This is a genomic window from Streptomyces sp. NPDC015127, assembly GCF_043080095.1.
Classification (GTDB): domain Bacteria; phylum Actinomycetota; class Actinomycetes; order Streptomycetales; family Streptomycetaceae; genus Streptomyces.
Genome location: NZ_JBIBVE010000004.1, coordinates 288,358 through 398,107 on the forward strand (window position 1 = coordinate 288,358; position 109,750 = coordinate 398,107).

General features: G+C 71.3%; 114 protein-coding genes, 5 tRNA genes, 1 pseudogene and 1 riboswitch (1 of these 121 cut by a window edge). Of the genes and pseudogenes, 60 read left to right on the forward strand and 60 right to left on the reverse strand.

The window, feature by feature from the left end; genetic code table 11:
• Window positions 1–1,799, forward strand: the 3' portion of a protein-coding gene (gene glmS, locus ACF08N_RS10125; RefSeq protein WP_392324132.1) for a glutamine--fructose-6-phosphate transaminase (isomerizing). It extends 19 nt beyond the left edge of the window; only the last 1,799 of its 1,818 coding nucleotides appear in the window; its start codon lies beyond the left edge, outside the window; it ends in the stop codon at window positions 1,797–1,799.
• 141 nt (window positions 1,800–1,940) lie between these two features.
• On the opposite strand, the gene ACF08N_RS10130 is transcribed toward glmS, so the two are convergent.
• Window positions 1,941–2,513 carry a GPR1/FUN34/YaaH family transporter gene (locus ACF08N_RS10130; protein ID WP_392324133.1) on the reverse strand — a complete coding sequence of 191 codons (573 nt, stop codon included), beginning with the start codon at window positions 2,511–2,513 and terminating at the stop codon, window positions 1,941–1,943.
• Between the two features lie 203 nt (window positions 2,514–2,716).
• Window positions 2,717–3,238 (reverse strand): universal stress protein, encoded by a 522-nt coding sequence (locus ACF08N_RS10135; protein WP_392324134.1) that lies wholly within the window; start codon window positions 3,236–3,238, stop codon window positions 2,717–2,719.
• Between the two features lie 351 nt (window positions 3,239–3,589).
• Here ACF08N_RS10135 and ACF08N_RS10140 point away from each other — a divergent pair, with 351 nt between their 5' ends.
• The 4 genes from ACF08N_RS10140 to ACF08N_RS10155 all read left to right on the forward strand — a co-directional run bounded on the left by ACF08N_RS10140 (window position 3,590) and on the right by ACF08N_RS10155 (window position 6,534).
• Entirely contained in the window at window positions 3,590–4,042 is a 453-nt protein-coding gene (locus tag ACF08N_RS10140; protein WP_392324135.1) for a hypothetical protein, read from the forward strand.
• Between the two features lie 387 nt (window positions 4,043–4,429).
• Complete coding sequence (locus ACF08N_RS10145; RefSeq protein ID WP_392324136.1) at window positions 4,430–5,635, forward strand: helix-turn-helix domain-containing protein; 1,206 nt, start codon at window positions 4,430–4,432, stop codon at window positions 5,633–5,635.
• A 105-nt stretch (window positions 5,636–5,740) separates the two neighbouring features.
• Entirely contained in the window at window positions 5,741–6,361 is a 621-nt protein-coding gene (orn, locus tag ACF08N_RS10150) for an oligoribonuclease (RefSeq protein WP_392324137.1), read from the forward strand.
• Window positions 6,362–6,461: 100 nt separating this feature from the next.
• Window positions 6,462–6,534 (forward strand) — tRNA-His (locus ACF08N_RS10155).
• 82 nt (window positions 6,535–6,616) lie between these two features.
• On the opposite strand, the gene ACF08N_RS10160 is transcribed toward ACF08N_RS10155, so the two are convergent.
• The 4 genes from ACF08N_RS10160 to ACF08N_RS10175 all read right to left on the reverse strand — a co-directional run bounded on the left by ACF08N_RS10160 (window position 6,617) and on the right by ACF08N_RS10175 (window position 10,680).
• Window positions 6,617–6,826 (reverse strand): hypothetical protein, encoded by a 210-nt coding sequence (locus ACF08N_RS10160; RefSeq protein WP_392324138.1) that lies wholly within the window; start codon window positions 6,824–6,826, stop codon window positions 6,617–6,619.
• Window positions 6,827–6,963: 137 nt separating this feature from the next.
• Window positions 6,964–8,415 carry a cellulose binding domain-containing protein gene (locus tag ACF08N_RS10165; protein WP_392324139.1) on the reverse strand — a complete coding sequence of 484 codons (1,452 nt, stop codon included), beginning with the start codon at window positions 8,413–8,415 and terminating at the stop codon, window positions 6,964–6,966.
• 157 nt (window positions 8,416–8,572) lie between these two features.
• Window positions 8,573–9,967 carry a sensor histidine kinase gene (locus tag ACF08N_RS10170; RefSeq protein ID WP_392324140.1) on the reverse strand — a complete coding sequence of 465 codons (1,395 nt, stop codon included), beginning with the start codon at window positions 9,965–9,967 and terminating at the stop codon, window positions 8,573–8,575.
• Entirely contained in the window at window positions 9,964–10,680 is a 717-nt protein-coding gene (locus ACF08N_RS10175) for a response regulator transcription factor (RefSeq protein ID WP_392324141.1), read from the reverse strand. The genes ACF08N_RS10170 and ACF08N_RS10175 overlap by 4 nt, the downstream gene beginning before the upstream one ends.
• 76 nt (window positions 10,681–10,756) lie before the next feature.
• Here ACF08N_RS10175 and ACF08N_RS10180 point away from each other — a divergent pair, with 76 nt between their 5' ends.
• Complete coding sequence (locus ACF08N_RS10180; RefSeq protein ID WP_392324142.1) at window positions 10,757–11,275, forward strand: hypothetical protein; 519 nt, start codon at window positions 10,757–10,759, stop codon at window positions 11,273–11,275.
• A gap of 105 nt (window positions 11,276–11,380) precedes the next feature.
• Here the strand turns inward: ACF08N_RS10180 and ACF08N_RS10185 are convergent, their stop codons facing one another.
• Both ACF08N_RS10185 and ACF08N_RS10190 read right to left on the reverse strand, forming a co-directional pair.
• Window positions 11,381–12,244, reverse strand: coding sequence for a spermidine synthase (locus tag ACF08N_RS10185; protein ID WP_392324143.1), 864 nt, complete (start codon window positions 12,242–12,244; stop codon window positions 11,381–11,383).
• Window positions 12,245–12,966: 722 nt separating this feature from the next.
• Complete coding sequence (locus ACF08N_RS10190; protein ID WP_392324328.1) at window positions 12,967–13,377, reverse strand: hypothetical protein; 411 nt, start codon at window positions 13,375–13,377, stop codon at window positions 12,967–12,969.
• A 246-nt stretch (window positions 13,378–13,623) separates the two neighbouring features.
• On the opposite strand from ACF08N_RS10190, the gene ACF08N_RS10195 reads away from it, so the two are divergent.
• On the forward strand, window positions 13,624–15,045 hold the full coding sequence (locus ACF08N_RS10195) for a tetratricopeptide repeat protein (RefSeq protein ID WP_392324144.1): 1,422 nt from the start codon (window positions 13,624–13,626) through the stop codon (window positions 15,043–15,045).
• A gap of 58 nt (window positions 15,046–15,103) precedes the next feature.
• On the opposite strand, the gene ACF08N_RS10200 is transcribed toward ACF08N_RS10195, so the two are convergent.
• A complete protein-coding gene (locus ACF08N_RS10200; protein WP_392324145.1) occupies window positions 15,104–15,700 on the reverse strand; it encodes a histidine phosphatase family protein in 597 nt (198 codons plus the stop codon).
• 135 nt (window positions 15,701–15,835) lie between these two features.
• On the opposite strand from ACF08N_RS10200, the gene ACF08N_RS10205 reads away from it, so the two are divergent.
• The 7 genes from ACF08N_RS10205 (at window position 15,836) to ACF08N_RS10235 (ending at window position 22,561) form a co-directional block, all read left to right on the forward strand.
• Complete coding sequence (locus ACF08N_RS10205; RefSeq protein WP_392324146.1) at window positions 15,836–16,714, forward strand: phosphatase PAP2 family protein; 879 nt, start codon at window positions 15,836–15,838, stop codon at window positions 16,712–16,714.
• Window positions 16,644–17,819 carry a hypothetical protein gene (locus ACF08N_RS10210; protein WP_392324147.1) on the forward strand — a complete coding sequence of 392 codons (1,176 nt, stop codon included), beginning with the start codon at window positions 16,644–16,646 and terminating at the stop codon, window positions 17,817–17,819. The genes ACF08N_RS10205 and ACF08N_RS10210 overlap by 71 nt, the downstream gene beginning before the upstream one ends.
• A complete protein-coding gene (locus tag ACF08N_RS10215; protein WP_392324148.1) occupies window positions 17,810–19,399 on the forward strand; it encodes a hypothetical protein in 1,590 nt (529 codons plus the stop codon). Before ACF08N_RS10210 ends, ACF08N_RS10215 begins: the two co-directional genes overlap by 10 nt.
• A complete protein-coding gene (locus ACF08N_RS10220) occupies window positions 19,396–20,766 on the forward strand; it encodes an AAA family ATPase (protein WP_392324149.1) in 1,371 nt (456 codons plus the stop codon). The genes ACF08N_RS10215 and ACF08N_RS10220 overlap by 4 nt, the downstream gene beginning before the upstream one ends.
• A gap of 73 nt (window positions 20,767–20,839) precedes the next feature.
• Window positions 20,840–21,178: a hypothetical protein gene (locus ACF08N_RS10225; protein ID WP_392324150.1), complete on the forward strand. Its 339-nt coding sequence runs from the start codon at window positions 20,840–20,842 to the stop codon at window positions 21,176–21,178.
• A gap of 674 nt (window positions 21,179–21,852) precedes the next feature.
• On the forward strand, window positions 21,853–22,497 hold the full coding sequence (locus ACF08N_RS10230; RefSeq protein WP_392324151.1) for a bifunctional DNA primase/polymerase: 645 nt from the start codon (window positions 21,853–21,855) through the stop codon (window positions 22,495–22,497).
• A tRNA-Lys gene (locus tag ACF08N_RS10235) sits at window positions 22,488–22,561 on the forward strand. The genes ACF08N_RS10230 and ACF08N_RS10235 overlap by 10 nt, the downstream gene beginning before the upstream one ends.
• A gap of 60 nt (window positions 22,562–22,621) precedes the next feature.
• Here the strand turns inward: ACF08N_RS10235 and ACF08N_RS10240 are convergent.
• Window positions 22,622–23,881: a M6 family metalloprotease domain-containing protein gene (locus ACF08N_RS10240; protein WP_392324152.1), complete on the reverse strand. Its 1,260-nt coding sequence runs from the start codon at window positions 23,879–23,881 to the stop codon at window positions 22,622–22,624.
• A gap of 428 nt (window positions 23,882–24,309) precedes the next feature.
• Here ACF08N_RS10240 and ACF08N_RS10245 point away from each other — a divergent pair, with 428 nt between their 5' ends.
• Window positions 24,310–26,139, forward strand: coding sequence for a putative bifunctional diguanylate cyclase/phosphodiesterase (locus tag ACF08N_RS10245; RefSeq protein ID WP_392324153.1), 1,830 nt, complete (start codon window positions 24,310–24,312; stop codon window positions 26,137–26,139).
• An 83-nt stretch (window positions 26,140–26,222) separates the two neighbouring features.
• Here the strand turns inward: ACF08N_RS10245 and ACF08N_RS10250 are convergent, their stop codons facing one another.
• The 4 genes from ACF08N_RS10250 to ACF08N_RS10265 form a co-directional block, all read right to left on the reverse strand.
• Window positions 26,223–27,911 (reverse strand): glycosyl hydrolase family 18 protein, encoded by a 1,689-nt coding sequence (locus tag ACF08N_RS10250; RefSeq protein WP_392324154.1) that lies wholly within the window; start codon window positions 27,909–27,911, stop codon window positions 26,223–26,225.
• Window positions 27,912–28,135: 224 nt separating this feature from the next.
• Window positions 28,136–29,224 carry an LLM class flavin-dependent oxidoreductase gene (locus tag ACF08N_RS10255; protein WP_392324155.1) on the reverse strand — a complete coding sequence of 363 codons (1,089 nt, stop codon included), beginning with the start codon at window positions 29,222–29,224 and terminating at the stop codon, window positions 28,136–28,138.
• 100 nt (window positions 29,225–29,324) lie between these two features.
• On the reverse strand, window positions 29,325–30,044 hold the full coding sequence (locus tag ACF08N_RS10260; protein ID WP_392324156.1) for a decarboxylase: 720 nt from the start codon (window positions 30,042–30,044) through the stop codon (window positions 29,325–29,327).
• Window positions 30,041–30,820, reverse strand: coding sequence for a decarboxylase (locus ACF08N_RS10265; RefSeq protein WP_392324157.1), 780 nt, complete (start codon window positions 30,818–30,820; stop codon window positions 30,041–30,043). Before ACF08N_RS10265 ends, ACF08N_RS10260 begins: the two co-directional genes overlap by 4 nt.
• A 98-nt stretch (window positions 30,821–30,918) precedes the next feature.
• Between ACF08N_RS10265 and ACF08N_RS10270 the strand changes: the two genes are divergently transcribed.
• Window positions 30,919–31,881, forward strand: a complete 963-nt coding sequence (locus ACF08N_RS10270; protein ID WP_392324158.1) for a D-2-hydroxyacid dehydrogenase — start codon at window positions 30,919–30,921, stop codon at window positions 31,879–31,881.
• The gene (locus ACF08N_RS10275; RefSeq protein ID WP_392324159.1) at window positions 31,862–33,268 is read left to right on the forward strand and encodes an amidase; all 1,407 of its coding nucleotides are present in this window, start codon (window positions 31,862–31,864) and stop codon (window positions 33,266–33,268) included. Before ACF08N_RS10270 ends, ACF08N_RS10275 begins: the two co-directional genes overlap by 20 nt.
• Window positions 33,269–33,302: 34 nt before the next feature.
• On the opposite strand, the gene ACF08N_RS10280 is transcribed toward ACF08N_RS10275, so the two are convergent.
• Entirely contained in the window at window positions 33,303–33,791 is a 489-nt protein-coding gene (locus ACF08N_RS10280) for a DUF3830 family protein (RefSeq protein WP_392324160.1), read from the reverse strand.
• Between the two features lie 69 nt (window positions 33,792–33,860).
• Here ACF08N_RS10280 and ehuB point away from each other — a divergent pair, with 69 nt between their 5' ends.
• From ehuB to ACF08N_RS10310, 6 genes are all read left to right on the forward strand, one after another.
• Window positions 33,861–34,718, forward strand: a complete 858-nt coding sequence (gene ehuB / locus ACF08N_RS10285) for an ectoine/hydroxyectoine ABC transporter substrate-binding protein EhuB (protein ID WP_392324161.1) — start codon at window positions 33,861–33,863, stop codon at window positions 34,716–34,718.
• A complete protein-coding gene (ehuC, locus tag ACF08N_RS10290; RefSeq protein ID WP_392324162.1) occupies window positions 34,715–35,458 on the forward strand; it encodes an ectoine/hydroxyectoine ABC transporter permease subunit EhuC in 744 nt (247 codons plus the stop codon). Before ehuB ends, ehuC begins: the two co-directional genes overlap by 4 nt.
• On the forward strand, window positions 35,455–36,105 hold the full coding sequence (gene ehuD / locus ACF08N_RS10295) for an ectoine/hydroxyectoine ABC transporter permease subunit EhuD (RefSeq protein ID WP_392324163.1): 651 nt from the start codon (window positions 35,455–35,457) through the stop codon (window positions 36,103–36,105). Before ehuC ends, ehuD begins: the two co-directional genes overlap by 4 nt.
• Window positions 36,095–36,859, forward strand: a complete 765-nt coding sequence (ehuA, locus tag ACF08N_RS10300) for an ectoine/hydroxyectoine ABC transporter ATP-binding protein EhuA (RefSeq protein WP_392324164.1) — start codon at window positions 36,095–36,097, stop codon at window positions 36,857–36,859. Before ehuD ends, ehuA begins: the two co-directional genes overlap by 11 nt.
• Window positions 36,860–37,026: 167 nt before the next feature.
• Complete coding sequence (locus ACF08N_RS10305; RefSeq protein ID WP_392324165.1) at window positions 37,027–37,785, forward strand: IclR family transcriptional regulator; 759 nt, start codon at window positions 37,027–37,029, stop codon at window positions 37,783–37,785.
• A gap of 93 nt (window positions 37,786–37,878) precedes the next feature.
• Window positions 37,879–37,952 (forward strand) — tRNA-Lys (locus tag ACF08N_RS10310).
• Between the two features lie 47 nt (window positions 37,953–37,999).
• Here ACF08N_RS10310 and ACF08N_RS10315 read toward each other — a convergent pair.
• From ACF08N_RS10315 to ACF08N_RS10335, 5 genes are all read right to left on the reverse strand, one after another.
• A complete protein-coding gene (locus ACF08N_RS10315; protein WP_392324166.1) occupies window positions 38,000–38,482 on the reverse strand; it encodes a phospholipase in 483 nt (160 codons plus the stop codon).
• A 215-nt stretch (window positions 38,483–38,697) separates the two neighbouring features.
• On the reverse strand, window positions 38,698–39,216 hold the full coding sequence (locus ACF08N_RS10320) for a LuxR C-terminal-related transcriptional regulator (protein ID WP_392324167.1): 519 nt from the start codon (window positions 39,214–39,216) through the stop codon (window positions 38,698–38,700).
• A gap of 99 nt (window positions 39,217–39,315) precedes the next feature.
• Window positions 39,316–39,903 (reverse strand): lytic polysaccharide monooxygenase, encoded by a 588-nt coding sequence (locus ACF08N_RS10325; RefSeq protein ID WP_392324168.1) that lies wholly within the window; start codon window positions 39,901–39,903, stop codon window positions 39,316–39,318.
• A 129-nt stretch (window positions 39,904–40,032) separates the two neighbouring features.
• On the reverse strand, window positions 40,033–41,208 hold the full coding sequence (locus ACF08N_RS10330) for an SPFH domain-containing protein (RefSeq protein WP_392324169.1): 1,176 nt from the start codon (window positions 41,206–41,208) through the stop codon (window positions 40,033–40,035).
• A gap of 86 nt (window positions 41,209–41,294) precedes the next feature.
• The gene (locus tag ACF08N_RS10335; protein WP_392324170.1) at window positions 41,295–42,575 is read right to left on the reverse strand and encodes a peptidoglycan-binding protein; all 1,281 of its coding nucleotides are present in this window, start codon (window positions 42,573–42,575) and stop codon (window positions 41,295–41,297) included.
• A gap of 204 nt (window positions 42,576–42,779) precedes the next feature.
• On the opposite strand from ACF08N_RS10335, the gene ACF08N_RS10340 reads away from it, so the two are divergent.
• The 3 genes from ACF08N_RS10340 to ACF08N_RS10350 all read left to right on the forward strand — a co-directional run bounded on the left by ACF08N_RS10340 (window position 42,780) and on the right by ACF08N_RS10350 (window position 46,607).
• Window positions 42,780–42,853: transfer RNA gene (locus tag ACF08N_RS10340), tRNA-Lys, on the forward strand.
• Window positions 42,854–43,152: 299 nt separating this feature from the next.
• Window positions 43,153–46,041, forward strand: a complete 2,889-nt coding sequence (locus ACF08N_RS10345) for a DNRLRE domain-containing protein (RefSeq protein ID WP_392324171.1) — start codon at window positions 43,153–43,155, stop codon at window positions 46,039–46,041.
• A 20-nt stretch (window positions 46,042–46,061) separates the two neighbouring features.
• A complete protein-coding gene (locus ACF08N_RS10350) occupies window positions 46,062–46,607 on the forward strand; it encodes a hypothetical protein (protein WP_392324172.1) in 546 nt (181 codons plus the stop codon).
• Between the two features lie 73 nt (window positions 46,608–46,680).
• Here ACF08N_RS10350 and ACF08N_RS10355 read toward each other — a convergent pair whose 3' ends face one another.
• The 13 genes from ACF08N_RS10355 to ACF08N_RS10415 all read right to left on the reverse strand — a co-directional run bounded on the left by ACF08N_RS10355 (window position 46,681) and on the right by ACF08N_RS10415 (window position 59,846).
• Window positions 46,681–47,364, reverse strand: a complete 684-nt coding sequence (locus ACF08N_RS10355) for a class F sortase (protein WP_392324173.1) — start codon at window positions 47,362–47,364, stop codon at window positions 46,681–46,683.
• A gap of 1 nt (window position 47,365) precedes the next feature.
• The gene (locus tag ACF08N_RS10360) at window positions 47,366–47,944 is read right to left on the reverse strand and encodes a hypothetical protein (protein ID WP_392324174.1); all 579 of its coding nucleotides are present in this window, start codon (window positions 47,942–47,944) and stop codon (window positions 47,366–47,368) included.
• Window positions 47,945–48,297: 353 nt separating this feature from the next.
• Complete coding sequence (locus ACF08N_RS10365; RefSeq protein WP_392324175.1) at window positions 48,298–49,077, reverse strand: HAD-IIA family hydrolase; 780 nt, start codon at window positions 49,075–49,077, stop codon at window positions 48,298–48,300.
• Window positions 49,078–49,152: 75 nt separating this feature from the next.
• Window positions 49,153–50,706, reverse strand: coding sequence for an alkaline phosphatase family protein (locus ACF08N_RS10370; protein WP_392324176.1), 1,554 nt, complete (start codon window positions 50,704–50,706; stop codon window positions 49,153–49,155).
• A 151-nt stretch (window positions 50,707–50,857) separates the two neighbouring features.
• Window positions 50,858–51,916: a 2-aminoethylphosphonate ABC transporter substrate-binding protein gene (locus ACF08N_RS10375; RefSeq protein ID WP_392324177.1), complete on the reverse strand. Its 1,059-nt coding sequence runs from the start codon at window positions 51,914–51,916 to the stop codon at window positions 50,858–50,860.
• Between the two features lie 15 nt (window positions 51,917–51,931).
• The gene (locus ACF08N_RS10380; protein WP_392324178.1) at window positions 51,932–52,729 is read right to left on the reverse strand and encodes an ABC transporter permease; all 798 of its coding nucleotides are present in this window, start codon (window positions 52,727–52,729) and stop codon (window positions 51,932–51,934) included.
• Window positions 52,716–53,519 carry a 2-aminoethylphosphonate ABC transporter permease subunit gene (locus tag ACF08N_RS10385; RefSeq protein WP_392324329.1) on the reverse strand — a complete coding sequence of 268 codons (804 nt, stop codon included), beginning with the start codon at window positions 53,517–53,519 and terminating at the stop codon, window positions 52,716–52,718. The genes ACF08N_RS10380 and ACF08N_RS10385 overlap by 14 nt, the downstream gene beginning before the upstream one ends.
• 286 nt (window positions 53,520–53,805) lie before the next feature.
• The gene (locus tag ACF08N_RS10390; RefSeq protein ID WP_392324179.1) at window positions 53,806–54,864 is read right to left on the reverse strand and encodes an ABC transporter ATP-binding protein; all 1,059 of its coding nucleotides are present in this window, start codon (window positions 54,862–54,864) and stop codon (window positions 53,806–53,808) included.
• Window positions 54,865–54,869: 5 nt separating this feature from the next.
• Window positions 54,870–55,556 carry a phosphonatase-like hydrolase gene (locus ACF08N_RS10395; protein WP_392324180.1) on the reverse strand — a complete coding sequence of 229 codons (687 nt, stop codon included), beginning with the start codon at window positions 55,554–55,556 and terminating at the stop codon, window positions 54,870–54,872.
• Between the two features lie 5 nt (window positions 55,557–55,561).
• Window positions 55,562–56,674 (reverse strand): TIGR03364 family FAD-dependent oxidoreductase, encoded by a 1,113-nt coding sequence (locus tag ACF08N_RS10400; RefSeq protein WP_392324181.1) that lies wholly within the window; start codon window positions 56,672–56,674, stop codon window positions 55,562–55,564.
• A 135-nt stretch (window positions 56,675–56,809) separates the two neighbouring features.
• Window positions 56,810–57,583 carry a GntR family transcriptional regulator gene (locus tag ACF08N_RS10405; protein WP_392324182.1) on the reverse strand — a complete coding sequence of 258 codons (774 nt, stop codon included), beginning with the start codon at window positions 57,581–57,583 and terminating at the stop codon, window positions 56,810–56,812.
• Window positions 57,584–57,613: 30 nt separating this feature from the next.
• Entirely contained in the window at window positions 57,614–58,411 is a 798-nt protein-coding gene (locus ACF08N_RS10410) for a hypothetical protein (protein ID WP_392324183.1), read from the reverse strand.
• A gap of 142 nt (window positions 58,412–58,553) precedes the next feature.
• Entirely contained in the window at window positions 58,554–59,846 is a 1,293-nt protein-coding gene (locus tag ACF08N_RS10415) for an ROK family protein (protein WP_392324184.1), read from the reverse strand.
• Window positions 59,847–59,922: 76 nt separating this feature from the next.
• Between ACF08N_RS10415 and ACF08N_RS10420 the strand changes: the two genes are divergently transcribed.
• Both ACF08N_RS10420 and ACF08N_RS10425 read left to right on the forward strand, forming a co-directional pair.
• Complete coding sequence (locus ACF08N_RS10420) at window positions 59,923–61,011, forward strand: Gfo/Idh/MocA family oxidoreductase (RefSeq protein WP_392324185.1); 1,089 nt, start codon at window positions 59,923–59,925, stop codon at window positions 61,009–61,011.
• On the forward strand, window positions 61,008–61,520 hold the full coding sequence (locus ACF08N_RS10425; RefSeq protein ID WP_392324186.1) for a heme-degrading domain-containing protein: 513 nt from the start codon (window positions 61,008–61,010) through the stop codon (window positions 61,518–61,520). The genes ACF08N_RS10420 and ACF08N_RS10425 overlap by 4 nt, the downstream gene beginning before the upstream one ends.
• A 36-nt stretch (window positions 61,521–61,556) precedes the next feature.
• Here the strand turns inward: ACF08N_RS10425 and ACF08N_RS10430 are convergent, their stop codons facing one another.
• The 3 genes from ACF08N_RS10430 to ACF08N_RS10440 form a co-directional block, all read right to left on the reverse strand.
• Window positions 61,557–62,417, reverse strand: a complete 861-nt coding sequence (locus ACF08N_RS10430) for a fumarylacetoacetate hydrolase family protein (protein WP_392324187.1) — start codon at window positions 62,415–62,417, stop codon at window positions 61,557–61,559.
• 134 nt (window positions 62,418–62,551) lie between these two features.
• Entirely contained in the window at window positions 62,552–63,286 is a 735-nt protein-coding gene (locus ACF08N_RS10435) for a YidC/Oxa1 family membrane protein insertase (protein ID WP_392324188.1), read from the reverse strand.
• 97 nt (window positions 63,287–63,383) lie between these two features.
• Window positions 63,384–63,713 (reverse strand): DUF6412 domain-containing protein, encoded by a 330-nt coding sequence (locus ACF08N_RS10440; RefSeq protein WP_392324189.1) that lies wholly within the window; start codon window positions 63,711–63,713, stop codon window positions 63,384–63,386.
• Window positions 63,714–63,972: 259 nt separating this feature from the next.
• Here ACF08N_RS10440 and ACF08N_RS10445 point away from each other — a divergent pair, with 259 nt between their 5' ends.
• Entirely contained in the window at window positions 63,973–65,061 is a 1,089-nt protein-coding gene (locus tag ACF08N_RS10445; RefSeq protein WP_392324190.1) for a sugar ABC transporter substrate-binding protein, read from the forward strand.
• A 36-nt stretch (window positions 65,062–65,097) separates the two neighbouring features.
• Here ACF08N_RS10445 and ACF08N_RS10450 read toward each other — a convergent pair whose 3' ends face one another.
• On the reverse strand, window positions 65,098–65,841 hold the full coding sequence (locus ACF08N_RS10450; RefSeq protein WP_392324191.1) for a class E sortase: 744 nt from the start codon (window positions 65,839–65,841) through the stop codon (window positions 65,098–65,100).
• Window positions 65,842–65,952: 111 nt separating this feature from the next.
• Between ACF08N_RS10450 and ACF08N_RS10455 the strand changes: the two genes are divergently transcribed.
• The 4 genes from ACF08N_RS10455 (at window position 65,953) to ACF08N_RS10470 (ending at window position 72,070) form a co-directional block, all read left to right on the forward strand.
• A complete protein-coding gene (locus ACF08N_RS10455) occupies window positions 65,953–66,957 on the forward strand; it encodes an SEC-C metal-binding domain-containing protein (RefSeq protein ID WP_392324192.1) in 1,005 nt (334 codons plus the stop codon).
• 71 nt (window positions 66,958–67,028) lie between these two features.
• Complete coding sequence (locus ACF08N_RS10460) at window positions 67,029–70,169, forward strand: DUF3427 domain-containing protein (RefSeq protein WP_392324193.1); 3,141 nt, start codon at window positions 67,029–67,031, stop codon at window positions 70,167–70,169.
• A 62-nt stretch (window positions 70,170–70,231) separates the two neighbouring features.
• Window positions 70,232–71,440, forward strand: coding sequence for a DUF262 domain-containing protein (locus ACF08N_RS10465; protein ID WP_392324194.1), 1,209 nt, complete (start codon window positions 70,232–70,234; stop codon window positions 71,438–71,440).
• A gap of 12 nt (window positions 71,441–71,452) precedes the next feature.
• Entirely contained in the window at window positions 71,453–72,070 is a 618-nt protein-coding gene (locus ACF08N_RS10470) for a HEPN domain-containing protein (protein WP_392324195.1), read from the forward strand.
• Between the two features lie 61 nt (window positions 72,071–72,131).
• Here the strand turns inward: ACF08N_RS10470 and ACF08N_RS10475 are convergent, their stop codons facing one another.
• Window positions 72,132–72,776, reverse strand: coding sequence for an ATP-binding protein (locus ACF08N_RS10475; RefSeq protein WP_392324196.1), 645 nt, complete (start codon window positions 72,774–72,776; stop codon window positions 72,132–72,134).
• 154 nt (window positions 72,777–72,930) lie between these two features.
• Between ACF08N_RS10475 and ACF08N_RS10480 the strand changes: the two genes are divergently transcribed.
• The 10 genes from ACF08N_RS10480 to ACF08N_RS10525 all read left to right on the forward strand — a co-directional run bounded on the left by ACF08N_RS10480 (window position 72,931) and on the right by ACF08N_RS10525 (window position 78,137).
• The gene (locus ACF08N_RS10480) at window positions 72,931–73,779 is read left to right on the forward strand and encodes a helix-turn-helix domain-containing protein (RefSeq protein ID WP_392324197.1); all 849 of its coding nucleotides are present in this window, start codon (window positions 72,931–72,933) and stop codon (window positions 73,777–73,779) included.
• A complete protein-coding gene (locus ACF08N_RS10485) occupies window positions 73,776–73,982 on the forward strand; it encodes a DUF397 domain-containing protein (protein WP_392324198.1) in 207 nt (68 codons plus the stop codon). The genes ACF08N_RS10480 and ACF08N_RS10485 overlap by 4 nt, the downstream gene beginning before the upstream one ends.
• A 98-nt stretch (window positions 73,983–74,080) precedes the next feature.
• Window positions 74,081–74,821: a DUF6879 family protein gene (locus tag ACF08N_RS10490; RefSeq protein ID WP_392324199.1), complete on the forward strand. Its 741-nt coding sequence runs from the start codon at window positions 74,081–74,083 to the stop codon at window positions 74,819–74,821.
• Window positions 74,822–74,965: 144 nt separating this feature from the next.
• Window positions 74,966–75,169, forward strand: a complete 204-nt coding sequence (locus tag ACF08N_RS10495; RefSeq protein WP_392324330.1) for a hypothetical protein — start codon at window positions 74,966–74,968, stop codon at window positions 75,167–75,169.
• A 1-nt stretch (window position 75,170) separates the two neighbouring features.
• Window positions 75,171–75,707 carry a DUF6879 family protein gene (locus ACF08N_RS10500; protein WP_392324200.1) on the forward strand — a complete coding sequence of 179 codons (537 nt, stop codon included), beginning with the start codon at window positions 75,171–75,173 and terminating at the stop codon, window positions 75,705–75,707.
• A complete protein-coding gene (locus ACF08N_RS10505; RefSeq protein ID WP_392324201.1) occupies window positions 75,704–76,549 on the forward strand; it encodes a helix-turn-helix domain-containing protein in 846 nt (281 codons plus the stop codon). Before ACF08N_RS10500 ends, ACF08N_RS10505 begins: the two co-directional genes overlap by 4 nt.
• 86 nt (window positions 76,550–76,635) lie before the next feature.
• Window positions 76,636–76,890: a hypothetical protein gene (locus tag ACF08N_RS10510; protein ID WP_392324202.1), complete on the forward strand. Its 255-nt coding sequence runs from the start codon at window positions 76,636–76,638 to the stop codon at window positions 76,888–76,890.
• Window positions 76,887–77,084 (forward strand): hypothetical protein, encoded by a 198-nt coding sequence (locus ACF08N_RS10515; protein ID WP_392324203.1) that lies wholly within the window; start codon window positions 76,887–76,889, stop codon window positions 77,082–77,084. The genes ACF08N_RS10510 and ACF08N_RS10515 overlap by 4 nt, the downstream gene beginning before the upstream one ends.
• A gap of 165 nt (window positions 77,085–77,249) precedes the next feature.
• Complete coding sequence (locus ACF08N_RS10520; protein ID WP_392324204.1) at window positions 77,250–77,693, forward strand: glycine-rich domain-containing protein; 444 nt, start codon at window positions 77,250–77,252, stop codon at window positions 77,691–77,693.
• Window positions 77,694–77,756: 63 nt separating this feature from the next.
• Window positions 77,757–78,137 carry a hypothetical protein gene (locus tag ACF08N_RS10525; RefSeq protein WP_392324205.1) on the forward strand — a complete coding sequence of 127 codons (381 nt, stop codon included), beginning with the start codon at window positions 77,757–77,759 and terminating at the stop codon, window positions 78,135–78,137.
• Window positions 78,138–78,188: 51 nt separating this feature from the next.
• Here the strand turns inward: ACF08N_RS10525 and ACF08N_RS10530 are convergent.
• Window positions 78,189–78,375, reverse strand: a pseudogene (locus tag ACF08N_RS10530) (hypothetical protein); the annotation flags it as partial.
• 79 nt (window positions 78,376–78,454) lie between these two features.
• On the opposite strand from ACF08N_RS10530, the gene ACF08N_RS10535 reads away from it, so the two are divergent.
• On the forward strand, window positions 78,455–78,661 hold the full coding sequence (locus tag ACF08N_RS10535) for a hypothetical protein (RefSeq protein WP_392324206.1): 207 nt from the start codon (window positions 78,455–78,457) through the stop codon (window positions 78,659–78,661).
• The gene (locus ACF08N_RS10540; RefSeq protein WP_392324207.1) at window positions 78,661–79,458 is read left to right on the forward strand and encodes an alpha/beta fold hydrolase; all 798 of its coding nucleotides are present in this window, start codon (window positions 78,661–78,663) and stop codon (window positions 79,456–79,458) included. The genes ACF08N_RS10535 and ACF08N_RS10540 overlap by 1 nt, the downstream gene beginning before the upstream one ends.
• Window positions 79,459–79,546: 88 nt before the next feature.
• Here ACF08N_RS10540 and ACF08N_RS10545 read toward each other — a convergent pair whose 3' ends face one another.
• The gene (locus tag ACF08N_RS10545; RefSeq protein WP_392324208.1) at window positions 79,547–79,894 is read right to left on the reverse strand and encodes a VOC family protein; all 348 of its coding nucleotides are present in this window, start codon (window positions 79,892–79,894) and stop codon (window positions 79,547–79,549) included.
• Window positions 79,895–79,961: 67 nt separating this feature from the next.
• Window positions 79,962–80,900: a LysR family transcriptional regulator gene (locus ACF08N_RS10550; RefSeq protein ID WP_392324209.1), complete on the reverse strand. Its 939-nt coding sequence runs from the start codon at window positions 80,898–80,900 to the stop codon at window positions 79,962–79,964.
• A 273-nt stretch (window positions 80,901–81,173) separates the two neighbouring features.
• Between ACF08N_RS10550 and ACF08N_RS10555 the strand changes: the two genes are divergently transcribed.
• From ACF08N_RS10555 to ACF08N_RS10580, 6 genes are all read left to right on the forward strand, one after another.
• A complete protein-coding gene (locus ACF08N_RS10555) occupies window positions 81,174–82,130 on the forward strand; it encodes an ABC transporter substrate-binding protein (protein WP_392324210.1) in 957 nt (318 codons plus the stop codon).
• Window positions 82,127–83,110: an amino acid ABC transporter permease gene (locus ACF08N_RS10560; RefSeq protein ID WP_392324211.1), complete on the forward strand. Its 984-nt coding sequence runs from the start codon at window positions 82,127–82,129 to the stop codon at window positions 83,108–83,110. The genes ACF08N_RS10555 and ACF08N_RS10560 overlap by 4 nt, the downstream gene beginning before the upstream one ends.
• A complete protein-coding gene (locus ACF08N_RS10565) occupies window positions 83,107–83,883 on the forward strand; it encodes an amino acid ABC transporter ATP-binding protein (protein WP_392324212.1) in 777 nt (258 codons plus the stop codon). Before ACF08N_RS10560 ends, ACF08N_RS10565 begins: the two co-directional genes overlap by 4 nt.
• Window positions 83,884–84,001: 118 nt before the next feature.
• On the forward strand, window positions 84,002–85,207 hold the full coding sequence (locus ACF08N_RS10570) for an NAD(P)/FAD-dependent oxidoreductase (RefSeq protein ID WP_392324213.1): 1,206 nt from the start codon (window positions 84,002–84,004) through the stop codon (window positions 85,205–85,207).
• A gap of 81 nt (window positions 85,208–85,288) precedes the next feature.
• The gene (locus tag ACF08N_RS10575; protein WP_392324214.1) at window positions 85,289–85,699 is read left to right on the forward strand and encodes a hypothetical protein; all 411 of its coding nucleotides are present in this window, start codon (window positions 85,289–85,291) and stop codon (window positions 85,697–85,699) included.
• 169 nt (window positions 85,700–85,868) lie between these two features.
• Window positions 85,869–85,985 carry an excalibur calcium-binding domain-containing protein gene (locus ACF08N_RS10580; protein ID WP_392324331.1) on the forward strand — a complete coding sequence of 39 codons (117 nt, stop codon included), beginning with the start codon at window positions 85,869–85,871 and terminating at the stop codon, window positions 85,983–85,985.
• 20 nt (window positions 85,986–86,005) lie between these two features.
• Here ACF08N_RS10580 and ACF08N_RS10585 read toward each other — a convergent pair whose 3' ends face one another.
• Window positions 86,006–86,626, reverse strand: coding sequence for a hypothetical protein (locus ACF08N_RS10585; protein WP_392324215.1), 621 nt, complete (start codon window positions 86,624–86,626; stop codon window positions 86,006–86,008).
• Between the two features lie 183 nt (window positions 86,627–86,809).
• On the opposite strand from ACF08N_RS10585, the gene ACF08N_RS10590 reads away from it, so the two are divergent.
• Both ACF08N_RS10590 and ACF08N_RS10595 read left to right on the forward strand, forming a co-directional pair.
• A complete protein-coding gene (locus ACF08N_RS10590; RefSeq protein ID WP_392324216.1) occupies window positions 86,810–87,757 on the forward strand; it encodes a CHRD domain-containing protein in 948 nt (315 codons plus the stop codon).
• Between the two features lie 95 nt (window positions 87,758–87,852).
• Window positions 87,853–88,155, forward strand: a complete 303-nt coding sequence (locus tag ACF08N_RS10595) for a hypothetical protein (protein WP_392324217.1) — start codon at window positions 87,853–87,855, stop codon at window positions 88,153–88,155.
• A gap of 172 nt (window positions 88,156–88,327) precedes the next feature.
• Here the strand turns inward: ACF08N_RS10595 and ACF08N_RS10600 are convergent, their stop codons facing one another.
• From ACF08N_RS10600 to ACF08N_RS10610, 3 genes are all read right to left on the reverse strand, one after another.
• Window positions 88,328–89,095: an SDR family NAD(P)-dependent oxidoreductase gene (locus ACF08N_RS10600; protein WP_392324218.1), complete on the reverse strand. Its 768-nt coding sequence runs from the start codon at window positions 89,093–89,095 to the stop codon at window positions 88,328–88,330.
• Window positions 89,096–89,208: 113 nt separating this feature from the next.
• A complete protein-coding gene (locus tag ACF08N_RS10605; protein ID WP_392324219.1) occupies window positions 89,209–90,063 on the reverse strand; it encodes a helix-turn-helix transcriptional regulator in 855 nt (284 codons plus the stop codon).
• 126 nt (window positions 90,064–90,189) lie between these two features.
• Window positions 90,190–91,773, reverse strand: coding sequence for a DUF445 domain-containing protein (locus tag ACF08N_RS10610; RefSeq protein WP_392324220.1), 1,584 nt, complete (start codon window positions 91,771–91,773; stop codon window positions 90,190–90,192).
• 102 nt (window positions 91,774–91,875) lie between these two features.
• Between ACF08N_RS10610 and ACF08N_RS10615 the strand changes: the two genes are divergently transcribed.
• Entirely contained in the window at window positions 91,876–93,123 is a 1,248-nt protein-coding gene (locus ACF08N_RS10615; RefSeq protein ID WP_392324221.1) for an SGNH/GDSL hydrolase family protein, read from the forward strand.
• Between the two features lie 286 nt (window positions 93,124–93,409).
• Here ACF08N_RS10615 and ACF08N_RS10620 read toward each other — a convergent pair whose 3' ends face one another.
• From ACF08N_RS10620 to ACF08N_RS10635, 4 genes are read right to left on the reverse strand one after another with little or no spacing between them, the layout of a single operon-like run.
• Window positions 93,410–94,168: a DUF1707 domain-containing protein gene (locus tag ACF08N_RS10620; RefSeq protein ID WP_392324332.1), complete on the reverse strand. Its 759-nt coding sequence runs from the start codon at window positions 94,166–94,168 to the stop codon at window positions 93,410–93,412.
• Window positions 94,169–94,202: 34 nt separating this feature from the next.
• Window positions 94,203–95,159 carry an ATP-binding cassette domain-containing protein gene (locus ACF08N_RS10625; protein WP_392324222.1) on the reverse strand — a complete coding sequence of 319 codons (957 nt, stop codon included), beginning with the start codon at window positions 95,157–95,159 and terminating at the stop codon, window positions 94,203–94,205.
• A gap of 15 nt (window positions 95,160–95,174) precedes the next feature.
• Complete coding sequence (locus ACF08N_RS10630; RefSeq protein WP_392324223.1) at window positions 95,175–96,065, reverse strand: ABC transporter permease; 891 nt, start codon at window positions 96,063–96,065, stop codon at window positions 95,175–95,177.
• Window positions 95,971–96,771, reverse strand: coding sequence for an ABC transporter permease (locus tag ACF08N_RS10635; protein ID WP_392324224.1), 801 nt, complete (start codon window positions 96,769–96,771; stop codon window positions 95,971–95,973). Before ACF08N_RS10635 ends, ACF08N_RS10630 begins: the two co-directional genes overlap by 95 nt.
• A gap of 152 nt (window positions 96,772–96,923) precedes the next feature.
• Between ACF08N_RS10635 and ACF08N_RS10640 the strand changes: the two genes are divergently transcribed.
• Window positions 96,924–99,350, forward strand: coding sequence for a transglycosylase domain-containing protein (locus ACF08N_RS10640; RefSeq protein ID WP_392324225.1), 2,427 nt, complete (start codon window positions 96,924–96,926; stop codon window positions 99,348–99,350).
• On the opposite strand, the gene ACF08N_RS10645 is transcribed toward ACF08N_RS10640, so the two are convergent.
• The 3 genes from ACF08N_RS10645 to ACF08N_RS10655 form a co-directional block, all read right to left on the reverse strand.
• On the reverse strand, window positions 99,344–99,664 hold the full coding sequence (locus ACF08N_RS10645; RefSeq protein ID WP_392324226.1) for a DMT family transporter: 321 nt from the start codon (window positions 99,662–99,664) through the stop codon (window positions 99,344–99,346). The two genes, ACF08N_RS10640 and ACF08N_RS10645, sit on opposite strands and share 7 nt — an antisense overlap.
• Window positions 99,665–99,695: 31 nt before the next feature.
• Window positions 99,696–99,764: riboswitch (guanidine-III (ykkC-III) riboswitch) on the reverse strand.
• Window positions 99,765–99,824: 60 nt separating this feature from the next.
• On the reverse strand, window positions 99,825–100,181 hold the full coding sequence (locus tag ACF08N_RS10650) for a GroES family chaperonin (RefSeq protein ID WP_392324227.1): 357 nt from the start codon (window positions 100,179–100,181) through the stop codon (window positions 99,825–99,827).
• A gap of 43 nt (window positions 100,182–100,224) precedes the next feature.
• Window positions 100,225–100,545 (reverse strand): DUF3618 domain-containing protein, encoded by a 321-nt coding sequence (locus ACF08N_RS10655; protein WP_392324228.1) that lies wholly within the window; start codon window positions 100,543–100,545, stop codon window positions 100,225–100,227.
• A 126-nt stretch (window positions 100,546–100,671) separates the two neighbouring features.
• Between ACF08N_RS10655 and bcp the strand changes: the two genes are divergently transcribed.
• Both bcp and ACF08N_RS10665 read left to right on the forward strand, forming a co-directional pair.
• Window positions 100,672–101,139, forward strand: coding sequence for a thioredoxin-dependent thiol peroxidase (gene bcp, locus ACF08N_RS10660; protein ID WP_392324229.1), 468 nt, complete (start codon window positions 100,672–100,674; stop codon window positions 101,137–101,139).
• A gap of 52 nt (window positions 101,140–101,191) precedes the next feature.
• Window positions 101,192–101,278: transfer RNA gene (locus ACF08N_RS10665), tRNA-Leu, on the forward strand.
• 13 nt (window positions 101,279–101,291) lie between these two features.
• Here ACF08N_RS10665 and rdgB read toward each other — a convergent pair.
• The 4 genes from rdgB to ACF08N_RS10685 all read right to left on the reverse strand — a co-directional run bounded on the left by rdgB (window position 101,292) and on the right by ACF08N_RS10685 (window position 103,501).
• Window positions 101,292–101,894 (reverse strand): RdgB/HAM1 family non-canonical purine NTP pyrophosphatase, encoded by a 603-nt coding sequence (gene rdgB / locus ACF08N_RS10670; protein WP_392324230.1) that lies wholly within the window; start codon window positions 101,892–101,894, stop codon window positions 101,292–101,294.
• Between the two features lie 11 nt (window positions 101,895–101,905).
• Window positions 101,906–102,289: a hypothetical protein gene (locus ACF08N_RS10675; RefSeq protein ID WP_392324231.1), complete on the reverse strand. Its 384-nt coding sequence runs from the start codon at window positions 102,287–102,289 to the stop codon at window positions 101,906–101,908.
• A gap of 96 nt (window positions 102,290–102,385) precedes the next feature.
• On the reverse strand, window positions 102,386–103,123 hold the full coding sequence (gene rph / locus ACF08N_RS10680; RefSeq protein WP_307715289.1) for a ribonuclease PH: 738 nt from the start codon (window positions 103,121–103,123) through the stop codon (window positions 102,386–102,388).
• A 144-nt stretch (window positions 103,124–103,267) separates the two neighbouring features.
• The gene (locus tag ACF08N_RS10685) at window positions 103,268–103,501 is read right to left on the reverse strand and encodes a glucose PTS transporter subunit EIIB (RefSeq protein WP_177152560.1); all 234 of its coding nucleotides are present in this window, start codon (window positions 103,499–103,501) and stop codon (window positions 103,268–103,270) included.
• Window positions 103,502–103,739: 238 nt separating this feature from the next.
• On the opposite strand from ACF08N_RS10685, the gene ACF08N_RS10690 reads away from it, so the two are divergent.
• Both ACF08N_RS10690 and ACF08N_RS10695 read left to right on the forward strand, forming a co-directional pair.
• Entirely contained in the window at window positions 103,740–104,999 is a 1,260-nt protein-coding gene (locus ACF08N_RS10690) for a PTS transporter subunit EIIC (RefSeq protein ID WP_392324232.1), read from the forward strand.
• A gap of 279 nt (window positions 105,000–105,278) precedes the next feature.
• The gene (locus tag ACF08N_RS10695; RefSeq protein WP_392324233.1) at window positions 105,279–106,547 is read left to right on the forward strand and encodes a PTS transporter subunit EIIC; all 1,269 of its coding nucleotides are present in this window, start codon (window positions 105,279–105,281) and stop codon (window positions 106,545–106,547) included.
• A 66-nt stretch (window positions 106,548–106,613) separates the two neighbouring features.
• Here ACF08N_RS10695 and ACF08N_RS10700 read toward each other — a convergent pair whose 3' ends face one another.
• On the reverse strand, window positions 106,614–107,366 hold the full coding sequence (locus tag ACF08N_RS10700; RefSeq protein ID WP_392324234.1) for an MBL fold metallo-hydrolase: 753 nt from the start codon (window positions 107,364–107,366) through the stop codon (window positions 106,614–106,616).
• A 188-nt stretch (window positions 107,367–107,554) separates the two neighbouring features.
• Here ACF08N_RS10700 and ACF08N_RS10705 point away from each other — a divergent pair, with 188 nt between their 5' ends.
• On the forward strand, window positions 107,555–108,034 hold the full coding sequence (locus tag ACF08N_RS10705; protein WP_392324235.1) for a type II toxin-antitoxin system PemK/MazF family toxin: 480 nt from the start codon (window positions 107,555–107,557) through the stop codon (window positions 108,032–108,034).
• Between the two features lie 265 nt (window positions 108,035–108,299).
• Here ACF08N_RS10705 and ACF08N_RS10710 read toward each other — a convergent pair whose 3' ends face one another.
• The 3 genes from ACF08N_RS10710 to ACF08N_RS10720 all read right to left on the reverse strand — a co-directional run bounded on the left by ACF08N_RS10710 (window position 108,300) and on the right by ACF08N_RS10720 (window position 109,739).
• On the reverse strand, window positions 108,300–109,250 hold the full coding sequence (locus ACF08N_RS10710; protein WP_392324236.1) for a PLP-dependent cysteine synthase family protein: 951 nt from the start codon (window positions 109,248–109,250) through the stop codon (window positions 108,300–108,302).
• Between the two features lie 5 nt (window positions 109,251–109,255).
• Window positions 109,256–109,534: a MoaD family protein gene (locus ACF08N_RS10715; RefSeq protein ID WP_392324237.1), complete on the reverse strand. Its 279-nt coding sequence runs from the start codon at window positions 109,532–109,534 to the stop codon at window positions 109,256–109,258.
• Window positions 109,535–109,622: 88 nt separating this feature from the next.
• The gene (locus tag ACF08N_RS10720) at window positions 109,623–109,739 is read right to left on the reverse strand and encodes a putative leader peptide (RefSeq protein WP_373429318.1); all 117 of its coding nucleotides are present in this window, start codon (window positions 109,737–109,739) and stop codon (window positions 109,623–109,625) included.
• Window positions 109,740–109,750: the final 11 nt, after the last annotated feature.

The following is a 109,750-nucleotide window of genomic DNA, read 5'->3' on the forward strand; positions in this document are numbered from 1 at the left end:
ACATCGGCAAGCGTGATGTGGCTCCGCTGCTGCTGGAGGGCCTGCAGCGGCTGGAGTACCGGGGGTACGACTCGGCGGGCGTGGTGATCAACAGCCCCAAGGCCGCCGCGCTGAAGATGGTGAAGGCCAAGGGTCGCGTCCGCGACCTGGAGGCCCGCGTCCCCAAGCGCTTCGCCGGCACCACCGGCATCGCCCACACCCGCTGGGCCACGCACGGCGCCCCCAGCGACATCAACTCGCACCCGCACCTGGACCCCGAGAACAAGGTCGCGGTCGTGCACAACGGCATCGTGGACAACGCCGCCGAGCTGCGCGCCAAGCTGGAGGCCGACGGCGTCGTCTTCGCCTCCGAGACCGACACCGAGGTCATCACCCACCTGATCGCCCGCTCCCAGGCCACCACCCTGGAGGAGAAGGTCCGCGAGGCCCTCAAGGTGATCGAGGGCACGTACGGCATCGCCGTCATGCACGCCGAGTTCGCCGACCGCATCGTGGTGGCCCGCAACGGCTCCCCCGTCGTCCTCGGCATCGGCGAGAAGGAGATGTTCGTCGCCTCCGACGTCGCCGCCCTGGTCGCCCACACCCGCCAGGTCGTCACCCTCGACGACGGCGAGATGGCCACCCTCAAGGCCGACGACTTCCGTACGTACACGACCTCGGGCGCGTCGACCACCGCCACCCCGGAGACCGTCGAGTGGGAGGCCGCCTCCTACGACATGGGCGGCCACGACACGTACATGCACAAGGAGATCTGCGAGCAGCCCGACGCGGTCGACCGCGTGCTGCGCGGCCGGATCGACGACCGGTTCAACACCGTGCACCTGGGCGGTCTGAACCTGGACGCCCGCGAGGCCCGCGGCATCCGCCGCGTGAAGATCCTCGGCTGCGGCACCTCGTACCACGCGGGCCTGATCGGCGCCGAGCTGATCGAGTCCCTGGCCCGCATCCCCGCGGACGCCGAGCCGGCCTCCGAGTTCCGCTACCGCAACCCGGTCGTGGACCCCGACACCCTCTACATCGCCGTCTCGCAGTCCGGTGAGACGTACGACGTGCTCGCGGCCGTGCAGGAGCTCAAGCGCAAGGGCGCCCGCGTCCTCGGCGTCGTGAACGTCGTCGGCTCGGCGATCGCCCGCGAGGCCGACGGCGGCACGTACGTCCACGCGGGCCCCGAGGTCTGCGTCGTCTCCACGAAGTGCTTCACCAACACGGTCGTCGCCTTCGCGCTGCTCGCCCTGCACCTGGGCCGCATCCGCGACCTGTCCGTCGCCGAGGGCAAGCGGATCATCGAGGGCCTGCGCAAGCTGCCCGCGCAGATCAGCGAGATCCTCGAGTCCGAGGACGAGATCAAGAAGCTGGCCGCGCAGTACGCGGACGCCAAGTCGATGATGTTCATCGGCCGGGTGCGCGGCTACCCGGTGGCCCTGGAGGCCTCCCTGAAGCTCAAGGAGATCTCCTACATCCACGCCGAGGCGTACCCCGCCTCCGAGCTCAAGCACGGTCCGCTCGCGCTCATCGAGCCCGCCCTGCCGACGGTCGCGATCGTCCCGGACGACGAGCTGCTGGAGAAGAACCGCGCCGCGCTGGAGGAGATCAAGGCCCGCTCCGGCCGCATCCTGGCCGTCGCCCACCGCGAGCAGGAGAAGGCCGACCACACGATCGTCGTGCCGAAGAACGAGGACGAGCTGGACCCGATCCTGATGGGCATCCCGCTGCAACTCCTCGCCTACCACACGGCCCTGGCGCTCGGCCGGGACATCGACAAGCCGCGGAACCTCGCGAAGTCCGTCACCGTCGAGTAGGTCCCACGGCACGACCCCAAAAAGCAAGAACGCCCCCTGTGTGTGCCACCAGCGCACAGGGGGCGTTCTCTTGGTGCCGGCCGGCGCGCAACCCGTCACGCCGACCTCAGGGGCGCCCCAAAAGAGGGGGCACCCGGCCGCTCAGCCGGTGGCCGTCACTCCCCGGCCGGCAGCGCGTCCGCTGAACGTGGGCCACTTGGCGAGCGCCGCCGTCGCCCCGTACCACGCGACGAGGCCCGCGACCGCGCCGACCCAGCCGCCCGCCTTGGCGAGACCCGCGTTGCCCGCGAAGGCGGCTATGCCGCCGAGCAGCAACGACAGGCACAACAGGCCGTACACGCCCTGGCCGAGGAGCCCGCTGCCGGACGACGCCGCCGTCAGCGTCAGCGCGAGCAGCGCCCACAGCAGCAGGAACAGACCCGCCGCCTCGGCCGATACCTCGCTGCCCACACCGGTGCCCCAGGTGAACCAGAACGCGCCGAGGCCGGCGAACGCCGTGCCCGAAGTGCCGTCGCCCGCCCGGTACTCGAGCAGTCCGACGACGAAGAGTGCGACTCCGCCGACCCAGGTCGCGAGGGCCGCGGCGTCGGCCGCGGTGACGTTGTCGATCACTTGGGTGTTGCCGACGCCGAACGCCAGCAGGGTCAGTCCGAGCGCGAGACGGCCGAGGGTGTTCATCGATCCGGCGCTTCCCGCAGAGACTCCGTTGTCCACGGCGGGCTCCCTTCCTGTCTGTGCAGTTGTGCTGCAGTGGTGCTGCCCTGTGCTGCGGACCCAGCGACCGTTATGTACCCTTCACAAGCGCACAATCCACCTGCTACGGATGGGTAGATTTCCGCGTGTGCGCGGCGAGTTGACGGAGCCTCACCTGCGGAGACAGAGGGAGGGGAGTGACGCGTGGGGCGTGCCCCGCGGGGTCACGGGATGACGATCACCGGACGCTGCGCGCGCCGGGCCAGCCGGCCGGCGACCGAGCCGAAGATCCGGCCCACGAGGCCGTGCGTGGAGCCGACCACGATCGCGTCGGCCGAGTACTCGCGGCCGACCTCTTCGAGTTCGTGACAGATGTCGCCGCCGCGCTCGACCAGGATCCAGGGGACCTCGGTCAGGTAGTCCGCACAGGCCAGCTCCAGGCCCAGCACCTCGGTGCGGTGGTCGGGGACGTCCACGAACACGGGCGGCTCGCAGCCGGCCCAGACGGTGGTGGGCAGCCGGTTGGCGACATGGACGATGATCAGGCCGGAACCGGACCTGCGGGCCATCCCGATGGCATAGGCGAGTGCCCGCTCACTGGAGGTCGACCCGTCGAATCCGACGACGACACCGTGCCGGAAAGCGGGATCGCAGGAGTGGCATGCCTCTTCGGCCGCCCGCAGGTCCGAGAGTGGATCGGCTACCTGCTTGCGGTCCGCGGGATCGGGGAATTCGTGACCGGCCATCGATGTCTCGGCGAAGAACGTCCTCTTGGGAGGGTGTCTGAGAAGGTGCGTCGGTTGGGGTGGGTGCGGAGCCGTGTCCGGGAATCATCTTCCCAAGCCCATACCCCCAAGGGTACGGCGGCACTCCTCTCCTGCCCAGGTCTTGCCGTGCCTTGCGCGGCGTTCCAGGGAGCATGCCCCAGCCCGCCGCCGTATGGCAATGCCGGTTGGCCACTACAGCCGTCTGTCACTGCGGACAGTGACCGGACGACTGCACACGTCGTTGGCCAAGGGCCCCGACCGGAATCCGCGGACAGGCCCCCGGATCCGCCGGACCGACCCGACCCGCCCGCCGCGCCCCAGGAGCTCCGAGTGCCCGCACGTCCGTCCGCCTCTGCCCCCGCGCACCCCTCGGCCCCGCGGCGCGGACGGCGCCGGATCCCGCGTCCGGCCGCCGCCCCCGCCGAGTACGCCGCTGCGAACGCCCCCGGCAGGACCGTCCCGTCGTCCGTCCCGTCGCCCGTCCCCTCATCCGGCCCGGCGGCCGACGCGGCGAGCGACGTCGTGCGGTGGGCCGCGTTCACCTGCCTGCTGGTCCCCGTCGTGCTCGTCGTGTACGGGACGTCCGTCGGCGGGGCGGCGGCCGCCGCCCTCGGCCTCGCGGCCGTGACGACCGCGTGCCGGGTGCTGCTGCGCCACTCGGAGCGGGAGGCGGCGCATGTGCGCGCCCGGCGGGGCGTGCCGCAGCGGAGCCGGCGAGCCCGTGCACCGGAGGGGGCGCGCCGGGGCGCTCACCGGGGGCCGGGAAGTGCGCCCGGCGACTGACGAGTTCGCACGCTCACACCCATCGGTTTTCAGCCAACTTCACTACATGGCCCACACCTTGCCGAAAGTGCCCGCCAACCCGCTTCTCACCAGGCAAGAAAGGACCGCAGGCGGCGCTCGCACCCTACGGGGACGGGCCATGCCCGGAACGCGCACTTCCCTGCGGGCCCGTCGAGTGGAACGCTTCGTGATCGACAGCATCGCGCCAAGTTGCCAAGTCGACATAGCGGGGCATGCCGAACTTGTCACGGCGGCGGCGCGGGACGCAGTAGATTCGATCATGAGTATCGAAGGCCGGGGGACTCGTGCAGAACCGAGGGGAAACGTGCAGGAGCGAAAGGCCCGAAAAGAACGGGGAGACGCGCACTTCGAGGGGGGCTTAGCGTCATGAGTCAGGACTCCATGGCACCGGAGGCAGCACGGAAGCTCTCCGGCCGCCGGCGCCGGGAAGTCGTCGCGGTGCTGCTGTTCAGCGGCGGCCCCATTTTCGAGAGTTCCATCCCGCTCTCGGTGTTCGGAATTGACCGTCAGGACGCCGGAGTTCCCCGCTACCGCCTGTTGGTGTGCGGTGGGGAGGATGGGCCGCTGCGGACCACCGGCGGCCTGGAACTGACCGCGCCGTACGGCCTGGAGGCGATCAGCAGGGCAGGCACCGTCGTGGTGCCCGCCTGGCGCTCGATCACCTCGCCGCCACCGCCCGAGGCGCTCGACGCGCTACGCCGGGCACATGAGGAGGGCGCTCGCATCGTCGGACTGTGCACCGGGGCGTTCGTCCTCGCCGCGGCCGGTCTGCTCGACGGCCGCCCGGCGACCACCCACTGGATGTACGCGCCGACGCTGGCCAAGCGCTATCCGTCCGTCCATGTGGATCCACGGGAGCTGTTCGTCGACGACGGCGACGTCCTCACGTCGGCGGGCACGGCCGCGGGCATCGACCTCTGTCTGCACATAGTGCGCACCGACCACGGCGCCGAGGCGGCCGGAGCACTGGCCCGCAGACTGGTCGTGCCGCCGCGCCGCAGCGGCGGGCAGGAGCGCTACCTCGACAGGTCTTTACCAGAGGAAATCGGCTCCGACCCGCTGGCCGAGGTCGTCTCCTGGGCTCTGGAGCACCTCCACGAGCAGTTCGACGTGGAGACGCTGGCCGCACGGGCGTACATGAGCCGCAGGACGTTCGACCGGCGCTTCCGTTCGCTGACGGGTTCGGCGCCGCTCCAGTGGCTGATCACCCAGCGGGTGCTGCAGGCGCAGCGACTGCTCGAGACCTCCGACTATTCGGTCGACGAGGTCGCGGGCCGTTGTGGCTTCCGCTCACCGGTGGCGCTGCGCGGTCACTTCCGGCGGCAGCTGGGGTCCTCCCCGGCGGCCTACCGGGCGGCGTACCGGGCCCGCCGGCCCCAGGGTGAGCCGGGCCAGCCGTCGATGGCGGACGCCGTCGTACCGGCCCAGGCGGCGGTGGGGGTGCGCCGCGCCGCCGCGGCGGGCGCGGGCCTGCCGGGCCCGGCCACGGCCTCGGCACCACCCGAGGCGGTCAGGGGCGCCGCGGAGATGTACGGCCGCCCGAGCCTGCCGGGCCAGCGGAGCATGGGGTAGCACGGCAGTGGTCGTGAGCATCGGGCCGGGCGCGTGAGCGCCCGGCCCGATCGCGTATGGGCACGGCCGGGGCCCGATCGTCACGCGACCCATAAGGTAGGGCGCATGAACGATCGCATGGTGTGGATCGACTGCGAGATGACCGGGCTCTCGCTGACGGACGACGCACTCATCGAGGTGGCCGCGCTGGTCACCGACTCGGAACTGAACGTACTCGGCGACGGCGTGGACATCGTGATCCGCCCGCCGGACGCGGCGCTGGAGACGATGCCGGAGGTCGTGCGCCAGATGCACACCGCCTCGGGCCTCCTCGACGAGCTCGCCGGCGGCACCACTCTGGCCGACGCCGAGGAACAGGTCCTCGCGTACGTCCGGAAGCACGTCAAGGAGCCCGGGAAGGCCCCGCTGTGCGGAAACTCGGTCGGCACCGACCGCGGCTTCCTGTCCCGTGACATGCCGACGCTGGAGGGCTACCTCCACTACCGGATCGTCGATGTCTCCTCGATCAAGGAACTGGCCCGCCGCTGGTACCCGAGGGCGTACTTCAACAGTCCGGAGAAGAGCGGCAACCACCGGGCGCTCGCCGACATCCGCGAGTCGATCGCCGAGCTGCGCTACTACCGCGAGGCCGTCTTCGTCCCCCAGCCCGGGCCCGACTCGGACACGGCGCGGGCGATCGCGGCGAAGCATGTGCTGCCGGCCGAGCCGGCGGCGGCCGCGGAATAGCCGCCGCGCCCCCGCGGGCCACCCCGCGAAACCCTGGCGCGAGCACCCTCCGGGACCCTGTACACTTTTTCTCGGCCGGTCGGGAAAAAGACCGGTCGTGGTGGGTGTAGCTCAGCTGGTAGAGCACCTGGTTGTGGTCCAGGATGTCGCGGGTTCGAGTCCCGTCACTCACCCTGAATGATCAAGGGCTGGCCCGTGAAAACGGGCCAGCCCTTCTTCATGCCCCCACCCTGGGAACACGGCTCGGCGCCCGGGCTACGCCCACACGTCCGGGCCGCCCCCGCGCCACTCGATCAACTCCGTGTCCTCGATGTCGAGCGTGTCCGGGTCCAGGCCGGCACGGCGCAGGAACTCCTTGAGATCCCTCAGGCTGTACGCCATGCCCATGATCTGGCTGTCGACGTGTACGCGCCGGCCGCCGCTCTTCGACGGCTTCGACACGACAACCGGCGGATGGATGGCCATGCCCCCAGCGTGCTCCCACCGGCCGGCCGAAGCATCCCGAGCCGGGCCTGCGCGCCCGCAGTCCCGCAGGGCGCAGGAGGTGACTGTGGCGCGGGGCGCCGGGGGCCCGCGGGCCCCCGGGTCACCGGGTCACCGGGTCACCGGTACGTGGCGAACGCCTTCGTGAATGCCAGCGGCTCCTGGAGGATCGAGCTGCACGTCGCGTCCGCCGACGGCTTCTCGCCGCCCGGGCACTGCTTGTCCCGTGTCGAGGACCACATCGACAGCCATCCCAGGTTCTTCGACTCGGCGAACCGCACCAGCTGGGTCGCGTCCTCGACCCTGAAGATCTCGGTGACCACGTCGTTGACCCCGATCATCGGCGTCACCGCGACGGTCCGCCACGCCTCCGCGTCCGACAGCCCGAGGACGCCCTTGATCTGCGCCTGCGTGGCCGTGGCGGCCTGGATCGCGTACGTGCCCATGTCGCCGCTGTACGCCGGCCCGTAGTCCATGGCCATGATGTTGACCGCGCCGATGCGCACACCGTTCTTCTTCGCGTCGGCGATCAGGTCCACGCCGGGCTGGGTCAGTCCCTCCGGCATGACCGGCAGGGTGAAGGAGACGTCCAGGTCCGGGTGGGTCTTCTGGAGCTGCGCGATGGCTTGCGCCCGGCGGGAGTTGGCGGCGGTGTCCGGCAGCGCCGCGCCCTCCACGTCGAAGTCGGCCTTGGTCAGCTTGTACGTGTCGACGACCTTGCCGTACGCCTTCGCCAGTTCGTCCGCCGTCGCGCAGTTCAGCGCCAGTTCGCGGCCCGCCGCGCCGCCGAAGGAGACACGGACGTCGCCGCCCTTGGCGCGCAGGTCGCCGATCTGGGCCGCGACCTTGTCGTCACCGAGGCCGGTCACACCGCCCCACAGCGGGGTGCAGCCGCCGCCGGCGGTGATGAAGGCGAGGTGGAACTCCTTGACGCCCGTCTTCGCGGCGGTGTCCAGCATGTCGTACGCCGGGTACAGCGACGTGTCGATGTACGGCGCGTACCGCGCAGGCGCGCCCGGCTTGGGCGTTGAGGTCGGCGTGGGAGTGGCACTCGGGGTGCTCGGGGTCGGGGTGGGCGTGGGGGTGGGCGTCGGCTGTTCGGTGGGACGGCCGCTGGGCTGCGGCGTGGGACCGCCGTCCGCCGAGCACACGGCCCCGTCGATGAGACACGACGCCGGATCGGCCGCCTTGCCGGTCGCGGACGTGACGAAGCCGACCGTGACGGAGGCACCGGGCGCGAGCTCCTTGTTCCAGCTCGCGGGCTTCACGGTGACGTGCCGCCCCTTCACCGCGTGCTCGCCGTTCCACAGGGAGCCGATGACGGTCCCCTCGGGCAGGTCGAACTCCAGCGTCCAGCCGGACCGGGCCGTGCCGGAATCGTTGGTGATGACGTACTGACCGGTGTAACCGCCGTCCCAGGAGCTGGTCCTGGTGTACGCGGCGCCGACCGCCGCGGCCTGTGCGGTGCCCGTGAGGACGACCGCCGCGCCGCCGATCACGGCCGCCACGACGACCGCGCCGACCGCTTTGGTCCTGACGCTCGCCCTGCGCCGGTGCGTACTGCTGCCCATCGCGTCCTGCCTCTGTGCCTCGGAAGTGGGGGGTGATGCGGCAGCACGCTAGCGAGCGAGAAACGGACAATTGCCCGATCGCAGACGGGCGTCGGGTTCCTTAGGACGCGCTTAAGGAAGGCATCGGGGCGGATTAATGCTGGGGTGTGGAGCGCTCTCAGACTCTGGCGCCGCGGCGCCGCTGCACCCGTCCGCGGTGTCCGCGCCGCCGCTCCCCGTGCGCCGTCTCGCGCGGGTCGAGCCCGATCCAGATGCGGACCTCCGTGCCGCCGAGCACCGAGCGGCCGATGCGTACGTCGCCGCCGGTCGACTCCGCGACCCGGCGCACGATGTCCAGGCCGAGACCCGTCGAGCCCTCCCTGGCGCCGCTGTTGCCGCGGGCGAGCGCGGCGGCCGGGTCGGCGATGCCCGGCCCCGCGTCCGAGACGAGCACGATGACGGCGTCGTCGCTGTTGTGGACGTCGACGGAGAACGCGGTGCCCTCCGGGGTGTGGCGGAAGACGTTGCCGAGCAGCGCGTCGAGGGCGGCGGCCAGTTCGGGACGGGCGACGGGGATGCGTACGGGCCGGTCCACGCCCGCGAGCCGCACCTTGCGGCCCTCGTCCTCGGCGAGCGCCGACCAGAACCCCATCCGCTCGCGCACCACTTCGGAGGCGTCGCAGCCCGCGCCGGGCCCGGTCGCCGCGGTCTGCGGCTTCGCCTCGCGGGCCGTACGGATGATGGTGTCGACCTCGCGTTCCAGCTGGGCGACGGCCGCTCTGGTCTGTTCGGCGGCGGCGCTCTCGCCGAGGGAGGCCGCGTTGAGGCGCAGCACGGTGAGCGGAGTGCGCAGCCGGTGCGAGAGGTCGGCGGCGAGCTCGCGCTCGTTGGCGAGGAGCTGGACGACCTGGTCCGCCATCGAGTTGAACGCGACGGCGGCGGAGCGCAGTTCCGGCGGGCCCTCCTCGGGCACGCGGACCCCGAGCCTGCCCTCCCCCAGCTCCTGCGCCGCCCCCGCGAGCCGCTGGGCGGGCTGCACCATGCGGACGCCGAGCCGGTCGGCGACGGCGACCGACCCGACGACGAGCGCGACGCCGACGCCGGCGAGGACGAGCCAGGCAGTGTCGACGCCGTTGGACACCTCGCCCTCCGGCACGAAGATCTCGACGACGGCGATCTGTCCGGTGCCGATGGCGGTGGGCTGGAGCAGCGCGGAGCCGCCCGGCACCTCGGTGATCGAGGCACGGCCGATGCGCTGCACGGTGGCGAGGTCCCTGGCGGCCGCGCGCCGGGTGCCGATCTCCAGCGGAACGCTGCCCAGTTCGCCGGATGCGGGGATGTGCACGGCCATCCGGCCGGCCGCGCCGGCCGGCGTGGACTCGACGGCCCGCTCCAGCGGCCCGCGTTCGGTGGTGACGGTGAGCGTGGGGCCGATGGTGGCGGCCTGGCGCTCGGCGTTGGAGAACGCGCGGTCGCGAGCCATCTCCTTGATGACCATGCCGAGCGGCAGGGCGAAGGCGAGCACGACCATCACCGTGACGGCCAGGGCGACCTTGACGAGGGCCCATCTCATGACGTGACGGCCTTCGGGGGTTCGACCTTCGGCGGTTCGAGCTTCACTCCCACTCCCCGCAGCGTGTGCAGGTACCGGGGCCGTGCGGCCGTCTCGCCGAGTTTGCGGCGCAGCCAGCTCAGGTGGACGTCGATGGTCTGGTCGTCGCCGTAGCTCTGCTGCCACACCTCGGCGAGCAGCTCCTTGCGGGGGACGACGACGCCGGGCCGGCCGGCGAGGAAGGCCAGCAGGTCGAACTCGCGGCGGGTGAGGTCGAGCGGCGCCCCGTCCAGCTCCGCCTGGCGGCGCAGCGGGTCGATGGACAGCCCGCCGACCTGGAGGACGCGGCTCGGCGGGGCGTCCCCGGCGCCCGAGCGTGCCCGGCGGAGTACGGCGGCCATTCGGGCGGACAGGTGCTCCACCGAGAACGGCTTGGTGAGGTAGTCGTCGGCGCCGTCGTTGAGCAGCCGGACGATCTCGGCCTCGTCGTCCCGCGCGGTCGCGATGATCACCGGTACGTCGGTGATGCCGCGCAGCATCTTCAGCGCCTCGGCGCCGTCCAGATCGGGCAGGCCGAGGTCCAGAATGACCACGTCGAAGCGGATATGGGCCACCTCGCGCAGCGCCTCCAGGGCCGTGCCGACGCTCCGCACCGTGTGGGACGCGTCGGTCAAGTGCCTGATGAGCGCGGAACGCACGAACTGGTCGTCCTCGACCACGAGCACACTTGCCATGGGCGGCACCGTACGCCATCCGGACTACGCCGGGCAGGCGGGACAGCCGGGCGGGGCGTGGTGCACTATGGCCCGGATGAGCAGAGGACTGGTGCATGCCCTGGCGTGGTCGCTGTCCACCGGAGCAGCGGTGACGCTGTCCTGGTGGGGCGTCCACACGGTGATGGCCGGAACCGCGTACGACCGTCCGCGCGCGCTGCCGATCACGGCGCAGACCTCGGCCCCGCAGTCGGCGGAGCCGCAGGCGTCGCCGACGCGGCGCCCGCCGAGTCCCTCTCCCACGCCGTCCCGCGAGGAGCCGTCGGCCACTCCCTCTCCGTCGCGCCCGTCGCCGGCCGAGACCTCGGCGCGCCCGTCCCCCTCCGCCTCCTCGGGGAACGTGAAGGGGTACACGGTCAAGGGCGGGCGGGTCGTCTTCGACATCGGCGAGAGCTCGGCCGAACTGGTCTCGGCGACGCCGGCGTCCGGCTGGCAGATGCAGGTGTGGACACAGCCGACCTGGATCCGGGTGACGTTCACGCGGGACGGCCACGAGGTGTCGGTGTTCTGCACCTGGAACGACCATCCGCCGATGGTGCAGTTCGACGAGCGGTAGCCAGGCCCTGTCAGGGCGATCTTGCCGGGCTCGCGTGCCCTGGCACGCTCCCCCGCAGCACCCCTCGCCCCACTCACTGATCCGGCCTGATCGACCGGACAGGACCTAGGTGTTGAAGACGGCCGCCGGCGGTTCGGGCGAGTCCTTGGCGCTCGCGTCCGTGACCGGCGCGGCCCCTCCGGTGAAGCCGGCGAGCGCCCGGCCGTGTTCGACGCGCCCTGCGAAGGGGTCGCTCGCGACGCGGCGGGTCAGCTCGGCGACCGGCAGCTCGGAGTCCGATGCGAGGAGTACGGCGTTGCCGAAGCGGCGGCCGCGCAGGACGGTCGGGTCGGCGGCGAGCGCGAGCTCGGGGAAGACGGCGGCGGCGGTCGCGATCTGGGCGCGCAGGTGCGTGAGCGGAGGGCCGTCGGCCAGGTTGGCGGCGTAGTACGCACCGGGCCGCAGAGCCCTCTTCACCTCGCCGAGGAATTCCGTACTCGTCAGATGGGCGGGTGTACGGGCCCCGCTGAAGACGTCGGCGATGACGAGGTCCGCCCAGCCGTCGGGCACCTTGGCGAGCCCGGCCCGGGCGTCGGCCGCCCGGACCCGGATCCGGGCACCGGGGTCCAACGGCAGCCGGGTGCGCACCAGTTGGACGAGGGCGGCGTCGACCTCGACGATCTGCTGGGTGGAACGGGGCCGGGTGGCGGCGACGTACCGGGCGAGGGTGAAGGCGCCGCCGCCGAGGTGCACGACGTGGAGCGGGCGGCCGGGCGGGGCGGTCAGGTCGATGACATGGCCGAGCCTGCGCTGGTACTCGAACGAGAGGTACGCGGGGTCGTCGAGGTCGACGTGCGACTGGGGGGCGCCGTCGATGAGGAGGGTCCACCCGCGGGGCCGCTCGCGGTCGCCGACGAGCTCGGCGACGCCGCCGTCGACGTGCTCGACGACCCCCTCGCTTCCCCGCTCCCGCTTCCTGCGCCTGCCCACACCCCTATTATCGCCGCGCCCGCCCCCCAAGCGCGCCGCCCCCGTGCGGGACACCCCGGTCCCAGGGCTGGCACCCCCTGACCTCGTCACGCCCCCGGGGCCTTATGCCCCGGCCCCGGTCACGCCCCCGTGGCATTGTGCCCACCCGTTCCGCCCCGCGGAACGAATGCCCACAACGGAGGGCCGACCGCGCCGCGAAGCGGGCGCCGCCGAGGGCAACGGGCGGCAGCCCGGCTCGCATGCCCGCGCACTGCGCAGCGGGCGCCGGGCAGCATCCATCACGCCGCGAAGCGGGCACCTCCGGGCCGACGGGCGGTGGCCCGGTCCACAGCACCTCGCGCCGCGCAGCGGGCGCCACTGAGGGCAACGGGCGGAAGCCCGGCCGCATGCCCCCGCACTGCGCAGCGGGCCCGGGCAGCATCCATCACGCCGCTAAGCGGGCGCCCACGAGGCCTACGGGCTGCGCCCCTCGCGCCCGCGAAGCAAGCGCCGGGCTATGGGCGGCATCCAGTCCACGTACCCTCGCGCCGCGAAGCGGGCGCCGCCGGGCCGACGGGCGGCAGCCCGGCTCGCATGCCCGCGCACTGCGCAGCGGGCGCCGGGCAGCAGCCATCGCGCCGCGAAGCGGGCGGCGGCGGGGCTGTGGCCCAGCTCTCGGCAGAGTTTCGGGGAGGGGCGGGGTGGGGGAAATCACCCCACCGGCACACCGCGCTTCGCGCGGGTCAGCGGCAGTTGTCCGCCGCTTCGATCAGGCGGGCCGCCTCGCCCAGCGCCTCCCTCAGGACCGCTGGGTCCGTGACCGGCTCCGTCCCCTCCGGCGGCAGCAGCCAGCCCGAGCCCCGTACCGGCGGCACGGCGCCGCGTCCCGCAGTCTGTGTGCACGCACTGCCGGGTACGTCCCACCCGTCCGCCGTGCCCGGCGGCACCAGGAAGCCCAGCGTGTCGCATGCCCCGTCGTGCAGCACCGGCCCCACCCCGGGCGCCGCCGCCGCGCGGCGCAGGATGTCGACGGCCTCCAGGCCCTGACGCGCGGGGACCGTCACCAGGTCGCACGGCGCGGCCGGCGGCATGCTGCTGTCCGGTGTGGGCCCGTGGGCCACCGTGGTCGAGGGTGTCGCACCGGCAGCCTCCATGCCGATCTCCAACAAGGGGATCCCCTCCTCGCCGCGTCCCATAGGGAGACACGTAGCCGGTCTCCGTACGGTTCAACGCCCGTCCGCGTCAAGGGCTACGGCGGCACGCCGCCGCAAAGGATGGCAGTTCATGGCAGATCACCGGCGAGATGTCCCATTTGTAGTCAAACCCTGTGTGAGCACCCTGTGACAGCAGGTACGTTCTTGCTCCGCCGGAACACGGCTGCACCAAGAGAGGGCTCGGCCATGGCGTCGTCGTCACAGGCATCGAGGGCGCATCCCCCGCACCCCAACCTGGCCTTCCGCCGGTTGCGCGGATCTCGCTCCCCGGGCGAGTTCGCAACGGCCGTCCGCAGGGCCGCCCGTGAGATCGGCGAGCAGGTCTCGTGCGACGCCCGCTACATCGGCCGGGTCGAGGCGGGCGAGATCCGCTGCCCCAACTACGCCTACGAGCGGGTGTTCCTGCACATGTTCCCCGGTCTCACCCTGACCGATCTGGGCTTCACCGCCCGGGAGGACGTGCGCGGCCGCGGCCGCCGCGCGGCCTCCGAAGCTTCCGGGGCACGCCGCCCGGCGTCCCCCTTCCCCCAGCCGTGCTGCCCCTTCGACGGCGGCCGGCCCAACAGCCACAGTGACATCGACGAGGAGAGCGACGTGCTGCGTCGCGCATTCATGACGAGCGGCTCCGCCACGGTGGCGGCCGCCTCCCTGGGACTCGGTCTGGGTTCCGGTTCCGTGCCCGCCCAGCGCCGGGTCGGCGAGGCCGAGGTCGGTGCCGTCGAGGAGGCGGTGCGACGCATCCGCCTCCTCGACGACCGGCACGGCGGCGACGGGCTCTACCGGCGGGCCGCCCAGCCGTTGAAGGCCGCGTACGCGCTGCTCGACGCGGGCACCTGGTCCCGCAGGTCGACGGCGGACCGCCTGCACGCCGGTGCCGGCGAACTCGCCCTGTCCGTCGGCTGGCTGGCCCACGACTCGGGCCGCTTCGACGACGCGCGTTCGCATTACGCGGAGGCGCTGGCCACCGCCCGCGTGGCGGGCGACCCGGCCCTGGAGGCGCACGCGTTCTGCAACACGTCGTTCCTGGCCAGGGACGCGGGCCGGTACCGGGAGGCGGTGCGTACCGCGCAGGCCGGCCGGCAGGTCGCCCGGCAGGTCGCCTCGCCGCGGCTGCTGTCGCTGCTCGCGCTGCGGGAGGCGGGCGGCTGGGCCGGGCTCGGGGACCGCACGGGCTGCGAGCAGTCGCTCGCCCGCGCGCACGCGCACTTCGCGCAGGGGGCGGCGCCGGACGACCCGGAGTGGATGTCGTTCTTCGCCGAGCCGGAACTGGAGGCGCTCCAGGCGCAGTGCTGGGCGGCGCTCGGCGACTTCACGCGTGCCGCACACCACGCGCGCCGCGCGGCGGCGCTGCAGGACCACCGCTTCACCCGCAACCTCGCCCTCTACCGCGCGGAGCTCGCCGCCGACCTGGCGCGCGCGGGCGCACCGGACGAGGCGGCCGCGGCGGGTGAGCAGGTGCTCGCGCTGCTCGGAGACGTCCGTTCGTCGCGTATCCGGACGATGCTGGCGGACACCGCGCGGGTGCTGGCCCCGCACCGGCGGGCCGAGGGGGTGGCGGCCTTCCTGGACCACCACGCGTCGGCCACCCGCCGCGTGGCCCGCGCGTAAGACGTCCGTGCCGGAGCGCAGGACGCCCGCGTCCCGCGCGTGAGGCGTCGGCCCGCGCTCAGACCTCCAGGTGACCCAAATCGTTCCAGCGCTCGAACGCCGGCTCCCCGTACGCCCACGAAAGAACCGACAGGCTCGTCGGGTCGAGGCGGATGCGCGCGCCGAACGAGATGTCCTCGCCCAGCCAGCGCGCGCCGATCGCCCGCAGGATGTGGCCGTGCGCGAAGACGAGCACGTCGCGGTCGGCGGAGAGCGCCCACTCGATGACCTCGTCCGCGCGGGCGGAGACCTGCGCGAGCGTCTCGCCCTCCGGGACGCCGTCGCGCCACAGGAGCCAGCCGGGCTGCCGGGCCTGGATCTCGGGCGGGGTCAGGCCCTCGTAGGCGCCGTAGTCGAACTCCATCAGGGCGTCCCACGGCTGCGCCCGGTCACCGAAGCCGGCCAGCGCGCACGTCTCGCTCGCCCGCACGAGCGGGCTGGTGCGTATCTCGACGCCGGGCAGACCCGACCACGGCGCCCGGTGCAGCCGCTCGCCGAGCAGCTTCGCGCCGCGCCTGCCCTCGTCCAGCAGCGGGATGTCCGTCCTGCCGGTGTGCCGGCCACTCAGCGACCATTCGGTCTGGCCGTGCCGAGCGAGCAGGATCCGCGGTGCCATGGGCGCTCTCCCTGATGTTCACAAGTGCTTGTCGTCCCATCATCCCGCACCACATCGGGAGGCAACCTCCGGGACCGTCCCCGCGTCCCTGTCCAGGACGGGTGATCCTTCGAACTGAAGACGGAGACTGACCGGATGCCGCTCCCCGCGCAGCACCATCGGCCCCGCTGGTGGACCGAGCTGATGCTGATCGCCGTGGTCTATGCGGCGTACTCGGCCGGACGGCTCCTCGCCCGCGGGGACGTGACGACGGCCGTGGACCACGGACTGGCGATACTCCGGGCCGAGAAGGCACTCCTGCTCAACGCCGAGCACCCGCTGAACCGTCTCTTCACCGACACCCCGGCGATCGGCATACCCGCCGACTTCGCCTACGCGACCCTGCACTACCTGGTGACCCCGGCGATCCTGGTCTGGCTCTTCCGCCGCCGCCCCGCCCGCTACCGGGCCGCCCGCACCTGGCTGATGGTCTCCACCCTGCTCGGCCTGGTCGGCTTCACGCTGATGCCGACCTGCCCGCCGCGGCTGCTCGGCGCGGCCCACGGCTTCGTCGACACGATGGCCCAGTACAGCGCGTACGGCTGGTGGGGCGGGGAGGCGAGCGCGCCGCGCGGACTCGGCGGCATGACCAACCAGTACGCGGCCATGCCCAGCCTCCATGTCGGCTGGGCGCTGTGGTGCGGTGTGATGCTCTGGCGGTACGGCCGTACGCCGCTGATGAAAGCCCTCGGCGTCGCCTACCCGCTGCTGACCGTGCTCGTGGTCCTGGGCACCGCGAACCACTACTTCCTCGACGCGGTCGCCGGGGCCGCCGTGATGGGCGTCGGAGCCCTGCTCGCGCCGTACGCGATGCGGCTCGCCGACCGGGTCGCGGCCGGCTTCGCACAGCCGGCGGCGCCCGCTGTTCCCCCCGTTGTCGGTGGCGAATGCGAGACTTCGGCGGGTGAGCGAATCCCCGGACAGCGCACCTCCTCCGAAGGCGCCGACGACAGCACTCAGGCAGCGGCTCGCTGAGCTGCGCGGCCCCGCGGCGCAGCCCCATCCGCTCGACGCCCGCGCGCTCGCGGCCCTTGCCGCCAACCCCGGCTGCAAGCGGCGCGCCCTGCTGGACGGCGCGGGCGTGGACAAGGCGGCGCTGGCCTCGGCGCTCGGTTCCCCGGCGGCGTTCGGGCAGTCGCAGTTCGCGTTCATGCGGGGGAACGCCTTCGAGGCCAAGGTCAAGGCCGACGGCGGCAAGGAGCTGATGCGGCTGCTCGGTCTCGGCGACCCGGGCGAGGGCCGCGTTCTGGAGGTTCCCGACCTCACGGCGTCCGGCCCCGAGGGCCGCGCGGCCCGCACCGCGCTGGCGCTGCGCGAGGCGACCGGCGCTGGGGGCTTCACGCTGCTCGACCACCCGATGCTGGCCCTGGACGTCGCGGGCTCCCCCGCGTATCTGGAGCCGGACGCGGTCGTCGTGCGCCCCGACGGCCGGTGGACGGTCGTGGAGATCAAGTCGTTCCCGATGATCGATTCGGCGGCGGACGCGGCGAAGGTGGGCGCGGCGGCCCGGCAGGCCGCGGTGTACGTGCTGGCGCTGGAGCGCGTCGCCGCGCTCACCGAGGGCGCGTCCGTGGCGCACAGCGTCCTGCTGGTCTGCCCGAAGGACTTCACCAACATGCCGACCGCGTCGGTGGTGGACGTGCGCAAGCAGCTGTCGGTGACCCGCCGCCAGCTGGCGAGGCTGACCCGGCTCGACGAGATCGCGGGAGCGCTGCCCGAGGGGGTGACCTTCGACGTCGAGGCGTGCTCGACCGAGCAGCTGGCCGACGCCGTCGAACAGGTGCCGCACGCGTACGCACCCGAGTGCCTGGCCGCCTGCGAGCTCGCGTTCCACTGCCGCGACCGGGCCCGGCTCGCGGGCGCGGTGGAGGCGCTGGGCCGGTCGGTGCGGGGCGAGCTCGGCGGGCTGACGACCATCGGGGACGTGCTCGCCGCCGCGCGCGGCGAGGCGGGCGACCCGGACGATCCGGCGGTCGGCGCGCTGCGCCGGGCGGCGGCCCTGCGCGCGGAGTCGCTCCGGGCGGCCGGCCGGGTCCCGTCGCCCGGGACCGTGGCCGAGGAGGGCGCCGCATGTCGCTGATCTCGACGCTCGCGCGGCTGGAGGCGGTCGAGTCGGGGCGGGCCCAGCCGCTCGCGACGGTCCGCCACCGTCATCTGTCGGACCGGCCCCTGGTGTTCGTCCCGCTGACGACCGCGGGCGAGGCCGGGGCCCCGCTCGGGGCTCTGGTCGGCACGGACCCCGAGCAGCCGCGGCTGCTGGCCGTGGCCCAGCCGCGCGACCGCGACCTGCGCTCGGCGTTCCTCGCCGAGCTGGCCGACGCCGTCCTGCCGTACATGGACGGGTTCGGTGACGACGTCGAGCACGTCGAGCGCAAGGAGACCGACGCGGAGACCGGCAAGAAGGTCACCGTCGAGGTCGAACTGTGCGCGGACGCCCCCCAGTTGATCGTGCCGAGCCGCGCGGGCGTCGAGTACGTACGGCTGCTGGGCCGTTCGATGCGCTTCCGGCGCACGGCCGAGCAGGACCCGGACACGCCCTACCCCGCGCCGCCGCGCGTCCCGCTGCTGGGCCGCTGGTTCACGCACTACGGGGAGCGGGCCCGCGTGCCCGGCTCCTCGCTGCTGCTGGCGGCGACCGACCTGCTGAACCGGCACTGGGCGACGGGCCAGTCCTCGCTGGAGGACCAGCATCTGGGCGCCGTGCTCGCCTGGGTCGACGCGGGCGAGGGAGAGTCGGGGGCCGAGGCCGCGCTGCGGGCCGAGCTGGCGCGCGACCGGGACGGGCAGCTGCTGTGCCCGCCGGCCGGTCCGGCGACCGACCCGGCGTTCGACAACCGGCTGCTGGCGCCCGCGATGGAGCGGTTCGACCGGGCGCGGCAGCTGCTGGCGGCCGCAGAGGACGGCGCGAGCGCGGACGAGCGCCTGGGCGAACTGCACGGCGCCGAGCGGGAGGTCCGCCGTCTGATCGCGAGCCAGTTGCGGCCGACCTGGCAGGCGGTGTGGCGCACGGTCGAGCTGATGCGTGCGCTGCCCGAGGGCGCCCGGGTTCCCGATCGCTGGACCCGCGACCGCTGGTCGTTCACCGCGCACCGCGACCGGGTGCGGGCCGGTGAGCCGCCGCAGCCCCGGCGCGACGACGCGGTGACCGCCGCCCAGAAGCTGGCCGCCCGCGAGAGCGCGCAGGCGCAGCTGGACGCGCACGAGGCGCTGGACGATCCCCTGGTACTGGCAGGCTTCCGGCTCGCGGGCCAGGCGTTCACCAGCGAGGTGCTCGACGTGGAGATGGCCTGGTCCGAGTCCAGGCGCCCGAGCCCGCGCCCGCTGGTCACGGTGCGCACGGACGACCGCCCGCACCTGGGCGAGGCCACGAAGGTGTACCGCTCGCTCGAAGGCAAGCCGCAGACCGCCGAGTTCGTGCGGTACGAGGGGGACGGCGTCCTCGTGCTGCGCATCACCGACCGCATGGGCCGCGCGAAGGAGCCCGCCGAAGGGTCCGTGCCCGCAAAGGGCGACCGGATCGACTGGACCCTGTTCGAGCACGACCAGCGGGGCGGCCCGAAGCTGCCCGACCCCGAGGAGACGCCGTGGACCCACGGCGGCCCTCCGCGCTCGGACACCGCCGAGAGCCCCGACCTCGTCACCCCGGAGGACCTCCTGTGACGTCTCCCGTGACGTTCGATCCCTCGGCGGAGGCCGCGCGCGCAACCGCCGCCATCCTGCACGACACCCTCCACGGGGACGCCCGCGGCGTCGTCGTGGACTCGCCGCCCGGCGCGGGCAAGTCGACGCTCGTGGTGCGGGCCGCGCTCGAACTGGCCGGAGCGGGGCGCCCCTTGATGGTCGTCGCGCAGACCAACGCGCAGGTCGACGACCTCGTGCTCCGTCTCGCCGAGAAGGAGCCGGAGCTGCCCGTCGGCCGCCTCCACTCCAGCGACTCCGACCCGTACGACAAGGCGCTCGACGCCCTGGACAACGTCCGTACGTCGGCGAAGGCCGCCGATCTCGCGGGCCTGGACGTCGTCGTCTCGACGGCGGCGAAGTGGGCGCACGTGCAGAACGTCGAACCGTGGCGGCACGCGATCGTCGACGAGGCGTACCAGATGCGCTCGGACGCGCTGCTCGCCGTCGCCGGGCTCTTCGAGCGGGCGCTGTTCGTCGGCGACCCCGGCCAGCTCGACCCGTTCTCGATCGTCGGCTCCGAACAGTGGGCCGGACTTTCGTACGACCCGTCGGCGAGCGCGGTCTCCACGCTCCTCGCCCACAATCCGGATCTGCCGCAGCACCGGCTGCCCGTCTCGTGGCGGCTCCCCGCGTCGGCGGCGCCGCTCGTGTCCCACGCGTTCTACCCGTACACCCCCTTCCGCAGCGGCACCGGCGCGGGCGACCGGCGCCTGGCCTTCGGCGTCCCCTCCGACGGCTCGGGCCCGGACCGGGTGCTGGACGAGGCCGCCGAGTCCGGGTGGGGCCTGCTGGAGCTGCCCGCGCGCCGCACGCCCCGTACGGACCCGGAGGCGGTCGGCGCGGTGGCACTCGTGGTGCGACGGCTGCTGGACCGGGGCGGGGCCACGGTCTCGGAGCTCCCCCATGGCCTCCGGCATGGGGGTACCCCCATGCCGGAGGCGACGCCGCTGACCGCGGACCGGATCGCGGTCGGCACCGCCCACCGCGACCAGGCGGCGGCGGTCCGGGCGGCGCTGGCCGACCTCGGGGTCTCGGGCGTCACGGTCGACACGGCGAACCGGCTCCAGGGCCGTGAGTACGACGTGACCGTCGTGCTGCACCCGCTGTCGGGCCGCCCGGACGCGACGGCGTTCCACCTGGAGACGGGCCGGCTGTGCGTCCTGGCCTCGCGGCACCGGCACGCGTGCATCGTGGTGTGCCGCGCGGGCGTGGGCGATCTGCTGGACGAACACCCCTCGACGGAGCCGGTGCAGCTCGGCGTGACCGTGAAGTTCCCGGACGGCTGGGAGGCGAACCACGCGGTCCTCGCGCACCTGGCCGAGCACCGGGTGAGCTGGCGGCCGTGAGGCCCTCTTGCGGCGAGCGGGACAATGGATGACGGTCCGGGGCTCGGGCCGTGGTGCGAGGAGGAGAACGGACATGGCAGAACCGGAGCGGACGACCGAGCGCAGGTTGCGGCCGGCCCCGCTGCTCTTCGAGCCGTCGGAGGCTGCCGCCGACCCCGAGCACTTCTTCGACTTGGAGTCCATGGAGGACCCCCGCGAGCTGCTGAGCCGGGCGACGGAGCTCACGCTGGCCTTCCGGGCGGCGACGGACCGCGCGATCGAGTACCAGGCGATGGCCGCGGCCCAGCTGGCGGACCCGCGCCGCTTCGACCGGCTGACGCCGGGGGACATCGGGGAGCGGGCGGGCTGGACGGAGGACTACGCGAAGAAGATGATCGAGTTCGGCCGCGACCTCCTCCGCGGGGCTCGCTGACGCTCGCGGGACCCCCGCGTCCCCGGGTGTGGCCCCCCTGCCCGGGGGTGGTGCCGGGTGCCGGGGCCTCCGGAGTGGGGTACCCGGACTGCTTTACTCACCGCGCTTCGCGCGAGCTGCGGCGCTTTACGTCCGGGCACCCCCCTCCTCCGACCCCGACCCCCTCCGCCCGGCGGAATCCGTTCCGGCCACTGGTCGTCACCACGATCGACGGCGCTGCCTGGGTGGGTCGGGTGCCCACGGATGGTCGGCCAGGGGTCCGAGCCCGGATAGGGACGCGCAGGGGTCGTGTTCGGGACGTAAGGCGTCGTGAGATAGGGACCGACAAGTTCGTGAAAGCAGTCCCGGATACGAGCCCCGGAGAGGCCCGACGCCGCGGTCCTGACCGGGTCCAGTACGAGAAACCCGGTCCGCCGCCCGCCAAGGGCCCCGCCCCGGAGGGGCCCGACGCCACGCGCCCGGACCGGGCCACGCACGAGAAGCCCGGTCAAGCCCCGAGCACGCCGCGCTTCCGGACCCGGCCACGCACGAGCGCGCAAACCGGTCCGTCCCAAGGGCCCCGCATATGCCAGGCACACGCGGCCAGGCGCAAGATACTCCCCTGCGCCCCGTCCTGTCCCTGTTTCCGCCAACCCTGGGGAACCGGATCGTTACTGCCGGTAGACCTTGGATGCATGAGCGCATGGCTGCGGGACCGAGAGCACACCACGGACATCTTCGCCCTGCTGCGCGAGGAGAGCCGCGATCATGTCGCCGAGGTCACTCCCCCCGGTGCCGGGTGGCTCGCCTCGGCCCGGGCGCACCCCAGGTCGGCGCTGTCCCAGTGGGAGGACCGGCCCACCGCCCCCGCCGTCCTCCCGTGCGGCACCGTCTTCGACGTGGTGAACGTGCCCACCGTCTTCGGGCGCCGGATGCTCGACCGGCTCTGGCGCGAGGGCCCCGGCTCCGGGCCCGTCGCCATGCACCGCGGGCGCATGATGCTCTTCGCCGCGCCCGGCACCGCCCAGCGCCTGCCGTCGCTGCTCGACTGGGAGGTGGGGGTCCCCACAGGACGAAGTCCTAGGGGGAGGGGCGAGGCCGTCCCGCCGCTCATCTGCCACGGCACCGGCGACGCGGTGACCGTCCCGCCGCTGACGCCTTCCGAGACCGCCTTGGCGCCGCGCTGGCTTGTGGCCCCCGACACACGCCACCCCTGGCTCCCCGGGCCCGAGGTACTGCTGTGGGCCTGTGTCCGGGCGGCTCGCGACGGGGCCAGGATTTCGATTTTTCCTCCCGCCGAACAGGATGCTAAGGTCTACGACGTCAGCAGGCGCCGCTAGCTCAGTTGGTTAGAGCAGCTGACTCTTAATCAGCGGGTCCGGGGTTCGAGTCCCTGGCGGCGCACAGACGGGAAAGGCCCCTCGCGAGAGCGAGGGGCCTTTTCGTGCCCGCGCGGACAGGCCCTCACGCGGTCGTGATCTTGACGGTCCACGCCCCGGTGGGCGTACGGTCCGCCACCTCCACCCGGGTCCGCCCGCCCGGCGGGCCGGGCACCGTGAACGTCTCGCCGACCTGGAGCGGCGCGTCCGCCAGCGACGGATAGACCGACTCGCCGTCGCACGCCTCGGTCTCCGGGTGCGTGTCCACGACCTCGATCGGCCCGTCGCCCGACGCGGCCTCCCCCTGGACGCGGTAGAGCAGTACCCCCTCGGTGCAGGTGAGCTCGTCGTTTCCGGTGGCGCTGCGCGCCTCGATCGCGAGCACGCTGTTGTGCCCGGTGCGCACCACCGCGAGCCGCGTACCGACGCTGCCGCCCCGCACGGGAGCGGCGGCGAGCGGTTCCAGGGTGACGATCTCCGCGCCGCCGGGCGGGCCGGCCGAGCCGGGCGCCCGGTCGCCGCCGTTGACGCACCGGACCTCGGCGCGGCCGATCCAGCCGAGCTTCCACTTGTGCCAGCCGAAGAGGTCGGGTGCGAGGCCGAACTGGCTGCCCATGACGTCCCAGTCGCCGACGTGGGTGTCCCAGTCGCCGTAGCCGCCGTCCTCGGGCCGGTGGTAGAGGTCGGGCAGGTCGAAGACGTGCCCGGTCTCGTGGGCCAGGACGTTGCGGTCCGGGGGATGGCGTTCGAAGACGGTGACGACCCGCCGGATCTCGGTGTCGTCCGCGGTCAGCGGCCGGTCGAAGTTGACGACCTTGGTGGCGTCGGAGTCGACCCCGGGGGCGTCCGGGTCGGCCACCAGGTAGACCACGTCGTAGCGCGAGAAGTCGACGTCGTCGTCGGCCGCGTCGATCGCGTCCCGCAGGTAGTCGGCGCGCCGCTCGGGGTCCCAGTCACGCCTTATGTCGTAGACGACGGACGCCTTGGGCATCGGCACCCACTCCGTCTGCGGGTGCGCGCGCAGGAGGAACTTCCCGTACGAGGCGCGCCGGAAGAAGTCGCTGGTGGCGGGGAAATGGTCGGCGGCGAGCTCCTGCGGGCTGTTCAGCGGGACGGAGTCCGGGAACGACAGGAAGATCAGCACGGCGTCGAGCCGGTCGGCGGGACGCGGATAGGAGGAGTTCCAGGAGTCCAGGCCCAGGGAGTGGTGGGCCTGGGTACGGGGCAGTGCGCACGGTCCGGAGGTGGAGTCGGCCACGGCGGGGCCCGCCACGAGCGAGGTGGCCGTGAACGCCATGAGAGACGTGAGCGCGGCCGCGACGTTGCGCAGGCGCACACCTTCCACTCTCCCGGGTGTTCCCTCGTGCGACTGCTGACCCTCCACGTGGACCTCCGGCTCGGGAATGCTGGATGCCTCACCCACCCTGTGATGTTTTGCGGAGGTTTGCCCTGTTCCGGTGCCCCACTCGGGTGACCGGGTCGACACCGGCCCGATGCCGACCCGAGATGCGGCGACACTCCGAAGGCTCACGGAACGTCACATCCGGTCAAGGGGGGCGCGACCCCGGTCGCCACCCGCGCAGAAACGATCGGCCGTGGTGTCCGAGCGGCCCCCGCCGGGCCGGTGACGCTGGAACGGCCGCCGCGCCAGCCTCTATGATCGGCACACTTTCCCCGAGTTCTTGCGGGATTTCTTCGGTGAATGTCTCGGGCGGCCATCCCCCGACCACATTTGTACGACCCTGTACGACACACTGCATGCGGGAGTGAGCGGTGAGCGGAACCTCCGAAGGACAAGGGCCCGCGGGCGTCGCAGTCCCCGGAAACGTCCGCCATTCCGTCACTGAGCGTTACGGCGTGGGCCCGAGCTCCGCCGAGCTGCGCGACTACCGCGCCGCGTTCAACGCCGCCCAGCTCGCCATGGCCGTCGTCGACCACGAAGGACTCGTCGTCAGCGCCAATGAGGCGTTCGCGGCTCTCCTCGGCAGCCGCCCGGCCGAACTGCGCGGCCAGTACGCCGCCGACCTCGTCGACCTCGCCTCCGACGCCCGCACCTGGCACGCCTACCGCGAGGTGCTGCGCGGCCGGCGCTCCCGGTTCCGCTGCACCCGCCGCCTCAAACACCCCGACGGGCGCGCCCTGTGGGCCGAGGTCACCGTCGCGCCCGTGCCCGGCACCGGCGACGTGCTGCTGTCCGTCGCCGACATCAGCGACCGGCGCGAGCTCCACGCGCGACTGCGCCACCTCCAGCTGCACGACCCGGTGACCCGGCTGCCCAACCGGACGCTGTTCTTCGAACGGCTCACCGCCGCGCTGGAGTCCTCACCGTACGACCACGGTTCCACCGGCCGGATCGGGCTGTGCTACCTGGACCTGGACGGGTTCAAGGCCGTCAACGACACGCTCGGGCACCGGGTCGGCGACCGGCTTCTGGCCGCCGTCGCCACCCGGCTGACCGAGCTGGCCGACAACAGCGGCGGGCGCGGCTGCGGCCACCTCGTCGCGCGGCTCGGCGGGGACGAGTTCGCCATCCTGGTCGAGGACTCCACGGGCACCGAGCAGCTCGCCGATCTCGCCCGGTCCGTACTGGCGGCGCTCCAGCAGCCGTTCGACCTGGCAGGCCAGCGGCTGTCGGTGTCCGCCTCCATCGGCGTGGTGGAGCGCGCGGTGGCCGGGACGAGCGCGACCGGGCTGATGCAGGCCGCGGACACGACGCTGTACTGGGCCAAGGAGGACGGCCGCGCCCGCTGGACCCTCTTCGACCCCGAGCGCAACGCGCACCGGATGACGCGCCAGGCGCTCTCCTCGACGCTCCGCCCGGCCGTGGAGCGCGGCGAGTTCGCCCTGGAGTACCAGCCGCTGGTGGGACTCGCCGACGGGGTGACGCGGGGTGTGGAGGCGCTGGTGCGCTGGAATCACCCGCAGTTCGGCACGCTGACGCCGAATCGGTTCGTCGCCATCGCCGAGGAGGACGGCTCGATCGTGCAGCTCGGGCGGTGGGTGCTGCGCACCGCGTGCCGCCAGGCACGCCGCTGGCAGCTCGACCATCCGGGCGTGGAGCCGCTGTTCGTGAGCGTCAATGTCGCCGTACGGCAGGTCTGGGACTCCGACCTCGTGGCGGATGTCGCGGAGATCCTCGCCGAGACGGGACTGCCGGCGCACCTCCTCCAGCTGGAGCTCACGGAGTCGGCGGTGATGGGCTCGGCGGGCCGGCCGCTCCAGGCGCTGAAGGCGCTCAGCGAGATGGGTGTGCAGATCGCGATCGACGACTTCGGCACCGGTTATTCGAACCTCGCGTACCTGAGCCGGCTGCCGGTATCCGCACTGAAGCTCGACGGAACGTTTGTCCGCGGTTTCCAGGACGAGGCCCACGCGAACCCGGCGGACGAGACGATCGTCGAGGCGCTGGTCGAACTCGCCCACCGGCTGGGGCTCACGGTCACCGCCGAGTGCGTGGAGACGTCGGGCCAGGCGTCCCGTCTGCGGCGCATCGGCTGCGACACGGGGCAGGGCTGGCTGTACTCGCGGGCGGTGGCACCGGAGCGGATCGCGGAGATGCTGGGCACGGGCACGCGCGCGCAGCCGGCGAGGGCGTCGGGCTGAGGGCGGATCGCGAACTCCCCCTACGGCACCGGCGGCCGCAGGGGGAGCGACACGGGGTGGGGAAAGCCACCCCGGCCGGGGGATCAGCAGGCGCCGAGGTCCTGCCAGACGCCCCATTCGCCGGTCGTGCCCGGCTCCTCGCCCTGCGTCCACCACTTGGCCCGCCACAGGTGTCCCTTGTGGGAGACCTCCGTGTTGCCCGTGTACGCGGGGGCCGAGGACCAGGCCGGGGCCGTGCATCCGGTGCCCGGGTCCGTCGGTGAGGGCGTCGGGTCAGTGGGGGTCGGGGTCGGGGTCGGCGTGGGGGTGGGGGTCGGGTTCGCCGGGGAGGAGCCGACCGCCGCGACGATGTCCTTGAACAGCGTGGCGTTCGCGTCCAGTCCGAGCAGCGAGTACATCATCGCGCCCGCCAGGCCGCGGCTGTGGGCGTAGTCCGCACGGGCCTGGACGGCGCGCCTGTCCAACCCCGTGAAGAACTCGCCGTCCTTGTAGAAGTACGCCGCCTTCGCCTCGTCGTCCCAGAAGGTCGTCGCCGGGTTGTCGACGATGCCGCCGAGTTCCTTGTAGTGCGCGATGCCCGCCTGTTGGCTGACCGGACGGGCCGCCGAGGCGCCGGTCGCGCTGCCGCCGAGACCGTTCCTCGTGCCGGCCGGGACGCCCTTCCAGCCGCGGTAGTAGAACTCGTAGCCGAGCGTCAGCTTGTTCGCGGGGAAGCCGCCGGTGATGCCGTACGCCGCGTTCCCGTCGATCCACGCGTCGATGGCGTTGTCCACCGAGTACTTCTGCGTGCCCGGCTTGATCGGGTCGGTCGGGTCCGAGGCCGGGGAGTACAGCGGCGACTGGTGGTACGCGGGCCCGTCGCCGTCCCAGGCGCCGTGCATGTCGTACGTCATGATGTTCGCGTAGTCGAGGTACGCGCCGATCCTGTCGGTCTCGATGTGCTTGATCTTGTCCTGGCCCGCCGGGAGGGCGGCGGTCAGCAGGTACTTCTTGCCGCCGTGCGCCGCGCCGTACGCGTCGAGCTGCTTGCGGAACTCGGCCAGCAGGAGCGTGAAGTTCTGCTTGTCCTCGGGGCCGTAGTGGTTGCCGAGGTGGCCGTCGGGCGAGCCCGGGTACTCCCAGTCGATGTCGATGCCGTCGAAGATGCCGGCCGCGGTGCCGGGACCGCCGTAGCCGCCCTCGACGGGCAGGTCGCCGGCGATGTACTGCTTGATGCAGGAGGACACGAGCTTCTTGCGGCTCGCGTCCGTCTTCGCCGCGTCGTGGAAGTACTTGGAGTACGTCCAGCCGCCCAGCGAGATGTTGATCTTCAGCTTGGGGTACTTCGCCTTCAGCTCCTTGAACTGGTTGAAGACGCCCACGATCGGCTGGTTCCACGTGTCGGCGACGCCGTCGACACTGTCGGCCGCGCTGAAGCTGCGCTGGTAGTCGGCGTACGAATCGCCCGCGCCGTCACCGGCGTTGGGGTTGGCGTCGTCGCCCGCCGCCTTGTTCGCCATGAAGCAGGTGTGGTCGGTGGGGTGGATGTTTCCGAACGAGTAGTTCAGTACGTCGAGTTCGCCCGCGATGCCACGGGTGTCGAGGTGCTTGGGATAGAAGGCGTTGCCGTACACGCTCCACTGGTCGTAGTACGCGATCTTGACGCCGCCGGAGGAGGCGGCGGGCGCGGCGTCGGCCGCCTGGGCGGCGACGGGACCGCCGAGGGCGGTCAGCGCGCCGGCGGCGAGTGCCACACCGGTGAGCGCGGCGAGCAAGGGTGTGCGGACGTGCACGTGCAGCCTCCGAGGGGGGTGCGTGGTACGGGAGTTGGAGCAGTGATAGCCGCCCCCGAAGACTCCGTCAATGGTCTGCACCAAATGAGGACTAGACCAATTTCGGCCGGAATCCCCTTGCCGGAGACCGGCACCCGTTGCGAAAAACCGCTCGCCACCCCGGGTGACGAGCGGTTTAAGCCCTCCTTAATGAGCCACGCGCGCACGACTCACGAGCGGACCACTCAGGCGGGCAGCCCGTACGCGTCCGCGATCAACTCGTAGCTGCGCAGCCGCACATCGCCGCCGTGGGCGTTGGCCGTGATCATCAGCTCGTCCGCCCCGGTGCGCTTCTGGAGGTCGTCGAGGCCCGCACGTACCGCGTCCGGTGTGCCGTGGACCACGTTCGCCAGCCAGCCGTCGACGAACTCCCGCTCCATCGGGCCGAAGGCGTACTCCTCCGCCTCCTTCGGCGTGGGGATCAGTCCCGGCCGGCCGGTGCGCAGCCGGACCATCGACAGCGCTCCGGTCAGTACCTGGCGGCGGGCCTCCCGCTCGTCGTCCGCCGCCAGGGCCGAGACGCCGACCAGGGCGTAGGGCGCATCCAGTACCGCCGAGGGCCGGAAGCTCTCCCGGTACAGCTCCAGCGCGGGCAGCGTGTTCTGCGCGGAGAAGTGGTGGGCGAAGGCGAACGGCAGCCCGAGCCCTCCGGCCAGCCGGGCGCTGAACCCGGAGGAGCCCAGCAGCCACACCGGCGGCCGGGCCGGCGACTGGACACCGCCGGGCGAGGTGGCCTGCACCGGCCCGGGGACGGCGTGGATGCGGGCGTACGGGTGGCCGTCCGGGAAGTCGTCGTCGAGGAAGCGGATCAGCTCGGCGAGCTGCTGCGGGAAGTCGTCGGCGCCCTCGTGGAGGGTCTGGGTACGGCGCAGGGCCGCCGCCGTGGCGCCGTCCGTTCCCGGCGCGCGGCCGAGGCCGAGGTCGACGCGGCCCGGCGCGAGCGCCTCCAGCGTGCCGAACTGCTCGGCGATCACCAGCGGGGCGTGGTTGGGCAGCATCACGCCGCCCGACCCGAGGCGGATGCGCTCGGTGTGGGCGGCGAGGTGGGCGAGGATCACGGCCGGGGAGGACGAGGCGACGCCGGGCATGGAGTGGTGCTCGGCGACCCAGTGCCGGTGGTAGCCCCGGCTCTCGGCGAGGCGGGCGATGTCCACACTGGTGCGCAGGGCGTCGGATGCGGTGCGCCCGCTGCCGACGGTGACCAGGTCGAGCACGGACAGGGGGACGGGGGCGGTGCCGGCCGCCGTGCCTCGGATCTCGTCCACTGCGTTCACGGATGGGGCCCTCCTGGGTGAGTCGTACGTACTCCGACCCACAACAGGAGGCCATCTCCGTTTTATTCCCGGTGCCCCCCGGCGGGCCCCGTGCCCCGCGTCAGTCCTTGCGGGCGAACAGCTTGCCCAGCTCGTCCGACCAGGCGCCCTTGCGCTCCGCCAGCCGCAGGCCCTCCCATACGGTCACCTGGTTCGCCGTGAGCACCGGCTTGCCCGCGGCCGCCTCCAGCTCCGGCAGGTGGGCCACCGTGTGCAGGGCGGTGTCGGGCATCAGGACCGCGTCGGCCCCCGGATCGTCCCCCTTCCGCAAGAGCTCCAGCACCTGCTCGCGCCCCCAGGTCCCCACCTCGGCCGCCGTCACGATCCCGCTCGCCCGCGCGGCCACCACCTCCAGCCCGGCCGCCTGGAGGAAGCGGGCGAACAGGTCCGTCACGTCCTGGGGGTACGTCGCGGCGATCGCCACCCGTGCGGCCCCCACCTCCCGTGCGGCATGGGCGAACGCGAACGACGTACTGGACGCCGGGAGTCCGGCCGCCAGCGCCAGGGCCCTGGTCTGCTCGTGCGCTCCCTCCCACCCGTACACGAACGAACCGCTGGTGCAGGCCCAGACCACCGACTCGGCACCCGAGAGCCTCAGCTCCTCCACCCCGGCCGCGAGCCGCTCGGCCGATCCCATCTCCCGCAGCGCGTCCACGCGGTGCGCGTCCTCGCCGATGTCGGTGTGGACGACCGGCACGTTCACCCCGGTCAGCAGCGTCTCGATACGGGGGTAGTCGTCCTCGGCCGCATGCCCCGGATAGAGCAAGCCCACCGTCGTCATGTCACGCCCTCCTGTCCTTCCGGCTCGGCCGTCGCCGCCGCGGCGTCCATCAGCAGAGCCTGATAGGGGCCGACCGCCCGGGCGCCGATGGCGCGCAGGGCCGACCACATCGTGACCTGGTTGGCGGAGACGACCGGCATCCTCAGCTCGGCCTCCAGTTGCGGGATCACGTCGTACGTCGGCAGGTTCGTGCAGCTGATGAACAGCGCGTCCGCGCCCTCCACCGACACCTGCCGCGCCATGTCGACCACCGCGCGGTACGGCACTTTCCAGATGTGCCGGGTCAGCCCGAGAAAGGCCCGGCCCACCACCGTCACTCCCGCTTCTGCCAGATAGTCCTCCAATGACCGGGTGACCGATTCCGTGTAGGGGGTCAGCAGCGCGATCCGGCGGGCCCCCAGCGCGCCGAGCGCGTCGAGGAGGGCGCCGGACGTGGTCAGGGCCTGCACGTCGCCGGCCGTGCGCATCACCTCGCACAGGGCGCGTTCCCCGGCGAGGCCGCCGACAAAACTGCCCGACGCACACGCGTAGGCGACGATCTCCGGCTCGGACGCGATCAGCGCCCGCACCGCCTCGCGCAGCGTCTCGTGCTCGCTCACCAGCCGCGCGAGATCGAGGGAGACCCCCACTGGTACGAACGGGGTACGCGTCAGGCGCAGCGAGACGTCGTCGGGGACCCAGCGCCACAGCTCCCGGTCCAGAGCGAAATCGAAGGGTGCCACCACACCGATTCCGTGCTCCGGCTGCGGCCCGGCGAGAAAGGAGACGACTTCCATGCACTCAGCCCCCTTGGCGTCTTGTTGACGACGGTAAGTTCCGGTGCGAGCGTGGGTCAATCCGTACATGTACGACGTCACGAGGCGGTTTCCGACCGATGGCCGAACCCACTCTTCTCGTGCTGAACGCGGACCCCCCGCCGCGCCTCGGCCGCCTGACCGGAAAGGTGCGGGTGGAGTACGCCGACGAGGAGTCGCTCGCGGCCCGACTCCCGGAGGCGGACGTCCTGTTGGTGTGGGACTTCGCCTCCGACGCGGTGCGTCTGGCCTGGCCGGGCGAGGGTCCCCGGCCGCGCTGGGTGCACACCCCGAGCGCCGGTGTGGACCGGCTGCTCTGTCCGGAACTGGCCGCATCCGACACCGTCGTGACGAATGCGCGCGGCATCTTCGAACAGCCGATCGCCGAGTACGTGGCGGCGCTCGTCCTCGCGATGGCGAAGGACCTGCCGGGGACGCTCGATCTGCAGCGCCGGCACGAGTGGCGGCACCGCGAGGGCCTCGGGGTCGCGGGGAGCCGCGGCGTGGTGGTCGGCGCCGGGCCCATCGGGCGGGCCGTCGCCGGCACCCTGCGGGCCCTCGGCGTCGCCACGGCGATCGTCGGCCGTCAGGCGCGTCCGGGCATCCACGGCGAGCGGGACCTCGACCCGCTGCTCGCCCGAGCCGACTGGGTGGTGTGCGCGGCGCCGCTCACGCGGGCCACCGTGGGGATGTTCGACGCGCGCCGTTTCGGCCTGATGCAGCCCTCGGCCCGTTTCGTCAACGTCGGCCGGGGCCCGCTCGTCGTCGAGGCCGACCTCGTCGACGCCCTGAACAAGCGGTGGATCGCGGGCGCGGCCCTCGACGTGTTCGAGTCCGAGCCGCTCGCGCCGGACAGCGCGGTGTGGGACGTCCCGGGGCTGATCGTCTCCCCGCACATGAGCGGTGACACGGTCGGCTGGCGGGACCGTCTGGGCGAGCAGTTCGTCGAGATGTACGAACTCTGGGCGGCCGGAGAGCCCCTGCCGAACGTGGTGGACAAGAAACGTGGGTACGTGCCCATGCATGACCTCTCGCCTGACTGACCTCACCGCACGTCAACTGCTGGCCGGCTACGCACAGGGCGACTTCTCCCCCGTCGACGCGACCCGCGCGGCACTGGAACGCATCGAGAGCGTCCAGCCGCTGGTCAACGCCTTCGTCCGGGTCGACGCCGACCCGGCCCTCGCCGCGGCCGCGGCCTCGGCGGAACGCTGGCGCCGGGGCGAGCCCCAGGGGCTGCTCGACGGTGTGCCCGTGACCGTCAAGGACCTCCTGCTCCAGCGCGGGGTGCCCACGCTGCGCGGTTCCCTGACGGTGAGCGCGGACCGGGACTGGGACGAGGACGCGCCGTCGGTCGCGCGGCTGCGGGAGCACGGGGCGGTGTTCCTCGCGAGGACGACGACGCCCGAGTTCGGCTGGAAGGGTGTCACCGACTCGCCGCGCCACGGCGTGACGCGCAATCCGTACGACCCCTCGCGCACCGCGGGCGGCTCCAGCGGGGGCAGCGCGGCGGCGGTGGCGCTCGGCGCGGGCCCGCTGTCGGTCGGCACGGACGGGGGCGGGTCGGTCCGCATCCCGGCCTCGTTCTGCGGGATCTTCGGCCTGAAGCCGACGTACGGGCGGGTGCCGCTGTATCCGTCGAGCCCCTTCGGGACGCTGTCCCACGCCGGGCCGATGACCAGGGACGCGGCGGACGCGGCGCTGATGCTCGACGTGATGAGCGGCGAGGACTGGCGGGACTGGTCGCATCTGGGGCCGGCGCACGACGTGCGGCACGGGATCGGCGAGGGGGTGAAGGGTCTGCGGATCGCGTACTCGCCCACGCTCGGCGGTCAGGTGGCGGTCCGCCCCGACGTCGCCGCGGCGGTGCGGCGGACGGTGGGGGCGCTGGCGGACCTCGGCGCGTACGTCGAGGAGGCCGATCCCGACATCACGGACCCGGTCGAGGCGTTCCACACCCTGTGGTTCACCGGCGCGGCCCGGCTGGTGCAGCACCTCGGCCCGCGGCAGCGGGAGCGGCTGGACCCCGGCCTGCGTGAGATCTGCGGCATCGGCGCGCGGCACAGCGCGCTGGAGTACCTGGCGGCGGTGGACGTCCGGGCGGAGCTGGGCCGGCGGATGGCCCGGTTCCACACGGCGTACGACCTGCTGGTGACGCCGACGCTGCCGCTGACGGCGTTCGAGGCGGGTGTGGAGGTCCCGGCGGGATCCGGCCACCGGCGCTGGACCGGGTGGACGCCCTTCACGTACCCGTTCAACATGACGCAGCAGCCCGCCGCGACGGTGCCGTGCGGGCTGGACGCGGACGGGCTGCCGATCGGTACGCAGCTGGTGGGGCCGCGGTACGGGGACGGGCTGGTGCTGCGGGTGGCGCACGCGCTGTACGAGGCGGGCGCGGCGGGCGTGCCGGGACCGGGGGCGCTGGGGTAGGGGGCGGGAAGGGCCCGGGGGCGCGGCCCCCGGGTCAGGCGCGGCGGAAGCTCAGCGTCTCCCCCGCCGCGCCCGTGCGCCACAGGTCCTGGCAGGCCGACGCCATCTCCTCCAGGCCCTCCACCACGGTGCCCCACACGATCCCCGGCACCCACCCGGTGTCCCCGTTCAGCAGCAGGTTGTTGCGTTCGTAGAACAGCGCCAGGTCGACCGTCACGGGGGCGGCCCGGCTCTCGTAGCCGTACGACGACGTGCCCAGCTGCACGTCGGTGAAGGTGAAGTAGCAGAGGTCGCCGGGGATCGGCGTCACCGTCGGGTTCTCCAGCGGCGGCTCCTGGGCCGCGAAAGCCGGAAACAGGGCATAGATCTCATTACGCGCATACTTCGCGTGGTACACGTCCGCGGACAGCGGCAGCGCGTCCCACACCGCCGCGCAGGTCAGTGGTGCCTTGTCGGTCAGGAGCCGGGCGGTGCACTGCACCCCGCGCCGCTCCAGGGCAACGGTCAGGTATCGGTCGGCCATCTCCTACGCATACCCGTGAGAGACCCGGGTAGCCGCGCGCCCATGGCTCGTAGAAGAGAACCAGGATCGATGAGCAGACGCTCCCTGCTGCTCGGCACCGCGGCGGCCGGCGCGCTCACCGCCGTCGGCGCCGCGGGCTGCGGCCGGGTGCCGTCCGGTGACGCGCTGGCCCGGCTGAAGTCCCAGGGCACGGTGCGCCTCGGCATCGCCGGTGAGGTGCCGTACGGCTATGTGGACGACCAGGGCGAGTTCACGGGCGAGGCGCCCGAACTGGCCCGGGTCATCTTCAAACGGCTCGGCGTCGACCGGGTCCAGCCGGTCGCCACCGACTTCGCCTCCCTCATCCCCGGCCTGAACTCGCAGCAGTTCGACGTGGTCTCGGCCGGGATGTACATCAACAAGGAGCGGTGCGCGCAGGTCATCTTCGCCGACCCCGAGTACCAGATGCTCGACTCGTTCATCGTCCGCAAGGGCAACCCGAAGAACCTGCGGACGTACGAGGACGTGGTGAAGGCCGGGGCGCGGCTCGCGACCGGTACGGGCTACGCGGAAATCGGGTACGCGGTCGCCGCCGGCATACCGGAGAAGGAGATCGTCATCCTTCAGGACCAGGTCGCCGGGCTGAACGCCGTCGAGTCCGGCCGCGTCGACGTCTTCGCCGGCACCGCGCTCACCGCCCGCGAGGTGGTGCGCAAGAGCGCCAGGGCGGAGGCGACCGAGCCCTTCGCCGCGGTCGTCGACGGCAAGAAGCAGATCGATGGCGGCGGTTTCGCCTTCCGTCCCACCGACACCGAACTGCGCGACGCGTTCAACGTCGAGATCCACAAGATGAAGAAGAGCGGTGAACTCTTCCGCATCCTGAAGCCCTTCGGCTTCACGGACAGCGAGATGACCACCCTGACTGCCGAGGAGCTGTGCACGAAATGACAGCCGGACTCTGGCAGACCTGGGTACTCCCCGGTATCTGGATCACCGTTCAACTCCTGGTCTACAGCGCGGCGCTCGCCGCAGCCGTGGCCTTCGGCGTCGGCATGGCCCGCACGCACCGCTCGCGCACCGTCCGCTTCCTGGCGGGGGCGTACACCGAGATCTTCCGCGGGACGTCGGCGCTGGTGCTGATGTTCTGGCTGTTCTTCGTGGTGCCGCCGCTCATGGGCTGGCAGCTCGTGCCCATGTGGGCCGCGGTGCTGGCGCTCGGCCTGTCGTACGGCGCGTACGGCGCCGAGATCGTGCGCGGCGCACTGAACTCGGTCCCCACCGCGCAGCGAGAGGCCGGGGTCGCCCTCAGCCTCACGCCCTGGGAGCGGATGCGGCTGATCCTGCTGCCGCAGGCGGTGCCCGAGATGATCCCGCCGTTCTGCAACCTCTTGATCGAGCTGCTCAAGGGCACCGCCCTGGTGTCGCTGCTCGGCGTGGGCGACGTGTCCTTCGCCGCGTATCTGGTGCGGCTCGCCACCCAGGAGAGCGCGCAGATCTACACGATCAGCCTGGTGATCTACTTCCTGCTCGCGCTCGCGGTGACCCGGTCCATGAAGGTCCTGGAGCGCAAGACGAAGCGGAACGTCGGCATCGAGACAGAGCCCGGGCTGTTCGCGGGCATGGGCTCCCGGCGACGCGCCGCGCTCGAGATCGCCGGCACCACCGGGACGGGGGGTGCGTCGAAGTGACCTGGGACTGGTCCGCGGTCGCGGACTTCATGCCACGCTTCTGGGACGGTGTGCTGGTCACCCTGCAGGTGCTGGTGCTCGGCTCGCTGATGTCGTTCACGCTCGGCCTGGTGTGGGCCATCGCCTTCCGGGCGCCGAGCCGCTTCGTGCGGTGGCCGGTGAACCTCGTCACCGAGTTCATCCGCACCACCCCGCTGCTGGTGCAGCTGTTCTTCCTGTACTTCGTGCTGCCGGAGTGGGGCATCCAGTTCTCCGCCCTGACCACCGGCACGATCGCGATCGGGCTGCACTACTCGACGTACACCGCCCAGGTCTACCGGGCCGGTATCGACGCCGTACCGCCCGGGCAGTGGGAGGCGGCGACGGCCCTGAGCCTGCCCGCCCACCGCACCTGGGTCGCGGTGATCCTGCCGCAGGCGATCCGCCGGATCACCCCGGCCCTCGGCAACTACGTGATCGCGATGCTCAAGGACACTCCGCTGCTCGCCGCCATCGGCGTGCTGGAGATGCTCCAGCAGTCGCGGCTGGAGAGCGCCTCGACGTTCCAGTACACCGAGCCGCTGACCGTGATCGGCCTCGCCTTCGTCCTCATCGCCTACCCGGCTTCTCTTCTCGTACGAGCCCTGGAGCGCCGCCTTGTCCGCTGACATCAACGACACCACGACCGAGGAACTGATCCGGTTCGAGAACGTCACCAAGAGATTCGGCGACACCACCGTCCTCGACAATCTCTGCTTCTCGGTGAAGCCCGGCAAGCACGTCACCCTGATCGGCCCGTCCGGCTCCGGGAAGACGACGATCCTGCGGCTGCTGATGACGCTGGAGACGCCCGACGAGGGCGCGATCCAGGTGAACGGCAACCGGCTGTTTCCGGCCGCCGAGAAGGAGCGCCGCGAGGCGCGCAAGAAGATCGGCATGGTCTTCCAGCAGTTCAACCTGTTCCCGAACATGACCGTGCTGCGCAACATCACCGAGGCGCCGGTGCGGGTGCTCGGCCTGTCCAAGGACGAGGCCGAGACCCGGGCCCGGGAGCTGCTGGACCTGGTGGGCCTCGGCGACCGCGCCGACGCGAAGCCGACGCAGCTGTCGGGCGGCCAGCAGCAGCGGGTGGCGATCGCCCGCGCGCTGGCGATGCGGCCGCAGGTGCTGCTGCTGGACGAGGTGACCTCGGCACTCGACCCGGAGCTGGTGGCCGGCGTGCTGGATGTGCTGCGGGACATCGCCCGCACGACGGACATCACGATGGTGTGTGTGACGCACGAGATGAACTTCGCCCGGGACATCTCGGACGACGTCCTGATGTTCGATTCCGGCAAGGTCATCGAGTCGGGCCCGCCGGAGAAAATCTTCTCCGATCCGGAGCACGAACGTACGCGCGAGTTCCTCGGCGCGGTGCTCTGACCATTCACTCCGTGGGTGAGGTGTGACTCTGGCATATGCCAAGGTCAGGCGCCCCAGCGTATGCCGCTGGGGCGCCACATCATTTACGCCAACAGCCCACCCTCAAACGGCTCTTGGCCGCTATCGTGGTACGGAAGCTTGCGGTCACAACCTGCTAGGGGGAAACCGTGGCGCTGAAGCCCGAGCCGACCGCGCCGTTCCACTCGGTGCAATACGTCTTGCGCGTACTGGAGACGGTCTCCAAGCACGGTGGCGGTGTCACCGACGTCCAGATCGCACGCGAGACCGGCCTGCCCACCGGTCATCTCGCTCCCATGCTCGCCATGCTCCGCCGCGAGGGCTACGTGGAGCAGGTCGCCGACGGCGCGTATGTGATCGGCGACTCCCTGGTCCTGCTCGGCTCCGGCGCCACTCGCAAGGAGGCCCTGGAGGCCAAGCTCCAGGACACCCTGACCGAGCTGCGCGACTCGGTGGGCGCCGCCGTCTACATCAGCCGCTACATCGACGGCGAGGTCAAGATCACCCAGTTCGCCGACGGCCCGCGCACCCCGAAGGTGAACGAGTGGGTGGACTTCCGCTCGGCCGCCCACGCCAGCGCGGTCGGCAAGTGCCTGCTGACCCAGCTCGACGTGAACGGCCGCCGCGACCACCTCTCGCGCCACAAGATCGCGCGCCTGACCTCGCGGACGATCACCAGCGAGCGGCTGCTCTTCTCGAAGCTGGACTCCCAGCCGCCGACGGTCCCTGTCCTCGACCTCCAGGAGTACGCGGTGGGCACGGTCTGCGCCGCGGTGCCGCTGACGGCGGGCTCGGCCGTGGGCTGCCTGGCGCTGTCCCTGCCGATCGAGCACGCCCACCGGCTGCGCTCGGCGGCGGACACGCTCAACCGCAAGGCGGCTCCCGTGGTGCTCTCGCTGGCGATCTAGGGCCTCTCTTTCGCCCGGTCCCGGGTGGTCAGGAGCACCCCTCGGGACCAGGTACTATTAATGAGTCAGCCGCTCCGAGCGGCAGGCAAAGAGGCGCCGCTAGCTCAGTTGGTTAGAGCAGCTGACTCTTAATCAGCGGGTCCGGGGTTCGAGTCCCTGGCGGCGCACGCACAGTGAAGGCCCCCTCACCGAAGTGAGGGGGCCTTCGTCATGCTCAGGCCACGGTTGCGTCCGCCGGTGCCGTCATGCCGAAGACCACCACCGCGCGGTAGTAGGTCCAGGCCGTCGAATTGCACGAGGTGCGCGTCGCGCCGGAGTACCGGGCGCACACCCGCTTCATGTCCTCGTAGAACGCCGAGTCCAGCCGCGTCTTGTTGGTCGCGAACGTGCCGGCCGCCTTGTAGTTGCGGTACCCGAAGTCGTGCCGGGCGCAGGCCGTCTTGAACGGGAAACCGAAGGGGTTGTCCGGGGACGAGGAGCAGTAGTCCGTGGACCAGTCGAATCCGTACGCGCTCCAGGCGCTCTGGTTCGCACGGGCGGCCGCCCACGCGTTGTAGCTGGTGGCGCTGGTCTGTGTCCAGGAGCTGAGGACCTGGGGCTTGTCGGCGGGCGCGGCCGACGCGGTGCCCGCCGGCAGGAGCGCGGCGGGCACGGCGAGAGCGGCGGCTGCGAGGGGAAGGGCAAGTCGGCGACGCATGCAGAACCTCCGGGCATCGAGCGGGAGTTGGTGCACGCACGTGGCCTGTCCACGGCGGCTCCAGACTCCCGCTCAACGCGCGTCCTGCACAGCATTTGCGCGCCGATCAGGGGGTGGAACCTGTCCCGATAGGGGGTCACCCCGAGGCGGTTGGGAAGCGGACGCGCCAACGGTTCCCGCCGGGCGGTCCGTTCGGTGGTGCGGAGGTCGCGGTGTCAGCGGAGGTAGGCGAGCACCGCGAGCACCCGCCGGTGGGTGTCCTCGGCCGGAGGCAGGTCCAGCTTGGCGAGGATGTTGCCGATGTGCTTGCCGACGGCCGCCTCGGTGACGACGGGCTGCCGCGCGATCGCCGCGTTCGACTTCCCCTCCGCGACCAGCGCGAGCACCTCCGGCTCGCGCGGTGTGAGCGCCGCGAGCGGATCGCGGCGGCGGCGCAGCAGTTGCCGTACGACCTCGGGGTCGACGACCGTGCCGCCCGCGGCGACCTGCGTCAGGGCCGCCAGGAACTCCTCGACCTGGCCGACGCGGTCCTTGAGCGGGTACCCCACGCCCGAGCCGTCGCCGCTGTCGAGCAGCTCGGCCGCGTACTCGCGCTGCACGTACTGGCTGAGCACCAGCACCGGCAGGGCGGGGCGCTCGGCGCGCAGGGCGACCGCGGCGCGCAGCCCCTCGTCCTGGAAGTCCCGCCGGGTCAGCGCCTGCCAGGGGTTCGCACAGCGTCCATGCCGACACACGGTAGGCGGGGCTCCGCGGCGCCGGCCATGTGCCCAGGGGGTGTACGGGGGTAGGGCCTGCCCTACCCCCGTGACGGACCGCCAGGAGGTGTCCGAGGCTCAGAACTGGACGTCGGAGCAGGCGTAGAACGCGTTGGCCGTGTCATGGACGGTCCACACCGCCAGGATCAGGTGACGGCCGCTGCGCTGCGGCAGGTTGCCGGAGTGGGAGAGGGTCGCCGGCGGCTGCTGACCGCCGTAGGGAACGGTCAGGAAGGGCTGCGACTCCAGGGCCGCCCGGGTCAGGGGCTGGCTGGGGTTCCAGCCGGCCTTGGTGATGAAGTACTTGAAGTCGGTGGTGCGGTGCCGGGCGGTGAACTGCCACCGGAAGGTGTAGTTCTGGCCGGAGCTGACCTTGGTCGTCGGCCAGGCGCCGCCCCGGGGGTCGTCGAGCTGGGCGAACTGGGACAGGCCCGCCGAGCAGATCTTGCCGTCGGCCGGGCCGGCGGCGGGGAAGCCCTTGGGGCCCTCGACACTCTGCGGTTCCCACTGGATGGGGCCGCAGTTGCTCACGGTGCCGTTGGCACAGAGCTTCTGGCGGCTTATGGGTGAGTCGGTGTAGCCGTGGCTGCTGGCACTGCCGGTGGCGAGCAGGGTGGCGCCCGCCACGGCGAGGCCGACCACGGCCGCACCTGTCTTGTTTCGCATGCTGGCTCCAGGAAGAACGTGGGGGAGTTCTGTGGGACGTGCGGCACGCGTGCGGTCGTTGCGGTCGTACTCATTCAGGTCTAGACCAAGTTCCAATGTATTGACGGGAGTTCGCCATGTCCAGACCAATCACGAGGGGGTGTTCCACGCCTCCGCGCCGTCGGGCCGGCCCGTGTAGAAGGCAACGGTCAGGTCCTTCACCAGCGCCTTGCGCTCGTAGTCGTCCGGCTCGATGAGCCCCCGGCCGGTGAGCCGGTTCACCGTGTCGTCCACGGCGTCGACCACCGCGGTGAGGACGCTGTCCCGGTGGCGTGCGTCGATCGCCGCGATCCGCCGGCGCCGCATGGCGTCCGCCACCTCGGGCGCGTAGTCGAGTGCCGTCGGCTGGGCGGTGAAGATCTCGATGCCCACCGGGGCGCATTCGGCCGCCAGCGCCTTCGTCAGCGTGGCCCCCACCTTCTCGGCGTCGCGCAGCGTGGGCACCTCCTCCCCGAAAGCGTCGGCGGGCAGCTGCGAGAGCACCCGGGCCGTGGCCGCCTCGACCTGCTGCCCGAGGTACGCCTCGTGGTCCTCGACACCGAGCACCGCCTGTGCGGTGTCCTTGACCCGCCACACGACGAGCACCACCACCCGCAGGGCCGTGCCCTCGGCGTCGTGGACGGGCATCGGCTCGCTGCGCCAGTGCCGCAGCCGTACGTCCACCCGGCGGCGCAGCACGAGCGGGCTCACCCACATCAGTCCCGTACGGCGCACGCTGCCGCGGTAGTCGCCGCAGAGAGTGAGGACCCAGGCGTGGCCGACGGTCCCGCGACCGAGTCCGCCGAGCCCGAACAGCACGAGCAGGACCCCGAGCGCGAGCAGGCACCACAGACCGATGCCGATGCCCCGGTAGGGCGGCGGGGTCACCCCGAACAGGGCGGCGACCACGTCCGGCACGGCCCCCGTCCCCCACAGCACCGCGCCGATCCCGGCGAGCGAGCAGGTCCCGGCGACGAGCCCGGTCCAGCCGGGCAGCACGGGTCCCGGGCGCTCGACCAGGGGCTGGTCCTCCGGCGGCGCGGCCCGTGGCGGGACCGCGGGCGGCGGCGGCTCGGCGGACGGGCCGATCTTCGGCTGCTCCCCCGTGCCCTGCCGCCGCGAGACCACGGCGGGCCCCAGGCCCGGGGGCAGCGCGAGCGGCCCGTTGTCGTCCCGGAAGAGCAGATGCACCGGGATCTCGGTCGTCGTCTCGGCTGCGATGACAGGGGTGTGCCGCGGGCTGTCGGACGGGACGGTGCCCTCCGGCTCCGACATCGTGGTGTTCATGCCGCCTCGGCTTTCGTTCGTTGCTCGTATCGGCTCGTACTCGTCGTACTCGTGAGGTGTGCGCGGCGGGCCCGGGGCCCGCCCGGTCAGCGGACGGCGAAGAGCCGCCGCCAGGTCTCGGGGCCCGGATAACCGTTCGCCGCGCTGCCCCGCCAGCCCTGGGCCCGCTGGAACGCCTCGGTGGCGCGCCGGTCGGCCTCGCTCCAGCGCGGCGAGGGGCCCGAGGTGTAGTGCCTGCCGTAGCCGCGCCGGACCAGCTGCCGGCCGAGCCGGTCGACATGGCTGCTGGACCGGCCGGGGCGGAAGTGGTCGCGCCCCGGGAAGGCGGGCGGCCGTGCCGTGGAGCCGCCGGTCACCGCGGCCGGGATGTCCTTGCCCTGCCCTCTCACCAGCAGCCGCCAGGTGTGGGGCCCGGGCAGCCCGTCCGCCTCCGCACCGCGCCAGCCCTGGGCGCGCTGGAACGCCTGGGTGGCACGCCGGTCGGCGTCGGACCAGCGCGACCCGGGTCCGCCGGCGTAGAAGCGCTTGCCGCCACGCGCCACGAGCATCTTCCCGAGCTCGGTGATGTGCGCGTTGGCGGCGCCGGGGCCGAAGGACGACGCCCCCGGGTAGGGGGTGACCGCCCTCTCGCCGCCCCCGGTCGAGGTGGCGACGCCCTTGTAGCGGTAGGCCACGTAGCTCGCCGAGTGGTTCCAGTACGCCATGGGCGTGGCCTGCTTGCGGGTGTGCGGCTTGGTCTGCTCGTACGCGACGTAGTAGGAGTGCGTGTAGTCGGTCCAGCCGCCGAAGATCGTGACGTGCGAGCCCGTGGTGGGGTCCGCGGGGTTGTGGAAGAGCAGGATGTCGCCGGGCTGCAGGTCGTCGCGGGAAATGCGGTCGCCGAACTTGGCGAGGCTGCCGGTCCACTCGTTGTTCGCCAGGTTCCAGGCCATCGACACATAGCCGGAGCAGTCCTGGCGGTAGCCGTCGGTCCAGTACTTCGACATGCTGTACGGCACCTTCGCGCCGACCCACTTCTTCGCGCGGTTGATGATCTCCGCCCGGGTCGACACCCGCAGCGCGGACTGCCCCGTGGCGGGCCTGCCCGAGGGTCCGTGCAGCGGGCCGGCGGTGCCCTGTTCGGTCGAGGGACCGGGGTCGGCGGAGGGAGTGGTGCGCGCGGCCCCGGGCACGTACCCGGCAGCCGCCGCCGTCCCCGCTCCCCCGCCGCCGAGCACCATCCCGGCGGCGGTGACCGCCACCAGCGCCCGGCGGCAACCGCGGCCGGACGGGTGTGCTCCGGTGGCGAGCGACCGGCGCCGGTGGGCGCATCCGGCGCAGTCGCAGTCACCGGCGGGCTCGTACTCCTCGAAGACCGGCACGGCCATACGCGTCCCCTCCGCAGCTGCACTCAGCAAGATCTTCTGACGACGTTTCACGGGCGCCAGTGTCTCAACTGTCCTGACTTGATGCATTTTGACCGATAAGGAGATAAAAAACGATGATCCGACGAGCCGGGCGCGGCGGCGGAACGGGACGGCGGTGTGCACGGAGCACCCCGGGAGGTCCGGTAGACTTCTCCAGGTCAGCAGGCGCCGCTAGCTCAGTTGGTTAGAGCAGCTGACTCTTAATCAGCGGGTCCGGGGTTCGAGTCCCTGGCGGCGCACAGACACGCGAGGCCCCTCGTCCGGCGGACGAGGGGCCTTATGCATTCCGTCCGGATGATCGGTACACCCGGCCCGGCGGCGCGACCCGGGGCAGCGGCTCGGCCGGCCCGTCGCCGCCTCCGCGAACGATCTCCTTTCAACTACCGGTCCCCATACCGGAGTTCCACATTCCGACCATGATCACCATCACGTCCCCGACTCTGTGAAGATCGGGGCACGGTGAGCCACCGACTGTCACGATTCGCATGCCAGTTCTAAGGCAGTTCTCACGCAGCAACTGTTCTGGAGGCTGAACCACGTGCACAGATCGACCCACCTGCCCGACGGCGGAACAGGGCGGCGAGCCGGCTCCCGCAAGCGGCGCGGACGGTTCGCCGTCCCGCTGTCCCTGGTCCTTGTCGCCGAGGCGGGCCTGATCGCCGCGGCCGTCTCACCCGCCGAGGCCGCACCCCGGACGCCCGCCGCGGCCGCCCAGGCCGCTCCGGCGCAGAAGAACGACGCACGCATCACCGAGGAGGCCGCTGCCCGGCTCACCGCCGCCGCGCAGGACCGCCGGATCGAGGTGATCGGCGCCCGTACCGAGACCACCACGCTGTGGGCCAACCCCGACGGCACCATGTCGCGGGAGACCCACGCGGGCCCCGTCCGCTTCCGCAAGGGCGGCGCCTGGACCGCGGTGGACACCACGCTCGTCAGGAACGCCGACGGCTCGGTGAGCCCGAAGGCCCATCCGCGCGGACTCCGGCTCGCGGGCGGTGCCGGCGAGCAGGGCGGCACACTCGTCACCCTCGGCGGCGAGGACCGGTCCGTCGCCCTCGGGTGGCAGGGCGCGCTGCCCCGGCCCGTGCTCAAGGGCAACAAGGCCACCTACGTCGACGCGCTGCCCGGCACCGACCTGGTGATCGAGGCCACGCGGACCGGGTTCGAACAGTTCCTGGTCGTCAAGAACCGGGCGGCCGCCCAGCGTGCCGCGGACGTCAGCATGCCGCTCCGGGCCGACGGGGTGAAGGCCGTGAAGGGCGCCGACACGTCGGTCACCTTCACCGACACGGCGACGGGCAGGACGGTGGGCACGCTGCCGACGCCCGTGATGTGGGACGCCTCGCGCGACCCGCGCGGCCGGGCCGCGACCAACCGGGCACCGGTCGGTCTCGACGTCACCGCCGCCAAGGGCGGCTACAGGCTGGACGTCAGCGCCGACCGCGGCTTCCTGGCCGACAAGGACACGAAGTACCCGGTCACCATCGACCCCGCGATCTACTTCGGCACGAACTTCGACACGACCGTCGTCAACGGCGGGACGGCCGACCTGTCCGGCGACGTCGGCCTGCGGGTCGGCCGCGAGTGGCAGAAGAACGAGGCGCGCTCGTTCATCCAGTTCCCGCGCGACGCCGCGGTCACCGGCCAGGACGTGCTCAACGCGGAACTGAACCTCTACGCCACCTGGTCGGACTCCTGCGAGCCCCGCTCCTGGGAGGTCTGGGACACCGGGACCGTCTCCACGGCGACCCGCTGGAGCAGCCAGCCCGCCTGGCGCACCAAGGCGGGCACCTCCACCGCGACGCACGGCCACACCGACTGCGGACCGCGCTGGGTCTCCCAGGACATCACCTCGATCGTCAAGCAGTGGGCCCAGGTGGACCGCACGACGGACACCGTCGGCCTGCGCGCCACGGACGAGACCGACTACAAGGCGTTCAAGATCTTCGCCTCCGCCGACGACGCCGCCCACGCGCCGTCGATCCTGGTCACGTACGAGACCCCGGCCGACCCGGTCAAGGACCACGTCGTGTACTGGAACGACGTCCTCCAGCAGACCTTCCGTGAGGTCGGCGGCGCACCCGGACCGCTCGCCCGGGCCGGCGCCATGATGCACGGCGCGATCTACGACGCGGCGAACTCCGCCAAGTGCGCCGAGGACGCGGTCAAGTGCCTCGGCGCCCCCTACCTGGTCAAGGCGACCGCGAGCAACGGCGCCGTGCCGGACGTCAACAGCGCCATCGACCACGCGGCGTTCGACGTGCTGCGCAGCGTCTTCCCCGGGGCGAACTTCGACGACGAGATCGCCGCGGCACGCGCCACCATCCCCGCCGCGGTGACCGCGGAGCAGCGCGCGGCCGGCACGTCCGTCGGGCAGCAGGCAGCCGCGGCCATGATCAGCGCCCGTCAGGGCGACGGCGCCGCGTCCACGACCACGTACACCGGCAGCCAGACCCCCGGCTACTGGCGTCCGACGGACGGCAAGCCCGGTGCCACGCCGGACTGGGGCCTCGTGAAGCCGTTCGCCATGACGTCGGGTGCGCAGTTCCGGCCCGCCGGGCCCGGCGGGCACACCGTCATGGACAGCCTGCTGAAGAGCTCCGCCTACGCCGCCCAGGTCAAGGACGTGAAGGACCTCGGCAAGAGCGACTCCACCCTCCGTACGGCCGACCAGCGCGAGGCGGCCCTGTTCTGGGCCAATGACCTCGACGGCACCTACAAGCCGCCGGGCCAGCTCTTCGATCTGACCCAGATCCTGTCGCGGGACCAGCGCCTGACCGTGGCCGGCAACGCCAAGCTGTTCGCGCTCGCCGCCTTCTCCATGGCCGATGCCGGTATCGCGGCCTGGGACGCCAAGTACCGGACCGACATCGACCTGTGGCGACCCGAGTCCGCGATCCGGACCGACGGGGACGGCAACGCGGAGACGCTGCCCGACACCAACTGGCAGCCCCTCTCCCAGGATCGGGACGGCACCCACTTCTCGCCCAACTTCCCGGCGTACGTCTCCGGTCACGCCACCTTCGGCGGCGCGTGGGCCAAGGCCATGGAGAAGTGGTTCGGCACCGACGCCATGACCTTCACCGCCACCACCGAGGACCCGCACGCGCTCGGCGTGACCCGCACGTTCACCAGCTTCTCGGCCGCCGCCGAGGAGAACGCCGTCGGCCGCGTCTGGCTCGGTGTCCACTACCGCTGGGACGGCACGGACGGAGTCGCCTCCGGCAAGCAGGTCGCGGAGCAGGTCACCGCGATCAGGCTGAAGGCCAACACGGCGACGGACTGGGTGAAGTTCGCAGACCTGCACAACCTCGGCGGCTGTGACGCGGTCGGCAAGCGGCTCGTGGCCGAGCACCGCTGGAACGCCTACCAGTGCGTGGCGGTCTCGCCCGCCACCAGCCCCGACCACGTGCTCTACGTCAAGTAGCCGAGGAGGAGACAGAAGCGATGCGTCTGTTCAACAGAGGGTCCGGGGTGCGGCCCACGCGGCTCGTCACGGCGGTCGTCGCGGCACTGGCCGCCGCCGCGGTCGCGGCGCCCCTGTCCATGGCCGACCAGAACCCGGAGACACGGACCGCCGCCGCCGAAGCGGCGGCCGGTACCGGCGGCGACCTGCTGGGCACCCCGGGCAACCCGCGCGTGTCCGACGGCCCGTACGCGGGCTTCCAGTTCTGCGGTGCGCCGCAGCCGCCGGTCGTCACCTCCGGCGCGGCGACGCTCGCCGCGACGCTGGAATCGGTGGCCCCGCCCGGGACCGTCGAGAAGCCCGGCGAGGCGGCACCCGGCCGGAAGGTGGTCTTCGAGGTCGACAAGGCGGACGGACAGCCGGTGCTGCGCAAGCAGACGGTGAGCGAGACCAGCCAGAACGCCGCGCTCCAGGTGTCCGGGAGCCGGCTCGCCGACGGCGACTACCGCTGGCGGGTACGGGTCCAGGACGGCGCCGCCGTCTCGCAGTGGACCACCTGGTGCGACTTCACCGTCCGCGCCGCGTGACCGTATGCGTGACCGTATGACCGCGTGATCGCAGGCCCCCCGCGGGAGACGCCGCCGGGGGCCTGTCGCGCTCCTACCGCGTGCCCGTCAGGTACGCGGAGACGACGACGTTCGCCGTGTAGCTGCCGGTCGCCCGTTCGAAGGCGCCGCCGCAGGTGATCAGCCGCAGCTCGGCCCGGCCCTCCTCGCGTGGGCCGTAGACCGCGCGCGCGTCGAACCGCTCGCGTGCGAAGACGCGCACGTCGTCCACGGTGAACTCGGCGACCCTGCCGTCGGCCCCCGTCACCCGGATCCGTTCCCCGGGCCTGGCCGCGCTCAGGTCGTAGAAGACGGCGGGCCGCTCCTCGGTGTCCACATGGCCGACGAACAGGGCCGTGCCGCGCTCGCCGGGCCGGGCGCCCCCGCCATACCAGCCGACGCTGTCCGGCGTCTCGAAGGGCGGCGGTGCGACGGCGCCCCGCTCGTCGAGACCGCGCGCGACGACGGGGGCGGACAGGCCCAGGGCGGGCATCTCGACGCGGCGCGGTTCGGCGGCGTCGAAGGGGGCGTACGCGGCGGGCATCGGGATGCCGGGCGGGCGGCCGACCGCCGCCATGTCTCCCGTGGTGAGCGCCGATCTGCCGGCCGCTCCGCCGGGGGCGCCGCCGCCCCACAGCCACAGGACGATCACCAGGAACGCCCACAGCGCGCCGACGACCGCCCGGACCGTTCCCGAGCCGCGGCTGCCGGGCCGCGTGCGCGGCCGTATGCCGGACATCTCAGTCGGAGTCCGCACGGCGCCTGCGCGCGCTGCGGACGGCGACCACGACAGCGGCGGCGCCCGCGAGCACCAGGCCGATCACGGTCTGGGTGGCGCTGGGACCGGCGTCCTCGGCTTCGACGGCGGCGACCGGGGCGACGATCGCCGCCGTTCCGCCGCCGCCCGCGCGGACGGGCGCCACCGGGGACGCGGGCACGGCTCCCGCGGGCTCGGCGGTCCCCGGCAGCCGGTGGACGACCTGGAGGCGGCCGGAGGAGGGGTAGTCGCGGCCGTCGCACCGGACGCGTACGCCGTAGGTGCCGGGCCGCGCGTCGGACCGCACGCTCGCCTCGCCGGTCAGACCGCCGGATCCGCGCCGGGCCGTCAGTTCCGCGTCGGCGACGAAGGCGCCGGATCTCGCGAGGGCGGTGGAGGCCGTGCAGCCGGTGGCGCTGATCCCGACCTCCCCTCCCGGCGCGGTCGTGGAGGGGGCGAGGACGGTTTTGGCGGAGTCGTCCGCGACGGCCGGGGCGGCGGGAGCCAGGATCAGTACGGCGGCCACCCCTGCGGTACGGAGAGCTATCGAACCTGCACTCATCGTGAACCTCCTGATACCGACAGGTTCACGCGCGCAAGCCGATCCCGCATCCGCAGAGAGGGCCGCCCCTCTTGCGAAAGGACGCTGACCTGCCTAGGTCCTGTCCGGTCGATCAGGCCCGATCAGTGAGTGGGGGTCCCCCCCACGCCCGCAGGGCGTACGGGGGAGGGTCTGGTGCTGGGGGCACCTCCCGTGCCCGAAGGGCTACGGGGGAGATCGCAAGGCGGAGGATTGAGTCGACGCGGAGCGTCGGCGAATGACGACAACGCAGCGTGGGGGCACCACCCGTGCCCGAAGGGCTACGGGGGAGCGTGCCAGGGCACGCGAGCCCGGCAAGATCGGCCGGGCAGGGCCTAGACGCGATCCACGAGGTCGGCGATCGAGTCGACGACCTTCGAGGGCCGGAAGGGGTACTGCTCCACCGCGGCGGGCGTCGTGGACCCGGTCAGCACCAGGAACGTCTCCATCCCGGCCTCCAGCCCCGCGAGCACGTCGGTGTCCATGCGGTCGCCGATCATGGCACTGGTCTCGGAGTGCGCGCCGATCGCGTTGAGACCGGTCCGCATCATCAGCGGGTTGGGCTTGCCCGCGAAGTACGGCTCCTTGCCGGTCGCCTTGGTGATCAGCGCGGCGACGGAGCCCGTCGCCGGCAGGGGGCCCTCGGTGGAGGGGCCGGTGTTGTCCGGGTTGGTGCAGATGAACCGTGCGCCCGCGTTGATCAGCCGGATCGCCTTGGTCAGCGACTCGAAGCTGTACGTGCGTGTCTCGCCGAGCACGACGTAGTCCGGTTCGTGGTCGGTGAGCACGTAGCCGATGTCGTGCAGAGCCGTGGTCAGACCCGCCTCGCCGATGACGTACGCCGTGCCGCCGGGGCGCTGGTCGTCGAGGAACCGGGCGGTGGCGAGCGCCGAGGTCCAGATGTTCTCCACCGGCACGTCGAGGCCCATGCGGGCGAGACGGGCGTGCAGGTCGCGGGCCGTGTAGATGGAGTTGTTGGTGAGCACCAGGAACGGCTTCCCGGTCTCCCGCAGCTTCTTGATGAAGGCGTCCGCGCCCGGGATCGGTACGCCCTCGTGGATGAGGACACCGTCCATGTCGGTGAGCCAGGACTCGATCGGCTTGCGCTCTGCCATGTGGCGGACTCCTGCCGTGCATACGTGCGTGCTGGGGGCGCCGCGACAGCACTGTGGCGACGCCCCCCAGCCTAATCAGGAAGCCTGGATCTTGACCCCGTCGATGACCCAGTACCAGTTGTTGGAACCGGTGTAGCGGAAGCGGAAGCTCACGCTGGACGCGCCCGCGGGCACGTTCACGGCGAGCGACTGCGACTGCGAGAGGACATCGGCCGTGTAGCTCTTGACGACGGTCGGCGTACCGCCGTTGAAGGAGGCCAGGACCTGCGCGGTCTGGCTGCCCTCATGCCGGTAGAGCGTGGTGAAGGAGAGCGTCACGCGGGTCGCGTCGGAGACGTTGTGCGCGGGACCGACCAGTGTCGAGTCGTACGTGCCGGAGAACGACTTGTCCGCCCACTCGTCGGAGTCGGCGACCGCGAAGACGCCGCGGGAGCGGACGTTGAGCTCACGGGACTGGCCGGCCTGCGTCCGGGACCAGAACTCGTCGGTGGCGAAGGCCCAGCCGCGCCACTCGGTCATGCCGCCGGTGCCCATCGCGTTGTTGATGACGGACCAGCCGCTGGGCGGGGTGTGCGTGAAACCGATGACACCGGCGGGGATGCCGGTCTCGTCGACCCGCTGCGAGAGCGAGGAGTGCAGCGTGTCGAAGGGGTCGGCGGACCTTTCCTGGACCGGCTTGCCGTCCAGGCCCCAGGCCGGGTCCGGGGTGATGCCGAGCTGCCGGAAGACGGTGGCGGCGACGTCGACGAGCCGGGTGTCCACCGGGCGCGCGCCGGCCGCGATGCCGGGCCCCTGGGCGAGCACGAAGGTACGCCGCTCCTCGATGGCGCTGCCGCCGTGGCCGCCCGCGTCGAGGTGGCCGTGGTCGGTGGCGACGATGACGGTCCAGCGTTCCTGGGCGTAGGTCGGGCGTGCCGTGATCGCCGCCCACAGCCGGCCGACGTACGCGTCCTGGACGTCTATGGCGTCGAGGTATGCCTTGCTCCGGGCGCCGGAGTTGTGGCCGACGATGTCGGTCTGGCCGAAGTAGACGAAGAGGACGTCCGGGTTCTGGTCGCGCAGGATCGACTCGGTCTCGGCGGCGATGGTGGCGTCGTGGCCGGCGTAGCCGTCGCGGTCGCCGTCCAGGACGAGCTTGGCGTCGGCGCCCGGGGTGACGGTGCCCTGGGTGTCGAGGGGCTTCCAGTCGACGGCGGCGTACGTCGACAGCTCGGGCCGCATCTGGGCGAGGCGGGCCAGGAAGCCGGGGTAGCGGGTGTAGTTGCTGCCCGTGAACGAGTTGTCCTTGACGCCGTGCTTGTCGGGCCACACGCCCGTCGAGATCGTCGACCAGCCGGGGCCGGAGGAGGTGGCGGCCATCGGCGAGGCGTACAGCAGGGACAGGCCGTAGGTGCCGTTCGCCATCATCGCCTTGAGGTGCGGGGCCTTGGCGGCGTCGATGCGGTCGTGGCGGAGCCCGTCCATGCCGATCACGAGCACCTTGTCGGTGCTGGTGCCGTTCGGGAGGGTGGGCGCGTCCGCCGCCGCGTGGGCCGGGGCGGCCGCGGCGAGGCTCGTGGTGGCGGCTGCCGCGGCGCTGGCGGCGCCCGCGGCGAGGACGGTGCGGCGGGAGATGCCGTCGATCGGCATGGATTCCTCCGTCGAGAGGTCGGCGTTCGTCGGGAAGGTGGCACGCGCACGCCAACGCCCCTGTCGATGCAGGGGCGTTGGTCCGTACCCGTTATCCTTTCGCTACATGGTGCCGGTCGCCAGAGCTGTGCGGTGAACTCTCGGGTGCCCCTCAGCTGCCCGTGGCGGACTTCCACGCGTCGATGTACGCGGGGAGGTTCTTGTCGATGTCCTTCCAGTCCGGCTCGAAGACCTCGACGCCCTCCAGGAGCTTCGCCAGCTCGATCGCGTTGGCGTCCACGGGCTTGATGTCCTTTCGGGCCGGGAAGCCGCCGCCGATCTCGCTGACCTGCTTCTGGGCCTGCTCGGCGAGCATGAAGTCGAGCAGCTTCTTTCCGTTGGCGGTGTGCGGGGCGTCCGCGACCAGGCCGGCGGCGTAGGGCAGGGCGAACGTGGTCGGCCTGCCGCCGTCCTTCGCCGGGAACCAGATGCCCAGGTTCGGCATCGACTTCGACTGCGCGAAGTTCATCTGGACGTCGCCGTTGGCGACCAGCAGCTCGCCCTTGTCGACCTTGGGGGCGAGCTTGGAGGTGGACGAGGACGGGCCGACGTTGTTGGCCTGGAGCTTCTTCAGGTAGTCCATGGCCGGCTTCTGACCGCCGAAGTCGTGCACGGCCTTGATGACGACGGCCGTGCCGTCACCGGCGACGCCGGGCGTCGAGTACTGGAGCTTGTTCCTGAACTTCCCGTCCAGCAGCTCCTCCCATGTCTTCGGCGCCTCCTTCAGCTCCTTCTTGTTGTAGACGAACGAGAAGTAGTTGTTGACGACGGACGTCCACGTGCCGTCGAGGGACTTGTCGGCGCCGCCGACCTGGTCGGAGCCCGCCGGCCGGTACGCCTGGAGCAGTCCCTTGGAGTCGGCCTGCTGGATGAACGGCGGGAGGGTGACGAGGACGTCGGCCTGGGTGTTGGACTTCTCGCGCAGGGCGCGCTGCACCATCTCTCCGGAGCCGCCCTCGACGTACTTCACCGTGATGCCGGTCTGCTTCTCGAAGTCCTTGAAGACCCTGTCGTACCAGCCGTCGCCGTTCTCGCCCTTGAGGCCGTCGGCACTGTAGACGGTGACGACCTTCTCGTCGGCGGCGGCGGAGTTCCCGCCGCAGGCGGTCAGGGAGGCGGCGAGGGCGAGGCTACCGGCGACGGCGGCGACCTGGGTGAGGTTCTTGCGCATGACGTGGGACAACTCCTATCGGAACGAGGCCTTGGTACGGATACGGGAGACGGCGAGCAGGACGAGCAGCGTGGTCGCCATGAGGACCACGGCGACGGCGGAACCGGTGAACAGGGACCCGCGGTCGGTGGCGGTGAAGATCAGCACCGGCAGCGGCATCCAGTCCGGCGGGTAGAGCATCATCGTGGCGCTCAACTCCCCCATGGACAGGGCGAAGCAGAGCCCGGCGGCCGCGTTCAGCGAGGGCAGCAGCAGGGGCAGCCTCACCCGCCACAGGACATACGCCGGGCGGGCACCGAGACTGGCGGCCGCCTGCTCGTACATCGGGTCGAGACGCACGATCGCGGCAGAGACCGACTGGTAGGCGAACGCCGTGACAAGGACGGTGTGGGCGAGGATCACGATCCACCGCGTGCCGTTCAGGAGCATCGGCGGCTGGGAGAACGCGACAAGGACGGCGAGGCCCACGACGACGGAGGGCACGGCGACCGGCAGCACGAACAGCGCGTCCAGCACCCGCTTCCCGCGCTTCGGGAGGGACGCGGCCGCAAGAGCGGCCCAGGTGCCGACGACCAGCGCGAGCAGGCTCGCGGTGACGGCGGTGACCAGGCTGGTGGTGAGCGCCTGGAGCGATTCCCCGCGCAGGGCGGAGGAGTAGTGCTCGGCGGTCGGTCCCGACGGGAAGGCGCCCGACCAGTTCGTGGCGAAGGACGCCGCGACGACGACGAGCAGCGGCAGCGCGAACAGGGGCAGGAAGAGGACGAGGAAGAGGGCCCAGGCGGCCCACTTCCCCGTGCGGCTATGCACCAACACGACGGCTGACCATTCGGTAGAGGCTGTAGAGACCCACGGAGAGCGCGACGTTGACGACGGCGACGACACAGGCCGCGGCGTAGTCGGACTCCAGGATCGCCTTGCTGTAGACGAGCATCGGCAGGGTGGTGACGCCCTTGGCACCGGTGAACAGGACGATGCCGAACTCGTTGAGGCACATGACGAGCACGAGGGAGCCCCCGGCGGCGAGCGCCGGCAGCGCCTCGGGCAGGATCACGCGCCGCACGATCCGCGCGGGCCGCGCGCCGAGCGAGGAGGCGACCTCGATCTGCGCGGTGTCCAGCTGCGAGAACGCGGCGAGCAGGGGGCGCATCACGAACGGCGTGAAGTACGTGATCTCCGCGAGGAGTACGCCCCAGGGAGTGGTGAGGAACCGGAACGGCCCCTCGGCGGCCCCCGTGGCGTCGGTCCACAGGCCGTTGGCCATGCCGACGGTGCCGTAGACGAAGAGGAGGGCGAGGGTGATGAGGAAGGAGGGGAACGACAGGAAGACGTCGACGAACCGGGCGACGGCCCGGGCGCCGGGGAAGGGCACGAAGGCGATGACAAGCGCGAGGAGGAACCCGAGGACGAGGCACCCGACGGTGGCACCGACGGCGAGCCACACGGTGGTGACGAGGGCGTCCCGGAACGCCTCCGACCCGAGCACGCCGCCCCACGCACCGGGCAGGAGGCTCTCGTCGACGACGAGGAGGAGCGGATAGAGAAACACAACGGCGAGCACCCCGACGGGCGGCACGGCCCACACCCAGGCGGGCACGCGCCACACGCGGACGGCGGCGGCTCCGCCGCCGGGCGATTCGTCCCGGCTCCGCGGCGTCGGCGCAGAGCCCGCCCCGGGCTCGCGGCCCGTGCGGTGCGGCGTCCGCGCCGCGTCGTTCGCGGCTCCGCCGCCACCCGCAGCCGCCGACAGCGACCCGCCGCCCACGAGAGGACCCGCACCCGAATCCCCACTCGCACGGGTGGTGCGGGTGGGTACTCCTGGGCGGCCGGAAGCCGAGCGCGCACCGTCCGGGCCCGCAGGCGCGGCCACATCCGGCGCCGAGCCGGCCGCGTCACGGCTGGACATCCGCCACCCCCGCCCCCAGCAGCACCGCGTCCTCCGGCGCGAAGTGCAGCGTCACCTCCGCGCCCAGCTCCGGCGTCTCGCGCAGCTCGCGCAGGTCCGCCTTCACCCGGTGGCCGGCCACGTCCACGTACAGCCGGTGCGTCGCGCCCCGCCACTGCACCTCCGCCAGCGTGCCGCGGAGCGCGTTCGGGCCATCACCCAGGCCCATCAGGTGCGGGCGTACGCACAGCGTCGCCGCCGCGCCCCGCGCCGCCTCCCCGGTCGGGACGCGCAGCGACGTGCCCTCGAAGGACACGCCGGACGCCTCCACCCGCACCGGCAGCAGGTTCGCGTTGCCGACGAACGACGCGGTGAACTCCGTACGCGGCCGCCGGTACAGCTCCTGCGGCGTGCCGCAGTCCCGCAGCCGCGCCTGGTCCATGACCGCGATCCGGTCCGCCAGCGTCAGCGCCTCGACCTGGTCGTGGGTGACGTGCAGGACGGAGACGTCGGGCAGCTCCCGGTGCAGCCGGGCCAGTTCCGCGAGCATCCCGGAGCGCAGCTGTGCGTCCAGCGCGGACAGCGGCTCGTCGAGGAGCAGCACGCCCGGCCGGATCGCCAGCGCCCGCGCGATCGCGACGCGCTGCTGCTGTCCGCCGGACAGCTCCCGCGGGTGGCGCCGGGCGTAGGCCGCCATGCCGGTCATCTCCAGCGCCTCGGCGACCCGCCCGGGGATCTCCCGTCCGGGCACCTTCTGCGCGCGCAGCCCGAAGGCCACGTTGTCCTCGACCCGCATGTGCGGGAACAGCGCGTACTGCTGGACCACCATCCCGATCCCGCGCCGGTGCGGCGGCAGGTCGGTGACGTCGCGGTCGCCGATGAACACCCGCCCCGACACCGGCCGCACGAAGCCGGCGACGGCCCGCAGCGCGGTCGTCTTGCCGGAGCCGGACGGGCCGAGCAGGGCCATGACCTCGCCCGGCTCGACCGTCAGGTCCAGCGAGTCGAGGACGGTGCTGTGCCCGTACGCGACCGAGACGCGGTCGAAGCGGATCCCGCTCGCCACGCCGGTCACGATCCCACCCCGTCGAGCAGCGCGGGGAGTTCGGCGACCGATCCCAGCACGTGCGTCGCGCCGTGCGCCTCCAGCTGCGCCTTGTCGTGGGCGCCGGTGAGTACGCCGGCGACGACGCCGGCCCCCGAGCGGGCGCCGCTGAGCATGTCGTACGAGGTGTCGCCCGCGACCGCGATCTGCCGGACGTCGTCCACGGCCCCGGTGCGCAGGAACGCCGCGAGCACCATGTCCGGGTACGGCCGCCCCCGGCCTCCCGCGTCGGCCGGGCACAGCGTCAGCCCGACCAGGTCCTGCCAGCCGAGGGCGGCGAGGATGGCGTCCTGCGTGACGCGCGCGAAGCCGGTGGTGAGCACGACCGTGCGGCCGCTCTCCTTCAGCGCCGCGATCGCCTCGGCCGCCCCCGGCACGGGCGCGATGCGCCCGCCGTCGACGAGCTCGCCGTACGCCTCCTCGAAGGCGAGGTTCGCCCGCTGGGCGCGCGCCTCGTCGCCGCCGAGGAGGTGGCGGAAGACGGAGATCTTGGACTCGCCCATCGTCGCGCGGACGTGGTCGATCATGGTCGCGGGGTCCTCGCCGAGGCGCTCCGCGGCCACCCGGAACGCCTGCTCGACGAGGCCGCCGTCGGCGACCGTCGTCCCGGCCATGTCCAGTACGACGAGGTTCGTCGGGTTCGCTGTGCTCATCTCGCTCACCAGCCCAGTTCGTTCGCGGTCCGCTCGGCGATCGCCGGCGAACAGGTCATGCCGCGCCCACCGGGCCCGGTCACCAGCCACACCCCGTCGCGCACCTGCTCGCGGTGCACCACGCGCGTGGTGTCGGTGCACTGCGCGTACACCCCGGCCCAACGGCGCCGGATCCTCGGCAGCCGGCGACCGAGGAAGGACTCGACGACGCGGACGAGGTGCTCGTACGGCTCCTCGACGGTGTCGAAGGCGAAGGGGTGCTCGTACTCGTGCGTGTCGCCGATGGTCAGACCGCCGTCGAGTCGCTGCACCATCAGCAGCTGCATGCGGTGCTCGGCGGCGACCGGTTCCTGGGGCTGCGCGGCGTCGAGGCCCGTCGCGTCGTACGCCGGGTAGTAGCGGAAGCTGTCGGCGTCGGCGACCGAGGTGGTGAGCGGCTCGCCGAGCGGGTCGGTCTGCATCATCTGGAGGCGTACGCGGCGCACGGGAAGGGCGGGCGCGAGCTCGCGCACGAGTCCGGACAACGCGGCGCCCGTGCACAGGACGACGGCGTCGCCGCGGTGCACGTCACCGTGGTCGTCGCGGACGGCGCCGGGTCCGGCGACCTCGCGGACCTCGCGCCCGCCGAGGAAGGTGTAGCGGCCGGAGGCGAGCAGCGCCTCCTTGAGGGCGAGCTGAGCGGTGCGCGGCTCGACGGCCGCGTCGCGCTCGCAGTACAGGGCGGCTTCGAACGTGCCGCGCAGCGCCGGGTTGACCGCCCGCGCCTCGGTGGGCGTCAGCAGCTTGTAGCCGCGGGCCGCCGCGTCGTCCCGGGCGACGGCGGCCTCGGCCACGGCCAGTTCCGCCTCGGTACGGACCGGGGTGAGGGAGCCGTTGGCGCGGAAGCCGACGGCGGGCACCCGGCCGCCGATCCCCTCCCACAGCTCACGGGCGCGCAGGGCGGTCTCCAGCTCCTCACCGCCCGCGCGGCCGCTGACCCATATCTGGCCGAAGTTGCGCAGGCTCGCGCCCCGGGCCTCCGTTTCGCGCTCGATCTGGACGACCTCGTGGCCGCGTTCCACTGCGTGCCAGGCGTGCATGGTTCCCACCACGCCGGCTCCTACGACGATGACTCTCACGCCCTGAACGGTCGCGGGGAACAGTGACCCGCAGCGGGCGCGTCGGCGACCGGACGGTGAACTGCCACCCAAACTTGGACCAGACCCGTTACCGTTCCGTGATCAGGCGCCGGTTCCGGGCCCGTTGGGTGGGTGTCAGCCGCCGGACGGCTGCGACGCGAGGTGCGTGGTGAAGCTGAAGCGGTCGCCGCGGTAGAGCGTGCGGACGCGCTCCAGCGGCGCGCCCTGCGTGTCCCGCGACAGGCGGTGGATGAGCAGCATGGGCAGCGCGGGCGGCGCCCCGATGAGCAGCGCCTCGCGCGGGGTGGCGAGCACCGTCTCGATCCGTTCGTCCGCGTCGCCGAAGGTGATGCCGAGCCGGTCGCGCAGGTAGGCGTAGAAGGAGGAGTCGGGGTCGAAATCGGTGTCCAGGTCCGGTACGCGCGCCACCGCGACGTACGTGCTCTCCAGCCCGACCCGCTCGTCGTCCGCGAGCAGCACCCGTTCCATGTGCCACACGGGCTCGCCGCGCTCCACGCCGATCTCCGGGGCGAGGGCGGCGGAGCAGGGGAAGCGGTCCAGCGTGATCAGGTTCCGGCCGGGCCTGCGGCCCTGCCGGCGTACGCCCTCCGTGTAGCTCGCGAGCGACAGCGGCTGCTCCAGCTTGGGGCCGGCGACGACGGTGCCGCGGCCCTGCCGGCGCAGTCGGCCTTCCAGCAGCAGTTCGCGCAGCGCCTGACGGACCGTCTCGCGCGAGACCGCGTAACGGACGGCGAGATCGCGCTCGGTGGGCAGCAGCCCGCCCTCGCCCAGCTCGTCCATCACCTGCGAGATGCGGGCCTTGACGGCGTAGTACTTGGGGATGCGGCCGTGCTCCGGAATGCCGGAGCGGACGGGGGCGCCGGGTGCCTGGTCGTTCGGGTAGTCCACCGGAGGATGTTTGCAGACGTGGGTGAACGTTCAGCGTCGGCGGGCCCCGAAGCGGCGGGACACCAGCACCAGCAGCCCGGTGCCGAGCGCGATGACCGCGCCTGCGGCGGCGATGCGGGCGACGGTCCCGGAGCCGGTGGTGGCGAGCTGGTCGAGGGAGCGGGCGAGGGTCGAGTCGTCGGGGGCCTCCCTGACGTCGAAGCGGTAGTCGCCGGACGCGCCGACCCAGTCGCCGTCGTTGCCCTTGCGCTGGACGACGGCGGCGTTGACGGTGACGGTGTTGGGCGAGGTGCCGGCGGCGAGCGCGAGGCGGACCCGGACCGTGACCGTCTTCCCGGCCGGTACGACGAAGCCGCGGAAGCCGTCGTCGAAGGCGCCGACGATCTCGTCCTCGCTGGTGCGCTCCAGCGCGACGGGCCGCCAGCGTCCGGCGTCCTCGTCGCGGAACTGGACGTCGACCTTGTCGGCGGTGAGCCCGGGGCCGCGGCCGGTGAGGATGACCACGGGATGGATGCGGTGGCACAACTCCTCGGTGGTGTTGGTGAGATCGAGCCCGACGCTCTGGAAACCGCCCCCGGGGTGGACGGTGCGGGGGCCGCCGTGGATCCGGGTGCGGATGGGGAAGTCGGGGTCGGTGACGTCGCCGCAGGTGGGCTGCTGATCGGCGGGCAGCTCCCCCGACCGGTCCTCCGTGACGCCCGCAGGCGCGGCGTGCCGTGGGTGACCCGTGGCCGGCGCGTGCGGCAGCGGGGTGAGGGCCGCCGCAGGGGGCGCGGCCGACAGCACGGCAGTGGTGGCTGTGAGGGCGAGGGCATTGCGCAGTCGCATGGGTGGCCTTTGCTTGCTCGCGTACCGCCGGGGGAAGCCCGGTCCGTGGCCCGGGACCCTGCCATCGTTGCCCGCCGTGACGCGCCGCGTACGGTCGTGTACCGCCGAACAGCGGCGCGACACCCCTCCCGTCAGCGCTTTCTCATTCACCCTCGCTTGCGGCCGCGTCCTCGTTCGCGGGCACGCCCTCGCTCCCGACCGCACCCTCGTTCCCCACTGCGCCCTCGGTCCCGACCGCACCCTCGTTCCCGACCGCGTCCTCGTTCCCGACCGCGTCCTCGTTCCCGACCGCGTCCTCGTTCGCGGTGAACGCCGCCCGCGCCCGGCCGAACACCGGCGCCAGGACCAGCTGCGCCGCGCCCTCCGCCACCGTGCGGCCCCCGCCTCCGACCGCCGTCACCGGCACCCGGCTGCGCGCCGCGAGCACCGCGCCCACCCCGCGGACGAACTCCTCCGCCGCCGCGTCCACCACCCGGCCCCCGAGCACGACGCGGTCGATGTCGAGCAGTTCGACCAGGTTGGCGGCGCCGACGCCGAGCACCCGGGCCGCGCCCGCGATGTCGCCGCGGGCGACGGCCGCCAGGCACAGCGCCTCGACGCAGCCGCGGTTCCCACAGCCGCATGCGGGCCCGTCGAGCTGGACGACCTGGTGCCCGAACTCTCCCGCCCCCGTCCGCGCGCCCCGGTAGAGCGCGCCGCCGAGCACGAGTCCGGCGCCGAGTCCCGTACCGAGGTGGAGGTACGCGAAGGAGTCGCCGGGTCCGCGCAGCGCCAGGCCCAGCGCGGCGGCGTTGGTGTCCTTGTCGAGGACCACGGGCAGCCGCAGCCGCGCGGCGAGCGCGTCGCGCAGCGGGTAGCCGTCCCACTGGGGAAAGCCGGTGACGCGGTGCGGCACCCCGGTGGCGTGGTCGAGCGGCCCGGGCATGGCCACGCCCACGCCGAGCACGCGGGCCTCGCCGCCGCCGGAACCGGCCAGCAGCTCCCGTACCTCCCCGGCCGCGCCCGCCAGTACGGCGTCCGCGCCCGCGCCCAGGTCGAGCGGGGCCGTACGGCTCGCGACGCGGGTGCCCGACAGGTCCAGCAGGACCGCCGTCAGTTCGTCTCGGTCCAGGTGCAGGCCCACCGCGTGGCCCGCCGACGGGAGCAGGCGCAGCACCGTGCGCGGCTTGCCGCCCGTGGAGGCGCGCCGGCCGGCCTCCGCCGCCAGGCCCGCCTCGCGCAGCCGCCCGACGATCTTGCTGACGGCCTGCGGCGTCAGGCCCGTGCGCTCGGCCAGCTCGATCCGGCTGATGCCGGCCTCGCCGGCCGTCCGCAGCAGGTCGAGCACGAGCGCCGCGTTGTGGCTGCGCAGAGCGGGAAGGTTCACCCCGGCGCCGCCACCGCTCGCGCCCGCCCCGGCCCCGGCCGGGACCCCCGCGCCGCCGCCTCGCCTCATGCCCGCCTCCACCCTCGTCACCCTCCCATTCTCCGCAGCGGTTGCACTTTGGCAACAGCGTTGCTTAAGTGGAGCCATGACTGGTTCCGGCTCCCCCCTCCGCGTCGGACTCGTCGGCTACGGCCTGGCGGGCTCCGTCTTCCACGCCCCGCTGATCGCCACGACCGACGGCCTCGTCATCGACACGGTCGTCACCTCCAGCGAGGAGCGCCGGGCACAGGCCCGCGCCGCCCTCGGCGACGGCGTGCGGTTCGCGGCGGCCCCCGACGAGCTGTGGGAGCGGGCGGACGAGCTGGACCTGATCGTCGTCGCCTCGCCCAACAAGACGCACGTCCCGATCGCCACCGCCGCCCTGGAGGCCGGTCTCGCCGTAGTCGTGGACAAGCCGGTCGCCGGCACCGCCGCCGAGGCCCGGGGCCTCGCGGCCCTCGCGGACGAGCGCGGCCTGATGCTCTCGGTCTTCCAGAACCGCCGCTGGGACAACGACTTCCTCACTCTCCGCCGGCTCGTCGCCGACGGCGAGCTGGGCGACGTGCAGCGGTTCGAGTCCCGCTTCGAGCGCTGGCGCCCGCAGCTCAAGGGCGGCTGGCGCGAGTCGGGCGACCCGGCGGAGATCGGCGGCCTGCTGTACGACCTGGGCAGCCACGTCGTCGACCAGGCCCTGACGCTGTTCGGCCCCGCCGTGCGGGTCTACGCGGAGTCCGACGTGCGCCGACCCGGCGCAGCGGCCGACGACGACACGTTCATCGCGATCACGCACGAGGGCGGCGTCCGCTCGCATCTGTACATGAGCGCGACCACCGCCCAGCTCGGCCCCCGCTTCCGGGTTCTCGGCTCCGAGGCCGGGTACGTGAAGTACGGGCTGGACCCACAGGAGGCCGACCTGCGCGACGGCAGGCGCCCGGCCACCGGTGAGCCCTGGGGCGTGGAGCCCGAGTCACTGTGGGGCCGCGTCGGTGCCGGGGAGTCCCCGGTCACGGGCGGGGGCACCCCGGTCGAGACCCTGCCGGGCGACTACCCGGCGTACTACGCGGCCGTCGCGGCGGCCGTCCGCGACAAGAGCACCCCACCGGTGACCGCGCTGGAGGCGGCCGCCGCCCTGGACGTCCTGGAAGCCGCCCGCCGCTCCGCCCGCGACGGCGTCACCGTGGAGATCAGCGCATGAGCACCCCCCGCCAGCACCTCACCGTCGACGAGATCGTCGAGCAGGAGCGGCGGCTGACGCTGCACCGATTCACGCACGACGACGCCTGGAAGCTGGGCAGCCTGCTCGTCGAGATGGCCCACCTGCGCGACGCACCCGTCGCGATCGACATCCGCCGCGGCGCCCAGCAGCTGTTCCACTGCGCCCTGCCCGGCGCCAGTGCCGACAACGACGCGTGGATCGACCGCAAGCGCCGGGTCGTCGAGCGGTACGGCGAGAGCTCGTACCTCGTCGGGGCCCGGCACCGCGCCAAGGGCACCACCTTCGAGGAGTCCTCGCGGCTGGACCCGGACCTGTACGCGGCCCACGGCGGTTCCTTCCCGATCACCGTCGAGGGGGTCGGCGTCGTCGGCTCGGTCACGGTCTCGGGTCTGCCGCAGGCCGAGGACCACGCGATGGTGGTCGAGGCCCTGGAGCGGTTCGCCGCGCACGCCGACGGTTCGAGCGGTACGGCCGGGCCGCCTTCCTGACCCCGCCGCACCGCCCGCCGGCTGTGCGTTGCCCGGTTACGCGTCCTTGAGCTCCTGGCGCTGGCGCCCGAGGCCGTCGATCTCCAGCTCGACCACGTCCCCGGCGCGCAGGAACGGCTTCGGCTCCGGCTGCCCGAGCGCGACACCGGCGGGGGTGCCGGTGTTGATGACGTCGCCCGGGTACAGGGTCATGAACCGGCTGAGGTAGCGGACGACATCGGCCACCGGGAAGATCTGGTCGGCGGTGGTGCCGTCCTGCTTGAGCTCGCCGTTCACCCAGAGCCTGAGGCGCAGCGCCTGGGGGTCGGCCACCTCGTCGGCGGTCACGAGCCAGGGCCCGAGCGGGTTGAACGTCTCGCAGTTCTTGCCCTTGTCCCAGGTGCCGCCGCGCTCGATCTGGAACTCGCGCTCGGAGACGTCGTGGGCGACCGCGTACCCGGCGACGTACGCCAGCGGGTCCTCGTCGTCGGCGATGTAGCGGGCCGTACGTCCGATCACCACCGCGAGCTCGACCTCCCAGTCGGTCTTGCGGCTGCCGCGCGGCACGAGCACGGTGTCGTCCGGGCCGACGACCGTGTCCGCCGCCTTGAGGAAGACGACGGGCTCGGCCGGAGGCTCCGCACCGGTCTCGGCGGCGTGGTCGTGGTAGTTCAGCCCGATGCACACGACCTTGCCGGCCCGGGCCAGCGGCGGCCCGACCCGTAGCCCGGCCGCGTCGAGTACGGGCAGGTCACCGGCGTCGGCCGCGGCGCGGATCCGGTCGAGGGCGGCGGCGTCCGCGAGCAGCGGTCCGTCGATGTCCCCCACCAGACCGGACAGGTCTCGCAGGGTCACGCCGTCCCCGTCGAACAGAGCGGGGCGCTCGGCGCCCGCCGTACCGACACGCAGCAGCTTCATCGTTTCTCTCCCCTGGTCGAGTGCGTCGAGTGCGGACCCGGCCCGACAGGTGCGGCCGTCAGGAGGATCGGAGGGTTGGCTGATCCTCCAAGACATCCGACCACCCTGCAAGACCCTGTTCACAAGCTGGACCTTTACGGGGCGGTAGCAAGCGCCCCGGCAGGCATGTCCCGGTAGAGGAGCACCCGTTCCACCGCGGACCACGTGGTGCTGGTGACGACGTACAGCGCGGCCGCGAGCGGCACGACGGCGACCGTGATCAGCGTGGCGAACGACAGCAGCGGCATGACCTTGAGCATCGGGCCCATGCCCGGCACCTGCTCCCCCGCCGCGGGCGCGGCGGCCGTCTGCCGCTTGGTGCGCACGTAATTGAACGTCGCCACGGCGGCGACGACCGCGAAGAGGACCAGGTACACGAGCCCGGCGCCGCCGAACACGCCGCCGTCGGACAGGGCGTCCGTCCAGCGCCCGCCGAGCGGGGCGGCGGAGAGGGTGTGGTCGAGCAGCCCGTTGGGCTCGCCGCCGATCCGGGCGTTGGAGAACAGGTGGTACATGAGGAAGAACGCGGGCAGCTGGAGCAGGGACGGCAGGCAGCCCGAGAACGGCGACACCTTCTGCTGCGCGTACAGCTCCATCGTGGCCTTCTGCAGCCGTTCCCGGTCGCGGCCGTGCTTCTCGCGCAGCTCGGCGAGCTGCGGCGCGAGCCGTGCGCGGGCCTTCTGGCCCCGGGCGGCGGCTCGGGAGAGGGGATGGACGGCGAGCCGTACGAGCGCGGTGAAGACGACGATGGCGGCGGCGGTGGCCGACGCGGCAAACAGCGGCTGGAGCAGGTCGGCGAGCCGCTCGACGAGATCGGCGAATACGGACATGGGTGGGCCCCTCCGGGGGTCGTGTCGTGCCGGGGACGAGGACATGCAGGGCATGGCGGCATGACGGCCCGTGGAGGGACCCTCGAAGGATCTGTCGCTACACGGCCGCCGGGAGGAGGCGGCCGGGGGCGCGGGGGCGCGTGCGCCCCCGGGCGTCGGGATCGCGCTGCGGGAGGAAGGCGGTGCGCTGCTCGCGGTCGCGGATCGCGGTCCGCACCCGGGTCCGCGGCACCGCCGGCGCGCAGCGCGCGCTGATGACGGCGCAGACGACGAGCGCGGAACCGGCTGCCGCGGTGGCGGTCGCGGCGAGCGCGACGGCGGCGGTGAGGCCGGCCCCGTCGACGAGGACGACCTCGACGAGCACCTCGACGAGAAGGAAGAGCAGGAGCACGGCGGGACGGAACACGCCTGCCGTACGACTGAGCACGCGTCCCTCCTTCTCCCACGCCGAGTGCCCGACTCTTCCGTCGTAGTACACGAGCCGCGGCGCCCGAAGGTTCCCGATCGCTCGGAGCGACATGGGTTCGTGGACAGCGCTTTCACCCGTCTCGCGCCACTTGTTCAACACGCAACACCGTTGCCATCACGTTAGGTGTGCACCTCTTGACGCGCCGCAGCGACAGAGAGTTGGCTTTGCGCCACCTCGGCCGAAACTCGCGGCCTGTCAGGGAGGTTGGATTCCACGAATGAACAGACGTGTGCGCGGTGCCGTGGGTGCCGCTTCAGCCTCTGTACTGACCCTCGTGCTGGCCGGCTGCGGCGCCGAGGAGCACACCGGTGTGATCAGCAACGACATCGTCGTGGGCCTGCTCCTCCCGGACCGGCAGGCGGCGCGCTACGAGAAGTTCGACCGGCCCGTCATCGAGGACAAGGTCGACCGCCTGACGATCGGCGAGGGCAAGGTCGTCTACGCCAATGCCAACCAGGACGCCGCACTGCAGGCCCTCCAGATCAACAACATGATCAAGGACGAGGTCGACGTCCTGATCCTCGACGCCGTCGACTCCAAGGCCGTGGCGAGCAGCGTCGAGAAGGCGAAGGACGCCGGCATCCCCGTCGTCGCCTTCGACCGCCTCGCGGAGGGCCCGATCGACGCCTACACCTCCTTCGACAACGAAGAGGTCGGCCACGTCCAGGGCAAGGCCCTCCTCAAGGCCCTCGGCGACAAGGCCGGGAACAGCCGGATCGTCATGATGAACGGCGCCCTCACGGACCCCAACGCCGCGCTGTTCAAGAAGGGCGCCCACGCCGAGCTCGACGGCAAGGTGACCATCGGCAAGGAGTACGACACCAAGGAGTGGAAGCCGGAGAACGCCGAGGCCAACATGAAGGCCGCGATCAAGGAACTCGGCGCCGGCGGCATCGCCGGTGTCTACTCCGCGAACGACGGCATGGCGGGCGGCATCATCACCGCCCTCAAGGCCGCGGGCGCCACCTCGCTCCCGCCGGTCACCGGCCAGGACGCCGAGCTCGCCGCCGTGCAGCGGATCGTCGCCGGCGAGCAGCACATGAGCGTCTACAAGCCGTACGCACCGGAGGCCGCCGCGGCGGCCGAGATGGCGGTGGCGCTCGCCAAGGGCGAGTCGCTCCACACGGTCGCCCAGACGCACGTGGACAGTCCCACCACGAAGGACATCCCCTCGGTCCTGATCCCGGTCATCCCCCTGACTCAGGCCAACATCGAGGAAACGGTCATCAGGGACGGCATCTACACGGCCCAGGAGATCTGCGTCCCGAAGTACCGGGCCGCGTGCGCGGAGCTGGCCATCGGCTGACCGTTGCCGACGCCCCGGCGCCGTGAACCCTGTTGCTCACCGGGGCCGCATGGAGGTCAGCTTCGCCCAGACCACCAGCCGGTAGCGGGAGCTGAACTCGGGGGTGCAGGTCGTCATCGTGAGGTAGTAGCCGGGCTCGCCGTATCCGGCGGACGGCCGCACGAGGCTGCGCGGCACCGGCTCGATGACGCCGGTGTCGCGGGGCGTCGTCTGCGCGAGCCTCCGGTCCACCGCGTAGTCGAAGATCCCCTCACGGGTCTCGATCCGCACCATGTCACCGGAGCGCAGGCGGTTGATGTACCGGAAGGGCTCGCCGTGGGTGTTGCGGTGCCCGGCGACGGCGAAGTTCCCGGCCCGGCCGGGCTGCGCCGTGCCCGGATAGTGCCCGATGTACCCCTGGTCGAGAACGCCGCGTCTGCCGACGCCCTGCGCGACGGGGGCGACGACGCCCAGGCGGGGGATGCGGAGGACGGCGTAGGCCTGGTCCCAGCGGGGCGGGTCCCGGGGTTCTCGTCGCGTCGGCGCGGGCGCGGGTGCCGGGGCCGTCGCCGGGTCCGGGGCGGGCTCCGGTCCCCCGGCCCGACTCCCCCAGTCCCGTTCCAGCCTCTGAACCGTGCGCTCGGCGCGCTCCTGGGCCTGCCGGTTGGTCCACCAGAGCTGGTGGACGACGAGGAGGAGGACGACGACCCCGAGCGTGACGGTCACCTCGGCGGCGGCCCACAGCCCGCGGGCGAGCGCCGCCCGCGCCCGCCGCCGCCCTGCCCCGCGCCTCTGCCGCACGGGCGCAGGGTAGGGCCGGGGGCGTCAACTCACCAGAGCCCAGGCCCACTCCGTACCGCTTGCCGTGACACGGCCCCCGCAGGTCCGCACAGCCGCAGTACGGTGTGGTGCATGCGCCCCGACACGCCTGCCGACCACACCGCCGAAGCCGAGCGCCTGCTGCGCACCGCAGCGCAGTATCCGGAGGACGACGAACAGCTGCTGCTCCAGGCAGCGGCCCATCTCGAACTGGCCGGCGACCGCGGCCGCGCGTCCAGCCTCTACGACCGTCTCCTGGCCACGGAGCCCGACCATCCGCAGCTGGTCAAGGCCCTCCAGGCGGCCAACCTGTGGGAGTACGGCCATGAGGCGGAGGCCCGCGCGCTGATCGCCGGGATCCGTATCGCGGCCCCTTCACAGGCCGCGCCGTGGGAGATCATCGCGGAGACGCTGGAGTCGCACGACGAGCTGGAGACGTCCCACGAGTGCTTCACCGAGGCGCTGACCCTGCTGCTCCCCGAGGACGAGGACGTGCCGTACGCGACGCGCTCGCTCCTCACGGGCCGCCATCGCGTACGCCGCCTGCTGGGCCTGCCCCACGACGACTACGACGCCCTCGCCGACCGGGTCCACACGGCCCACACCCCGGACATGACGCTCGACGAACTCCACGACCCGAACCGCCTGTGGGCGCTGGGCTCGGACAACCCGGCGGAACTCAAGGCCGAGATCGCCCGCCTCCGCTCGGAACTGGGCTCTTTCCGCTCGGCCCTGTCGCGCCCGTTCCCGGTGGCGGTCCTGCACTGGCCGGCACAGGAACTCGCCGAACTCCTGGAGGCGTACCCGGAGCTCACCGCCGAGTACCCCTCGCACGAGACGCACCTCGCGACGATCGAGTCCTCCCTCCGCGACCTCGCCGCCACGGGCACGGACAACCTGGGCATCGTGACGGCGACGGTCCCGTCCTACGAGGCCTTCGCAGCCTCGGAGGCCTCGTCCCCGTCGAACGTCTCCCTCCTCCCCCAGTACGCGACGACGCTCGCGGCCCGGGGGCGCGCGGTGGCCTGGCCGCCGGCCCGGGGGGCGGGGTGCTGGTGCGGGTCGGGGAGGGCTTATAGGGAGTGTCACGGGGGGTAGACCGAACTCGCTGTCCAGGATGTCAGTTGGGCCTGCTATGACTGACAGGACCTGAACGGGGAGGGAAAGCCATGTCGGGTCCCATCGACGCCAGTCAGCCGGTCGCCGGTCTGTATGAGCAGCTGATCACCTTGCGGCTCGAGAATCAGCTGAAGACTCTCAGCGATGATCGGTGGCATGCCATTGACGGCACGGTGGGACCGGAGTCATCGCCCCATGTGATCGCCCGGCATGTCGCCGACACGATGAGACGGGTGTTGGAGCGCCTTCCTGCCGCCGAGCGCGTCCATGCCGCCAACCACATCCTCGAATCGATGAACACCATCGAGGGGGCACGGGAATGGGTTGACCTGGTCGCCGAGGGACCTCGCCAGCTGCTCGCCATCGCCGAGCAGGAAGCCAAGGGGGTCTACGCCATCAGGCCCGCGACACCCCTTTCCGAAACGGCGCTGATCACCAACTCGCCCGAAGACCCGAGCCTTGGTTTTGAGCTGCGTACCGAGCTGGCCACAGCGGACCGTGTGGACCTGCTCTGTGCTTTCGTCAAGTGGCACGGACTGCGCGTCATCGAGCAGTCGCTTGAGACGGCGCATGCGCGCGGTGTCCCTATGCGAGTTATCACCACCACGTACATCGGCGCGACCGAGCGCCGGGCCCTCGACAAGTTGGTCGAAAAGTTCAACGCCGAGGTGAAGGTCAACTACGAGCTGCGCTCGACGCGCCTGCACGCAAAGGCGTGGCTCTTCCGACGCAACAGCGGGTACGACACGGCGTACGTCGGCAGCTCCAATCTCTCGAAGGCTGCGCTCCTTGATGGCTTGGAGTGGAACGTCCGCTTGTCGTCGATTGCGACGCCCGACGTGCTCCGCAAGTTTGAGGCGACCTTCGACTCCTACTGGAGCGATTCAGCCTTCGAGCTGTATCGCCCTGACCAGGACTCCGCTCGACTCGACGAGGCGCTCCAGCTGGCAGGCCGCGGCACAAGCAGTGCCCCGGAACGTCATCTCACGCTCTCGGGGCTTGAGGTTCGTCCCTACCCGCACCAGCGCGACATGCTGGAACGACTCGAAGTGGAACGCGAGGTCCACGACCGACACCGCAACCTGCTGGTCGCGGCCACAGGGACGGGCAAGACCGTCATGGCCGCCCTGGACTACAAGAAGCTGCGGCAGAAGTACGGCAGGGATCTGCGACTGTTGTTCGTCGCCCATCGGCAGGAGATCCTTCGCCAGTCCCTGCGGACCTTCCAGGATGTTCTGGTGGATGCGAACTTCGGGGAGGAGCTGCACAGCGGCCTCGTGCCGGAGGATTGGAAGCATGTCTTCGCGAGCGTCCAGTCGCTCAATGCGCGGACACTGGAGCGCTTCGCGCCAGACCATTTCGACGTCATCGTCATCGATGAGTTCCACCATGGTGTCTCGCCCACCTACCGCAAGATCATCGAACACTTCTCTCCTCTGGAACTGCTCGGCTTGACCGCAACCCCAGAGCGGATGGACGGCCGTAACGTTCAGGACGAGTTCTTCGACGGGCGCATCGCAGCCGAGATGCGACTGTGGGAGGCATTGGAGAACGACCTGCTGAGCCCCTTCCACTACTTCGGCGTGACGGACAACACCGATATGAGTGCCGTCGTCTGGAAGCGGGGGTCGTACGACGCGTCAGCGCTCAGCAACCTCTTCACCGGCAACGATGCCCGCGCCCGCCTGGTGGTGCAGGCCGTGAGAGACAAGGTGAGCGATCCCGGTTCGATGCGTGCCCTCGGGTTCTGTGTCTCCATCGCCCACGCTCACTTCATGGCCGACTTCTTCCGCCGCGCCGGCCTGAGCGCAGTGGCCCTCTCGGGCGAGTCGCCTCGGGAGGAACGCCGTGCCGCCCTTGCAGCCCTGAGCTCCGGGGAGCTTCAGGTCATCTTCTCCGTCGATCTCTTCAACGAGGGGCTGGACATCCCCGACGTTGACACGCTGCTGCTCCTGCGCCCCACCTCCAGCGCCACGGTCTTCCTTCAGCAGCTGGGGCGCGGGCTTCGGCGCAGCGAAGGCAAGGCAGTTCTCACCGTCCTGGACTTCATTGGCCAGCACCGGAAGGAGTTCCGCTTTGAGGAGCAGTTCCGCGCGCTGACCAACCTGACCCGTAACCGCCTCCTGGCGCACGTTGAACATGACTTCCCGCAGCTCCCCTCTGGGTGCCAGATCATCCTTGAGTCCAAGGCCAAGGAACTGATCATTGACAACATCCGGAGCCAGATCAGCGTCAACGTGACGCAGTTGGCCCGCGAGGTTCGGAGTTACGGCGAGCCGCGCCTGTCGAGCTACCTGTGTGAGAGCGGACGTGAGTTGAAGGAGCTCTACCGCGGGAACGGAAACTCTTGGACGGGCCTTCTGCGTCGCGCGGGCATGCTCTCTGAGCCTGCTCCCGAGGGCGAAGAAGAACTTCTCAAGCGTGTCCCCGCATTCCTTCATGTCGACGACCCCCAACGGATCGCGGCCTACACCCGCCTCCTTGAGGACGACGCGCCCGCGTACAGCGAACTCGACGAACTTCAGCGTGGCTACGCTCGCATGCTGTTCTTCTTGCTGTGGCCTCTGGGCGGCAGCTTCTCCAGCTACCAGGAAGCTCTCGATTCACTGCGTCCCCACCGGATCTTCCGTGACGAGCTCCGCCAGGTGTTGGCGTACACCATCGACCAGGCTGACCATGTCCCAGTCCCGCTACGCGGCCCGCTTGCTGACCTTCCCCTAACGGTCCACGCCTCGTACAGCCGCGAAGAAATCCTTCCGGCCCTGGGTCAATCCGTCATCGGCGGCTTCATGCCAGGCCACTTCCGCGAGGGCGTGAAGTGGTGCGAGGACATCCAGACGGACGCCCTGCTGATCACACTGGAAAAGGATGAGAAGGACTTTTCACCGCAGACGCGCTACCACGATTACGCGATGAATAACTTCACCTTCCACTGGGAGTCCCAGAACCAGACATCAGAAGGGTCCCCGACCGGCGTCCGCTACCAGACCCACAAAGAGAACGGCTCCCATGTCCTCCTCTTCGTGCGCCGCTACAAGAAGACGGACATCGGCGGCCCCCAGCCCTGGATGCTCCTAGGGCCAGCCGAGTACGTCACGCACAAGGGCAGCAAACCGATGGGAATCACCTGGAAGCTCAGACACGAGATCCCCGCCGACGTCTGGACTTACTCAGCCATCGCGGCCGGATAGCCGCCCACGTCCGATATGCGCGCACCACACCAACCTATGAGGAGATGGAAATTATGGCACGCATGAGCGAAAACAGTAGTGACCTGTACGACGATCTAGATGGGGAGGAGAATGAACCGTCTAATGTCTCCTCAGAAGACGTGACACGCGCTGTCGTAACAGACACCGACTGGACCACCGAAACAATTCTTAGTCAACTTCGCCGCGGCAATATCCAGTTGAATCCGAAGTTCCAGCGGCGTGACGCCTGGGATAAACCGAGGAAGAGCAAGTTCATCGAGTCTCTGATCCTCGGTCTCCCCATTCCACAAATCGTTCTTGCCGAGGACAAGAAGCAGCGAGGAAAGTTTATTGTCCTCGATGGAAAGCAACGCCTTCTCGCACTCCGGCAGTTCGCGGCAGGGTCCTCATTTGCCGTTTCCGACGACGAACAGGACTTCAAGGGATTCGGCTTGACTAGCCTAGAGGTAAGGGAGGACCTCCGCCTCAAAACCCTAGCAAAGATAGAGAATGACACCGAACTCGTCGACGATCTCAACGCCTTCCTAAACGAAACGATCCGCACTGTCGTAGTCCGACGCTGGCCTAACGAAGAGTTTCTGAATCTCGTTTTTCTACGCCTCAACACCGGCAGCGTCAAGCTCTCCCCGCAGGAGTTGCGCCAGGCCCTCCACCCTGGAAAGTTCACCAACTACCTCGACGACGCTGCATCGGCTAGCGAATGGCTCCGAGAAGCCCTTCGCATCAAGAAGCCGGACTTCCGAATGCGCGATGTGGAGATAATGCTCCGATACTTCGCCTTCCACTATCGACTGAACGATTACACCGGAAATCTGAAGTCGTTCCTGGATGGAACGGTGAACACTCTAAATGACGCATGGGAGCAGGAAGAATCGGAGATTAGGAAGGTCGGAACTTCATGTGACGATGCAATCAAGACAACCTTCGAAATCTTTGGCGAAAATTCGTTCTACCGGTGGTCAGAAGACGACTACGAAGGTCGCTTCAACAGGGCCGTGTTCGACATCATGACTTACTATTTCGCCAACGAGAGGATCGCCGAAGCAGCAACCCAGAACCGAGTCGCAGTTGAGTCATCATTTAAGCGACTCTGCGACGGAAACACAAGATTCGTCGAATCGATCCAGACCACAACCAAAACACCCTTGGCTACGCATCGCCGCCTGAGCCTTTGGGGGGCGGAACTAGAATCGGCAATCGGAATTCCGGTGCCGACTCCCCGCTTCGACAATAACCGCATCTTCGCATAGGGCGGGTAGGGGATGTCTTCCTCGCGCTATCGAACCCTGTCGCGCCGAGTAAACGAACTTCGCAAAAACCTACTACCGCGCACGTTCAAGCCCACCGGGCTATACACGAACAGAGTGCATGAGCACACGCGAGCCTTTCGTGTTCTAGCTCATGCAGAATTTGAGTCCTACATAGAGGACCGGGCCGTAGAGGTCATCCAAAGAGCTCATTCCACTTGGGATGCAACCGGAAGAATCCGCCCCTGCCTGCTCTCTCTGATGTCACATAAGGAGGCCACATATAGCATCCCTGACAAGCTATCCGAAGTAAGTGACTCGTCGAAGAAGTACCCTTCACTCAAGGGCAGAATAGAGGCTTCAACGAGGCATTACAGCACTTTCATCCGGACTCGAAACCATGGGATCAAGGAGAAGAACCTCCTCTCCATACTGCTACCTCTCGGAATTACCGTCGACGAAATAGACTCAACCTGGCTGGAGGTTACCGAAAACTGGGCAACCGCACGAGGGAAAGTTGCTCATAGTTCTGCCAAAATGCAGGTTCAGATAGACCCGAAAATCGAACTTCAAACAGTTAGTAAAATCCTTGACGGATTCAAGGGAATCGACATGATCCTGGATAAGAAGTAGGAGGCCTGGACTTCGACCTCCCACTCTGAGTCGTGACTGATCCCACTCTCGTGTGAGTGCTTTAGCTCACCTCCGCCTCGAAGTGGATCTGCGCACGGTCCAGGACTGTTTCCGGGTCGCAGCCGTGAGCGCGGAGCCAGTGGAGGATGTCGGCGATCACGTCGATCGCCGATTGCTCCATGGCAGCAAGGCCAAGACGACTGGCGTGCCTCGACCATGGCAGTTTGGCTGCTCCGAATAGGGAGATCACCGCTTCGGCCCGTGTGACACGAGCGCTGCTGTAGTGGCCGTTCGGAGCGGAAAGGTGCGTGTCGATTTCACACCATGTCACCTTGCGATCGGCGCGAAGCTGCACCCCCCATCGGTCGGAGAGTGAATCGACCAGGAGCATGCCTCTCCCTGACTCCGAGTTTGGTGCGGCTTGGAGGAGAGTGGGCAAAGCTCGCGTGTCCGGGTCGTGGACCTCAATGCGCAGGTAGGTATCGCGCATTGACATTGCAAGGGTGGTCGGCGTGCCGTGTCCGACGTGGTTAATGACGTTGGCCACCAGCTCGCTCATACACGACTGGACGATCTCGATCTGCTCAGGAAGACCCCACACGACTAAGTGGGTTCGCACGATGCTGCGGAGCGCGGCGACCTCCTCCGGCTCTGCTAGGAAGGGAAGCTCCCACGCCGGCCTCGGCATGCAGGCTTCATGACTCATGCCCATCTCCTCTCAACGGGGTACTCGCTTCGCTAGCCTGGATGCAACACATCCCTTGATGCAATGTGCACGAAGGGATTCCCACCATCGAGTGATTGGCAAGCACAGTCCCTGGTGAAGAGACTGAACACCCGCTACAGAAAAGAGGGTTGGGATGGCCGGCTCACCAACGGCGCGACGTCGACGTCTGTCGATCGAGTTGAAGAAGCTGCGTGAGACAAACGGCTTCACCTGCGCGCAGGTGGGAGAGGCACTGGACTGGAGTGGGTCCAAGGTCAATCGCATGGAGACCGGCACCGGACGCGTACAGCCCTCGGATGTTGAGGCGTTGTGCCGCTTCTACGGGACGGACGGCGAACTGCGCGAGTTCCTCAAGTCGCTGGCGCGGCAGGCCAAGACACGAGGTTGGTGGCAGGCCCATGGCAGTGGGGTTCCGTCTTGGTTCTCGATCTACATCGGGCTGGAGCAGGACATTTCCACGTTCCGGCAGTACCAGTGCGAGTTCCTGCCGGGGCTGATGCAGACGCCCGCTTACGCCACTGCGCTGCATCGCGCCACCAACCAGATGACCGCTGAGGACGTTGCGCGCGCAGTCCATGTACGGATGGAACGTCAGGCGATGCTCACCCGAGAGGACGCTCCAGACGTGTGGTTCGTCGTGCATGAGAGCACTCTGCGAAACGTGATTGGTGATCGAGCATTGATGCGTGAGCAGCTCGAACGCATCTTGGACGCAGTTGAACTCCCTGCTGTCACGTTGCAGGTGCTGCCGTTCGATGCCGGTCCCTACCCTGCGACGGGCTCTTTCACGCTGATGGGCTTCCCTGACCCCGAAGATCCGGACATCGTGTACCGGGATGGCATCACCGACGCCATCTACCTTGAGGGGGCGGACGATGTACGCGAGTACACACGAGCCTTCGACAATCTGAGAGCCGCGGCTGCGAGCCCTCATCGCTCGGCCCAACTGATCAAGTCATTGCTGAAGGACTACGTACGATGACCAACCCACATCCGATCGCATCCACGAACCCGCGGTGGTTCAAGTCGTCCCACAGCAATGGGTCGGGCGGTGAGTGCGTGGAGTGTGCGCAGGCTGGCGCTGGCATCTTGATACGCGACTCGAAGCGGCCGACGGGACCGGTGGTCGCCGTGACGACCGATACCTGGCGGACCTTCGTTGAAGGAGTGTCCCTCCGGCGTTGAGCTCGTACCGCCCTGGCTCAGACTGTATGGAGCACTACCTTAGGTGACCGGGGCTCTGCAGCATCCGGATTCCCCGACCAGCCAACTTGGAGATTCCCATGACGCTCCGGTTCATTGGCACGACCAGTGTAGACGGCGACTTCCCCACGCTGTACGAGGTCGAGGGAAGCACCGACATTCTCGTCCAGGGGGTCCGCGTCAGCAACCCTGAGCAGCTCGCCCAGCTCCGCGACGTCAAGCAGTCGGAGACCTTGGTAACCGTGCCGCGGGATCTACTCGTCCGGTTCGCTCCGCGGGCCGAGCCGAATCCCATGGTGCCCTTTCCCGAGGTTGCGAACCTGTTTAGGGAGTTCGAGCACACCGCGTTCCGGCTGGAGACCCGTCGCAGCTACGCCACCGACCGGAACGGCGCCAGATGGCGGCGGTGGCACGCCGGTGAGGACATCTCCGTCGAGCCGGCCAATGACTGGCGCCGCAACGTCACCGACCAGACGGCCCAGGGGAAGCGCTTCGAGCGGGTCCGTCTCGTCGACGCACCGCCCACCGAGGGGCAGCGCTTCCTCCTCGCCACCGGTCTCGGCAACGTGGCCGCGGGCGAGGACATCCGCAACCTGCCCCGCGCTGAGGCCGAACGGCTCGGCCTGCCGGACTTCGACTTCTGGCTGTTCGACTCACGCGTCCTCGTGCGTTTCGTCTTCGACGACCAAGACACCACCTTGGGCGTTGTCGTCAGCGAAGCCCCCGTCGAGGTGCTCGCCGCCTGCCAGGCTCGTGACGCGGCCTGGCATCACGCAATCCGAACCGCCGAATTCCAGAGGCAGGTACATGGGCCTGAGTAAGCGACGGTCCGTCCTGACGCGTCCGGTCCGGTTGCACGCAATCAGCTGTAGCCGACCGGGCTGGAGCAATCTCGCGCAACTGGACACCACCCCATGCTGTTGGCCCGCATGCTGGTACCCCGACCAGCGAGAACGGAGCACATGGTGACGCTCAAGTTCCTTGGCACGACATCTGAGCACGGCAACTGCCCCACGCTGTACGAGATCGAGGAGACGGGACAGATCGTGGTCCAGGGTGACCTGCTCACCGATCCTGAGCACCTGGCACAGCTGCGGGACGTCGGTGAGCTTGAGACGTGCGTCGTCATCCCCCGCGAGCTGCTGACCCGCTTTTCCCCGAAGGAGTGACGTGCCTTCCCTGATCCCCTTCGAGGAGATCACTTATCTCTTCTCGGAGTTCGAGCACACCGCGTTCCGGCTGGAGACGCGCCGCGGCTACGCGACCGATCGAAAGGGCGCTCGGTTCCAAGCGTTCCTGAAGGGCATCGATCCTCAGCCGGAGCCGGATCATCCGTGGAACGTGAACGTCCGAGCCAAGGCGGCGGCCGGCGCCGGGTTCTCCCGGGTCCGCATCATGGATGAGCCGCCCACGGAGGGGCAGCGGTTTCTCATGGCAACGGCCGCCGCCAACGTGGAAGCGGGGGAGGACATCCGTGTTCTGGCCCGCGCTCAGGCCCAACGTCTCGGCCTCCCGGACTGGGACTTCTGGCTGTTCGACTCCCGAATTCTGGTCCGCATGCACATCGACGAAACGGACACCACCACCGGTGTCGAAGTGATCGAGGCGGAGGAGCCCGTGCTCGCCGCGTGCCGAGCCCGTGATGCGGCATGGGCCGCGGCCGCCCCTACTGCCGAGGTGTGGGCCCGGGTACGTTCGTCCGCGTGAGCAGCACGGACTTCCAGAACGCCCGCGTCGCCCTCGGCGCACGCCTGCGAGAACTCCGCGAGGAAACCGGCCTGACCGGCAAGGGCCTTGCGGAGCGCCTCGGCTGGCAGCGGTCGAAGGTGTCCCGTTTGGAGACCGGGAAGCAGACGGCGAGCGAGGCCGACCTCGATGCCTGGGCCGTCGCCGTCGGTGCCCCCGGGCAGGCAGGCGACCTCAAGTCCCGTCTGCGCGGACTGGAGTCCCAGCAGCGGTCTTGGCGGCGGCAACTCGCCGCCGGCCATCGGCCGGTGCAAGACCGGTACGTCGTGGAGTACCAGCGCACTGCGACGATGCGCGGTTACGAGGCGACCGTGGTCCCCGGCCTGTTCCAGACACCCGACTACGCGCGGCACCTTCTCCTCCAAAACGCTGTCCTGATGCGCTCCCCTCGTGACACGGACGAGGCAGTCGCCGGTCGCATGCGTCGGCAGGGGGTGCTTTACGAGGCCGGGAAGCTGTTCCGCGTCCTCATCTGGGAGGGCGCCCTGCACGCGCTGATCTGCCCGCAGGACGTGATGAGAGGCCAGCTCGATCGGCTCGTCGGGCTGATCGGGATGAGCACGGTGGAGCTTGGAATCGTGCCGTTCGGGTCACGGCTGCCGATGACTCCGAAACACGGGTTCTGGATCTTCGACGAGGAGCGGGTCATCGTCGAGACCATCAACACCGAGCTGGCCTACGATTCGGCCGAGGACCTCGCGCTGTACGCGCGGGTGTGGGACGGACTGCACGGCGTGGCAGCCTACGGGCCGCAGGCACACCGGCTGATTGCTCGGGCTCGGGCACAGTTGCAGACCAGCTGAGCAACCCGCACCAACCTCCCGCCCGGCCGCGCAATCCAGCGCAATCGGCGCGCGCCGCCCACGCTCGGATTCCTACCGTCCTCGTCATGGACGCACACTCCGACAGGGGACGGTCCGGCTGGTGCCACTGGCACGCGGACCCGTCCGCAACCACCCAGTACGTGCGCTCGCAAGAGCACCAGTCCGGACCGCCACTCGCCCTGTTCACTCCGGTCGGCCTCGCCCTGTGCTGGTCCCCAAAACCTGACGCACCGGTCCGCTGCTGCACGCTGCCGCCCGACCATGCCGGCGACCACTTCCACGAGTACTCAGGCGCTTCATGGCCGCAGGAGCTGAAGTGATCACCGTTGCCACGGCATCCCGCTGCCGCGAGGTGACAGTCCCACCGGCTGCCGCGTTGTCCTGGGAGGCCTACGCGGGCCGCGCCTGTTACGCCTGCGGACGACAGCTCACCCGCGGCGGCGTCCTCGTCGGCCGCGCCGTCGGACACCAAGGCGCCCACGTCCTCGACACCGACGTCTACGCCTGCCCGTGAGACGTCCACGGGTGCCGCCGATCACCCGTGGGACACAGCCCCACCCAGACCGAGTGCCCCGGCAAAACCCGGTCCGGGACGGGTGTCGGGCTCCCCGGCAGGAGCCCGACGCGCACCACGGCGCGCGGGTAGGCCGCGCACCGAGCACGCACCAAGGAGCATCGCATGACCGCTCTCGCAACAGAATTGGCCTGCGGCCGCGACCTCGTGGCGGCCCCGCTCTTCGACCGGCTCGTCACCTTCCTCGCGACCGAGGAGAAGATCACCCGTGAACGAGCCGAGCGTGTGATGGACCAGGCGCTCGCCTTCCTCCACATGTCCGCCCACCGGAACGAGGGCCTGTCCCCGTCCCGGGCCGTGGATCCCGGGTGGCACGCGTTCATGCTCCACACCCGTGAGTACGCCGCCTGGTGCCAGGAGCAGTTCGGCCGGTTCGTCCACCACAACCCGTTCCCGTCACCGCAGCTCTTCGACGGCGCACAGATGCGGGCGACCGTCGCCGCAATCGAGGAGGCCGGATTCGCCGTCGACCACGAGCTGTGGGGCACGGCGGCCACCTGCAACCCGCCGGCCTGCTGCGGCGACGGAGGCGGCTGCGGCGGCAAGTGATCGCCCCGCTCGACGCGCGGCCGCCGCTGCGGCGGTCGCGCGTTCCCTCGGATCGGAGCCGCCATGCCCACCGCACCGCACGTCACCGCCGTCAGTCGGCTCACCGTCTTCCCGCTGTACGGCCTGCTGATCGCCTACACCACCCGGTCCAGTGACCAGCGCGGTCTCGGCGACATCGCCGTCGTCGGTGTCGTCGGCCCAAGCGGCGCGACCGGAGATGCCGTGTGGCGCCTCGCAACGAGCATGTACGCCAACCCGCCCACCAGCCAGGCGCAGGCCCGCTGGATCCTCACTCAGTGCACCCGGGCCCGCATGTGCCGCGCCCCCTCCTACCGTGACCTGCCGCAGGCGAAGTGGACCGCGGAACTGACCCGCACCATGCATCTCGACGGGCTGTTCGCCAACCACGACATCCTTCGCACCGGCACCCTGGTGATCGAATAGCGTCCATGGACGCCCCCCGCCCCGGCAGCTCCTCCGTAAGCGCGCGGATCATCAGCAACTCTGAAGGACCTCCGCGAACTTCGCGGCCATGTGCCGTACGGGGCCGAGGCGGGGGATCCTCGGGGTGCGCGTGCGGCCCCAGGATCTTCGCCGCCACGAAAAGCGTCATCAGCCCGCCGTCCCGGCTCTCGAAGTCGTCCCGTCGCTCAGTGCGGACGCGGTCGGCCAGGGCTGGGACGGTGCTCAGCAGGTTAGGCGGTGAAGCAGCCCTCTCGGACTGCTTGCTGGGCACGCCGCCAGTCATGAAGGATGGGCCTGTGGCCGACCGCATCAGCGCGCTCATTTCCCTGTTCGGTGTTCTCGTCAGCTCGATGATGCTCTTCGGGGCCGTACGCGACTACCAAGTCGGCTCATCCGTCCGCTGGGTAGCCGCCGGAGCCGTGCTCGTCCTCGTCGCCTGCCTCACCCTCGTGCGGGACATCCGGCGGCTGCGGACCGCCGCTACCGAGGCCAGGAAGCCGTGATGGACGCATACGCCACCGCCCCCGACGGCACCCCCATCGCCTACCAGGTCCGGGGACAAGGCCCCGGCACGCCCCTCGTGTTGCTTGCCGGGCAGGCGAACAACCATCACTGGTGGGACGGCGTACGCGACGACTTCCACGTCGACCGGACCACCGTCACCCTCGACTACCGCGGCACCGGCGACAGCGGCAAGCCCGATGTGCCGTACAGCACCGGCGGGTTCGCCGAGGACGTCGTCGCCGTGCTCGACGCGCTCGGGGTCGAGCAGGCCCACGTCTACGGCACCTCTATGGGTGGGCGGGTCGCCCAGCAGGTGGCGGCGCGGTTTCCGGGGCGGGTCGGTGCACTGGTGCTCGGTTGCACGTCGCCCGGCGGGCCGCGCAGTGTCGAGCGCAGCGCCGACGTCCGCAGGGCGCTGGTGCAGCGGGGCGACGCCGGGCGGGACGCGCTGGTCGACCTGATGTACACGCCGGCGTGGGTGGCCGCACACCCGGGGCCGTACCACACGCTCGGCGACCCCGGCATGCCCGCGTACGCACGGTATCGACATCTGGTCGCCGGCCACCGGCACGACGCCTGGGACCTGCTGCCCCGCATCACGGCGCCCACCCTCGTGGTGCACGGAAGTGACGACCTGCTCAATCCCGCCGCGAACGCCGAACTGCTCGCCGATCGGATCCCGGGAGCACAGCTGCGGCTGATCCCCCTTGCGAGGCACGCCTACTTCGAGGAGTTCCGCGAAACCGCCGGGCCTCTCGTCCGCGAATTCCTGCGCGAACACGACTCCTCGTGCTAGTCGGACGGCCGCGTCCCCAACGCCCGTGCCAGGCGCTCGTTCTGCTCTCACACGATGCCCTGGGCGAGGCGAATCTCGCAGCGCCGGCTCAGCTGTGGCTCAGCACGTTGACCACCCGCCCGTTCGGGTCCCGTACGAAGAATCGGCGTACGCCCCACTCCTCGTCGCTCAGCGGGTACACGATCTCCGCCCCGCGCGCCCGCATCGTCTCGTACGCCGTGTCCACGTCGTCCACCTCGATGCTCATGTCCGGGGTGACCGGCGCGGTGCGGTCGCCGGGGGTGAAGCTGACCTGGGCCGACGGGTGGGACGGGGACGCGAGCGTCAAGATCCAGCCGTGGTTCATCACCTCCTTAAGGCCCAGCAGGCCGTAGAACGCACTGCTCTCCTCCAACGCATCCGACTGGACGATGGGCATGATCCGGCGCACTGTCATCGACGACTCCTGGCCAAAAGGGGGAACCTGCCTCCGACGCTCCCCCAGCATCTCAGGGCCGAAGCGCTCACACCGCCGTCGGCAGATCCCCCGCCTCCGACAACTCCTCGTCGATCGCCGCCGCCGCCGCGCGCAGCACCTCGACCGCCTGGTCCAGGAACGGGTTCGGGTCCCCCGACCGGCGGACCGCGAACACCCGGCGTACGTGCGTCGGGTTGGCGAGGCGGATCAGGTGGACGTCATCCGACTTGCTCAGGGCCAGTTCCGGCACGATGGCGACACCGAGCCCGTTGCGTACGAGCTCGAAGGGGAGGTTGTAGTCGTTCGTGCGGAAGATGACCTCCGGGCGGAAGCCGCCCGCCGCGCAGATGTGGAAGAGGGAGCGGGCCGCGTCCGTGTCCTCGCGGTAGCAGATCCAGCGCTCCGCCGAGAGGTCGCTGACCTGGATGCGCTTGCGGCGGGCCAGCCGGTGCCTCTTGGGCACGAGGACGTACAGCGGCTCCTCCAGGATCAGAGTCCGCTCCAGGTCGGACGGGTCGTTGCGGGGCACCGTCCCGTATTCGAAGATCACGGCGAGGTCGAGCCTGCCCTCCGCGACGGCGGGCAGGGTGACGGGCGGGTCGCCCTCCTCGTAGCGGACATCGACGTGCGGGCGGTCGCTCAGGAACTCGGTGAGGACGGCCGGCATCAGGCGGAAGCCGGCCGACCAGAAGCTGCCGACGTGCAGTCGCCCGCGTTCGGCCGCCGCGAAGGACCGCATCTCGTCCTCGGCCGCCTCCAGGTCGGCGAGCAGCCGTGCCGCCCGGCGGGCGAGTTGGGCGCCGGCGGCGGTCGGCCTGACGCTGCGCGGCGAGCGTTCGAAGAGCGGCACGCCGAGGGCCCGTTCCACCGACGCTATCTGCTGGGAGACGGCGGACGGGGAGTAGCCGAGGCGGCGGGCGGCGGTGCGCAGCGAACCGGTGGCCACCACATCGCGGATGGCCTGCAACTGCGTCGGGGTCAGCATCAGCCGAACTTAACAACGGCTCCGACGACGCCGCCAGAGGTCGCGCTCGACGAAGTTCCCTGCTGCCCGGGCGTGTCAGCTGCTCGACGGACTGTTTCACAGGTGGGGCGGGGGTGTGCCGGTGCGGTCGAGCAACAGGTCAGCTGAACGATGTGTGCGGCAACGTTCATTCTGATTCATCTTGTGCCGCCGGTTCGACTGTCGCAGATTGAGCGGCATCGAGCGGCAGGAACCGGCCACGATGTGGCCGACCGACCAGCGAAAGGCACTGCCATGGACATACGGCTCCCGAGGTCCCGAGCCCGCCGGACGAGGCGCGCCACCGCTGTCGGCGTGGCGCTGGCCGGACTTCTCCCGCTGCTGGCGGCGTGCGGCGGCACGCCGTCGGCGGGTGGGACGGGGCCCGGATCCGCAGCGGAATCCGGCCAGGCCGCCGCGCAGGAGAAGGACCCGAAGCTTGCGGCGCTGCTGCCGAAGAAGGTGCGGGACTCCGGCGAGCTGATCGTGGCGGAGGGCGACGACTATCCGCCTCTGGTGTCCCTCGGTCAGGACAACAAGACGCTGGTCGGCATGGAGCCGGAGCTCATGAGGGCGATCGGGCAGGTGCTCGGCGTCGAGGTGACGTTCTCCAAGGCGAGCTTCGACAGCATCATCGGCGGCGTCCAGTCGCGCCGCTACGACCTCGCCATCCAGGCGATGCTCGACAAGCCGGAACGCCGGCAGCACGTCACGTTCGTCGACTACTTCCGGACCAGCAGCGCCATCCTGGTGCAGCAGAAGAACGCGGAGTCGATCGGCTCCCTGGACGATCTGTGCGGCAGGACGGCGGCCGTCGAGAACGGCACCGCCCAGGTCGAGGACATCGAGGCGCAGGCGAAGAAGTGCGAGGCCGCGGGCAAGCCCGCCGCGAAGGCACTGGTCTTCCCCGACTCCGTCGGCTGCTTCCAGGCGCTGTCCACCGGCCGTGCCGACGCCTTCGTCGGCGGCACGCCCACCGTCGCCTACCAGGCCGGGCAGTCGGGCGGCCAGCTGCGCCAGGTCGGCGAGCCGTACCGATTCCTGCCGTACGGAATCCTGGTGAACAAGCAGGACAAGGACCTGGTCGACGCCGTGCGGCAGGCGCTGCAGAAGCTCATCGACAACGGGACGTACGGCGAGATCCTCAAGCGCTGGGACGTCGAGTCCGGCGCCCTCGACAAGGTCACGGTGAACGGCGGCGCCGCGGCATGAGCGAGTCCACGCTCCGCACCGCCCACGTGATCAAGACGAGCACGGGCCGCAGGGAGATCGACGCAGTGCCGGTGCGCCGGCCGGGTCGCTGGTTCGCCTCCGCGGCGCTCGTGTTCCTCGTGGTCTTCCTCCTCGAAGGGTGGGCCTCGAACGACCGGATGCAGTGGGCGACGGTGGGCGACCATCTCTTCGCCCCCGTCGTCCTGGAGGGCCTGGCCACGACGCTCTGGCTGACGGCGGCCGCCATGGCGATCGGTGTCGTCGGCGGTGTCGTCCTGGCCGTGATGCGCCGGTCCGCCAACCCGCTGCTGTCGCGGCTGAGCTGGGTCTACGTCTGGGCGTTCCGCGGCACACCTCTCCTGGTGCAGCTGCTGTTCTGGTACTTCCTCGCCGCGATCGTGCCGGAGGTCGGGCTCGGAGTGCCGTGGGGGCCGACCTTCGTCGAGTTCGACACGAACCAGCTGGTGACCCAGACGTCGGCCGCGCTGCTCGGTCTGGGCCTGCACGAGGCCGCGTACATGGCGGAGATCGTCCGTTCCGGCATCGCCTCCGTGGACGAGGGGCAGACGGAGGCGGCGCACGCGCTCGGCATGACGCGCCGCCAGACCCTGCGGCGCATCGTGCTGCCGCAGGCGCTGCGCATCATCATCCCGCCCACGGGCAACCAGGTGATCTCCATGCTCAAGACCACGTCGCTGGTCTCCGTGATCGCCGTGCCCGAACTGCTCACCTCCATCCAGGCCATCTACTCGCGCAACTTCCAGCAGATCCCGCTGCTGACGGTGGCCTGCGCCTGGTACCTGCTGGCCGTCTCGGTGCTCAGCGTCGGCCAGTACTACCTGGAACGCCGTTACGGACGCGGCGCGAGCCGCGATCTGCCGCCCACGCCGCTGCAGCGCGTACGCACAGCCCTCGCCGCTCGCCGGCCCGCCGATCAGGAGCCCGTACGCCCGAAGCCCGCGCCCCAGGAGGACCGATGACGACGACCACCGCATCGCCCGTGGTGCGCGCCGAGGGCGTCCACAAGAGTTTCGGCCGGACGGAGGTGCTCAAGGGCATCGATCTGACCGTCGCGGCGGGCGAGGTGATGTGCCTCGTCGGCCCGTCCGGGTCCGGCAAGTCGACGTTCCTGCGGTGCATCAACCACCTGGAGACCATCGACGCGGGACGGCTGTACGTGCGCGACCAGCTCATCGGCTACGAGGAGCGCGACGGCCGCGTCCACGAGCTCACCGACGCGGCGATCGCCCGGCAGCGGCGTGGCATCGGCATGGTCTTCCAGCGATTCAACCTCTTCCCGCACATGACGGCGCTGGAGAACGTCATGGAGGCCCCGGTCCAGGTCGGGAAGGAGTCCAGAGCGGAGGCCCGGGAGCGTGCGCAGGCCCTGCTCGCCCGGGTCGGCCTGGCCGACCGTGGCGGCTCCTACCCGTCGCAGCTTTCGGGTGGTCAGCAGCAACGGGTGGCGATCGCCCGGGCGTTGGCGATGCGACCCGATCTGATGCTGTTCGACGAGCCGACCTCCGCGCTGGACCCCGAGCTGGTGGGCGAGGTGCTCGACGTGATGCGCGGACTCGCCGAGGACGGCATGACGATGATCGTCGTCACTCATGAGATGGGGTTCGCCCGCGAGGTGGGCGACTCGCTCGTGTTCATGGACGGCGGTGTCGTCGTCGAGTCGGGGGACCCGGCCGAGGTGCTGGGCTCTCCGCGTCACGCACGTACGCAGGCGTTTCTCGGCAAGGTGCGCTGACCGGTAACGCGCCTTCCCCGGCCGGCTCTTCCGGTGCCGGCTCCTCCGGTACCGGCCCACCGGCATCGCCCCTTCCCGGCGGCCCCCTTCCTTCCGTACCGCAAAGGAAAGACTTCCCATGCCTCGTGTCCTCGTCGTCGGAGCCGGCGTGCTCGGCGCCTCCGTGGCGCACCATCTGGCCCGAGCCGGTGCCGACGTCACCGTCATCGAAGCCGGCGGCCCGGCCGCCGGGACGTCCAGCGCCACCTTCTCCATCGATGTCACCCACCTCAAGACGCCGTTCAGCTACTACGCGTTGAACCGGCGGGGCGCCGAGCTGCACCAGCGGCTCGGCGAGGAACTGGGCGGCGCCGACTGGCGCCACGATGCGCCGCTCGTGCAGTGGGGCCACACCGACCAGGAGCAGCGCGTCATCCGCGAGCGGGCCGAGCGGCTGCGGGGCTGGGGCCACGCCTGCCGCTCCGCCCACCCCTCCGAGCTGGCCGACCTGGCACCGGGCGTCTCCACGGACGCCTGCCGGGCCGACGAGCTCGTCGTCCACGAGCACGCGTGCTGGTACGACGCCCCGCTGTTCACCCGGCGGCTGCTCGACCGGGCGGCGCTGGGCGGCGCCGACATCCGCTTCGGGCTGCGCGTCACGGAGTTGCTGCGCACGGGCGAGCGCATCACCGGCGTGGTGGCGGAGGGCCGCCGGTTCGAGGCGGACTGGGTGGTCAACTGCGCAGGGCCGGACGCGGGGCGCATCGCCGCGCTGGCAGGAACGTCGCTGCCGCTGAACCGGGTGCCCGGGCTCGTCGGCGAGAGCACGCGGCTGCCGGAACAGGAGCGGCTCGGCGCGATCCTGGCCACGCCGGGTGTCGACCTGCGGCCGGCGCCCGACGGGCGGGTCGTGTCGATCTCGTGGCCCGTGGACGCCATGCTGCCGCCGGACGCCGAGGGCGCGGCCGGTGCGAAGGGCTCGGCGGATGGGGCGCGGCAGGCCGACCCGGCGCTGGAGCAGGAACTGCACCGCCTGGGCCGGGAGGTGTTCACGCCGCTGCGCGGTGCGGGGATGGCAGGCGTACGGCTCGGAGTGCGTCCGGTGCCCGCAGACGGGCTGCCCCTGGTCGGCTGCGCGGCGGCAACTCCCGGTCTGTACACGGTCGTCACGCACAGCGGTGTCACGCTGGCTCCGGCGCTCGGCCTGCTCGCCGCGCAGGAGCTTCTGGGCGGCCGCCCCTGCGAGGAACTCGCGGACTACCGTCCGGACCGCATCCCCGCCACGGACGTACTCGACGAGAGCGTGCAGGTCATGAGCGGCGCGGCGGCGATCACGGCGGCGTGAGCGGGAACGCTCGGGGGTGGCGCATCCGGCGGCGCCCGCAGGGCCGGGCCGTTGTCAGTGGGCCACGACATGCTGGTGGACATGGACACCCGGACGCTCACCGGCATCGAGGCGGCCCTGCGGGCCAGTTGGGCCGCCGACACGTGCTCGCCGGACGACGTGGCGCGCGCCGCCTGGACCGAGGACAACCCGGCGTGGGGGCACTGCGACATCACCGCGCTGGTCGTGCACGACCTGTTCGGTGGCGACCTCGCCGTCGGGGAGGTGTGGCTCGGCGGTGAGCAGCACGGCTACCACTGGTGGAACGTGCTGCCGAGCGGCGTGGAAATCGACCTCACCCGCGACCAGTTCCGGGACGGCCAGACGGTGACCGGCCGGCGGACCGTCCCGCGGCCGGTGGGGCGGCCGCTGCGGCGGGCAGGGGAGTACGAGCTGCTCCGCGACCGGGTGGAGGCGCGGCTCGGCGCGCCGACGCTTCGGCGTGGGGCGTAGGCCCGTGAGGCGGCGGGGGGCGCCGCCTCACGGGACGACCGCGGACGGAGACCTGCGGGAGGGCGACCAGGACGGGACCGCCGTCGTACGGATCACCGTGGCGAAGCCCACCCCCACCCCCACCCCCACGCCGAAGCCGACGCCGACCAAGGCACCTGCCGCACCGAAGGTGTCGTACGCGAACTGTGCTGCCGCGCGAGCGGCGGGGGCCGCACCGGTTCACGAAGGCGATCCCGGATACGGACGCCACCTGGACCGGGACGGCGACGGCGTCGCCTGTGAGTGACGAGGCGGCGCGGGCCGGGCTCAGACCACCGTCTCCGCCTCCGTCCTGATCAGCTTCCCGTCCGCCGCGATCACGAACCACTCGCCGTCCAGGCCCTGGCCGTTGACGTCGCCCGGCGTCACGTCGCCCACGTAGTAGTACAGCGGCCAGTCCCCGTACACCGCCTGCTCCGCGCCCACGCTCAGCTTCGTCTCCTTCAGGAGCGCGGGGTCCGCGGCGCCGGTGGCGGTGACGTCCTGGGAAGAGATGAGGGCGGGCCAGACCGCGATGCAGTCGGCGTCGCAGGTCGCCTGCCCCGGCTTGTCCTTGGTGAAGCCGTAGAGCGTACGGCCGCTGCCGTCGACGAGGATCGTGCCGAGGTCGGAATCGGCCGTCGTGACGGTGACGGAGGCGGGGGCGGGGGCGGGATCGGGCGCGGAGCCGGGGTCGGCCGCATCGGGGGCCGCGTCGGCAGGGGCGTCGGCGGGTGGCTGCTCCGGCGGGCGCTGCTCGGCGCTCGGGGACGCCGGCCCCGCGCCGTATCCCGAGCCCGACCCCGAGCCGCCGGAGTCCTCGCACGACGTCACCGCGAGCAGCGCCAGCGCGATCAGCGGGGCCGCGAGCAGGGTCCTGGTCCGGGCTGTTGTGCGGGTGCCGCGCATGGTGAGATCCCCTCGGATTCCGGGTCGGCGGGAAGGACAACGTACGGCCGGATGTACGGGCTCGACTGACCGGCTGTTCAACCGGACCGGCGGCGGCTTGCGTTGAACGTGGCGCCGGAGAAGCCCGTACTTGACGCCGACCGGCCACGACCGGGCCGGCCCCCAACGGGAGGTTCATCCGCCATGCACAAGCGTCACGTCTCCGTCTCGGCCGCCGCCGCCCTGGTGCTCTCCGCCGTGGCGGGCGCCGTTCCCGCCTCCGCGCACGGCAGCCACGGAGGAGGGGGCGGTACGGCGAAGGAGGACGCGGTGACGTTCACGAAACCGGCCCACGGCCGCGCCGTCACCTTCGCCGCCGTCCTCACCGGTGCGCACGAGGTCGCCGAGAAGGGCGGGCCCGCCGTGAACGACCCCGACGGCAAGGCCGTCGCCCTCGTCAAGGTGAAGGGCGACCGGGTCGTCTTCGCGATGCAGTGGAAGGGGTTCGTGCCGAGCCAGGGGCACATCCACCAGGGCGCCGCCGGGCAGAACGGCGACGTGAAGGTCCCGCTGTTCGGCACCGAGATGCCCGACACCGTCCACTCGGCGGCCGGGCACACGGTTCTCACCGACGCCGAGCTGGCCGACAGCATCCGCGAGCATCCGTCGGGGTTCTACCTGAATCTGCACAGCAAGGAGTTCCCCGGCGGAGCCGTACGGGGGCAGCTGAAACGCCTGAAGAAGAACATCAACCCGCTCCACATCATCAAGGGCGGCAAGCTGCGGGCGTTGCAGAGCGGCGCGCAGGAGGTCCCGGTCACCGACCCGCACAAGGTGGGCGACGACGACGGCTACGCGGTGACCTTCCTGCACCCCGCCGGCCGCAACGTCGACTTCTCCCTCGCCTGGGTCAACATCCAGGCGCCCCAGGCCGCCCACATCCACAAGGGCGGATTCGGCAAGAACGGGGACGTGGTGCTGGGGCTGCTCAACAAGCCCGTGCCCGAGGGGCTGTTCGCCGTCTCGGGGCGGCTGGAGGACCAGCACAAGGGGCTGCTGCACGAGATACGGCACAACCCGTGGGCGTTCTACTCGAACATCCACACCAAGAAGTTCCCGGACGGCGCGGTGCGCGGCCAGCTGTTCCACTGAGGGGCGCGGGCACGGGCCGCCGAGCGCGGCGTGCCAGGCTCGGCGCATCAGCGTTCGAGAGACCAGTGAGAGAGCCAGTGAAAGGCGGCAGCACCATGGCCAAGGTTCCTGCGGCAGCGGTGGCGGCAGGCGGACTCGTGGGCGGGTACTCCGTCGCCCGCTTCACGAAGAGGCGTCCCCTCGGCGGGGTCGCGCTCGCCGCGGCCGGCGCCGTCGCCGCGCGCCAGTGGCATCAGGATGCCGGGCCGAAGGCCGCCGCGGGGCTCAGCGCCGCGTACGTCGCCGCCTTCGCCGGGTCGCATCCCCTGGCCAAGAAGGTGGGCGCCTGGCCGGCCGTCCTCACCGTGGCGGCCGGTATCGCCCTGGCCTCCGTGGCGGTCACGCGCCGAAGCCACTGAGCGGGCGGAGCCCACCGGGAGCCTCCGCGCGGGCGCTGAACACTTCCGGCCCGCCGTACGTATTCCATGACACCTCCCCTGGAGGCGCCGGGCGCGTGACCGTCGGCAGGGACCGGTCACGCGCCCGGCGCACGCACGCCGGAGCATCGTCCGCAGGCGACGCCAGGACGTCTCAGCCCTGCAGTCCGGCGGGCGCCGCCCCCACCAGGCCCCCGTCGACGACGAGGTCCTGCCCGGTGATGTACGACGCCTCGTCGGAGGCCAGGAACGCGACGGCCGCGGCGACCTCGTCCGGATGGCCGAGCGTGCCGAGGGGCACTTCCGACGTGATGCGGGCCTCCGCGCCGGGATCGGTGATGGCGGTCCGGTACATCTCCGTCTCGATGTAGCCGGGGCTCACAGAGTTGACGCGGATGCCGCGCGGTGCGAGGTCCGTGCCGAACGTGCGGGCCAGGTTGTGCACGGCGGCCTTACCCGCGGCGTAGACGGATGCGACGGCGAGGCCGCTGTGGAGGGTCCAGGAGGCGTTGACGACGATGGCGCCGCCTTCGCGCATCAGCGGCAGTGCCGTGGTGATCGTGAAGAACACGCCCTTGAAGTTGATGTCGACGGTGTGGTCGAAGTCCGCCTCGGTCACCTCGTCGACCGGCTGGAAGACCGCCACGCCCGCGTTGGCGAAGAGGACGTCGAGAGTGCCGCGCCACTCGCCGATCCGCTGGACCAACAGGTCGAGGTCGGCCTGGACCGCGACGTCCGCGCGGACGGCGAGCACCCGCTCGGAGCCGGCGTCCAGGCGCTCGGCCGCCGCGTCGAGGCGCGCCTTGTCGCGGCCGGTGATCACGACGTACGCGCCTTCGTCGAGCAGTCTGCGCGCGGTCGAGAACCCGATGCCGCTGGTACCGCCGGTGATCAGGGCCGTCTTGTTCGTGAATCGCTTCATGAGGACGATCCTCGGGCGGTGGACGCCGGCCCGGCAGTGTCGGTCGAACCTGGGTCCGGCACCACCACCCTCGGGACCGGCGAGGGGCCCGATCCGCCGGGCCTCTGCCCGGCTCAGGCCACCGCGGGCTCCGCCGCCAGCAGCGATGCGAGCCGGGCAGCCGTTCCCGTGCCCGGAGCGGGGCTGTGCAGGAGCAGGCGGTGTCCCGGCAGTTCCGGCAGGGGCAGCGCCGTGGACTCGAACGTCAGCGTCCCGACACCGGGGATCTCCAGCGCTTTGGTGCCGTGTGTGGAGCTGCCCACGGGCAGTTCCGCCCAGATCTCGGCGAAGGCGGGGCTGGCGGCGCACATGTCGGAGGCCAGGCGCCCGAACTGCGGGTCGTCCGGGTAGCGGGCCGCGTCCGCCCGGAACTGGCCGACGATCTCGCGCGCGGCATCCCGCCAGTCCGCGAGCGCGGCCCGGTAGCGGTCGTTGGTGAAGAAGCTGACCAGGCAGTTGTGGTCGTGCTCGTTGCACTGGAACACCAGCCGCGCGGCACGGTTGACCACCACGACGTTCCAGTGCCGGTCGATGACGTACGCGGGCCGGGGCAGCCAGCCGTCGATCAGGCGCCGCAACGGTTCCGGGACGGGGAGGGCCGCCGGAGGCGACTGCGGGGGGTTGAGGCCGGCGAGCAGGTACAGGTGCTCGCGCTCGGCGGGTTCGAGCCGCAGCACGCGCGCGACGGCGTCCAGGACGTCCGCGGACACATTGATGTCGCGCCCCTGCTCGAGCCACGTGTACCAGGACACACCCACCCCGGCGAGCACGGCCACTTCCTCCCGCCGCAGCCCCGGCGTACGGCGTCCGGTGCCGGGGGGCATGCCCACGTCCGCCGGCGTCAGCCGGGCCCGCCGCGACCGCAGGAACTCGCGCATCTCGGCACGGCGCCGCTGCCGGGCGTCTGCGGGAAGCCGGGAAATGTCCACCGGTTCATGCTAGGTGCCGCGCCGGGCGGGCCCATTGCGCGGGCGCGGCCGTTGCGCGGGTGCGCCCGGTGTGCGGGGTGCGCCCGTTCCACGGGTACGGCCGGCGAGCGCAGCCGGCCCTGCCGCTCACGCACCCAGCGCGTGCGCGACGGTGTAGATCAGCAGACCGGCGAGTGCGCCGACCACCGTGCCGTTGATCCTGATGAACTGCAGGTCGCGGCCGATGTGCGCCTCGATCTTGCGCGAGGTGTGCTCCGCGTCCCAGCTCGCGACCGTCTCCGAGATCAGTGACGTGATCTCGGTGCGGTACGTCGTCACCACGTACACCGCCGCGTCCTCGACCCAGCCCTCCACCTTCGCCTGCAGCCTGCTGTCCGTCGCCAGCCGCGCGCCCAGCGACAGCAGCGAGGCGCGGGCGCGCAGCCGCAGCTCGCTGCGCTCGTCCTCCGCCGCGGAGATGATCATGCCGCGCACGGCGGCCCAGGCCGACGCGATCACGTCCTGCACCTCCGAGCGCGACAGCATGTCCGACTTCATCCGCTCGACGCGCTCGCGGGTCTCGGTGTCCGACTGGAGGTCGGCCGCGAAGTCCCCGAGGAAGCGGTCGATCGCGCCGCGCGCGGGGTGGGCCGGCATGTCGCGCGTCTCGGTGACGAAGCGCAGCAGCTCCCGGTAGACGCGCTCGCCGACCTTCCGGTCCACGAACCGGGGCGTCCAGCCGGGGGCGCCCCCCTCGACCGCGTCCATGACCGAGTCCCCGTGGATGATCAGCCAGTCGTGGGCGCGGGCGAGGATCAGGTCGACGGCCCGGTGGTGGGCGCCGTCGGCCACGACCTTCTGGAGCGTCTTGCCGATACCGGGCGCGATCTCGGCGGCCTCCGCGCGGCGGGTGATGGCCTCACCGACGACCGCCTGGACGTCGGAGTCGCGCAGGACGGTCAGCGCACCGCGCAGGGCGGTGGACAGTTCGGCGGTGACGCGGTCGGCGTGGGCGGGCTCGGCGAGCCAGGTGCCGAGGCGGCCGCCGATGCCGAGGGCGTGCAGGCGGGCGCGTACGACGCCCTCGGAGAGGAAGTTCTCGCCGACGAAGGCCCCGAGGGAGGTGCCGAGCTGGTCCTTCTTGTTCGGGATGATCGCGGTGTGCGGGATGGGGAGTCCGAGGGGGTGGCGGAAGAGCGCGGTGACGGCGAACCAGTCGGCGAGCGCGCCGACCATGCCGGCCTCGGCGGCGGCGGCGACGTATCCGGCCCAGGGGCCGAGTCCCGCGTTCTTCGCCCAGGTGGCGAGCACGAAGATCAGCGCGACGAGGAGGAGCAGGCCGGTGGCGGTGGTCTTCATGCGCCGCACGCCCCGCCGCTTCTCCTCGTCGGCGGCGGTGTACGCGAAGCCGGGCAGCCCGACGCCTGGCCGGGCACGCCCGCGGGCGACGCCTTCCCTGACTGCGGCCTCGGTGGCCTCAGCGGTCTTCGTGGCGTCCACGGTCTCCGTGGCCTCGGTGGACCCGGCGGACCCGGCGGACCCGGCGGACCCGGCGGACCCGGCGGACCCGGCGGACCCGGTGGCCTCCGTGACCGTCACGCCGTCCGTGACCGCCGGGCGCCCAGCCCCACCCAAGCCACCGGCACCACCCGAGCCACCGGCCCCGCCCGTGCGCTCGGGGCCGGCCGCCTCCGAGGGCAGGTCCGGCTCATCCGGTTCTGTGCGTTCCATCCCGCTCCACCCGTCCGCGCATGCGTACCGTACGCATTGTCCCTACCTCGTGTACTCCTGGGCGGCACGTCGAGTTCCCAGGGCATGCCCGATGATGTGTCCATGAGCAAGCGTCAGGGGTATGCGGGTCTCGCTGCCCTCATGGCCGCAGTTGTCCTGATCTGCGGCGGTATCTATCTCGGTGTCGGCGCCGTCAAGGACAAGCCGCCCGTTCGCACACCCGCGGCGGCCGCCCCCGTGTGGATCGGCACCTGGTCGGCCGCGCCCGTCGGCGTCGCGCCCCTCGTCACCGCCCCCGGGATTCCCAGCGGCCGGGACGGCCGTTCCGTACGCAACGTCGTGCACACCAGTATCGGCGGCACCGCCGCCCGCGTCACCGTCTCCAACCTCTTCGGCACCCTGCCGCTGCGCATATCCGGCGTCTCCCTCGCCGTGCGCGCGGGAGACGACGGACCGGACGCCGTGCGGGGCACGCTGCGGCCCGTCACCTTCGACCGGGCGCCGGGCGCCACCGTCGCCCCCGGCGGGCAGCTGGTCAGCGACCCGGTCGTCCTCCGCATCCCGTACGACAGCGATCTCCTGGTCACCGTCCACACGTCCGCTCCGGGCGGCCCCGTGACCTCGCACCCCCACGCCCGCCAGACGTCCTACCTCGCCGACGGGGACCACACGCGGGAGGAGGCCGGGGACGCGTACACCATGGAGACCCGCGCCTGGCACCACGTCACCGCCGTCGACGTCCTCACCTCGCAGGCACGCGGCGCGGTCGTCGCCGTCGGGGACTCGATCACCGACGGGGTGTCGTCGACGCCGGACACCAACCGCCGCTGGCCCGACGTCCTCGCCGACCGGCTGGCCGGCCGGTACGGGGTGCTGAACGAGGGCATCAGCGGCAACCGGCTCCTCAGCCACGACCGCGGCCCGAGCACACTCGACCGCCTCGACCGCGACGTGCTCTCACGCTCCGGCGCCCGGACCGTGATCGTCGCCATCGGCATCAACGACGTGCTGCGCGCGCCGTACGCCACCACCGGCGACGGCGTCGTCACCGGCCTGACCGACCTGACCCGCCGCGCCCACGCGCACGGGCTGCGGGTGATCGGCACGACGCTGCTGCCGTGCGGCGGCCACCCGCGCTGCACCCCCGCCGCGGAGACCGAGCGCGTCAGGGTGAACGCGGCGATCCGCTCGGGCGGGATCTTCGACGCGGTCGTCGACTTCGACCGGGCCCTGCGCGATCCGTACGCGCCCCACCGGCTCAGCCCGGTGTACGACTCCGGGGACCACCTGCACCCGAGCGACGCGGGCTACGCGCGGATGGGCGCGTCGGTGGACACCAAGGCGCTGTGACCCGTACGCGGAATCCGGACGCCGGCCCGCCCGAAGACCGCTGACCGGCGCGAACACCTGCCGCGTGCGGAGACCGTCGCCCCGCGCGGACACCTGCCCCGCAGGGACACCGTCGCCCCGCGCGGACACCTGCCCCGCAGGGACACCGTCGGCCCGCGCGGACACCGTCGCCCCGCGCGGCCTCCACCACCCGCGCGGGACACCCGTCGCCGCACAGACACCACGCGCCCCGCGCGGGCACCATGGCTCCGCGGACCCGCGCCCCGCGCAGGCCCCCCGGGCGACGTCAGTCGCCCGACCCCGGGCCGGCGTCGTAAGCGGTGGTGCCGCCGTCCTCGTGGCCTCCATGGCCCCCGTGGCTTCCGTCGCCGCCGTGGCCCAGGTGGCGGCGGCTCTTCGCCTCCTTCTCCAGCCGCGCCCGCTCGGCCCGTTCCGCCTTCAGGCGCTGCTTCTCCGCCTTGGTGCGCTTGCGCTCCACCCCGACGCCGCCCAACAGGGCCAGGCCCTTGACTATCACGCGCGGTGCGGACGGGTCCGGTGCGCCGTCGACGCTGCCCTGCTCGCCGAAGCCGCCGAGCAGGCCGATGCCCTTGACCTCGACGTTCAGGTCGGGCGGGACGACGACCTGCACGCCACCCATGATCGCGAAGCACGTGATCACGGTCTCGCGGTCCTCGAACCGGGCCTCCCGCAGATCGAGTTCGCCGCCGCCCATCAGGGTGAACGCGGTGAACCGCCGCCCGATCGTCCAGGTCCCCCTGCGCCCGAACCCTCCCCAGAAGGCGAACGCCCCCTTCGAGGTCGCCGGCCTGCCGATGCGCTCGGCCCAGGCGCCGGAGACGGGGGCGGGAGCGGCCGCGTCGACCGGCGCGACCGTCCCCGCGGCCGGCAGGTCCTGCACGAGCGGCACCAACTCCCCGTGGGTCCGCGCGGTGTACGCGGCTTCGAGGCGCTGCTCGAACTCCTCCATGTCGAGCCGTCCCTCGGCCACGGCGTCGCGCAGCCGCTCGGCCACCCGCTCGCGTTCGGAGTCGGACGCACGCATCTCGGGGAGATCTCTCGTCATATCGCCAGACTAGTCAAGCGGATCGGTCCGCGTACATCTTCGCGATCACGGCTTCGATGTCCGGCTCCCGTACCGACAGGTCGACCAGCGGATAGCGCTCCGCGAGTGCGGCGACGAGAGGCGCGGCCGACATCGACGCGGGGAACGCCAGCCACTGCCGGGGGCCGTCCACCTTCACCGTCCGCGCCGCGTCCAGGTCGATGGGCGGGATCTCCCGCTCCAGGTCGACGACCAGCGTCCGCTCGCTCTCCCCCACCTCGTGCAGTCCGGCGAGCGCCCCGTCGTACATCAGTTTTCCGTGGTCGATGACCATGACGCGCTTGCACAGCTGCTCGATGTCGGTGAGGTCGTGCGTGGTGAGCAGCACCGTCGTACCGCGCTCGGCGTTCAGGTCGCGCAGGAACTGACGCACCTTCGCCTTGGAGACGACGTCGAGGCCGATGGTCGGCTCGTCCAGGTAGAGCACTTCGGGGTCGTGCAGCAGGGCGGCCGCGATGTCGCCCCGCATCCGCTGGCCGAGGGACAGCTGACGCACCGGCACGTCCAACAGCTCGCCCAGGTCGAGCAGTTCGACGCAGCGGTCCAGGTTCTCGCGGAAGACGGCGTCCGGGACGCGGTACATGCGGTGCACCAGCCGGTACGAGTCGCGCAGCGGGAGGTCCCACCACAGGGTGGTGCGCTGCCCGAACACCACGCCGATCCGCTGCGCCAGCCGGGTGCGTTCGCGCGAGGGGTCGATGCCGGCGACCCGCAGGCGGCCGCCGCTCGGGGTGAGGATCCCGGTCAGCATCTTGATGGTGGTGGACTTCCCGGCGCCGTTCGGGCCGATGTAGCCGACCATCTCGCCGCGCGGCACGGTGAAGCTGATGCCGTCCACGGCCCGCACCTGATGCCGCTCGCGGCGCAGCCGCCCGACCTTGCGGCGTACGTCGAAGACCTTCTCGACCCCGTCGAGTTCGATGAAATCCATGACCTGACCAGCCCCTCAGTTTCCCGTGCTGCGGTACGAACGAAGGCCCGTCCGCCAGGCCAGTGCCGCGAGCCCGCAGCATCCGGCGGCGACCACGGGCGGCAGGAACGCCAGCCAGTCCGGCAGTCCGAGCGGGTCCTCGCGGCCCAGCACGTACAGCGACGGCACCCAGTTGACGAAGGCCAGCGGCACGACGAACGTCACGCCGCGCACCAGGTCCTTCGCGAAGATCGACGGCGGGTACTGGAGCAGGGTGTTCCCGCCGTACGTGAAGGAGTTCTGCACCTCGGAGGCGTCCTGCGCGAGAAACTGGAACGCCCCGCCCGCCACGAACACGGACGCGAAGATCGCCCCGCCGCTGAGCACCATCAGCGGCACCATCGCCACCTTCAGGGCCGTCCACTCGACATCGAGGGACGCGAGTCCGTAGCAGAGCACCAGCAACCCCTGCGTGATGCGGCCGAGCCTGCGCAGCGCGAACCGGTCGGCCGCGACCTGGGCGAGGACGGGGACGGGCCGCACGAGGAGGGTGTCCAGTGTGCCGTCGCGCACGCGCCGGCCCAGCCGGTCCATGGATCCCATGACGAGGTCGGCGAGGCCGAAGGCCGTGCTGGTGGTCCCGTACAGGAAGGCGACCTCGGGCAGCGAGTAGCCGCCGAGCGCGTCGACGTGCGAGAACATCAGCAGGATCGTCACGAAGTCGAAGCCGGTGGCGGCGAAGTTGCCGAACGTGGTCATCGCGAACGACGCCCGGTACGCCATCGTGGAGCGGACCCACATGGCCACGATCAGCCCGTACGCCCGCAGCGCCTCAGCCACCCTGGACCACCACCCGTCGTGTCGCGACCGACTGCAGCAGGCGTCCGGCGGCGAGCAGCACGAGGGCCCAGCCGGCCTGGAAGGCATAGGCGCCCATCAGGTCCCAGCCGGTGCGCCTGCCGAGGAAGACGTCGGCGGGGACCTGGAGCAGCGACGACCAGGGCAGGGCGCGCGCCACCTCGCCGAGGACACCCGGGAAGAGGTTGAGCGGCAACAGCATGCCGGAGAAGAAGAGCGTCGCCAGCCAGCAGATCTGCATGACCCCGGCCCCGTCCATCAGCCAGAAGGCGGACAGCGCCACGAGGAAGCGCACCGCGAAGCTCACGATCACGCCGAGCGCGACGGCGAGGAGGAAGGCCAGCCAGGTCAGCGGGGAGGCGGGCATCACCAGGTCGAAGGCGAGCGAGCCGAGCACCATCGGCACGATGCCGCGTCCCAGCAGGTGGAAGGCGGCCCGGCCCACATCGCCCGCCAGCCACCACAGTTGGAGGTCGGCGGGGCGGTAGAGATCGACGGCGATGTCCCCGGTGCGGATCCGTTCGATCAGCTCGTCCTCGAAACCGCCGCCCATCATGGCGCACGTCATCAGCAGCGCCTGACCCAGCCACACATAGGTGAGGGCCTGGGAGAGGTCGTATCCGCCGAGCTGCGGTCGCTCGTCCCACAGGGCGATATAGGTGTACGCCACGATGAAGCCGAAGACCGTATTGGTGAACACCCCCGCCACCGTCGCCACCCGGTACGTCGCATAGCGCCGGAACCCACCCGCCGCGACGACCGCGTACAGCCGCACAACAGCTCCTTCCCACGCGGGCGATGCGTCCGGCCCGGCCGGACACCAAAGCGCACGACCCTAGCGGAGCCCGGCCGCGGCCCGCGAGCGCATTTCCGGCCGGAAGTACCGGGATGCAAGGGATATGAGGACATAAAGGGCACTATGGGGACATGAGTGACGAGCCGCAGCTGGGCTGGACACCCCGCGACGCGACAGTTCCGACGCCGGAAGCACCCGCCCAGAAGGCGGCAAAGGACGGCAAAAGCCGTCGCGCGCGCACTGGCTGGCGCCGCGTCATCCCGACCTGGCGCATGACACTCGGCGCCCTCCTGCTCGGCGCGCTCCTGCTCATCGGCGGCCTCCTGGCCGGCTATCTGCTCGTCGACATCCCACCCGCCAACGCCTCCGCAGTCGCCCAGAGCAACGTCTACCTCTACAAGGACGGCACGCCGATCGCCCGCGACGGCGAGATCAACCGGGAGAACGTCTCCCTCTCCCAGGTCCCCCTCGGTGTGCAGCGCGCGGTCCTCGCCGCGGAGGACCGCGACTTCTACTCCAAGCCGGCGATCGACCCCCAGGCGATGCTCCGCGGCGCCTGGAACACCGTGACCGGCAAGGGCAAGCAGTCCGGCTCCACGATCACCCAGCAGTACGTCAAGAACTACTACCTCGGCCAGGAACAGACCGTCACCCGCAAGGTGAAGGAGTTCTTCATCGCGGTCAAACTCGGCCGCGAGGCGAGCAAGAGCGAGATCCTCCAGGGCTACCTGAACACCAGCTACTTCGGCCGCAACGCCTACGGCATCCAGGCCGCCGCGCAGGCGTACTACGGCAAGGACGTCACCGACCTGGACACCGCCGAGGGCGCCTACCTCGCCTCGCTCCTCAAGGCACCCAGCGCGTACGACGTCGCCACCCACCCCGGCAACCGGCGCGCCGCGCAGAGCCGGTGGAACTACGTGCTCGACGGCATGGTCAAGGAGAAGTGGCTGACCCCGGGCGCACGCACCGCCATGGACTTCCCCGCACCGCAGCGCGCCCGGGCCGCCGACGGACTGTCCGGCCAGCGCGGCTACATCGTCCAGGCGGTCGAGCAGTACCTCACCGGCCTCGGCGTCATCGACGAGAACACCCTCGCCACCGGCGGCTACCGGATCACCACCACCCTGGAGCCGGGCAAGCAGGACGCCTTCACCGACGCCGTCGACGAGCAGGTCACCTCCCGGCTCGACCCCGCACGCGAGGCCGACCGCAACGTCCGTGTCGGCGGTGTCTCCATCGACCCCGCCACCGGCAAGGTCCTCGCCATGTACGGCGGCGTCGACTACACGAAGCAGTTCGTCAACAACGCGACCCGCCGCGACTACCAGGTCGGCTCCGCCTTCAAGCCGTTCGTCTTCACCGCGGCCGTCCAGCACGGCTCCACCACCCAGGACGGCCGGCCCATCACCCCCAACACCGTCTACGACGGCACCACCGAGCGTTCCGTCCAGGGCTGGACCGGCGCTCCGTACGCGCCCGCCAACGAGGACGACGTGTCCTACGGCCCCATCACCGTCAGCCGCGCCACCGACGAGTCCGTCAACGCGGTCTACGCGCAGATGGCCGTGGACGTCGGCCCCGCCAAGGTCCGCAAGACCGCGATCGCGCTCGGCCTGCCCGGCAGCACGCCGGACCTGACGGCCTCCCCCTCCATCGCCCTCGGCCCGGCCACCGCCAGCGTCCTCGACATGGCACAGGCGTACGCCACCCTCGCCAACCACGGCCGGCACGGCACGTACACCCTGGTCGAACAGGTCACCAAGAACGGCACCGAGCTCGCCCTGCCCGCGAAGAAGATGCGCCGCGTCGTCTCCCGCGAAGCCGCCGACACGACCACAGCCATCCTGCGCAGCGTCGTCGACGGCGGCACCGGGACCGCGGCGCGAGCGGCCGGCCGGCCGGCCGCGGGCAAGACCGGCACGGCCGAGGAGGACCGGGCCGCCTGGTTCGCGGGGTACACGCCCGACCTGGTGACCGTCGTCGCCGTGATGGGCCAGAACCCCGACACCGGCGCGCAGACCCCGCTGTACGGGGCGCTGGGCCGGAGCAGGGTCAACGGCGGTGGCGCGCCTGCCGAGATCTGGGCCCGGTACACGGCCGCGGCACTGGAGGGCAGTCCGGTGAGGGACTTCGAGCTGGAGGTGGTGGAGGACGTCGAGGACGTGGAGGACGGCGAGGACGGCGAGGACGGCGAGGAGGGCCGGTTCCCGTTCGACCCGCGGGACCCGCGGGACCCGGCCGGACCCCGGGATCCGGGGTGGACCGGCCGTACCGGCGGCCGGAGCGAGGGCGGTTCGTGGGCTCCGGGCGGCCAGGCGGGTCCCGGGCCCTTCCCCACCCCGAGTAGCCCCGTCACCGGAGGGACGGACTCAGGCCCCACCGCGAGCGGCCCGGTCCCCGGCGGGACGGTCACCGCCGGCCCCACCGCGAGCGGCTCGGTCCCCGGCGGGACGGTCACCCCCGGCCCCACCGCGAGCGGCCCGGGCGTGGCGCCGAGCGGAACGCCCGGGCCCGGCGGCACCACGGAGATCCGCCCCACCCCCGCGCCTCAGTGACCCGAGGTCGCCTTCAGCCCCACGACGGCCACCAGCAGCAGGCACACGAAGAAGATCCGGGCCGCCGTCACCGGCTCGTCCAGCACCAGCATGCCCACCACGGCCGCGCCGGCGGCACCGATGCCGACCCAGACGCCATAGGCCGTACCGATGGGCAGCGTCTTCGCGGCATGCGACAGCAGCATCATGCTGGCGACGATCCCGAGCCCGGTGAACACACTCGGCCAGAGCCTGGTGAACCCCTCGGTGAACTTCATCCCGATCGACCAGCCGACCTCGAGCAGACCGGCGACAACAAGCAGAACCCAGGCCATGACGGCACCTCCGAGATGCGGAACAACACGGGGTGCGTCGTCTTTGCGTAACCCGGTACGGCGCGTCTCGTCGGGTTCCTCCAACGTAGCAAAGGGCGCACACAAAGGGCTGGTGACGTCCGCCACCAGCCCTGCGGCCCCTCCGGGGTCCCGCGATCGCCTACAGGTACAGGCCCGTGGAGTCCTCCGACCCCTGGAACCGGTCGGCCGCCACCGCGTGCAGATCACGCTCGCGCATCAGGACGTACGCCACGCCCCGCACCTCGACCTCGGCCCGGTCCTCGGGGTCGTACAGCACCCGGTCCCCCGTCTCCACCGTGCGCACGTTCTGCCCCACGGCGACCACCTCGGCCCAGGCCAGCCGCCGGCCCACCGCGGCCGTCGCCGGAATGACGATGCCGCCGCTGGAGCGCCGCTCGCCCTCCGGGATGTCCGTCCTGACCAGCACGCGGTCGTGCAGCATCCGGATCGGAAGCTTGTCGTGCTGGGTGCTGTGCTGATGACTGTTGGTGCTCACGCCTCGAACCTACCTGCCCCTCGGCCCTTCGTACGCCGCAGGGTCACGCCCGTCGGCGGCGGGCCGACACGGCCAGCAGCCCCACCAGGCCCACGGCCACGACCGCCACCGGCACCACCCGCTCCAGCCGCGGCGTACCGTCCTCCGCCACGAACTGCGCCTTGACGTCCGACACCGCGCGGTTCACGGCGACGAAGGCACGGCCCGCCGTCCGGTCCACGCTGGAGGCGACCTTCGCCTTCGCGTCGCCGATGACCGTCTTGGGGTGCACGCGCACACCGATCTCGTCGAGCATCTCGGCGAGCTGCTCGCGTCGGCGGACGATGTCCGCCTCGATCTGCGCTGGGGTCCTGGTGTCCGACACCGCGCCGCCTCCGTCGTCGTGTCCGGTAGTCCTTCATCGACAGTCTGTCAGCTCCGCCGCGCCTGCACCCCACGGCACCCCCATTACGCTCGACGGCGTACACCTATGTGTCTGACGAGGAGAACCATGAGCGAGCGACTCCAGCCCGGCGACACCGCCCCGGCCTTCACCCTGCCCGACGCGGACGGCAACGAGGTGTCGCTCGCCGACCACAAGGGCCGCAAGGTGATCGTGTACTTCTACCCGGCGGCGCTCACGCCCGGCTGCACCAAGCAGGCCTGCGACTTCACCGACAACCTGGAGGTGCTCGCCGGCGCGGGCTACGACGTGATCGGCGTGTCGCCCGACAAGCCGGAGAAGCTCGCGAAGTTCCGCGAGAAGGAGAGCCTCAAGGTCACGCTGGTCGGCGACCCCTCCAAGGAGGTCCTGGAGGCGTACGGCGCGTTCGGCGAGAAGAAGCTCTACGGCAAGACGGTGACGGGCGTCATCCGGTCCACGGTCGTCGTCGACGAGGACGGCAAGGTCGAGCGCGCGCTGTACAACGTCAAGGCGACCGGGCATGTCGCGAAGATCATCAAGGATCTGGGCATCTGACGCCTCGGCGTCAGCCTCCTGTCGCCCGGCCAGTACGATGGCCGGGCGACTCGCGGTCGTGGTGGAACTGGCAGTCACGCTGGGTTTAGGTCCCAGTGGGGTAACTCCCGTGAGGGTTCGAGTCCCTCCGACCGCACCATCGACTCCCGGCGTCAGCCGAGGAGTTCACGCACCACCGGCACCAGCGCCCTGAACGCCTTCCCCCGGTGGCTGATCGCGTTCTTCTCCTGCGGGCTGAGCTCCGCGCACGTCCGCGTCTCGCCCTCGGGCTGGAGGATCGGGTCGTAGCCGAACCCGTTCGTCCCGTGCGGGGAGCGGCGCAGGGTGCCGCGGAGCCGGCCCTCGACGACGCGTTCCGTGCCGTCGGGGAGGGCGAGCGCTGCCGCGCAGGCGAAGTGGGCGCCGCGGTGGGCGGTGTCGATGTCCACGAGCTGGGCCAGCAGCAGTTCCAGGTTGGCCTTGTCGTCGCCGTGGGTGCCGGCCCAGCGGGCGGAGAAGATGCCGGGCGCGCCGCCGAGGACGTCGACACAGAGTCCGGAGTCGTCGGCGACGGCGGGCAGGCCGGTGGCGCGGGCGAGCGCGTGGGCCTTGAGGAGGGCGTTCTCGGCGAAGGTGACGCCGGTCTCCTTGACGTCGGGGATGTCGGGGTAGGCATCCGCGCCGACGAGTTCGTGGGTCAGCCCTGCGTCGGCGAGGATGGCCTTCAGTTCGGTGATCTTCCCGGCGTTGCGGGTGGCGAGGATCAGGCGGGTCATGGCCCCAGTATCTACGGCGTGCAGACCTTGCCGATCTCGGCGGCCGCGTCGGTGACGGGCTTCAGGTCGGGGGTGGTGTCGCCGCCGTCGATGGACTTGCGGACGTTGTCGACGCCGGCGGCGAGGTCGTCGACGGCCTTGCTGAGGTCGGCGTTGTCGGTCTTGTCGCCGAGGTTCTTCAGCTCGCGGTCGATGTCGTCGAGGGCCTGCCGGGCCTGGGTGGGGTCCTCGGTCGCGCTGGAGGCGGCCTGCTGGAGCTTGTCCACGCTGGTGGCGATGGCGTCGGCGGTCTCGACGCAGTCCATCGCCTTGTCGAGTGCGCTGCAGCCGACGGCTGCGGGCACCAGCAGGGCGGCTGTGGCGATCGTGAGGGCTATTCGGCGGCGCGCAGACATGAACGGGTCCTTCCGGATACGGACGGGCGCACGGTTCGGCCCGTGCGCCCGTGACTCTAACGACGCCGCGCGGGCGTCGGCGGTTGCTGCGCGGTGTCAGGCAGGCTGTCCGGTTCCGAGCGCCTCGGTCTGGAGCGCGGCGAGGTCGGCGCAGCCCCCGGTGGCGAGGTCGAGGAGGGCGTTGAGCTCCTTGCGGTCGAAGGGCTCGGCCTCGGCGGTGCCCTGGACCTCGACGAAGCGTCCGTCGCCGGTGCAGACGACGTTCATGTCGGTCTCGGCGCGGACGTCCTCCTCGTAGCAGAGGTCGAGGAGGGGGGTGCCGTCGACGATGCCGACGCTGACGGCGGCGACGGTGCCCGTGAGCGGCTTGCGCCCCGGCTTGATCAGCTTCTTGCCCTGCGCCCAGGTGACGGCGTCGGCGAGGGCGACGTAGGCACCGGTGATGGCGGCGGTACGGGTGCCGCCGTCGGCCTGGAGGACGTCGCAGTCGAGGACGACGGTGTTCTCGCCGAGGGCCTTGTAGTCGATGACGGCACGCAGGGATCGGCCGATGAGCCGGCTGATCTCGTGGGTGCGTCCGCCGATCTTGCCGCGTACGGATTCGCGGTCGCCGCGGGTGTTGGTGGACCGCGGGAGCATCGAGTACTCGGAGGTGACCCAGCCTTCGCCGCTGCCCTTGCGCCAGCGGGGCACGCCTTCGGTGAAGGAGGCCGTGCAGAAGACCTTGGTGTCGCCGAAGGAGATGAGGACGGAGCCCTCGGCGTGCTTGCTCCAGCCGCGTTCGATGGTGACGGGGCGGAGCTGTTCGGGGGTTCGGCCGTCGATGCGTGACATGGTTCGAGCCTATCGGCACATGGGGGAGGGGCCCGTTCCGGTGGTCCGGATCAGGCCCCTCGGTGTCCGGCGCCGGGCGGTCCGGAACCGGCGCGGCTCACGCACCGGCGGCATCGTCGTCGACCGCCCCCGGCAGCCTCGCGCTCACATCATGTCTTCGATATCGGCGGCGATCGGGTCCGCGTCGGTGCCGATGACGACCTGGATCGCGGTGCCCATCTTCACGACTCCGTGCGCGCCGGCGGCCTTGAGCGCGGCCTCGTCGACCAGGCTGGGGTCGGCGACCTCGGTGCGGAGGCGGGTGATGCAGCCCTCGATCTCTTCGATGTTGTCGATCCCGCCGAGCCCGGCGACGATCTTCTCAGCCTTGCTGGCCATGTGATTCTCCCTGCGTTCGAGCGCGCTGAGCGCTGTCTTGGCCCACCGTTGATCCGGGTCGGTCCGCTTTGTCACGGTAACGCACGGTTGGCCCATCTTCCCGGGCGAGTAACCGTCTTGTACCGAAAGATGACGATCACCAGCGCCCCGCCCTTCGCGGGGCGCCGGAACCGTATGCCGACTGGTCTACACCAGTCCGCGACGCCTGCCAAACAGGGGCCGTTCCGGGAGGACGCCGATGAGCACCGAGAGCGCGGCCGCGCCGCGGCACAAGTGGCGGAGCGGACTGTTCCAGGGGCTCCAGAAAGTGGGCCGCAGCCTCCAGCTCCCAGTGGCCGTCCTGCCCGCGGCGGGCCTGCTCGTCAGCCTCGGCAACCTGTTCGCCGCGTACCTCCACGGCGACTTCTGGGACAAGACGTCCGACGTCCTGATCAAGGGCGGCACCGGCATCCTCGACGGCAGCCTCGGCCTCCCGCTGCTCTTCTGCATCGGCGTCGCGATCGGCTTCGCCAAGAAATCCGACGGCTCCACCGCGCTCGCCGCGGTCGCGGGCTTCCTCGTCTACCACAACGTCCTCAAGGCCTTTCCCGTCGACGGGTCGGTCACCGAGGAGATGCCCGAGGGCACACCCCAGAACCCCGGGGTCCTCGGCGGCATCGTGATCGGCCTGCTGACGGCGGTCATCTGGCAGCGCTACCACCGCACGAAACTCGTCGACTGGCTCGGATTCTTCAACGGCCGGCGGCTCGTGCCGATCATCATGGCCTTCGTCTGCTGCGCCCTCGGCGTGCTGTTCGGGCTGCTGTGGGACCCGGTGGGCGACGCGCTGACCTCGTTCTCGAAGCAGTTGATCGACCTCGGCGCCTGGGGCGCGGGCATCTTCGGCGTCGCGAACCGACTGCTCATCCCGATCGGCATGCACCAGTTCCTGAACACGTTCTTCTGGTTCCAGGCGGGCGAGTACACGGACGACGACGGCACCGGCGTCCAGGGCGACCTGACCCGGTTCTTCGCCGGCGACCCGGATGCCGGCCAGTTCATGTCGGGCTTCTTCCCGATCATGATGTTCGGCCTTCCCGCGGCCGCCCTGGCCATCACGCACTGCGCCCGCCCCGAGCACCGCAAGCGCGTGGCGGGCCTGATGCTCTCCGTCGGCCTGACGTCGTTCGTGACGGGCGTGACCGAGCCGATCGAGTTCTCGTTCATGTTCGCCGCACCGCTGCTGTACGGGCTGCACGCGCTGCTCACCGGTGCCTCGATGGCGATCACCTGGGCGCTCGGCGTCCACGCGGGCTTCAGCTTCTCGGCGGGCCTGATCGACTACGTCGTGAACTGGCACCTGGACACGAAACCGTGGCTGATCCTGCCCATCGGCGCGTGCTTCGCGGTCGTCTACTACATCGTGTTCCGCGTGGTGATCACGGTGTTCGACATCCCGACCCCCGGCCGCGAGCCCGAGGAGGTCGAGGAGGAGATGGAGCGCGACGCGACGAAGTGACGCCCTGCCGAACAAGGGCGTAACGCCCCCGGGCCCATCGGCCCGGGGGCGTTTGCGTGCATTCACCGGATTGTTACCGCGGCCGCGAATTTCGCAGGTTCCTTATCCAACCCTCACCGTGCTACAACAGGTCTACACCACTGAGTGGTGTAGACCATGCGGTCCAGACCACGGCCGCATCTTCCCTCGAGACGCCGCCTCTCCCCCATTTTCCCTGTTGTCCGGCGGCGCCTTGCCCTCTCCCGGCCCCCGGCCGGGGGTACCCCCAGGAGGAAGTTGATGTCCACGGCCAGCGCCGCCCCCGGGGCGGACAAGAAGAAGACGGGCGCCGGTGCGATGGCTGTGCTGCAGCGCATCGGCCGCAGCCTGATGCTGCCGGTCGCCGTGCTGCCCGCGGCCGCGCTGCTCGTGCGGTTCGGCCAGCCCGACATGCTCGCGCGGGAGTCGTTCCCGACCTTCGTCACCAAGATCGCCGGATACATGGCGGCCGGTGGCGGTGCTCTCCTGGACAACATGGCGCTGCTGTTCGCCGTCGGCATCGCCATCGGCTTCGCCAAGAAGTCCGACGGCTCGACGGCTCTGGCCGCGGTGGCCGGCTACCTGGTCTTCAAGAACGTGCTCGCCACGTTCACGGACAGCAGCCTGCCCAAGAAGGAAGCCATAGTCGACGGCAAGATCGTCATGGTGGAGCAGGCGGTCGACGCCAAGGTGCTCGGCGGCGTGGTCATGGGCATCATCGTGGCGCTGCTCTACCAGCGCTTCTACCGCACCAAGCTGCCCGACTGGGCCGGCTTCTTCGGCGGTCGCCGCCTCGTTCCGATCCTGTCGGCCTTCGCCGGTCTGCTCGCCGGCATCGTCTTCGGTCTGATCTGGCCGTGGCTCGGCTCGGGTCTGCACTGGTTCGGTGAGAGCCTCGTCAACTCCGGCGCCGTGGGCGCGGGCATCTTCGGTGTCGCCAACCGTGCGCTGATCCCGGTCGGCATGCACCACCTGCTGAACTCCTTCCCCTGGTTCCAGGCGGGCGAGTACAACGGCAAGAGCGGTGACATCGCCCGGTTCCTCGAGGGCGACCCGACCGCAGGACAGTTCATGACCGGCTTCTTCCCCATCATGATGTTCGCCCTCCCCGCGGCCTGCCTGGCGATCGTCCACTGCGCCCGCCCCGAGCGCCGCAAGGTCGTCGGCGGCATGATGTTCTCGCTCGCGCTGACCTCCTTCGTCACCGGTGTCACCGAGCCGATCGAGTTCACGTTCATGTTCATCGCGCCGGTCCTGTACGCCGTCCACGCGGTGCTCACCGGTGTCTCCATGGCCCTGACCTGGGCCCTCGGCATGAAGGACGGCTTCGGCTTCTCGGCCGGCGCGGTCGACTTCGGCCTCAACCTGGGCATCGCCTCCAACCCGTGGGGCCTGGCCCTGGTCGGCCTCTGCTTCGCGGCGGTCTACTACGTGGTCTTCCGCTTCGCGATCACCAAGTGGAACCTGCCGACGCCGGGCCGCGAGTCCGACGAGGAGCTCGCCGAACTCCAGAAGGCCGAGGCCAAGTAGACCTCGCCCACACCGCAGCCCCCGCCTTGTCCTCAGGGCGGGGGCTGCGTGCGTGCGTGGGCAGGGTCAGATCTCGTACACCGCGCCGGGCACCGCGATCTCCGACGGGCCCTCGAACACCGCGCGCGCGTCACCCAGGTTCCGGCCGCCGTCCGTCCACGGCGGGATGTGGGTCAGCACCAGCCGCCCGACGTTCGCCCGCTGCGCGCACGCGCCCGCCTCGCGGCCGTTGAGGTGGAGGTCTGGGATGTCCTCCTTGCCGTGCACGAACGACGCCTCGCACAGGAAGAGGTCCGTACCCGTGGCGAGTTCGTCCAGCGCGTCGCACACGCCCGTGTCGCCCGAGTACGTCAGCGACCTCCCGCCGTGCTCCACCCGGATGGCGTACGTCTCGACCGGGTGGGCCACCCGCTCCGTGCGCACGGAGAACGGGCCGATCTCGAAGCTGCCGGGCTTGAGGGTGTGGAAGTCGAACACCTCGCTCATCGACGTCGCCGAGGGCGTGTCGGCGTAGGCCGTCGTCAGCCGCTGCTCGGTGCCCTCGGGGCCGAAGACCGGGATGGGCGCGCAGCGACCGCCGTCGTGGCGGTAGTAACGCGCCACGAAGTACCCGCACATGTCGATGCAGTGGTCCGCGTGCAGGTGGCTGAGGAAGATGGCATCGAGGTCGTACAGACCGATGTGGCGCTGCAGCTCGCCCAGGGCGCCGTTGCCCATGTCGAGGAGCAGCCGGAAGCCGTCGGCCTCTACGAGGTAGCTCGAGCAGGCCGAATCCGCGGACGGGAACGACCCCGAGCAACCGACGACGGTGAGCTTCATTGAGCGGGAACCTCCGTGGACGAAGGAGGGCTGGGGGAAGGTCGTGCGGTGCGTCGAGCGTAAGGCGCGAAAGGGCCGGTCGCTCCTCAGCAGCGCTGTGTTGTGGGAGAACTCACCCTTACCCGGGACCGGTGTGCCGGTCCCGGGGGCGCGGGCAGCGGGAGGGCGGCGACGATAACGTCTGCGGTATGGACACGTCGTGGTGGCTCGCCGTGATCGCCGTCGTCGCGGTCGCACTCGTCGTCGCGGTCTCCGACGGGCTCGGCCGCGGCATGCGGCGGCCCGGGGGGCGCGGGCGGCCGCCGGGGCGGCCGGGAGAGCGCGGGCGGGTGCGCGAGCGCGGCGGCCGGCCGCAGCGGCTGCCGTCGGCGGGCGAGATCTGGTGGGCCGACGTGCCCTACGAGGACGGACCGGGATCGAAGGACCGCCCGTGTCTGGTGCTGTCCGTACGGGGCGAGACGGCCCTCGTCGCGAAGATCACGAGCCGGTACCACGACGAGCGTCCCGCGGTGATCGCGCTGCCACCGGGCACCGTGGGCGATGCGCAGGGCCGGCCGAGCTTCCTGGAGACGGACGAGCTGCGGGACGTCCGGATGGGAGAGTTCCGCCGCCGGGTGGGGACGGTGGACCCGGCGGTGTGGGACCAGGTCCGGCATCTGTCGGCGTGAGGGGCGCCCTCCCCAACCGGGCTCCGCCCGGACCCGTACCGCGCTTCGCGCGGAGTTCTCGAGGTCCCCTACGGCCTGGCGGCCGTGGGAGGGCGCCCGGACCGGGCTGCTTCCGCGGCGCGAGATCAGCCCGCCGGGAGGCACCTCCCGCCGCCCGCCACGCCTGGGCGCGCACATCGAGGCGCGGGGCTCCGAGCGCGTCGAGCGACATCAGCCGACGGGCGTCCCCCCGCGCCGCCCGGGCGCAGGGGGACGAGCCTTCGGCTCACGCCCAGAGCTGGCCCTGCAGCGTCTCGATCGCCTCTTCCGTCGTCTTCGCCGTGTAGACGCCCGTCGACAGGTACTTCCACCCGCCGTCGGCCACCACGAACACGATGTCCGCCGACTCGCCGGCCTTGACGGCCTTCCTGCCGACGCCGATCGCCGCGTGCAGCGCCGCGCCCGTGGAGACGCCCGCGAAGATGCCCTCCTGCTGGAGGAGTTCGCGGGTGCGGGTGACGGCGTCCGCGGAGCCGACCGAGAAGCGGGTGGTCAGGACGGACGCGTCGTAGAGCTCGGGGACGAAGCCCTCGTCCAGGTTGCGCAGGCCGTAGACGAGGTCGTCGTAGCGCGGCTCGGCGGCGACGATCTTCACGTCCGGCTTGTTCTCGCGCAGGTAGCGGCCGACGCCCATGAGCGTGCCCGTCGTGCCGAGGCCCGCCACGAAGTGGGTGACGGACGGCAGGTCGGCGAGGATCTCGGGGCCGGTGGTGGCGTAGTGGGCGCCCGCGTTGTCCGGGTTTCCGTACTGGTAGAGCATCACCCACGACGGGTTCTGCTCGGCGAGCTCCTTGGCGACGCGTACCGCCGTGTTGGAGCCGCCCGCCGCGGGGGACGAGATGATCTCGGCGCCCCACATCGCGAGGAGGTCCCGGCGCTCCTGGGAGGTGTTCTCCGGCATGACGCAGACGATGCGGTAGCCCTTGAGCTTGGCCGCCATCGCCAGCGAGATGCCGGTGTTGCCGCTGGTGGGTTCGAGGATGGTGCAGCCGGGGGTGAGCCGGCCGTCCTTCTCCGCCTGCTCGACCATGTGGAGCGCGGGGCGGTCCTTGATCGAGCCGGTCGGGTTGCGGTCCTCCAGCTTGGCCCAGATGCGGACGTCCTCGGACGGGGACAGCCGCGGGAGCCTTACCAGCGGCGTGTTGCCGACGGCGGCGAGCGGGGAGTCGTAGCGCATCAGGATCAGACCATGCCGCCGGCCACGGCCGGCAGGATCGTCACGTTGTCGCCGTCGGAGAGCTTGGTGGAGATGCCGTCCAGGAAGCGGACGTCCTCGTCGTTCAGGTAGACGTTGACGAAGCGGCGCAGCTGGTCGCCCTCGACGATGCGCTCCTGGATCCCGTTGTACCGGGACTCGAGGTCGGCGAACAGCTCGGCGAGGGTGTCTCCGTTGCCTTCGACGGCCTTGGCTCCGCCGGTGTAGGTGCGGAGGATGGTCGGGATGCGGACCTCGATGGCCATGACGTGGGCTCCTGTCGGAAGGTGGCGTAGGGGCGCGCGGCTGTGGCCCCCGCGCGAGGGGGTGCTGCTGGCGTGGTGCGCTCGTACGTCAGAACGCGGCGCGGGCCGTACACATCGCGCTGGCGAGGCGGCACAGGTCGACGTGCAGCCGCGCCACGAGCAGCAGGGTGCCCGGCGTCTTGTCGCTCACGTCGTGAAGAACCATGGGGTCATCGT

Bases quoted from the DNA above. Each gene is read 5' to 3' on its own strand.
- ACF08N_RS10480 (WP_392324197.1), top strand. From the start codon at position 72,931: ATGGCCGGCTCACCAACGGCGCGACGTCGACGTCTGTCGATCGAGTTG.
- ACF08N_RS10260 (WP_392324156.1), bottom strand. From the start codon at position 30,044: ATGACGACGGTGGGCTTGCTCTATCCGGGGCATGCGGCCGAGGACGAC.
- ACF08N_RS10330 (WP_392324169.1), bottom strand. From the start codon at position 41,208: ATGAACACCACGATGTCGGAGCCGGAGGGCACCGTCCCGTCCGACAGC.
- ACF08N_RS10555 (WP_392324210.1), top strand. From the start codon at position 81,174: ATGGACATACGGCTCCCGAGGTCCCGAGCCCGCCGGACGAGGCGCGCC.
- ACF08N_RS10720 (WP_373429318.1), bottom strand. From the start codon at position 109,739: ATGGTTCTTCACGACGTGAGCGACAAGACGCCGGGCACCCTGCTGCTC.
- ACF08N_RS10490 (WP_392324199.1), top strand. From the start codon at position 74,081: ATGACGCTCCGGTTCATTGGCACGACCAGTGTAGACGGCGACTTCCCC.
- rdgB (WP_392324230.1), bottom strand. From the start codon at position 101,894: ATGACCCGCCTGATCCTCGCCACCCGCAACGCCGGGAAGATCACCGAA.
- ACF08N_RS10705 (WP_392324235.1), top strand. From the start codon at position 107,555: ATGGACACGTCGTGGTGGCTCGCCGTGATCGCCGTCGTCGCGGTCGCA.
- ACF08N_RS10545 (WP_392324208.1), bottom strand. From the start codon at position 79,894: ATGACAGTGCGCCGGATCATGCCCATCGTCCAGTCGGATGCGTTGGAG.
- ACF08N_RS10160 (WP_392324138.1), bottom strand. From the start codon at position 6,826: ATGGCCATCCATCCGCCGGTTGTCGTGTCGAAGCCGTCGAAGAGCGGC.
- ACF08N_RS10590 (WP_392324216.1), top strand. From the start codon at position 86,810: ATGCACAAGCGTCACGTCTCCGTCTCGGCCGCCGCCGCCCTGGTGCTC.
- ehuB (WP_392324161.1), top strand. From the start codon at position 33,861: ATGAGCAGACGCTCCCTGCTGCTCGGCACCGCGGCGGCCGGCGCGCTC.
- ACF08N_RS10565 (WP_392324212.1), top strand. From the start codon at position 83,107: ATGACGACGACCACCGCATCGCCCGTGGTGCGCGCCGAGGGCGTCCAC.
- ACF08N_RS10600 (WP_392324218.1), bottom strand. From the start codon at position 89,095: ATGAAGCGATTCACGAACAAGACGGCCCTGATCACCGGCGGTACCAGC.
- ACF08N_RS10270 (WP_392324158.1), top strand. From the start codon at position 30,919: ATGGCCGAACCCACTCTTCTCGTGCTGAACGCGGACCCCCCGCCGCGC.
- ACF08N_RS10180 (WP_392324142.1), top strand. From the start codon at position 10,757: ATGAGCAGAGGACTGGTGCATGCCCTGGCGTGGTCGCTGTCCACCGGA.
- orn (WP_392324137.1), top strand. From the start codon at position 5,741: ATGAACGATCGCATGGTGTGGATCGACTGCGAGATGACCGGGCTCTCG.
- ACF08N_RS10200 (WP_392324145.1), bottom strand. From the start codon at position 15,700: ATGGCACCGCGGATCCTGCTCGCTCGGCACGGCCAGACCGAATGGTCG.
- ACF08N_RS10475 (WP_392324196.1), bottom strand. From the start codon at position 72,776: ATGAGTCATGAAGCCTGCATGCCGAGGCCGGCGTGGGAGCTTCCCTTC.
- ACF08N_RS10560 (WP_392324211.1), top strand. From the start codon at position 82,127: ATGAGCGAGTCCACGCTCCGCACCGCCCACGTGATCAAGACGAGCACG.
- ACF08N_RS10470 (WP_392324195.1), top strand. From the start codon at position 71,453: ATGTCTTCCTCGCGCTATCGAACCCTGTCGCGCCGAGTAAACGAACTT.
- ACF08N_RS10265 (WP_392324157.1), bottom strand. From the start codon at position 30,820: ATGGAAGTCGTCTCCTTTCTCGCCGGGCCGCAGCCGGAGCACGGAATC.
- ACF08N_RS10700 (WP_392324234.1), bottom strand. From the start codon at position 107,366: ATGAAGCTCACCGTCGTCGGTTGCTCGGGGTCGTTCCCGTCCGCGGAT.
- ACF08N_RS10695 (WP_392324233.1), top strand. From the start codon at position 105,279: ATGTCCACGGCCAGCGCCGCCCCCGGGGCGGACAAGAAGAAGACGGGC.
- ACF08N_RS10445 (WP_392324190.1), top strand. From the start codon at position 63,973: ATGAACAGACGTGTGCGCGGTGCCGTGGGTGCCGCTTCAGCCTCTGTA.
- ACF08N_RS10135 (WP_392324134.1), bottom strand. From the start codon at position 3,238: ATGGCCGGTCACGAATTCCCCGATCCCGCGGACCGCAAGCAGGTAGCC.
- ACF08N_RS10685 (WP_177152560.1), bottom strand. From the start codon at position 103,501: ATGGCCAGCAAGGCTGAGAAGATCGTCGCCGGGCTCGGCGGGATCGAC.
- ACF08N_RS10645 (WP_392324226.1), bottom strand. From the start codon at position 99,664: ATGGCCTGGGTTCTGCTTGTTGTCGCCGGTCTGCTCGAGGTCGGCTGG.
- ACF08N_RS10710 (WP_392324236.1), bottom strand. From the start codon at position 109,250: ATGCGCTACGACTCCCCGCTCGCCGCCGTCGGCAACACGCCGCTGGTA.
- ACF08N_RS10170 (WP_392324140.1), bottom strand. From the start codon at position 9,967: ATGAGATGGGCCCTCGTCAAGGTCGCCCTGGCCGTCACGGTGATGGTC.
- ACF08N_RS10485 (WP_392324198.1), top strand. From the start codon at position 73,776: ATGACCAACCCACATCCGATCGCATCCACGAACCCGCGGTGGTTCAAG.
- ACF08N_RS10430 (WP_392324187.1), bottom strand. From the start codon at position 62,417: ATGAAGCTGCTGCGTGTCGGTACGGCGGGCGCCGAGCGCCCCGCTCTG.
- ACF08N_RS10175 (WP_392324141.1), bottom strand. From the start codon at position 10,680: ATGGCAAGTGTGCTCGTGGTCGAGGACGACCAGTTCGTGCGTTCCGCG.
- ACF08N_RS10575 (WP_392324214.1), top strand. From the start codon at position 85,289: ATGGACACCCGGACGCTCACCGGCATCGAGGCGGCCCTGCGGGCCAGT.
- ACF08N_RS10690 (WP_392324232.1), top strand. From the start codon at position 103,740: ATGAGCACCGAGAGCGCGGCCGCGCCGCGGCACAAGTGGCGGAGCGGA.
- ACF08N_RS10165 (WP_392324139.1), bottom strand. From the start codon at position 8,415: ATGGGCAGCAGTACGCACCGGCGCAGGGCGAGCGTCAGGACCAAAGCG.
- ACF08N_RS10520 (WP_392324204.1), top strand. From the start codon at position 77,250: ATGACCGCTCTCGCAACAGAATTGGCCTGCGGCCGCGACCTCGTGGCG.
- ACF08N_RS10315 (WP_392324166.1), bottom strand. From the start codon at position 38,482: ATGCGTCGCCGACTTGCCCTTCCCCTCGCAGCCGCCGCTCTCGCCGTG.
- ACF08N_RS10425 (WP_392324186.1), top strand. From the start codon at position 61,008: ATGAGCACCCCCCGCCAGCACCTCACCGTCGACGAGATCGTCGAGCAG.
- ACF08N_RS10410 (WP_392324183.1), bottom strand. From the start codon at position 58,411: ATGCGACTGCGCAATGCCCTCGCCCTCACAGCCACCACTGCCGTGCTG.
- ACF08N_RS10355 (WP_392324173.1), bottom strand. From the start codon at position 47,364: ATGTCCGGCATACGGCCGCGCACGCGGCCCGGCAGCCGCGGCTCGGGA.
- ACF08N_RS10375 (WP_392324177.1), bottom strand. From the start codon at position 51,916: ATGCGCAAGAACCTCACCCAGGTCGCCGCCGTCGCCGGTAGCCTCGCC.
- ACF08N_RS10325 (WP_392324168.1), bottom strand. From the start codon at position 39,903: ATGCGAAACAAGACAGGTGCGGCCGTGGTCGGCCTCGCCGTGGCGGGC.
- ACF08N_RS10585 (WP_392324215.1), bottom strand. From the start codon at position 86,626: ATGCGCGGCACCCGCACAACAGCCCGGACCAGGACCCTGCTCGCGGCC.
- ACF08N_RS10455 (WP_392324192.1), top strand. From the start codon at position 65,953: ATGCGCCCCGACACGCCTGCCGACCACACCGCCGAAGCCGAGCGCCTG.
- bcp (WP_392324229.1), top strand. From the start codon at position 100,672: ATGAGCGAGCGACTCCAGCCCGGCGACACCGCCCCGGCCTTCACCCTG.
- ACF08N_RS10640 (WP_392324225.1), top strand. From the start codon at position 96,924: ATGAGTGACGAGCCGCAGCTGGGCTGGACACCCCGCGACGCGACAGTT.
- ACF08N_RS10275 (WP_392324159.1), top strand. From the start codon at position 31,862: ATGACCTCTCGCCTGACTGACCTCACCGCACGTCAACTGCTGGCCGGC.
- ACF08N_RS10595 (WP_392324217.1), top strand. From the start codon at position 87,853: ATGGCCAAGGTTCCTGCGGCAGCGGTGGCGGCAGGCGGACTCGTGGGC.
- ACF08N_RS10540 (WP_392324207.1), top strand. From the start codon at position 78,661: ATGGACGCATACGCCACCGCCCCCGACGGCACCCCCATCGCCTACCAG.
- ACF08N_RS10145 (WP_392324136.1), top strand. From the start codon at position 4,430: ATGAGTCAGGACTCCATGGCACCGGAGGCAGCACGGAAGCTCTCCGGC.
- ACF08N_RS10550 (WP_392324209.1), bottom strand. From the start codon at position 80,900: ATGCTGACCCCGACGCAGTTGCAGGCCATCCGCGATGTGGTGGCCACC.
- ACF08N_RS10415 (WP_392324184.1), bottom strand. From the start codon at position 59,846: ATGAGGCGAGGCGGCGGCGCGGGGGTCCCGGCCGGGGCCGGGGCGGGC.
- ACF08N_RS10350 (WP_392324172.1), top strand. From the start codon at position 46,062: ATGCGTCTGTTCAACAGAGGGTCCGGGGTGCGGCCCACGCGGCTCGTC.
- ACF08N_RS10675 (WP_392324231.1), bottom strand. From the start codon at position 102,289: ATGTCTGCGCGCCGCCGAATAGCCCTCACGATCGCCACAGCCGCCCTG.
- ACF08N_RS10510 (WP_392324202.1), top strand. From the start codon at position 76,636: ATGGACGCACACTCCGACAGGGGACGGTCCGGCTGGTGCCACTGGCAC.
- ACF08N_RS10630 (WP_392324223.1), bottom strand. From the start codon at position 96,065: ATGCCTTCCAGGCCGGCTGGGCCCTCGTGCTGCTCGCCGCCGGACGCC.
- ACF08N_RS10370 (WP_392324176.1), bottom strand. From the start codon at position 50,706: ATGCCGATCGACGGCATCTCCCGCCGCACCGTCCTCGCCGCGGGCGCC.
- ACF08N_RS10365 (WP_392324175.1), bottom strand. From the start codon at position 49,077: ATGGCAGAGCGCAAGCCGATCGAGTCCTGGCTCACCGACATGGACGGT.
- ACF08N_RS10460 (WP_392324193.1), top strand. From the start codon at position 67,029: ATGTCGGGTCCCATCGACGCCAGTCAGCCGGTCGCCGGTCTGTATGAG.
- ACF08N_RS10205 (WP_392324146.1), top strand. From the start codon at position 15,836: ATGCCGCTCCCCGCGCAGCACCATCGGCCCCGCTGGTGGACCGAGCTG.
- ACF08N_RS10395 (WP_392324180.1), bottom strand. From the start codon at position 55,556: ATGAGCACAGCGAACCCGACGAACCTCGTCGTACTGGACATGGCCGGG.
- ACF08N_RS10190 (WP_392324328.1), bottom strand. From the start codon at position 13,377: ATGGAGGCTGCCGGTGCGACACCCTCGACCACGGTGGCCCACGGGCCC.
- ACF08N_RS10360 (WP_392324174.1), bottom strand. From the start codon at position 47,944: ATGAGTGCAGGTTCGATAGCTCTCCGTACCGCAGGGGTGGCCGCCGTA.
- ACF08N_RS10465 (WP_392324194.1), top strand. From the start codon at position 70,232: ATGAGCGAAAACAGTAGTGACCTGTACGACGATCTAGATGGGGAGGAG.
- ACF08N_RS10225 (WP_392324150.1), top strand. From the start codon at position 20,840: ATGGCAGAACCGGAGCGGACGACCGAGCGCAGGTTGCGGCCGGCCCCG.
- ACF08N_RS10195 (WP_392324144.1), top strand. From the start codon at position 13,624: ATGGCGTCGTCGTCACAGGCATCGAGGGCGCATCCCCCGCACCCCAAC.
- ACF08N_RS10420 (WP_392324185.1), top strand. From the start codon at position 59,923: ATGACTGGTTCCGGCTCCCCCCTCCGCGTCGGACTCGTCGGCTACGGC.
- ACF08N_RS10525 (WP_392324205.1), top strand. From the start codon at position 77,757: ATGCCCACCGCACCGCACGTCACCGCCGTCAGTCGGCTCACCGTCTTC.
- ACF08N_RS10230 (WP_392324151.1), top strand. From the start codon at position 21,853: ATGAGCGCATGGCTGCGGGACCGAGAGCACACCACGGACATCTTCGCC.
- ehuC (WP_392324162.1), top strand. From the start codon at position 34,715: ATGACAGCCGGACTCTGGCAGACCTGGGTACTCCCCGGTATCTGGATC.
- ACF08N_RS10435 (WP_392324188.1), bottom strand. From the start codon at position 63,286: ATGTCCGTATTCGCCGATCTCGTCGAGCGGCTCGCCGACCTGCTCCAG.
- ACF08N_RS10335 (WP_392324170.1), bottom strand. From the start codon at position 42,575: ATGGCCGTGCCGGTCTTCGAGGAGTACGAGCCCGCCGGTGACTGCGAC.
- ACF08N_RS10625 (WP_392324222.1), bottom strand. From the start codon at position 95,159: ATGGATTTCATCGAACTCGACGGGGTCGAGAAGGTCTTCGACGTACGC.
- rph (WP_307715289.1), bottom strand. From the start codon at position 103,123: ATGTCACGCATCGACGGCCGAACCCCCGAACAGCTCCGCCCCGTCACC.
- ACF08N_RS10570 (WP_392324213.1), top strand. From the start codon at position 84,002: ATGCCTCGTGTCCTCGTCGTCGGAGCCGGCGTGCTCGGCGCCTCCGTG.
- ACF08N_RS10610 (WP_392324220.1), bottom strand. From the start codon at position 91,773: ATGGAACGCACAGAACCGGATGAGCCGGACCTGCCCTCGGAGGCGGCC.
- ACF08N_RS10615 (WP_392324221.1), top strand. From the start codon at position 91,876: ATGAGCAAGCGTCAGGGGTATGCGGGTCTCGCTGCCCTCATGGCCGCA.
- ACF08N_RS10215 (WP_392324148.1), top strand. From the start codon at position 17,810: ATGTCGCTGATCTCGACGCTCGCGCGGCTGGAGGCGGTCGAGTCGGGG.
- ACF08N_RS10620 (WP_392324332.1), bottom strand. From the start codon at position 94,168: ATGCGTGCGTCCGACTCCGAACGCGAGCGGGTGGCCGAGCGGCTGCGC.
- ACF08N_RS10715 (WP_392324237.1), bottom strand. From the start codon at position 109,534: ATGGCCATCGAGGTCCGCATCCCGACCATCCTCCGCACCTACACCGGC.
- ACF08N_RS10280 (WP_392324160.1), bottom strand. From the start codon at position 33,791: ATGGCCGACCGATACCTGACCGTTGCCCTGGAGCGGCGCGGGGTGCAG.